Annotated in this window: 87 protein-coding genes and 2 tRNA genes (1 of these 89 cut by a window edge); 67 read left to right on the top strand and 22 right to left on the bottom strand. The window is 72.0% G+C overall.

The window, feature by feature from the left end:
- The 9 genes from ACGFT2_RS19775 to ACGFT2_RS19735 all read left to right on the top strand — a co-directional run.
- A protein-coding gene (locus ACGFT2_RS19775) for a TIGR03960 family B12-binding radical SAM protein (RefSeq protein WP_393279695.1) crosses the window boundary here: on the top strand, positions 1-990 show its 3' portion. It extends 972 nt beyond the left edge of the window; only the last 990 of its 1,962 coding nucleotides appear in the window; the start codon falls outside the window, past its left edge; the stop codon is at positions 988-990.
- Positions 991-1,350: 360 nt separating this feature from the next.
- The gene (locus ACGFT2_RS19770) at positions 1,351-3,903 is read left to right on the top strand and encodes an amino acid permease (RefSeq protein ID WP_393279693.1); all 2,553 of its coding nucleotides are present in this window, start codon (positions 1,351-1,353) and stop codon (positions 3,901-3,903) included.
- 202 nt (positions 3,904-4,105) lie between these two features.
- The gene (locus ACGFT2_RS19765; protein WP_393279690.1) at positions 4,106-5,248 is read left to right on the top strand and encodes a hypothetical protein; all 1,143 of its coding nucleotides are present in this window, start codon (positions 4,106-4,108) and stop codon (positions 5,246-5,248) included.
- Between the two features lie 46 nt (positions 5,249-5,294).
- Positions 5,295-6,071, top strand: coding sequence for a TIGR03936 family radical SAM-associated protein (locus tag ACGFT2_RS19760; protein WP_393279688.1), 777 nt, complete (start codon positions 5,295-5,297; stop codon positions 6,069-6,071).
- A 262-nt stretch (positions 6,072-6,333) separates the two neighbouring features.
- Complete coding sequence (locus ACGFT2_RS19755; RefSeq protein WP_393279685.1) at positions 6,334-11,037, top strand: Rne/Rng family ribonuclease; 4,704 nt, start codon at positions 6,334-6,336, stop codon at positions 11,035-11,037.
- A gap of 341 nt (positions 11,038-11,378) precedes the next feature.
- Positions 11,379-11,699: a 50S ribosomal protein L21 gene (rplU, locus tag ACGFT2_RS19750; RefSeq protein ID WP_353600036.1), complete on the top strand. Its 321-nt coding sequence runs from the start codon at positions 11,379-11,381 to the stop codon at positions 11,697-11,699.
- 14 nt (positions 11,700-11,713) lie between these two features.
- Complete coding sequence (gene rpmA / locus ACGFT2_RS19745; protein WP_061922958.1) at positions 11,714-11,968, top strand: 50S ribosomal protein L27; 255 nt, start codon at positions 11,714-11,716, stop codon at positions 11,966-11,968.
- A 138-nt stretch (positions 11,969-12,106) separates the two neighbouring features.
- Positions 12,107-13,552 (top strand): GTPase ObgE, encoded by a 1,446-nt coding sequence (obgE, locus tag ACGFT2_RS19740; RefSeq protein ID WP_393279681.1) that lies wholly within the window; start codon positions 12,107-12,109, stop codon positions 13,550-13,552.
- 233 nt (positions 13,553-13,785) lie between these two features.
- The gene (locus tag ACGFT2_RS19735; protein ID WP_393279679.1) at positions 13,786-14,895 is read left to right on the top strand and encodes a glycosyltransferase family 2 protein; all 1,110 of its coding nucleotides are present in this window, start codon (positions 13,786-13,788) and stop codon (positions 14,893-14,895) included.
- A 155-nt stretch (positions 14,896-15,050) separates the two neighbouring features.
- Here ACGFT2_RS19735 and ACGFT2_RS19730 read toward each other — a convergent pair whose 3' ends face one another.
- Entirely contained in the window at positions 15,051-18,620 is a 3,570-nt protein-coding gene (locus ACGFT2_RS19730; RefSeq protein ID WP_393279676.1) for a CDP-glycerol glycerophosphotransferase family protein, read from the bottom strand.
- Between the two features lie 24 nt (positions 18,621-18,644).
- Entirely contained in the window at positions 18,645-20,879 is a 2,235-nt protein-coding gene (locus tag ACGFT2_RS19725) for a CDP-glycerol glycerophosphotransferase family protein (RefSeq protein ID WP_393279674.1), read from the bottom strand.
- A 336-nt stretch (positions 20,880-21,215) separates the two neighbouring features.
- Here ACGFT2_RS19725 and galE point away from each other — a divergent pair, with 336 nt between their 5' ends.
- On the top strand, positions 21,216-22,187 hold the full coding sequence (galE, locus tag ACGFT2_RS19720; protein WP_393279671.1) for a UDP-glucose 4-epimerase GalE: 972 nt from the start codon (positions 21,216-21,218) through the stop codon (positions 22,185-22,187).
- 209 nt (positions 22,188-22,396) lie between these two features.
- On the opposite strand, the gene ACGFT2_RS19715 is transcribed toward galE, so the two are convergent.
- Together ACGFT2_RS19715 and ACGFT2_RS19710 are read right to left on the bottom strand one after the other, a co-directional pair.
- Positions 22,397-23,122, bottom strand: a complete 726-nt coding sequence (locus ACGFT2_RS19715; RefSeq protein ID WP_393279668.1) for a hypothetical protein — start codon at positions 23,120-23,122, stop codon at positions 22,397-22,399.
- A gap of 55 nt (positions 23,123-23,177) precedes the next feature.
- Positions 23,178-24,137 (bottom strand): Tat pathway signal sequence domain protein, encoded by a 960-nt coding sequence (locus tag ACGFT2_RS19710; RefSeq protein ID WP_393279665.1) that lies wholly within the window; start codon positions 24,135-24,137, stop codon positions 23,178-23,180.
- 511 nt (positions 24,138-24,648) lie between these two features.
- Here ACGFT2_RS19710 and ACGFT2_RS19705 point away from each other — a divergent pair.
- The 7 genes from ACGFT2_RS19705 (at position 24,649) to ACGFT2_RS19675 (ending at position 37,017) form a co-directional block, all read left to right on the top strand.
- Positions 24,649-31,167, top strand: coding sequence for an RHS repeat-associated core domain-containing protein (locus ACGFT2_RS19705; protein ID WP_393279663.1), 6,519 nt, complete (start codon positions 24,649-24,651; stop codon positions 31,165-31,167).
- Between the two features lie 105 nt (positions 31,168-31,272).
- Positions 31,273-31,767 carry a hypothetical protein gene (locus ACGFT2_RS19700; RefSeq protein ID WP_393279661.1) on the top strand — a complete coding sequence of 165 codons (495 nt, stop codon included), beginning with the start codon at positions 31,273-31,275 and terminating at the stop codon, positions 31,765-31,767.
- A 138-nt stretch (positions 31,768-31,905) separates the two neighbouring features.
- Positions 31,906-33,012, top strand: a complete 1,107-nt coding sequence (gene proB / locus ACGFT2_RS19695) for a glutamate 5-kinase (RefSeq protein ID WP_393279659.1) — start codon at positions 31,906-31,908, stop codon at positions 33,010-33,012.
- Between the two features lie 170 nt (positions 33,013-33,182).
- Positions 33,183-33,617 (top strand): hypothetical protein, encoded by a 435-nt coding sequence (locus tag ACGFT2_RS19690; RefSeq protein ID WP_393279656.1) that lies wholly within the window; start codon positions 33,183-33,185, stop codon positions 33,615-33,617.
- Between the two features lie 264 nt (positions 33,618-33,881).
- On the top strand, positions 33,882-35,168 hold the full coding sequence (locus ACGFT2_RS19685; protein WP_393279654.1) for a glutamate-5-semialdehyde dehydrogenase: 1,287 nt from the start codon (positions 33,882-33,884) through the stop codon (positions 35,166-35,168).
- Positions 35,169-35,261: 93 nt separating this feature from the next.
- Entirely contained in the window at positions 35,262-35,861 is a 600-nt protein-coding gene (locus ACGFT2_RS19680) for a hypothetical protein (protein WP_393279652.1), read from the top strand.
- 88 nt (positions 35,862-35,949) lie between these two features.
- Positions 35,950-37,017, top strand: a complete 1,068-nt coding sequence (locus ACGFT2_RS19675; RefSeq protein WP_393279649.1) for a hypothetical protein — start codon at positions 35,950-35,952, stop codon at positions 37,015-37,017.
- A gap of 186 nt (positions 37,018-37,203) precedes the next feature.
- On the opposite strand, the gene ACGFT2_RS19670 is transcribed toward ACGFT2_RS19675, so the two are convergent.
- Positions 37,204-38,298 carry a M48 family metallopeptidase gene (locus tag ACGFT2_RS19670; RefSeq protein WP_393279647.1) on the bottom strand — a complete coding sequence of 365 codons (1,095 nt, stop codon included), beginning with the start codon at positions 38,296-38,298 and terminating at the stop codon, positions 37,204-37,206.
- A 101-nt stretch (positions 38,299-38,399) separates the two neighbouring features.
- On the opposite strand from ACGFT2_RS19670, the gene ACGFT2_RS19665 reads away from it, so the two are divergent.
- The 9 genes from ACGFT2_RS19665 to ACGFT2_RS19625 all read left to right on the top strand — a co-directional run bounded on the left by ACGFT2_RS19665 (position 38,400) and on the right by ACGFT2_RS19625 (position 43,670).
- The gene (locus ACGFT2_RS19665) at positions 38,400-38,564 is read left to right on the top strand and encodes a hypothetical protein (protein ID WP_393279645.1); all 165 of its coding nucleotides are present in this window, start codon (positions 38,400-38,402) and stop codon (positions 38,562-38,564) included.
- A gap of 170 nt (positions 38,565-38,734) precedes the next feature.
- Positions 38,735-38,896 carry a hypothetical protein gene (locus ACGFT2_RS19660; RefSeq protein WP_393279642.1) on the top strand — a complete coding sequence of 54 codons (162 nt, stop codon included), beginning with the start codon at positions 38,735-38,737 and terminating at the stop codon, positions 38,894-38,896.
- Between the two features lie 55 nt (positions 38,897-38,951).
- Positions 38,952-39,647, top strand: a complete 696-nt coding sequence (gene nadD / locus ACGFT2_RS19655; protein ID WP_393279639.1) for a nicotinate-nucleotide adenylyltransferase — start codon at positions 38,952-38,954, stop codon at positions 39,645-39,647.
- A 16-nt stretch (positions 39,648-39,663) separates the two neighbouring features.
- Positions 39,664-41,490, top strand: coding sequence for an LCP family protein (locus ACGFT2_RS19650; protein WP_393279636.1), 1,827 nt, complete (start codon positions 39,664-39,666; stop codon positions 41,488-41,490).
- A 101-nt stretch (positions 41,491-41,591) separates the two neighbouring features.
- Positions 41,592-42,038 carry a ribosome silencing factor gene (rsfS, locus tag ACGFT2_RS19645; protein WP_393279634.1) on the top strand — a complete coding sequence of 149 codons (447 nt, stop codon included), beginning with the start codon at positions 41,592-41,594 and terminating at the stop codon, positions 42,036-42,038.
- Complete coding sequence (locus ACGFT2_RS19640; RefSeq protein ID WP_393279632.1) at positions 42,035-42,703, top strand: histidine phosphatase family protein; 669 nt, start codon at positions 42,035-42,037, stop codon at positions 42,701-42,703. The genes rsfS and ACGFT2_RS19640 overlap by 4 nt, the downstream gene beginning before the upstream one ends.
- A 92-nt stretch (positions 42,704-42,795) precedes the next feature.
- Positions 42,796-42,868: transfer RNA gene (locus ACGFT2_RS19635), tRNA-Ala, on the top strand.
- A gap of 391 nt (positions 42,869-43,259) precedes the next feature.
- Positions 43,260-43,433 (top strand): hypothetical protein, encoded by a 174-nt coding sequence (locus ACGFT2_RS19630; protein WP_393279629.1) that lies wholly within the window; start codon positions 43,260-43,262, stop codon positions 43,431-43,433.
- Between the two features lie 3 nt (positions 43,434-43,436).
- Entirely contained in the window at positions 43,437-43,670 is a 234-nt protein-coding gene (locus tag ACGFT2_RS19625) for a hypothetical protein (RefSeq protein ID WP_006136074.1), read from the top strand.
- On the opposite strand, the gene ACGFT2_RS19620 is transcribed toward ACGFT2_RS19625, so the two are convergent.
- Positions 43,660-44,880 (bottom strand): glycosyltransferase 87 family protein, encoded by a 1,221-nt coding sequence (locus tag ACGFT2_RS19620; protein WP_393279626.1) that lies wholly within the window; start codon positions 44,878-44,880, stop codon positions 43,660-43,662. The two genes, ACGFT2_RS19625 and ACGFT2_RS19620, sit on opposite strands and share 11 nt — an antisense overlap.
- Before the next feature lie 102 nt (positions 44,881-44,982).
- Between ACGFT2_RS19620 and ACGFT2_RS19615 the strand changes: the two genes are divergently transcribed.
- Positions 44,983-45,055, top strand: a tRNA-Ala gene (locus tag ACGFT2_RS19615).
- 185 nt (positions 45,056-45,240) lie between these two features.
- Here ACGFT2_RS19615 and ACGFT2_RS19610 read toward each other — a convergent pair.
- Positions 45,241-46,851 carry an NADH-ubiquinone oxidoreductase-F iron-sulfur binding region domain-containing protein gene (locus tag ACGFT2_RS19610; protein ID WP_393279623.1) on the bottom strand — a complete coding sequence of 537 codons (1,611 nt, stop codon included), beginning with the start codon at positions 46,849-46,851 and terminating at the stop codon, positions 45,241-45,243.
- Positions 46,848-48,194 carry a cytochrome b/b6 domain-containing protein gene (locus ACGFT2_RS19605; RefSeq protein WP_393279621.1) on the bottom strand — a complete coding sequence of 449 codons (1,347 nt, stop codon included), beginning with the start codon at positions 48,192-48,194 and terminating at the stop codon, positions 46,848-46,850. Before ACGFT2_RS19605 ends, ACGFT2_RS19610 begins: the two co-directional genes overlap by 4 nt.
- Positions 48,195-48,598: 404 nt before the next feature.
- Here ACGFT2_RS19605 and leuS point away from each other — a divergent pair, with 404 nt between their 5' ends.
- The 8 genes from leuS to holA all read left to right on the top strand — a co-directional run bounded on the left by leuS (position 48,599) and on the right by holA (position 60,604).
- Positions 48,599-51,481, top strand: a complete 2,883-nt coding sequence (leuS, locus tag ACGFT2_RS19600) for a leucine--tRNA ligase (protein ID WP_393279619.1) — start codon at positions 48,599-48,601, stop codon at positions 51,479-51,481.
- A gap of 262 nt (positions 51,482-51,743) precedes the next feature.
- Entirely contained in the window at positions 51,744-52,463 is a 720-nt protein-coding gene (locus tag ACGFT2_RS19595) for a hypothetical protein (protein ID WP_393279616.1), read from the top strand.
- A 74-nt stretch (positions 52,464-52,537) separates the two neighbouring features.
- The gene (locus tag ACGFT2_RS19590; RefSeq protein WP_393279614.1) at positions 52,538-53,383 is read left to right on the top strand and encodes a DegV family protein; all 846 of its coding nucleotides are present in this window, start codon (positions 52,538-52,540) and stop codon (positions 53,381-53,383) included.
- Positions 53,384-53,973: 590 nt separating this feature from the next.
- Positions 53,974-54,717 carry a helix-hairpin-helix domain-containing protein gene (locus tag ACGFT2_RS19585; RefSeq protein WP_393279611.1) on the top strand — a complete coding sequence of 248 codons (744 nt, stop codon included), beginning with the start codon at positions 53,974-53,976 and terminating at the stop codon, positions 54,715-54,717.
- A 437-nt stretch (positions 54,718-55,154) separates the two neighbouring features.
- The gene (locus tag ACGFT2_RS19580) at positions 55,155-57,563 is read left to right on the top strand and encodes a ComEC/Rec2 family competence protein (RefSeq protein WP_393280042.1); all 2,409 of its coding nucleotides are present in this window, start codon (positions 55,155-55,157) and stop codon (positions 57,561-57,563) included.
- Positions 57,564-57,928: 365 nt separating this feature from the next.
- On the top strand, positions 57,929-58,795 hold the full coding sequence (locus ACGFT2_RS19575) for an arylamine N-acetyltransferase (RefSeq protein WP_393279609.1): 867 nt from the start codon (positions 57,929-57,931) through the stop codon (positions 58,793-58,795).
- A 290-nt stretch (positions 58,796-59,085) separates the two neighbouring features.
- Complete coding sequence (locus ACGFT2_RS19570; protein ID WP_393279606.1) at positions 59,086-59,331, top strand: hypothetical protein; 246 nt, start codon at positions 59,086-59,088, stop codon at positions 59,329-59,331.
- Positions 59,332-59,614: 283 nt separating this feature from the next.
- Entirely contained in the window at positions 59,615-60,604 is a 990-nt protein-coding gene (gene holA, locus ACGFT2_RS19565; RefSeq protein WP_393279604.1) for a DNA polymerase III subunit delta, read from the top strand.
- 294 nt (positions 60,605-60,898) lie between these two features.
- On the opposite strand, the gene rpsT is transcribed toward holA, so the two are convergent.
- A complete protein-coding gene (rpsT, locus tag ACGFT2_RS19560) occupies positions 60,899-61,165 on the bottom strand; it encodes a 30S ribosomal protein S20 (protein WP_393279601.1) in 267 nt (88 codons plus the stop codon).
- Between the two features lie 226 nt (positions 61,166-61,391).
- Between rpsT and lepA the strand changes: the two genes are divergently transcribed.
- The 4 genes from lepA (at position 61,392) to hemW (ending at position 69,149) form a co-directional block, all read left to right on the top strand.
- Entirely contained in the window at positions 61,392-63,266 is a 1,875-nt protein-coding gene (gene lepA / locus ACGFT2_RS19555; protein WP_393279598.1) for a translation elongation factor 4, read from the top strand.
- A 271-nt stretch (positions 63,267-63,537) separates the two neighbouring features.
- Entirely contained in the window at positions 63,538-65,412 is a 1,875-nt protein-coding gene (locus ACGFT2_RS19550; RefSeq protein ID WP_393279596.1) for an AMP-dependent synthetase/ligase, read from the top strand.
- Positions 65,413-65,804: 392 nt separating this feature from the next.
- Positions 65,805-67,625: a SpoIIE family protein phosphatase gene (locus tag ACGFT2_RS19545; RefSeq protein ID WP_393280039.1), complete on the top strand. Its 1,821-nt coding sequence runs from the start codon at positions 65,805-65,807 to the stop codon at positions 67,623-67,625.
- 291 nt (positions 67,626-67,916) lie between these two features.
- On the top strand, positions 67,917-69,149 hold the full coding sequence (gene hemW / locus ACGFT2_RS19540; protein WP_393279594.1) for a radical SAM family heme chaperone HemW: 1,233 nt from the start codon (positions 67,917-67,919) through the stop codon (positions 69,147-69,149).
- Between the two features lie 256 nt (positions 69,150-69,405).
- On the opposite strand, the gene ACGFT2_RS19535 is transcribed toward hemW, so the two are convergent.
- Positions 69,406-70,215, bottom strand: a complete 810-nt coding sequence (locus ACGFT2_RS19535) for a DUF3097 domain-containing protein (RefSeq protein ID WP_393279592.1) — start codon at positions 70,213-70,215, stop codon at positions 69,406-69,408.
- Positions 70,216-70,316: 101 nt separating this feature from the next.
- Positions 70,317-71,051, bottom strand: coding sequence for an MBL fold metallo-hydrolase (locus ACGFT2_RS19530; protein ID WP_393279589.1), 735 nt, complete (start codon positions 71,049-71,051; stop codon positions 70,317-70,319).
- A gap of 174 nt (positions 71,052-71,225) precedes the next feature.
- Here ACGFT2_RS19530 and hrcA point away from each other — a divergent pair, with 174 nt between their 5' ends.
- The 10 genes from hrcA (at position 71,226) to ACGFT2_RS19480 (ending at position 82,026) form a co-directional block, all read left to right on the top strand.
- A complete protein-coding gene (gene hrcA, locus ACGFT2_RS19525) occupies positions 71,226-72,242 on the top strand; it encodes a heat-inducible transcriptional repressor HrcA (RefSeq protein ID WP_393279587.1) in 1,017 nt (338 codons plus the stop codon).
- On the top strand, positions 72,243-73,379 hold the full coding sequence (gene dnaJ / locus ACGFT2_RS19520) for a molecular chaperone DnaJ (protein ID WP_393279585.1): 1,137 nt from the start codon (positions 72,243-72,245) through the stop codon (positions 73,377-73,379).
- Between the two features lie 100 nt (positions 73,380-73,479).
- Positions 73,480-74,568: a nitronate monooxygenase gene (locus ACGFT2_RS19515; protein ID WP_393279582.1), complete on the top strand. Its 1,089-nt coding sequence runs from the start codon at positions 73,480-73,482 to the stop codon at positions 74,566-74,568.
- Positions 74,565-75,305, top strand: coding sequence for a 16S rRNA (uracil(1498)-N(3))-methyltransferase (locus ACGFT2_RS19510; RefSeq protein WP_393279580.1), 741 nt, complete (start codon positions 74,565-74,567; stop codon positions 75,303-75,305). The genes ACGFT2_RS19515 and ACGFT2_RS19510 overlap by 4 nt, the downstream gene beginning before the upstream one ends.
- Positions 75,306-75,324: 19 nt before the next feature.
- Entirely contained in the window at positions 75,325-75,717 is a 393-nt protein-coding gene (locus tag ACGFT2_RS19505; RefSeq protein ID WP_393279577.1) for a VOC family protein, read from the top strand.
- Positions 75,718-75,802: 85 nt separating this feature from the next.
- Positions 75,803-76,366: a hypothetical protein gene (locus tag ACGFT2_RS19500; protein ID WP_393279574.1), complete on the top strand. Its 564-nt coding sequence runs from the start codon at positions 75,803-75,805 to the stop codon at positions 76,364-76,366.
- A gap of 46 nt (positions 76,367-76,412) precedes the next feature.
- On the top strand, positions 76,413-79,679 hold the full coding sequence (locus ACGFT2_RS19495) for a S41 family peptidase (protein WP_393279571.1): 3,267 nt from the start codon (positions 76,413-76,415) through the stop codon (positions 79,677-79,679).
- Positions 79,680-79,720: 41 nt separating this feature from the next.
- Positions 79,721-80,074 (top strand): histidine triad nucleotide-binding protein, encoded by a 354-nt coding sequence (locus ACGFT2_RS19490; protein WP_393279569.1) that lies wholly within the window; start codon positions 79,721-79,723, stop codon positions 80,072-80,074.
- Between the two features lie 6 nt (positions 80,075-80,080).
- Positions 80,081-80,986, top strand: a complete 906-nt coding sequence (locus ACGFT2_RS19485) for a ribonuclease Z (RefSeq protein WP_393279566.1) — start codon at positions 80,081-80,083, stop codon at positions 80,984-80,986.
- 35 nt (positions 80,987-81,021) lie between these two features.
- Positions 81,022-82,026 (top strand): adenosine deaminase, encoded by a 1,005-nt coding sequence (locus ACGFT2_RS19480; RefSeq protein ID WP_393279564.1) that lies wholly within the window; start codon positions 81,022-81,024, stop codon positions 82,024-82,026.
- Here ACGFT2_RS19480 and ACGFT2_RS19475 read toward each other — a convergent pair.
- Positions 81,978-83,282, bottom strand: a complete 1,305-nt coding sequence (locus tag ACGFT2_RS19475; protein ID WP_393279561.1) for an MFS transporter — start codon at positions 83,280-83,282, stop codon at positions 81,978-81,980. The genes ACGFT2_RS19480 and ACGFT2_RS19475 overlap by 49 nt on opposite strands.
- A gap of 506 nt (positions 83,283-83,788) precedes the next feature.
- Between ACGFT2_RS19475 and ACGFT2_RS19470 the strand changes: the two genes are divergently transcribed.
- The 12 genes from ACGFT2_RS19470 to ACGFT2_RS19415 all read left to right on the top strand — a co-directional run bounded on the left by ACGFT2_RS19470 (position 83,789) and on the right by ACGFT2_RS19415 (position 95,492).
- Positions 83,789-84,745 (top strand): 5-dehydro-4-deoxyglucarate dehydratase, encoded by a 957-nt coding sequence (locus tag ACGFT2_RS19470; RefSeq protein WP_393279559.1) that lies wholly within the window; start codon positions 83,789-83,791, stop codon positions 84,743-84,745.
- On the top strand, positions 84,742-86,031 hold the full coding sequence (locus ACGFT2_RS19465) for a glucarate dehydratase family protein (protein WP_393279556.1): 1,290 nt from the start codon (positions 84,742-84,744) through the stop codon (positions 86,029-86,031). Before ACGFT2_RS19470 ends, ACGFT2_RS19465 begins: the two co-directional genes overlap by 4 nt.
- Positions 86,032-86,104: 73 nt before the next feature.
- Positions 86,105-87,253, top strand: coding sequence for a carbohydrate kinase family protein (locus ACGFT2_RS19460; RefSeq protein ID WP_393279553.1), 1,149 nt, complete (start codon positions 86,105-86,107; stop codon positions 87,251-87,253).
- A 171-nt stretch (positions 87,254-87,424) separates the two neighbouring features.
- Positions 87,425-88,495 (top strand): PhoH family protein, encoded by a 1,071-nt coding sequence (locus ACGFT2_RS19455; RefSeq protein ID WP_393279550.1) that lies wholly within the window; start codon positions 87,425-87,427, stop codon positions 88,493-88,495.
- Positions 88,496-88,510: 15 nt separating this feature from the next.
- Positions 88,511-89,008: an rRNA maturation RNase YbeY gene (gene ybeY, locus ACGFT2_RS19450; RefSeq protein WP_353599991.1), complete on the top strand. Its 498-nt coding sequence runs from the start codon at positions 88,511-88,513 to the stop codon at positions 89,006-89,008.
- 9 nt (positions 89,009-89,017) lie between these two features.
- Positions 89,018-90,319 carry a hemolysin family protein gene (locus ACGFT2_RS19445; RefSeq protein WP_393279547.1) on the top strand — a complete coding sequence of 434 codons (1,302 nt, stop codon included), beginning with the start codon at positions 89,018-89,020 and terminating at the stop codon, positions 90,317-90,319.
- Positions 90,316-90,675, top strand: coding sequence for an MmcQ/YjbR family DNA-binding protein (locus ACGFT2_RS19440; protein WP_393279545.1), 360 nt, complete (start codon positions 90,316-90,318; stop codon positions 90,673-90,675). Before ACGFT2_RS19445 ends, ACGFT2_RS19440 begins: the two co-directional genes overlap by 4 nt.
- Before the next feature lie 75 nt (positions 90,676-90,750).
- Positions 90,751-91,770: a S66 peptidase family protein gene (locus ACGFT2_RS19435; RefSeq protein ID WP_393279542.1), complete on the top strand. Its 1,020-nt coding sequence runs from the start codon at positions 90,751-90,753 to the stop codon at positions 91,768-91,770.
- A 63-nt stretch (positions 91,771-91,833) separates the two neighbouring features.
- Positions 91,834-92,187 (top strand): cytidine deaminase, encoded by a 354-nt coding sequence (locus tag ACGFT2_RS19430; RefSeq protein ID WP_393279538.1) that lies wholly within the window; start codon positions 91,834-91,836, stop codon positions 92,185-92,187.
- A 209-nt stretch (positions 92,188-92,396) separates the two neighbouring features.
- The gene (locus ACGFT2_RS19425) at positions 92,397-92,873 is read left to right on the top strand and encodes a hypothetical protein (protein ID WP_393279536.1); all 477 of its coding nucleotides are present in this window, start codon (positions 92,397-92,399) and stop codon (positions 92,871-92,873) included.
- A 143-nt stretch (positions 92,874-93,016) separates the two neighbouring features.
- Entirely contained in the window at positions 93,017-94,345 is a 1,329-nt protein-coding gene (locus tag ACGFT2_RS19420) for a beta-xylosidase (protein ID WP_393279532.1), read from the top strand.
- 121 nt (positions 94,346-94,466) lie between these two features.
- On the top strand, positions 94,467-95,492 hold the full coding sequence (locus ACGFT2_RS19415; RefSeq protein ID WP_393279530.1) for a WxL protein peptidoglycan domain-containing protein: 1,026 nt from the start codon (positions 94,467-94,469) through the stop codon (positions 95,490-95,492).
- Here ACGFT2_RS19415 and ACGFT2_RS19410 read toward each other — a convergent pair.
- Together ACGFT2_RS19410 and ACGFT2_RS19405 are read right to left on the bottom strand one after the other, a co-directional pair.
- Positions 95,386-95,724 (bottom strand): P-II family nitrogen regulator, encoded by a 339-nt coding sequence (locus tag ACGFT2_RS19410; RefSeq protein ID WP_393279527.1) that lies wholly within the window; start codon positions 95,722-95,724, stop codon positions 95,386-95,388. The two genes, ACGFT2_RS19415 and ACGFT2_RS19410, sit on opposite strands and share 107 nt — an antisense overlap.
- On the bottom strand, positions 95,721-97,031 hold the full coding sequence (locus ACGFT2_RS19405) for an ammonium transporter (RefSeq protein ID WP_393279524.1): 1,311 nt from the start codon (positions 97,029-97,031) through the stop codon (positions 95,721-95,723). The genes ACGFT2_RS19410 and ACGFT2_RS19405 overlap by 4 nt, the downstream gene beginning before the upstream one ends.
- 176 nt (positions 97,032-97,207) lie before the next feature.
- Between ACGFT2_RS19405 and era the strand changes: the two genes are divergently transcribed.
- Entirely contained in the window at positions 97,208-98,161 is a 954-nt protein-coding gene (era, locus tag ACGFT2_RS19400; protein ID WP_393279521.1) for a GTPase Era, read from the top strand.
- A 105-nt stretch (positions 98,162-98,266) separates the two neighbouring features.
- On the opposite strand, the gene ACGFT2_RS19395 is transcribed toward era, so the two are convergent.
- Positions 98,267-99,580 carry a GH1 family beta-glucosidase gene (locus ACGFT2_RS19395; RefSeq protein WP_393279518.1) on the bottom strand — a complete coding sequence of 438 codons (1,314 nt, stop codon included), beginning with the start codon at positions 99,578-99,580 and terminating at the stop codon, positions 98,267-98,269.
- 217 nt (positions 99,581-99,797) lie between these two features.
- On the opposite strand from ACGFT2_RS19395, the gene ACGFT2_RS19390 reads away from it, so the two are divergent.
- Complete coding sequence (locus ACGFT2_RS19390; RefSeq protein ID WP_393279516.1) at positions 99,798-100,001, top strand: hypothetical protein; 204 nt, start codon at positions 99,798-99,800, stop codon at positions 99,999-100,001.
- Between the two features lie 101 nt (positions 100,002-100,102).
- Here ACGFT2_RS19390 and ACGFT2_RS19385 read toward each other — a convergent pair whose 3' ends face one another.
- Both ACGFT2_RS19385 and ACGFT2_RS19380 read right to left on the bottom strand, forming a co-directional pair.
- The gene (locus ACGFT2_RS19385) at positions 100,103-100,369 is read right to left on the bottom strand and encodes a protealysin inhibitor emfourin (RefSeq protein WP_393279513.1); all 267 of its coding nucleotides are present in this window, start codon (positions 100,367-100,369) and stop codon (positions 100,103-100,105) included.
- Between the two features lie 21 nt (positions 100,370-100,390).
- On the bottom strand, positions 100,391-101,461 hold the full coding sequence (locus tag ACGFT2_RS19380) for a M4 family metallopeptidase (protein ID WP_393279510.1): 1,071 nt from the start codon (positions 101,459-101,461) through the stop codon (positions 100,391-100,393).
- A gap of 321 nt (positions 101,462-101,782) precedes the next feature.
- On the opposite strand from ACGFT2_RS19380, the gene leuA reads away from it, so the two are divergent.
- From leuA to ACGFT2_RS19365, 3 genes are all read left to right on the top strand, one after another.
- Positions 101,783-103,504, top strand: a complete 1,722-nt coding sequence (gene leuA, locus ACGFT2_RS19375) for a 2-isopropylmalate synthase (RefSeq protein ID WP_393279507.1) — start codon at positions 101,783-101,785, stop codon at positions 103,502-103,504.
- Between the two features lie 184 nt (positions 103,505-103,688).
- Positions 103,689-104,384: a TerB family tellurite resistance protein gene (locus ACGFT2_RS19370; protein ID WP_393279504.1), complete on the top strand. Its 696-nt coding sequence runs from the start codon at positions 103,689-103,691 to the stop codon at positions 104,382-104,384.
- A 207-nt stretch (positions 104,385-104,591) separates the two neighbouring features.
- Positions 104,592-105,812 carry an exo-alpha-sialidase gene (locus ACGFT2_RS19365; protein ID WP_393279501.1) on the top strand — a complete coding sequence of 407 codons (1,221 nt, stop codon included), beginning with the start codon at positions 104,592-104,594 and terminating at the stop codon, positions 105,810-105,812.
- 22 nt (positions 105,813-105,834) lie between these two features.
- On the opposite strand, the gene ACGFT2_RS19360 is transcribed toward ACGFT2_RS19365, so the two are convergent.
- Genes ACGFT2_RS19360 through ACGFT2_RS19340 form a run of 5 tightly spaced genes read right to left on the bottom strand, consistent with a single transcriptional unit; the run spans position 105,835 to position 112,319 of the window.
- Positions 105,835-106,761: a dihydrodipicolinate synthase family protein gene (locus ACGFT2_RS19360; protein ID WP_393279498.1), complete on the bottom strand. Its 927-nt coding sequence runs from the start codon at positions 106,759-106,761 to the stop codon at positions 105,835-105,837.
- The gene (locus ACGFT2_RS19355; protein WP_393279495.1) at positions 106,762-107,760 is read right to left on the bottom strand and encodes an oligopeptide/dipeptide ABC transporter ATP-binding protein; all 999 of its coding nucleotides are present in this window, start codon (positions 107,758-107,760) and stop codon (positions 106,762-106,764) included.
- Positions 107,757-109,733 (bottom strand): dipeptide/oligopeptide/nickel ABC transporter permease/ATP-binding protein, encoded by a 1,977-nt coding sequence (locus ACGFT2_RS19350; protein WP_393279492.1) that lies wholly within the window; start codon positions 109,731-109,733, stop codon positions 107,757-107,759. The genes ACGFT2_RS19355 and ACGFT2_RS19350 overlap by 4 nt, the downstream gene beginning before the upstream one ends.
- Positions 109,733-110,689: an ABC transporter permease gene (locus ACGFT2_RS19345; protein WP_393279489.1), complete on the bottom strand. Its 957-nt coding sequence runs from the start codon at positions 110,687-110,689 to the stop codon at positions 109,733-109,735. The genes ACGFT2_RS19350 and ACGFT2_RS19345 overlap by 1 nt, the downstream gene beginning before the upstream one ends.
- Positions 110,690-110,693: 4 nt before the next feature.
- A complete protein-coding gene (locus tag ACGFT2_RS19340) occupies positions 110,694-112,319 on the bottom strand; it encodes an ABC transporter substrate-binding protein (RefSeq protein ID WP_393279487.1) in 1,626 nt (541 codons plus the stop codon).
- 279 nt (positions 112,320-112,598) lie between these two features.
- Here ACGFT2_RS19340 and ACGFT2_RS19335 point away from each other — a divergent pair, with 279 nt between their 5' ends.
- A complete protein-coding gene (locus tag ACGFT2_RS19335) occupies positions 112,599-115,220 on the top strand; it encodes a hypothetical protein (protein ID WP_393279484.1) in 2,622 nt (873 codons plus the stop codon).
- Positions 115,221-115,343: the final 123 nt, after the last annotated feature.

Here is a 115,343-nt window from a genome sequence, read left to right as displayed (position 1 = left end):
TCGGAGATCGGCGACATCGCCAAGGGCCTGGCCGACCGCTACACCGAGGACAAGATCGGCCTCTCGCTGCCCTCCACCCGCGTCGACGCCTTCAACGTCGACCTGGCGAACGAGCTGACCCGCAACGGCCGCCGCTCGGGTCTGACCTTCGCTCCCGAGGGTGGCTCGGAGCGCATGCGCAAGGTCATCAACAAGATGGTCTCCGAAGAGGATCTGATCAGGACCGTCGCCACCGCCTACGGCAACGGCTGGCGCCAGGTGAAGCTGTACTTCATGTGCGGCCTGCCGACCGAGACGGACGACGACGTCCTGCAGATCGCCGACATGGCGACCCACGTCATCCAGAAGGGCCGCGAGGTCTCCGGCTCGGGCGACATCCGCTGCACGGTCTCGATCGGCGGCTTCGTCCCCAAGCCCCACACCCCCTTCCAGTGGGCCCCGCAGCTCTCCGCCGAGGAGACGGACGCGCGCCTGGAGAAGCTCCGCGACAAGATCCGCGGCGACAAGAAGTACGGCCGCTCCATCGGCTTCCGGTACCACGACGGCAAGCCGGGCATCGTGGAAGGCCTCCTCTCGCGGGGCGACCGCCGCATCGGCGCCGTCATCCGCGCGGTCTACGAGGACGGGGGCCGCTTCGACGGCTGGCGCGAGCACTTCTCGTACGACCGCTGGATGGCGTGCGCGGACAAGGCCCTGCCGGCCTTCGGCGTGGACGTCGACTGGTACACCACCCGCGAGCGCACCTACGAGGAGGTCCTCCCCTGGGACCACCTCGACTCCGGCCTGGACAAGGACTGGCTCTGGGAGGACTGGCAGGACGCCCTCGACGAGACCGAGGTCGACGACTGCCGCTGGACCCCGTGCTTCGACTGCGGCGTCTGCCCCCAGATGGACACGTCCATCCAGATCGGCCCGACGGGCAAGAAGCTGCTGCCCCTCACGGTCAAGAACGCCGGTCCAACGCCGGCTTCGAGCGGCCACACGCACTGAGGCGAGCGGGGCACGCTGCGCGGAGGCGGCGGCAAGAGGTCCAGCCCCCGTGGACGAGGCCGGCCGGCTGATCGGTAACGGGGGGCTTGCCGGTGTTCCGGGGGTGTGTGCCGGGCGCGGGGTGCGCCCGGCCTGCGGGCCCCTGTTCCGGTTCGCCCCCGCGGATCTGCGTGCTCGGTGTGCCGTCACCCGGGCAGCCGCCCGCCGCCGAGTGGCCTCCCGCTCGCCCGCGCTGTTGCGGAGGGGAGCGGCCCCGCGTTGCAATCAAGTGTGAGGCACTTTGGCGGCGCCGTTCCCGCCGGCCGCCCCGCTTCGGGGACCGGGTCCCGCCGGAAGGGGCTCAAGAGCGACGCCCTGGGAATGTTCTCCTCGGTCGCCATGAGCCTGGCCTCGACCGGGCCGGCCTTCAGCCTCGCCGCCACCCTGGGCGTCATCGCGGCGGGCGTGGGACTACAGGCCCCCATCGTCATCATGCTGGCCTTCATCCCGATGCTGCTGGTCGCGTACGCCTTCCGGGAACTCAACGCGAGCAACGCCGACTGCGGAACGACGTTCACCTGGGCCACCCGCGCCTTCGGGCCGCGCACCGGCTGGATGGGCGGCTGGAGCCTGATCGTCGCCAACATCATCGTCATGGTGAACCTCGCCGAGATCGCCGGCACCTACGGCTTCCGGCTGGTGGGTCTGGACGCACTGGGCGAGAGCCGGCTGTGGGTCACCGTGGCGGGCATCGTCTGGATCGCCCTGCTGACCGCCGTCTGCTACGTCGGCATCGAGTTCTCGGCGGCCGTTCAGCGCTGGCTGCTGTGCCTGGAAATGCTGATGCTGATCGTGTTCGCCGTCGCCGCCCTGGTCCGCGTCTACTCCGGTGCTTTCCCCCCGACGGCGATCCACGTCTCCGCCTCCTGGTTCAACCCCTTCGAGGTGCCCTCGGCCCAGGCCCTGACCTCGGGGCTCCTCGCGGGGGTCTTCATCTACTGGGGCTGGGACACCGCCTTCTCGGTCAACGAGGAGACGGTCGACAGCGCGCGCGTCCCCGGGCGGGCCGCGGTCCTGTCGACCGTGCTGCTGCTGATCACGTACGGACTGGTGTCCACGTCGGCGCAGTCCTTCGCGGGGGTCGGCACCTCGGGCATCGGGCTCGGCAACCCGGAGAACTCCGACGATGTGTTCTCCGGGCTGGGCGAGGCCGTGTTCGGGAGCCGGGACGCGGGGCTGGTCCTGTCGACCCTGCTGATCCTGATGGTGCTGACCTCGGCGCTCGCCTCCGCCCAGACCACCATCCTGCCCCTGGCCAGGACCGTCTTCTCCATGGCGGTCCACAAGGCCGTACCGGCCCGGTTCGCCCGGGTCCATCGCAGATTCCTCACCCCGACCTGGGGGACCGTCGGCATGGGGGCGGCCTCGATCGCCCTGCTGGTGCTGCTGACCTCGTTCAGCCGGAACGTGCTGGCCGACTCGGTCGACTCCATCGGCCTCGCGATCGCGTTCCACTACGGACTGACCGGCTTCGCCTGCGTCCGGTACCACCGCAAGGTCCTCACCCGCAGCGTCAGGGACCTGGTCTTCAAGGGGGTGCTGCCGGGGCTGGGCGGGCTGATCATGCTCGTGCTCTTCCTCTACGCCACCTTCGTCGTCTACGCGAACCCCGGCTACGGCGCGACCAGCGTCGACCTGCCGCTGATCGGCCCGACGGGCGGCGTCACCGTCGTCGGCGTGGGCGCCCTGCTGCTCGGTGCCGTGCTGATGCCGCTGGTCACCCGGGGCCACACGGTGGCCCTGAGACTCCAGCGGAGTCTGCTTCCGCGCCATCTGCCGGTGCACACCGCCCTCGACTCGGCGAGCCGTTACCTGCCCGCCGACAGCGGCTCGGGGGTGGGCGGCGACTGGTACGACGTCATTCCGCTGTCCGGCACCCGGGTCGGCCTGGTCGTCGGGGACGTGCTCGGTCACGGCCTGCGTGCCGCGGCCACCATGGGCCGACTGCGCACGGGGGTGCGCGTGCTGGCCCGGCTGGACCTGAGCCCGGACGAGCTGCTGTCCCGCCTGGACGACCTGGTCGAGCAGACCGCCTACGAGAGCGGAGCCGGCCACGGCCCGGGCCAGCGCGGACAGCAGGCCGACGAGGCCCTGGGCGTGTCCTGCCTCTACGCGGTGTACGACCCCGCCTCCGGGAGGTGCAGCATGGCGCGGGCCGGGAAGTCGGTGCTGGCGGTCGTCGGACCGCACGCGGGCATCGTCCACCCGCCCGAACTGCCCCCGGGGCCACCGCTCGGCATCGGTGGCCCGCCCTACCGGAGCACGGAGTTCCAGCTCCCCCCGGGCAGTCTCGTCGCCCTCTGCACGGGTGGCCTCCTGCAGGCGGCCGAGGGACGGGACGCCGGGCTCGCAGAGCTGTCCCGGGCCCTCACCGACGACCGGGCGTCGCTGGAGGAGGTGTGCGACCGCGCGGTGAACGGCCTGCTGCCCGGGGCGGTGGACGAGGACGCGACGCTGCTCGTCGCGCGCACCCGGCTGCTCGACCGGAACAGGTTCACCCAGTGGGAACTGCCCCCGGACCCCGCGGAGGTGGCCACCGTCCGCAGCGCCCTCGGCAAGCAGCTGCGCGACTGGGGGCTGGACGACCTGGCGTTCACCACCGAACTCATCGTCAGCGAACTCGTCACCAACGCCATCCGCTACGTCGGCGGCCCCATCCAGGTGCGCCTCATCCGGGACCGGACCCTGATCTGCGAGGTCTCCGACACCGGCCACACCACGCCCAATCTGCGGCACGCGGCCAACGACGACGAGGGAGGCCGTGGCCTCTTCATCATCGCCCAGATGACCCACCAGTGGGGTACGCGCTACACCTCCACCGGCAAGACGATCTGGACCGAGCAGGACCTGCCGGCCGCGGAGGACGTCGGGTAGCGGACGCACAGCCGTACAGATCAGCGGCCGTACAGGTCGGCAGCCGTACGAATCAGCAGCCGTACAGGTCAGCGGCCGTACAGGTCAGCGGCCGTACAGGTCAGCGGCCGTACAGATCAGCTGTGTTGCAGCCGGGCGAGACGTGATGGCATCGCAACCCGGAGGCGGCATCCGCACCGGCGGGCACGGCGTCCGAGCAGATATGGAAGCGCTGAACCCGCCGCCCCGACGGCCGCCCGACGGGTGCCTCGCCGTCGCGATCCGCATCCCGGTGCGGATCGTCGTCCTCGTCCTCGTCGTACCGGTGCGCATGGCGTGGGACGCGCTCGTCGTCATCGGCCGCCTCACCCGGGACACCGTCCTCCGGCCGCTAGGCCGGGCACTGCTGTGGATCGGCAGAGCCCTGTTCGTGTGGCCGCTGGTGGGCCTGTGGCGTTACCTCCTGGTGCCCGTCGGCAAGGCGCTGGCCTGGCTCGCGACCGTCCTGCTGGTCGTGCCGGCGGTGTGGCTCCACCGGCATGTGCTGACCCCCGTCGGGCAGGCCCTCGCCCGGCTGGCCCGTGGGGTGGGCGCCGGGCTCGTTCGGGTGACCCGTGGGGTGGGCGCCGGGCTCGCCTGGGTGCACGCACGTGTGCTGCGCCCCGTCGGCCACGCGCTCACCCGGCTGCTGAGGGGGATCGGCGCCGCGCTCGCCGCCCTCGGCACGGGGGTGTACACCGCCCTCGCCTGGCTGGGGCGGTACCTGATCGCCGTACCCGCCCGTTGGCTGTACACCTGGGTCCTCACCCCGGTGGGGCACGTCGTGGCCGGATGCGCGCGGGGGCTCGGGTGGCTGCTCGGCCTGCTCGCCGCCGGCATCGGACTGGTCTTCCACTGGACCGCCCGGATCCTCCTCGTCCTGCCCGCGCTCGCGCTGTGGCGCTGGATCCTCGCGCCCGCCGGCCGGGTGCTCGCCGTCGTGGCGCGGGAGCTGGGGGACGCCCTGGGACACGCCTGGCGGGTCGCCGGGCGGATCTCGCGGGCCGTCGGCCGGGCGCTCGGGACCCTCTTGCGGTGGGTCTTCGTGGAGCCGGTGCGCTGGCTGTACCGGACCGTGCTCACCCCGGCCGGACACGTGGTCCGGGACGTCGTCCTGCGGCCCGCCGCAACGGCCGCGCGAGCGGTGGGCCGGGCCGCCCGCGAGGCGCTGACGTCGGCCCGCGACACCGTACGGCAGGCCCGTGCCGAGTTCCGCCGGTTGCTCCTCGGGGAACCCGCCCCACCGGCCGCGGTGGACCGGCGGGAACCCGTGGCCCGCGACACACGTACTCTTGGTAGGAGTAAGACCGCTCTCACGAAGGACTAGGACACTGGGGAAGCGACAGCCCGAAGGCCCGCCGCCCGCACCCGCGGTGCAGCGCATCCGACTGCGCTACACCAAGCGCGGCCGCCTGAGGTTCACCAGCCACCGAGACTTCCAGCGCGCCTTCGAGCGTGCGCTGCGCCGCGCCGAGGTGCCCATGGCGTATTCGGCGGGGTTCACGCCACATCCGAAGGTGTCGTACGCCAATGCCGCACCCACCGGCACGGGCAGTGAGGCGGAGTACCTGGAGATCGCGTTGACCGCGCCGCGCGATCCGGAGATCCTGCGCGCCCTCCTCGACGAGTCGATGCCCACCGGCCTCGACGTCATCGAGGCGGTCGAGGCACGGACCTCCGGCCTCGCCGACCGGCTGACGGCCTCCGTCTGGGAGCTGCGGCTGGACGGTGTCGATCCGGTCGACGCCGAGCGCGCGGTCGAGGCCTTCACCGGGGCCGACGCCGTCGAGGTGCAGCGGACGACCAAGAACGGCGTCCGCACCTTCGACGCCCGCCCGGCCGTGGTGAGCCTGGAAACGCACGGTTCGCCGGCTGATAGGCCGAGCGACCGGCCCTGTGCGATACTGCGGCTGGTTGTTCGGCACGTGACGCCTGCCGTACGACCCGACGACGTCCTGTCCGGTCTCCGCGCCGTGGCCGACCTGGCGCCGCCGGTCCCCGCAGCGGTGACCAGGCTGGCGCAGGGGCTGCTCGATGAAGAGACCGGCACGGTGACCGACCCGCTCGCGCCCGACCGCGAGGCAGCCGAGGTCCTTATGGCCCAACCGGTTGCCGCCGCGACGGCGCCGACGCCGGAAGGTCCCGCGTAGGGACGGACGTCGTAGCGCAGCCCTCGTACTCGGGAGCCACCTGGGTCGGGCAGCGCACCGACCAGAAGACTTTCGCCAGGCCGTACCGACAAGGCGTACGGAACCGGCGAGACAGGACACAGAGTGCTCCCGTGCGGCGCCCGCGCCCCGGACGGCGGCCATCGCGCATCGCGCAAGCCGCGGACGTCAACGGCGGACGGTCTTTTCGGACCGACGCCGGACCAGGCACGGCGCCCGGGAGCCTGACGGGAGAAACGCCCGCATGCTCGAGCCGACCGAACCCATCGAGGGTTCCGAACCGAACACGCCCAGCGACACCCTGCCCCCGCGCAGGCGTCGCCGTGCCGCCTCTCGCCCCGCGGGTCCGCCCGTCGCGGCAGAGGCGCCCACCGAGGTCACCGTGCCGGCCATACCGGCCGCGGACGCCGACGAGGTCATCGAGGTCCTCGGGGCCGACGATGCCGAAGCGGCCGCACAGGCCGAGGAGCAGGAAGCGGCCGCCGCGCCCGCAGAGACGGCGGGAGCAGCGGAGACCGCGGCGCAGGCCGCCGCCTCCGCACCGGCGTCCGCCGCCGAGGAGACCGCTGCCGCCCGGCCGCGCCGCCGCGCCCGCCGGGCGTCCGCGCCCACGGGTTCGCCCGCCGCCGAGGCCCCCGCGACCGCCGAGACCGTCGTGCCCGCTTCCGCCGTGAGTGAGCCGGAGCAGGCCGCCGCCGTAGCCGAGGGCGGCGCGGTCGTCGTCGGCGAGGAGGCCGCGCCGCGTCGTACCCGGCGCCGCGCCACTCGCAGCGTCACCGCACCGGCCGGCGCCACCGGGACCACGGCCCCCGAGGCGTCGGGTGCCGAACAGGCCGCCACCGCCACCGCCTCCGTCACCGGCGCCGGCAGCGCCCCCGACGCGGGCGCCGAGAGCGCCACGTCCGCCGGCAGCGCCGAGACCGCGCCCGCCGCGCGGCCGCGTCGGCGGGCCACGCGCCGTACGTCGGCTCCCGCCGGGCCCGCCGAGTCGGCCGAGTCGGCCGAGACCGTGGTCCCCGCCGCCGAGAAGGCCGTGACCGAGAAGGCCGTGACCGAGAAGGCCGAGGACGGGACGACCGCCGTCGAGACACCCGCAGCCGCCGAGGAGAGCGCGTCCGCCGCGCGTCCCCGCCGCCGCGCGACCCGCCGTGCCTCCGCGCCCTCCGGCGCGCCGAAGGCCGCCGGGACCGCGCCGGCCGACGAGACGGCGGCCGCCACTCCCGTCGACGGGACGGCGGCCGCCGTGCCGGCCGAGGAGACGACGGCCACCGAGGCCAGTTCCGTCGCGGCAGCCCCTGCTGCGGCGCCCGAAGGCGCCGAGGAGGCCGTTGCGGCCGCCGAGGAGGCCGCTCCGCGCCGTACCCGCCGCCGTGCCACCCGCCGGGTGTCCACGCCCGCCGGCGCCCCCGTACAGGAGGAGGCCGCCGTGACCCGTGCCGACGAGTCCGCCACCGAGCCCGAGGCCGCTGAGGCCGGCCGGACGCGGGGAGGCAAGGCCGCCAAGGCCACAGAGGCCGCCGAGGCCGCCGTCACGCAGGGCGAGGAGGCACGGGCCGGCGAGACCGCCGAGGCGTCCGACCGGTCCGCGCCCGCTGACACGCCGCAGGCCGCCGCCGAGACCGGTGCTCCGCGCCGCACCCGGCGCCGGGCCGTGCGTGCCGCCTCCGGCTTCTCCGAGCAGGCCCAGTCCACCGCGCCGCAGTCCGCCGAGGCCCAGCCCGCCGAGGCCCCCGCGGCCGAGGCCCAGCCTGCCGAGGCCCCCGCGGCCGAGGTCCCGGAAACCAAGGCCACGCGCCGGCCCAGGCGCCCCGCGGTCGCCGTCTTCCAGGCGCCGGTGTTCACCGAGCCCAGGTTCCAGACGCCGGAGCGCGCCGCCGCCGAAGCGGCCGCCGAGGCCGCCGAGGAGCCGGTGGAGAACGTGGAGCCCGTGGAGGCCGAGGAGTTCACGGAGGAGCGCGCCGAGGCCGGCTCGCGCCGCCGCCGTCGCCGCCGGGGTGCGCCCCAGGCCGAGGAGGCGCCGGCCGCCCGGGCCGCCGTCGAGGACAAGAAGCCGGCCGAGGCCGACGAGGCCGAGGACGCCGCCGACGACCTCGCGGACGGTGACGACGCCGACGACGCCGAGGGTGCCGACGGCTTCGAGGAGTCCGGTTCGCGCCGTCGCCGTCGCCGTGGCGGCCGTCGCCGTCGCCGTGGTGAGGCCGCCGACGGCGAGGGCGTGGACGCCGACGAACTGGCCGACGAGCAGGCCGCCCAGGACGCCGAGGACACCGCCGAGCAGGAGGACGAGGACGCCGAGGAGGCCCGTGGCGACGAGTCCGGCGGGTCCAGCTCCAGCAGCCGGCGCCGTCGTCGCAGGCGCCGTCGCGCCGGTGACTCCGGTCCGGACGCCGAGCCGTCCGATGACGACCCGGAGCGCACGGTCGTCAAGGTCCGCGAGCCCCGCAAGCCCGCCGAGCCGTCCGACGAGGTGCAGTCCATCAAGGGCTCGACCCGTCTGGAGGCCAAGAAGCAGCGCCGCAGGGAAGGCCGTGAGCAGGGCCGGCGCCGCGTCCCGATCATCACCGAGGCCGAGTTCCTGGCCCGCCGCGAGGCCGTCGAGCGCGTGATGGTCGTCCGTCAGCACGGCGACCGTACGCAGATCGGCGTCCTGGAGGACGGCGTGCTCGTCGAGCACTACGTCAACAAGGAGCAGTCGACCTCGTACGTCGGCAACGTCTACCTGGGCAAGGTCCAGAACGTGCTGCCGTCGATGGAGGCCGCCTTCATCGACATCGGCAAGGGCCGCAACGCCGTGCTCTACGCCGGTGAGGTCAACTTCGAGGCGCTGGGCATGGCCAACGGCCCGCGCCGCATCGAGTCCGCCCTGAAGTCCGGGCAGTCCGTGCTCGTGCAGGTCACGAAGGACCCGATCGGGCACAAGGGCGCGCGTCTGACCAGCCAGGTCTCCCTGCCGGGCCGCTACCTCGTGTACGTCCCCGAGGGCTCGATGACCGGCATCAGCCGCAAGCTGCCCGACACCGAGCGGGCCCGGCTGAAGACCATCCTCAAGAAGATCGTCCCCGAGGACGCGGGCGTCATCGTGCGCACCGCCGCCGAGGGCGCGAGCGAGGACGAGCTGCGCCGGGACGTCGAGCGGCTGCAGGCGCAGTGGGAGGACATCAAGAAGAAGGCCAAGAGCGGCAACGCCCCGACGCTGCTCTACGGCGAGCCGGACATGACCGTCCGGGTCGTGCGCGACATCTTCAACGAGGACTTCTCCAAGGTCGTCGTCAGCGGTGACGAGGCCTGGTCGACCATCCACGGGTACGTCTCGCACGTCGCCCCGGACCTGGCCGACCGGCTGTCGCGGTGGACCAGCGAGGTCGACGTCTTCGCCACCTACCGGATCGACGAGCAGCTCGCCAAGGCCCTGGACCGCAAGGTCTGGCTGCCCAGCGGCGGTTCGCTGGTGATCGACCGGACCGAGGCGATGGTCGTGGTCGACGTCAACACCGGCAAGTTCACCGGCCAGGGCGGCAACCTGGAGGAGACGGTCACCAGGAACAACCTGGAGGCGGCCGAGGAGATCGTGCGCCAGCTGCGGCTGCGCGACCTCGGCGGCATCATCGTGATCGACTTCATCGACATGGTCCTGGAGTCCAACCGCGACCTGGTGCTGCGCCGTCTGCTGGAGTGCCTGGGCCGCGACCGCACGAAGCACCAGGTGGCCGAGGTGACCTCGCTGGGTCTGGTGCAGATGACCCGCAAGCGGGTCGGCCAGGGCCTGCTGGAGTCCTTCTCCGAGACCTGCGTCCACTGCAACGGCCGTGGCGTCATCGTGCACATGGAGCAGCCCACCTCCGGCGGTGGCGGCGGTGGCGGCAAGCGCAAGAAGCGCGGGCGCGGCGGTGACACGCAGGAGCACGTGCACGAGACGGCCGCGGTGGCCGTCGAGAGCGGCGAGGACGTCGAGCCGGAGGTCGAGACCGCCGTGGAGGTGGCCGCCGAGATCGCCGAGCCGGTGGCCCTGCCCGCGCCCGACTTCTCGCCGGACGAGGAGCTGTTCAGCAGCGTCGCCGAGGCGGAGGCGGCGGCCGGCCGCGGCCGTACACGGCGCCGGGCGAGCCGCCGGGCGTCGGCTCCGGCCGGCGCGCCCAAGGCGGACAGGGCCGAGAAGGCCGCAGAGCGTGCCGAGCGCGCCGAGCAGGCCGAGAAGGCCGACAGGGCGAAGGCGGGGCGGGCCAAGGCCGAGGCTCCGCTGGAGGAGCCGGCGCAGCCCGAGGCCGCTGTGGCCGCCGCGGCGCCGACCGCGCAGGACGTGACGGCCGAAGAGGCCGCCGCGCGTCCGGTGCGGCCGGAGCCGGCCGCCGAGGCGCTGGCCGAGCCCGCGGCCGCCGAGGACCAGGTGGTCCCGGCGCCGCAGGCCGAGGACGCCGAGGAAGCCGCGCCCAAGGGCCGTACGCGCCGTCGGGCGACCCGGAAGGTGTCGGCCCCGGCCGGTTCCCCGGCGGGCGCCGAGACGTCCGTGGTGACGGTGGCGGAGACCGCGTCCGCGGCCGAGGCCCCGGCGGAACGGCCGGAGGAGGCTCCTGCCGCGGCCGAGGAGGCGCCCGCGGAGAGCGCCGCCCCGGCCCGTCCGCGCCGCCGCGCCGTGCGCAGGGCCACCGCGCCGACCGCGTCGGAGGACACGGCCGTCGTGGTCGTCCCGGCGTCCGCGGCGGACGAGGCCCCGGTGGCCGGCGAGCCGGCCGAGGAGCTGGCCGAGGCGGTCGCCGCGGCCAAGAAGACCGTCCGCAAGGCGGCCAAGAAGGCGACGGCCAAGAAGGCCGCCACCAAGAAGACCGCGGCCAAGAAGACGGCCGCCAAGAAGACGACGGCCAAGAAGGCGGCCAAGACCGCCAAGACGGCCGCGGCGAAGTCGACGGCGAAGAAGACCACCTCGGTCTCCACCACCGCCGACGAGAGCTGAGTCTCGTCCCATCCGGTGCGGCCCCGTCCCGAGGACGGGGCCGCACCGCTGTGTCGGCGCCTTGCGCGCAGCCCGTGCGCACAGCCGTGCGAACAGCCGAGCGCATGGCGGTGTGCGGTGCCGTGTGCGGTGCTGTCCGTGGCCCTGAGGGCCGGGCGGGGCCCGGTTTGACCCCTAGGGGCCAGGCCCGTAACCTGGACCGTCGGCGTGTCCACTGAACACGCCACATCCCCGTAAACCTCTTCCTCCCGGACATTCGGTTGGCCGGGAGAGGTTGTCCGTTGTGTTTCGGGCGGCTGGCCTGCGGGGGTGCCGTTTCTTCGAGCGAAAGTGAGACCCGCGTGTACGCCATCGTGCGCAGCGGTGGTCGCCAGCACAAGGTTGCTGTCGGCGACATCGTTGAGGTTGACAAGATTTCCACTGGCAAGGTTGGCGACACGGTCGAGCTCTCGACCCTGCTCGTTGTCGACGGCGACTCCGTGACCAGCGACCCGTGGGTGCTGGCCGGCATCAAGGTCCAGGCCGAGATCGTGGACCACCACAAGGGCCAGAAGATCGACATTCTGCGCTACAAGAACAAGACCGGCTACCGCCGTCGTCAGGGCCACCGCCAGCAGTACACGGCGATCAAGGTCACGTCGATTCCCGCGGCTGCGAAGTAAGGGACTGAGGAGAAATGGCACACAAGAAGGGCGCATCGTCCACCCGGAACGGTCGCGACTCCAATGCCCAGCGGCTCGGCGTGAAGCGCTTCGGCGGTCAGGTCGTCAACGCGGGTGAGATCCTGGTCCGCCAGCGCGGCACCCACTTCCACCCCGGCGCGGGCGTCGGCCGTGGCGGCGACGACACGCTGTTCGCCCTGCAGGCCGGTGCGGTGGAGTTCGGCAGCCACCGTGGCCGCAAGGTCGTGAACATCGTTCCGGTCGCCTGAGTCGCCTGAACCAGGGCTCAGACCGAACGTTTCGTTTCGCGAGGCGGACCTCACTTCCCGGTCGGGAAGGCGGGTCCGCCTTTCGCGTGTTACGCAGTAGACATACCTGTACGTACTGAAGTGCTGGAGGCACCCACCATGACCACCTTCGTGGACCGCGTCGAACTGCATGTCGCCGCGGGTAACGGAGGCCACGGCTGTGCCTCCGTCCACCGTGAGAAGTTCAAACCGCTCGGCGGCCCCGACGGCGGCAACGGCGGCCGGGGCGGCGACGTCATCCTGACCGTCGACCAGTCCGTGACCACGCTTCTCGACTACCACCACTCCCCGCACCGCAAGGCCACCAACGGCAAGCCCGGCGAGGGCGGCAACCGTTCCGGCAAGGACGGCGAGGACCTGGTCCTGCCGGTGCCGGACGGCACGGTCGTCCTGGACAGGGCGGGCAACGTGCTGGCCGACCTGGTCGGGCACGGCACCTCGTACGTCGCCGCACAGGGCGGCCGGGGCGGACTGGGCAACGCGGCACTGGCCAGCGCCCGCCGCAAGGCGCCGGGCTTCGCGCTGCTGGGCGTGCCCGGGGACCTCCAGGAGATCGTGCTGGAGCTGAAGACCGTCGCCGACGTGGCCCTCGTCGGCTACCCGAGCGCGGGCAAGTCCTCGCTGATCTCCGTGCTCAGCGCGGCCAAGCCGAAGATCGCCGACTACCCCTTCACCACGCTGGTGCCGAACCTGGGCGTCGTCACCGCCGGCTCGACGGTCTACACCATCGCCGACGTGCCGGGTCTGATCCCGGGCGCCAGCCAGGGCAAGGGGCTCGGCCTGGAGTTCCTGCGGCACGTGGAGCGGTGCAGCGTGCTGGTGCACGTGCTGGACACCGCCACCCTGGAGTCCGACCGCGACCCGCTCTCCGACCTCGACATCATCGAGGAGGAGCTGCGGCAGTACGGCGGCCTCGACAACCGGCCCCGGATGGTCGTCCTGAACAAGGTCGACGTGCCCGACGGCAAGGACCTCGCCGAGATGGTCCGCCCCGACCTGGAGGCGCGCGGCTACCGCGTCTTCGAGGTGTCGGCGGTGGCCCACATCGGGCTCCGGGAGCTGACCTTCGCACTCGGCGAGCTGGTCGCCCAGGCGCGCGCCGCCAGGCCGAAGGAGGAGGCGACGCGGATCGTCATCCGGCCCAAGGCCGTGGACGACGCGGGCTTCACCGTCACCCGCGAGGACTCCGGCGGCGAGCCGCTGTTCCGGGTGCGCGGCGAGAAGCCCGAACGCTGGATCCGGCAGACCGACTTCAACAACGACGAGGCCGTCGGCTACCTCGCCGACCGGCTCAACCGCCTCGGTGTGGAAGAGAAGCTGATGAAGGCGGGCGCCCGCTCCGGCGACGGCGTCGCCATCGGCCCGGAGGAGAACGCGGTCGTCTTCGACTGGGAGCCGACGGTCATGGCCGGCGCGGAGATGCTCGGCCGCCGGGGTGAGGACCACCGGTTCGAGGCACCTCGGCCCGCGGCCCAGCGCCGCAGGGACCGGCAGGCCGAACGTGACGACTCGGACCGGGAGTTCGACGACTTCGATCCCTTCTAGGCCCCACGGGCGCGGTTCGCCGAGGCGCAACGCTTCGGCTGTTACACCACCTTTACAGCACTTCGTGTCAACCGCCGGGTGAGTTACACCGAGTCGACGGGTGGGCGGCGATAAGGTGACATGACTGATTGCGGTGTGGAGCGTCCCGACCGGCGCTCCTCACCGCGTGCACGTCGTGTTCCATGGGGGAAATACATATGGGCTCCGGGCCCGACAACCGTCCTGCCGTTTCCGTGATCATTCCGGTCTACAACGCGGTCGACCACCTGCCCGAGTGCCTGCACTCGATCGCCGGCCAGTCCATCGGATTCGAGCGGCTCGAGATCGTCGCCGTGGACGACGGCTCCACCGACGGCAGCGGTGAGCTGCTCGACGAATGGGCCGAGCGCCACCCCGGCCGGGTCCGGGTGGTGCACCAGGAGAACTCGGGCGCCCCGGGCGGGCCGCGCAACCGGGCCATCGACATGGCCGAGGGCGAGTTCCTGTTCTTCGCCGACCCCGACGACTATCTGGGCACCGAGGCGCTGGAACGCCTGGTAGCCGCCGCCGAGCGCAACGACTCCGACGTGGTGCTGGGCAAGATCAAGGGCGTGGGACGCAAGGCCCCGGTGACCCCGTTCCGGGCGAACGTGGACGGCGGTGACATCTTCACGTCCAAGGGCGTCTGGTCCCTCACCGCGCACAAGCTGTTCCGCCGGTCGCTGGTCGAGGAGCACGGCCTGCGGTTCGCGGAGGGCCTGCGGCTGGCCGAGGAGCAGGTGTTCGTCGTGCCGGCCTATCTGCTGGCCCGGTCGATCTCCGTCGTGTCCGACTACGACTGCTACTACCTGGTCCGCCGCGACGACTTCCCGCACCTCACCCGCGAGGTCCCGGACCCCGCCCCGTTCTACGCGAACGTGCGCGAGGTGCTGGACATCGTGGTGGCGCACGTCCCGGCCGGCGGCCGGCGAGACAAGCTGCTCCACCGCTGGCTCACCCTGGAGATCCTCGGCCGCTTCGACCGGCGTTTCGCCGATCTGCCCGAGGACACCCGTGCCCTGCACGTGAAGCTGGCCGGCGAGCTGTTGCGCGACTTCATGCCGCAGGCGCTCGTGGCTGCGCTGCCGCCGCTGTCCCGGCTGCGCTGCCTGCTGATCTCCGGGGAACTCGTCGAGGAACTCACCGCACTCACCACGCTGGTCCCGAGGCCCGAGCCGAAGCCCAAGCCGAAGCCCGAGCCGGAGGCGCCGCAGCGGGCCGCCTCCGCCGCCGAGCCGGCGCCCCGGCCACGCGGAGGGCTCGGCCGGTACACCCCCGCCACCGTGCTCAGGGGCGTCAGACGCCGTCTGAAGCGCGGGCGTTGATCGGCCGAAGCGCGTTCTCGGACCGCCTGAAGCGCGAGGCGCGGACCGCCTGAGGCAGTGGCCCCGGCCGCCCGAAGCGCGGGCGCCGGCGGAGCCGGGAAAAGGGGCGGGGCCCGGAGGATCTCCTCCGGGCCCCGCCCCTTTTCCGCGCTCGCTCAGAGCTCCTTGGCCTGCTCCATCATCCGGTCCAGGACCCGCGCCGACGCGTGGCCGTCGTCCAAGTCGCAGAACAGGTGGTGGAAGCGGTCGAAGCGGTCCTGGTACTCGGCGGACACCGTGTCGATGTCCCGGATCGCGTCGACCAGCTCCTTGGAGGTGAAGACCAGCGGACCGGGCGAGTCCTGCTCGAAGTCGAAGTAGAAGCCGCGCAGGGTGTCCCGGTAGTGCTCCAGGTCGTAGGTGAAGAAGAGCATCGGACGCTTCAGGTGGGCGTAGTCGAACATGACCGACGAGTAGTCCGTGATCATGATGTCGGCCGCCAGGTACAGCTCGGCGATGTCCGGGTACTCCGACACGTCCCACACGAAGCCGTTGCCGGCGCCGGGCACCGCGTCCACCACGTTGGAGTGGCGGCGGATGAGCAGGACGTGGTCGTCGCCGAGCCGCCGCCGCGCGTCCTCGATGTCGATCCGCAGGTCGAACAGGTACTGGCCCTGGCTGTGCGCCTGGTCGTCCCGCCAGGTCGGCGCGTAGAGCACGACCTTCTTGCCCGCCGGCAGGCCGAGCTGCTTCTTCACCCGGTCGGCGATGGCGTCCTTGTCCGGCGAGTACAGGTAGTCGTTGCGGGGGTAGCCCGCCTCCAGGATCTCCCCGTCATAGGAGAAGGCGCGCTTCAGGATCGGCGTGCTGAACCGGTTGGAGGAGACCACCATGCTCCACTGCTTCGCCTCCAGCGCCAGCTTCTCCTGGTAGCGGCGGTCGAAGTGCAGGGTGTCGATGTCGTGGCCGATCTTCTTCAGCATCGTGCCGTGCCAGGTCTGGACGATGACCTGGCCGGGGCGCCGCTCGATCCAGTCCGGCAGGTGGCCGTTGGTGACGATGTAGCGGCTGGAGGCCAGGGCCTCGTACCACTCGGTGCCCCACATGCGGACCCGCTCCACGCCCTCGGGCAGCACGACCTGGCCGTCGCGCACGGCCCACAGGTGCTTGAGCTCCGAGCCACGGGCCACCAGCTCCTCGTACATCGCCCGCGGGCTGTCCGAGAACTGCTTGCCGTTGTAGCTGAGGTAGAAGACCTGGTCCTTCAGCGGCTGCTGGCGCAGCGGCGCGTAGACCTCCTCGCGCAGCTGCTTCTGCCGGTACGGGCCGCGCTCGAGGTCGTCGAGTTCGGACCGGCAGTTCAGCTGTGGGAAGTCGGCCCAGCGGTTCTCCAGCCAGTAGCGGCGGCCGCCCAGTTCGGCGCGGAGCGGGAACTGCCCGGACGCGAGCCGGTCGGTGACGAAGGGCACGTCGGGGCTCTCGCCGTCGGCCGGGCGCAGGAAGAGGTTCCAGCGGCCCGCGCGCAGCGGTACGTCGCCGTTGCCGTTGCCGCCGAGGGTGGAGGGGTCGAAGTCCACCTCGAAGCGGCCGTCCTCGAACCAGCGCGGCTCCACGAAGCGCTCCTCGAAGCGGCTGCGGGGCTTGAGCAGCAGACGGGCGCCGGTGAGCCGGGCGTCGGTGCGCCCGGCGATGGTGATCCGGCCGTCCGCCAGGCCGACCCGGTCGATGACGGCACGGCGGGTGCGGCCGGCCAGCTTCAGGTAGCCGTTGTGGCCGCCGATGACGGCCAGTTCGCACAGCTCGGCCTGCTCGCCCAGCGAGGCGGGCAGGTCGAACCGGCCGTCGGCCAGACCCTCCTGCATCACCGTGCTGAACTGGCGCTCGGTGCCCTGCGGGTCCGTGGCGATCAGCGCGGTCGACCAGACACGCTTCTCCGGCTGGGCCAGGGCGTCGACACCCTCGTGGAACACCAGCGCCACGTCGGCCACCGGGACCTCGACGGAGAACCGGCGGGTGCCGTCGGCCTCGGTCACCTCGGCCGGGTACTCGTGGACCTCGGCGCCCTTCTGGTTCTTCAGCCGCAGCGTCACGCGCTCGCCGGCCGCCAGGGGCACCCGGATGTCACCGGTCACCCGCAGCCGGTCACCCTCCAGCGTCCAGCCGGTGACCAGCGCGCGGACCTTCTCGATGCGCAGCTTGAGCGCACCGCGCTCGACCGACGGCAGCATCCGGAAGTCGGAGCTGAGCCAGCGGTACGGCGGGAAGTTGCAGGCGGCACCGCCGCTGGACTGCACGGCGGCACGGCGCACCAGGCCGGAGGCGTACAGGCCGAGGCCCACGTGCCACAGGCCCTCCTGCCACTCACCGCCCTTGCGCAGCTTCGCCGGGTCGAGGGTGACCTCCCAGCCGGCCCAGTCGTAGTTGTACCGGTCCTGGCCGGAGTCGGTGGTGCGCTCGGGGCGCTCCACGTTCCGGGTGGGCAGCACGATGCGGCGGCGGGACTTGTCCTTGCGCAGCTGCAGGACCTTGACGGACGAGCGCTTCGAGGGCAGGTCGATCTTGTCGATCCAGGCGTGCCCGCCCAGCACCAGCTTGCCGTCGGACCAGGCGACGTCCTGCAGCGGGGCCCGCATGCTCAGGTCCTGGTCGATGCGCAGCGCCTTGCGCGGGAAGTCCAGGTCGGCGTCGGCCAGCGCGGGGAAGGAGGCGTACTTGCGGACCAGGCCGCTGACCTCGATGGCCTCCTTGCGGCGCTGCGAGGCCAGCAGGGTGATCAGCTCGTCGAGCTGGTGCTTGCGGACCAGCAGCCACTGCACCCGCAGGTGGGTCGGCAGGGCCATGACGACCTTGGGGTCGATGTGGTCCATGAAGCGGTTGGCCGACCGCAGGAACTCGGCGCGGTACTCCTCGTCGCCGTCGGGCACCACGTTGAGGAACAGCCGCAGGTCGTCCACGAGGACGCGGGTGTCGTACTCCTGCTTGAGGCGGGCGAAGGTGTCGCCGGACTGCTTGCCCAGGAAGTCGCTGATCTCCAGGACGGAGGTGACGCGGTCGCGGACACCGGCCGGGTCGGTACGGCGCTGGGTGATGGAGGGGGCGGACTCGCCCTCGCGCAGCCGCCAGTAGTAGCAGGCCTCGGAGATCACGTCGACGGCGTCGGCGAGGTAGTGCGCCCGCATGGTGACGGGCGTGTCCTCGTACAGGCGGCCCTCGGGGAAGGCGAAGCCGTGCTTCTCCCAGAACGTCCGGCGGAAGACCTTGTTGCAGGCTATTCGGTCGGCGACCAGCTTGGCGTACTCGGCGATGTGGGTGCGCTGGCGGGCCTCGCCCGCGAGCATCCGCATCAGCGGGACCTGCCAGGTCTTCTCGCCCTTGAGGTGGAAGACGTTGCCGGTCGCGAAGTCGGAGCCGGTCTCGTCGAGGCTGCCCACCATCAGCCGGTAGGCGTCCGGCGGGATGAGGTCGTCGCTGTCGACGAAGGTCAGCAACTCCGCCTCGGGCGCCATGTGGGCGATGCCGGTGTTACGGGCGGCCCCCAGGCCTCCGTTCTCCTTGCGGATGAGCCGGAACCGCGGGTCGCGGGCCACGTAGGACTCGGCTATCGCGGCGGAGCCGTCGGGGGAGCCGTCGTCCACCATCAGGACCTCGAAGTCCTGGTACGTCTGCGCCGCCAGCGAGTCCAGACAGGCCGGCAGATAGTGCTCGACGTCGTACATGGGGACGATGACACTGAGCCGAGGGGCCATGCTTGTCGATCTCCTTCTCGAAGGTCAGGCCCGCTCGACGGCTGCGAGCGCCTGGGCGGGGGCCGGGGCGTGGGAACGCTCGGCGAAGGGCACGAAGGGCAGGGGCTGCGTCTCGCCGAGGAAGACCCGCCGCACCACGCGTTCGGCGGCGTGCCCGTCGTCGAACTCGCAGAACCGACGGCGGAAGGCGTCGCGGCGCGCGGCCGCTTCCTGCCCGTCGTACTCGTCCGATCCGAGCAGGCGGATCAGTTCGGCCTGTGAGGTGGCCACCGCGCCCGGCGACTCCTGGAGCAGGTTGAAGTAGGTGCCGCGCACGGCGGAGTAGATGTCCCAGTCGGGCGCGAAGATGACGATCGGCCGGTCCAGCACGGCGTAGTCGAACATCGCGGAGGAGTAGTCCGTGATGAGCGCGTCCGCGGCGAGGTACAGCTCCTCCACCCGGGCGTGCCCCGACACGTCGACGATCCGCCCGGTGCGGCGCAGCTCGGCCACGTGGGAGGAGCTGCCGCCGTAGAAGTAGTGGCCGCGCACCAGCAGGGTGACGTCGGGCCCCAGCTCGTCGGCGAGGCGGGCGAGGTCGAGGCTCGGCACGAAGCCGGGCTGGTACTCGCGGTGCGTGGGCATGTACAGGTACGCCTTGGTGCCGTCGGCGAGACCCAGCGCCGCGCGGGCCCGGCGCACGTCCTCCGCCGTGCCGTTGACCAGGACGTCGTTGCGGGGGTAGCCGGACTCCAGCGACTCGTAGGAACACGGGTAGACCCGCTCCCAGACCGCCGTGGAGAAGCGGTTGGAGCTGAGGCTGAAGTCCCAGCGGTCGCAGCGCTCCAGGAGCTTGTCGAAGTCCATGTCCGTCGAGGCGGGGTACTTGCGCTGGTCGAGACCCATGGTCTTGAGCGGCGTGCCGTGGTGGGTCTGCAGATGGATCTGGCCCTCGCGCTTGACCACGCTGTCGGCGAAGTTCACGTTGTTGACCAGGTACTTGGCGCGGGCCAGCGCGGCCCAGTACTCCTTGGAGCCGACCCGGACGACGTCCACGCCCTCGGGTACCCGGTCCACGGCGTCGGGCCGGACGGCCCAGACGCGGCGTACGTGCGGGGCGAGCCGGGCGAGTTCGGCGTCGACGGCCGCCGGGTTGCAGGAGACGCTGCGGCTCCAGTAGGCGGAGAAGAGCGCCAGGTTCTCGTCCAGCGGCAGCCTCAGCTGCGACTGGTAGAAGACGCCCATCGCGCTGCGCTTGGACCGGTTGATGGCCGTGCGGGTACGGGTCCGGACCGCCTTGCGGAGCTTCACGGCGGCGGTGGCGCCGGCCATGGCGGTGTACGCGTCCTTCTCCAGCATCGCGTACTTGTGGCCGCGGCCGCCGCCCGGCCGCTGGAAGCCCTGTGGGAGCCGGGCTCGGTAGTCGGCGGCGGCGCGGTGGAAGAACTCCGCCCGCGCGTCCGCCGGCAGGCGGTCGGGCCGCTCCAGGATGGTCAGGAAGTGGTCCGCCATCTTGCGGAACAACGGCGTGCGCCACCGGGCGAGTTCGGGGCGGACGTCGAGGTAGTCGAAGACGCGGCGGTACTGGTCGAAGACGTCGAAGTGCTTACGGCTGACCGTCTTCAGGATGTTGCCGCCCTCGCGGCGCTGCCGGTACATCACGCAGACCCGGTTCAGCACGGCGATGCGCTCGGCGCTGATCATGGAGCAGAACGTCCAGGGGGCGTCCTCGTAGTAACCGGGCGGGAAGGTCAGCCCGTTCTCGGTGACGAAGTCCCGGCGGTAGGCCTTGTTCCAGACGATCTGCAGCAGGTTCAGCAGCTGCGGCCGCTCGGCGAGCGGGAAGGACTCCGGGCCGTCGGGCTGGAGTAGTTCGGCGCGCTGGTTGGGCCGGATCCGGCCGTCCCAGTAGCTGCGGGAGTAGTCGTAGACGAGTATCTCGGGGTCGCCGGCGGCTTCCAGCCGCTCGGCTATCGCACGCAGCGCGCCGTCGGTCAGGGTGTCGTCACTGTCCAGGAACAGGACGTAGTCGCCCTGGACCTTCTCCATGCCCGCGTTGCGCGCACGGCCGAGCCCCACGTTCTCCGTGAGGTGAATCACGTGAATTCGAGCGTCACGTTGCGCGTACTCGTCGAGGATGGCACCCGAGCCGTCCGGTGAGCGGTCGTCGACCGCGATGATCTCGAAGTCCGTGTAGTCCTGCCCGAGCACCGAGTCCAGGCACTCGGTGAGGTAGCCCTGCACCTTGTAGACAGGGATGACGAGAGAGAGTCTGGGCATCCTTACAACCTGTTCCGAGACTGATCACGAGAGCGTGGGCCGAGGCCAGAGCACGCTCCGCCCGCCGACGGGCATGAGCACGCCGTCGCATCAGCGTAAAGGATTCACTTGAAGTTTCCGTGAGCAAGGTAGCCGGGCGGTCGGGTCACGGAACAGTCGCAGAGACCATACCGCTACCCGAGTGGGACATTGTTCCATCCGGACCGGCTGAACGGCTCCTCCCCTTACCGCTATTACTGCCCGGCTTTGCCGCACTTGTCCGTAATTGTCCGACTCGATTTTCCGCAGCCCATGGACGAGTCTGCTCTCCACTGACGGAGACCGAGGAGGCACGGGATGAGCTGGCTGGTCACGGGCGGCGCCGGGTACATCGGTGCGCATGTGGTGCGCGCCATGACGGAGAGCGGCGAGCACGTGGTGGTCTACGACGACTTGTCGACCGGCAGCGCGGACCGGCTTCCCGGCGATGTCCCGCTGGTGGTGGGCAGCGTGCTGGACCGGGAGCTCCTGGAACGGACGATTCGTGACCATGCCGTGACGGGTGTGGTGCACATCGCAGCCAAGAAGCAGGTGGGCGAGTCGGTGGAGCGGCCTCTCCACTACTACCGCGAGAACGTCACCGGTCTGCAGACCCTGCTGGAGGCGATGACCGCCACCGGGGTCGAGCGGATCGTCTTCTCCTCGTCCGCGGCCGTCTACGGCATGCCGGACGTCGACCTCGTGACCGAGGACACCCCGTGCCTCCCCATGAGCCCCTACGGCGAGACGAAACTGGTCGGTGAGTGGCTGATCGCCGCCGCCGCCAAGGCCCACGGCCTGCGAGCCGTGTCCCTGCGCTACTTCAACGTGGCCGGTGCCGCCGCCCCGGAGCTGTCCGACGCGGGTGTCTTCAATCTCATCCCGATGGTGTTCGAGCGGCTCGAGGCCGGCGAGGCGCCCCGGATCTTCGGTGACGACTACGCCACACCGGACGGCACCTGCGTACGTGACTACATTCACGTCCAGGACATCGCCTCCGCCCACCAGGCGGCCGCGGTACGACTGCGCGAGGCACCGGAGGGGACCTCGCTCGTCCTCAACATCGGCCGGGGCGAGGGCAGCTCGGTCCGGGAGATGGTGGACCGCATCCTGAAGGTGACCGGCAACGAAGGCCTGGCGCCCGAGGTGGCCGACCGCCGCGCCGGTGACCCAGCGAGGGTGGTCGCGTCGGCGGACCGCATCCAGGCGGAACTGGGCTGGACCGCCCGCCTCGGCCTGGACGACATGATCGACTCCGCCTGGCAGGGCTGGCGCCACCACCACGCCTGACCCTCCCCACCACGCCTGCCCCCCCCGAGCGCGGAGCCGGCCGTCCGGCTCCGCGCGCTCTCGGCCGAGGCTAGGCGCCCCGCGCGCTCTCGGCTGGGGTTGCGGGTTCCATGCGGTCCGCGCGCTCTCGGCTGGGGTTGCGGCTTCCGTGCGGTCTTCCGCCGTGGGCTTCGGCTCCGCGCGGTCCTCCGGCTCCGCGTGTGCTTCCGTCAGGCCTTCAGGTCCGCCCTGTCTCCCATCACCACGACGGGGTGCAGCTTGGGGTCGAGGGTGCGCAGCAGGTACTCCATGGCCGACTTCGACTGGCTCACGCACGCCGAGGTGCCGCTGCCGTGGTCCATGTGCAGCCAGATGCTGCCGCCCTTCGACTGCCCCTGCGGCCGGGTCGGGTCGTTGGGCGGAGTGCCCTTGACGCGGTTGTAGTCGATGGCGACGACATAGTCGAAGTCGTGCCAGTACGGCTTCTTCCAGTAGTGGGGCGCCTGGAAGGCCGCGGACCGGGTGTACGGCAGCCCCTTCCCGGGTGCGGAAAGCACACCGCCCGCGTCGCTCAGCGTGAAGACGCCCACCGGACTGCGCAGATCGCCCTCGTGATGATCCGTCGTCCAGCCCTTGCGCCCGTTGTGCGCCGGCCAGGTGCGCTCCTGCTTCCAGGTGGAGCCGTGCCTGGTGAAGAGCGCGACGGTGGAGTCGGGGGAGTCCTTGCCCGCGCCGTACACGGCGACCACCTGGCGGGAGCCGGCCGGCACGCGCTCCCACAGCCGGTCCCCGATGCCGGGCACGCGCTTCAGGGCCGTCTTCCGCGGTGCGTCGTCCGCACCCCCGTGCGCGGCGGCGGTGCCGTGGTCCGAACCCCCGCACGCCGCAAGGGACATCACCGACAAAGCGCCGCAGACCACGCCGGCGGCGACCCGTATCGAACCTCGTTTCCGCATGCGATCCATGGTCGCAGACCGAACGTGACGAACTCGTCCCTGGTCTGTCGCAGGCTCAGACCAGCACGTTCTTGTAATAGATGCTGGTCTTCTTGCGCTGGTCCGTGGCGGACGTGTACGAGGAGAAACCGCTGCACAGCCGCAGGGCCTGCGGGTTGGCCGGGTCGGGGATCTGGATGGCCATGCCCTCGGGCTCGCGGTAGGAAAGGGTGTACCCGGCCTTGGTGAGCTTCTGCTCCTTCACGGTGCCCGTGTTCCAGTCCACGGAGGTGATGAAGGTGTTGCCGTCCGGTGACACGGAGCCGTCCTTGCCGTACTGCGAGCCGGCCAGGAGGTAGAGGTAGCTGCCGTAGCTCGTGAAGCCCTGGAAGGTGTCGCTGTAACCGGGCTGGAGGTCGGCGGGCTGCGCGACGTCGGCGAGGGTGGTCCGGCCGCCGGCCTTGAAGGACGCGAGGTCGTACAGGCGGAAGCGGAAGGCGCCGCTCACCCGGCAGCGGACGGCGAGCCGGTTGTTCACCGGGTCGATGGCACAGGTGGTGCGGTCGACGCCGTTTTCCAGGGTGTACTGGGTGAGTGCGGGGGAGTCCGCGGTGAGCACGGTTCCGTTGGCGAATTTGAACCGGCCGAGCCGATCGCCCCAGCCGGTGTAGGTGCCGTCGGAATTCGCGGTGCGGACGTTATGGGTTTCCGCCCAGAGATAAGCTCCGGAAGTGGTGGATTCGACCCCGATCTGTACACCGTGCCCGAATCCGCGGAGATACATGGTGCCGAGAATCCGCCCGGATGTGTCGAGGCGGGTCAGGCACAGGTCGCCGTTGGCCTCGCGGTCGGGCCCCGAGTAGGTCTGTGTCTCGCCCGGGAGCTGGAGCCCGCTGTCGACGAGCTGCACGGTGAACAGGTGCCCACTGGTGTTGTCGAAGGCGAAGGACTGCAGGACGCGGGTGCTGCCCAACTGCACCTCCCGCAACAGCGCGGTGGAGGGAGCGGTCAGGTCGAAGCGCTTGCTGACGGTCACCGCACCGGGCGTGGTGCTTGTCTGCGATGTGCGGCGGGAGCGCGCGACGCCCTGTGCCACACCGACGGCGACAGTGGGAACGGCTACCGCGCCCGCGATGGCGCCCCCCGTACGCAGAAAGCGTCTGCGATCGAGCATGGTGATGAAGCCCCCCTGGAGCAAAAAGAGAAAACGCCGTTGTCCACGCCTTAGGCATGCAAATGGGGCAAGCCCTACCTAGGGGGAGCTGGCTGGATTGCTGGCGGGTCATTGAATCACCTGGAAATCGATCGCGGTAGTGACGGCGGAATTAGATATTCCGTTGGTCATGATCATCTAAAGCTTCCCTCAAGGAGGCGGGGATGTTTGGGGGACGGCGGCCCGTTTTGTCGGAAATGCTGTGATTAAGATTCTGGTTAATCTCCGGCCTGCGTGTGTTCGCCACGTGTTGGCTTTGTGCTGCCTTCGCAACGCGATCCCGCTCTTTTGACTGTTTATGGCCGACTTTCGGCCAGAGGGGTGGGGGTTCGTGATGCGTGCGTCGTACAGACGCGGCTTCGTCGTAGCGGTCTCCAGTGCGTTGCTGTCGGGTCTCGTGTCAGCTCCGGCGTTCGCCGCGGCCGTCGCCGTGGCCAAGCCGAAGGACACGACCGTCAGCGTGCCGGCGGGCAAGGGCATGGGCGTGCCCCGGCAGCAGGCGGAGCCGACCATGACCAAGGCGCCGAAGGTCACCTGGCCGAAGGGGGTGACGGCCCGGGTGGACCTCTCGCAGGCAACGCCGGGCAGGCCCAAGGCCGTGACGCCTGCCGGCGCCGTACTCGACGCCAGGGCCGGCAGCGCGGCGGCGAAGTCCGCCGTGGTGTCGGTGCAGACGCCGACGGCCGCCCAGATCGGGGCCGCGGGACAGCCCCCGCAGTCCGCGTTCGCGCGCGGGCAGAAGGCCGCCAAGGACGCCCTCGCTGAAGGCAAGGGCCTCGCCGTCTCCCCTTCCGCCGCCACCCCCGCCGACGTCGACGTGCAGGTCCTCGACCGCACGAAGATCAAGGCGATCGGCGGCGTCGGCATGGCGCTGCGCCTGACCCGCAAGGACCACAAGCCCGCCCCCGGACCGGTCGGTGTCACCCTCGACTACTCCGCCTTCAAGCACGCCTACGGCGGCGACTTCGCCTCCCGGCTGCGCCTGGTCCAGATGCCCGCGTGCGCGCTCACCACGCCGAAGAAGCGCGGCTGCTCGCCGGACACCCGCCGCTACCTGCCGGTCCACAACGACGTGAAGTCGGGCACCCTGACGGCGACGGTGTACGCCGACGCGGACCCCGCGACGACGACCGCGTCCGCCACCCCGAAGTTCGGCACCGCCATGATGGCGGCGGCCACCACGTCGACCGTGACGGCGGTGACGACCAGCTCCTCATCGGAGACCGGTGACTACCGGGCCTCCACGCTCAGCCCGAGCGGCAAATGGGACGTCTCGACCGGTTCCGGGGCTTTCACCTACGACCTGCCGATCACCGTGCCGAAGGCGCCGTTCGGCGCGACCCCGAACCTCTCGCTGTCCTACAACTCCCAGTCGGTCGACGGCCGCACCTCCGCGACCAACAACCAGGCCTCCTGGGCGGGCATCGGCTGGGACCTGAACGTCGGCTACATCGAGCGCAAGTACAAGAACTGCTCGCAGGACGTGAACAACACCGTCGGCGACATGTGCTGGCAGTCGCCCAACCACGGCACCGAGCCGGACGGCGCCGAGTACACCATCAGCCTCAACGGCGTGGACTCGGCCCTCGTCCAGGACGGCAACGGCACCGGCTCCTACCACGTGCAGGACGACCCGGGCTGGCGCGTGCAGCACCTGACCGGCGGCCACGGCGCCGACGACGAGTACTGGGTGATCTCCAGCCAGGACGGCATGCGCTACTACTTCGGCTGGGGCCGCAGCGAGCGCGACAACTCCATCACCCACTCCGTGCTGACCGTCCCGGTGGCCGGCGACGACACGGGCGAACCCTGCCACGCCCAGTTCCCCGAGCCCTGCACCCAGGCCTGGCGCTGGAACCTGGACCGCGTGGTCGACCCCAACGAGGTCGAGAACGCCTACTTCTACGACAAGCAGACCAACTACTACCGCTCGGTCATCAACACCGACAAGGCGCGTCAGTACGACGCGGCGAGCTACCTGACGCGGATCGAGTACGGCTGGGCCGCCCAGATCCCGGGTGCGAAGCTGCCCGCCAAGGTCGAGCTGCGTCATGTCGGCCGGTGTGTGGAGCGGATGAGCGACGCGGATCCGCTGGGCAAGGAGCCCTCGGCCTGCCCGGGCATCTCCTCCACGCCCGGTTCCTACCCGGACGTGCCGACCGACCTCATGTGCGACGGCACCTCGGCGGACAACTACTGCGAGGGCAAGACGTACTACCCCACGTTCTTCACCACCGACATGCTGTGGGACATCAAGACCTACGTCAGCGACGACGGCGGTGTGACGTGGGATCCGGCCATGCAGTACCAGATGAAGTACGGTCTGCCCGATCCCGCCGGTTCCGTGGGCAAGACGCTCTGGCTCGACTACGTCCAGCGCCAGGGCTACGGCGACGGTGTCGACCTGCGTCTGCCCACCATCAACTTCAACGGCGAGTGGCTCGACAACCAGGTCGGCAAGTCCACCCTCAACTTTCGCCGTGTCACCAAGGTCTACGGCGACCTCGGCTCGGTGACCAGCGTCACCTACGGCCAGCCGGACGCCTGCGACATCAACAGCCTGCCCAGCGAGTCGTCCAACACCCAGGACTGCTTCTGGCAGAAGTGGACGCCCGAGGGCGCCAGCAGCTCGACAACCGGCTGGTTCAAGAAATACCTCGTCACCGAGGTCTCCGAGGACCCCGGTGTCGGAAAGGGCGCCAACAGCGACGGTGACCCGGTCATGACGACCCGGTACGAGTACCACGGTGGCGCCGGCTGGCGGTTCACCAACGACCCGCTGTCCCCGGACGCCGACGAGACCTGGTCCGACTGGCGCGGTTACCCGCAGGTCGAGGTCTTCACCGGAACCAAGAGCAACGCGGCCTCCACCTACTACTGGCTCTACCGGGGTCTGGACGGCGACCGCACCTCCAAGACGGACAGCTCCGCCACCCGCAGCGTCGAGGTCACCGACGGATACGGCGACTCCTGGACGGACTCGGCCTGGCTGGCCGGGCGGACCCTGGAGAGCTCCGAACGCGACGGCGACGGCAACTCGCACCAGCGCGTCCGCAAGGAGTACTGGGTCCACGACACCGCCCAGTACGAGGGTCTTCCCGACGCCCGCTTCGTCCGGGAGAGCAAGACCACGACCGACGACCTGGTCTCCACCGGCTGGCGCGAGCACGTGGTCAAGGACGAGTACGACGACACCGAGGCCGCCAGCACCGTCTATGGCCTGCCCATGCGCACCAACGACTGGGGCCAGGTCAGCGTCGACGACAACCGGTGCACCACCTACGGCCGCGCGTACAACACCTCGGCCTTCCCCGACTCCGACGTCAAGCGCTGGATGGTCTTCCAGGACGAGGAGCGCCACTACGCCGCCGACTGCGCCGACCGCACCTCGGCCAATCAGGACTCCTACAAGGTGACGCTGTACGACGGGGCGACCACCCTCGCGGACAACGACACCAAGCTGGCCGACGGCAACGCGACCGAGCAGGACGTCTACACCGACGCGGACCCGGCCGACGCCCGGAAGACGTGGACGGACTACGACGGTGCGGGCCGCGCCGTCGCCACCTACGACGGCAAGCGCCGGAAGACCACCACGGCCTACGCGCCGAACACGACCTGGCCGATCGACGGCGTCACGGTGACCACACCCGACCCGGACGACAACTCTCCGGCCGGCAACGGTCCGGCCACGCCGCAGTCCACCACCACGTGGTATTCGCGCCTGTGGGGAACGCCGTACCGCATCCTCGACGCCAACGGCCACACCACGCGGATCGTCCTCGACTCCGTGGGCCGTATCAGCCAGGTCTTCAAGGCGACGGAGATCGGCAACTACCCCAGCGGCAAGCCGTCGATCCAGTTCGGCTACGACGTACCCGCCGGACCCAACAGCGACGGCGTGCCCGACACGGTGACCGGCCCTGCCGAGGTGACCACAGGCGTGTTGCAGTCCGGCAGCACGTACGTCAATTCCTACGCGTACCTCGACGGCCTGGGCCGCACCCGCGAGACCCAGACGACGGCGCCGGACGGCACCGGCCGTGACGTGGTCTCCACCCGTTACGACACGTCGGGCAACGTCACGGGTACCTCCGCGGCGTTCTACAACTCCGGCAAGGCCGGGGTCGACGGCATGGTCCTGCCGACCGTGGCCGACCTGCCGTCCTACACCGACCCGGTCATCGACTGGGCCGGCCGGACCACGGAGACCCAGACCCTGGCCAACGGAGTCGCGCAGGCGTCCGGCCACACCCACACGTACTACTTCGGCGACTACACCACCACGGTCCCCGCCACCGGTGAGCGCACCGACACCTACACGGACGTCTTCGGGCAGACCACCAAGACCGTCCAGCACGGCCCGATAGGGGCGATCACCACCTCGTACCTGTACACGCGCAGCGGCCAGCTGAAGACGATCACGGACACCAAGGGGAACGTCACCACCTACGGCTACAACTGGGCCGGTGACCGGACCTCGGTCACCGACCCCGACGCCGGGTCGTCGTCCACCGCGTACGACGAGAACGGCAAGGTGAGCACCAGCGTCAGCAACGGCACGACGCTGACGTACACATACGACCACCTCCAGCGGCAGAAGACCCTCTCGAAGACGACCACGCAGGGCAGCACCCTCCTGTCACGGTGGGACTACGACTCCGCCACCGGCGGTGTGGGCCTGCCGGCCGGGTCGACGACGTATGTGAACGGCAAGGCCTACACCCAAGCCGTCGGCAGCTACGACGCGCGCGGTCGTGCGGAGAGCAAGACGTACACCGTCCCCGACGACGGGTCCGGTCTCGCCGGTACCTACAAGTTCGACTACGGCTACGACCTCGCCGACCACCTGACGTCGGTCACCTACCCCAAGGTGGGCGACCTGGCGGTCGGACAACTGCCCGCGGAGACGGTCACCACCACCTACACCGACCGGGGACTGCCGTCCAAGGTCTCCTCGGCACTCGCCACCTACCAGTCGAACATCGGCTTCGACCGCCAGGGCCGCATCAACGGCCGCACCTACGGCACGAGCGGCGGCACGGACGCCACGGCGAACCGCGCCTACACCTACGACGACACCAACGGCAGCGGCGCGCTGTTCAACGTCAAGACCACCGTGACGACCGGCAGCACCACCAAGCCCGCGCAGGACGACACCTTCACGCGCGATCTCGCCGGCCAGATCACCGGTGTCACGGACGCCGTGGCCAAGCAGAGCGAGTGCTACACGTACGACGAGCTGAACCGGCTCACGCACGCGTGGACCACCGAGGCCACCGGCGGTTGCTCGGGCGCGGCCACGCCGGACCTGAGCAGCAGCCTCGACCCGTACGACCAGGCGTACACCTACGACGACCTCGGCAACCTGATGTCCGTCAAGGACACGACGGCCACCGGGGCGACCACGAGGAAGTACGCCTACCCCGGTTACAGCGCCGACGGCTCCACCTACACCGCCGGCAAGGCCCATCCGCACGCGGTGACCCAGGCCGGGTCCGACAGCTTCACCTACAACGCGACGGGTCAGATGGACACCCGCACGGTGAACGGCGTCCAGTCGTCGATCGCCTGGAACGCCCAGAACCGGGTCGACAGCATCACCCAGCACAAGAAGGACGGCGACGAGGTCTCGACGTACGTCTACGACACCGACGGCAACGTCCTGCTGCGTACCTCGGCCGCGGAGAACGTCCTGTACCTCGACGGCCAGGAACTGCACAAGACCAACGGCACCGGTGAGGGGGTCAAGGCGACGCGTCTGTACAGCGCCGCAGGCACCACTGTCGCCATGCGCCAGGGCGACGGCTCGACAAACGGCAAGCTGACCTGGCTCATGAACGACTCGCAGGCGTCCACGGCCCTGCTGATCGGCATCGGCGGTGCGATCACCCGGCGCCGCTACACACCGTTCGGCAAGGAGCGCAACCTGGGCAGCGGCGACCTGCCGGCCGGTCTCGACCGGGGATTCCTCGGCAAGCCGGAGGACGACAGCACGTCGCTGACCATCCTCGGCGCCCGGATGTACGACCCCTCACTGGGTCGGTTCATCAGCCCGGACGAACTGAACGACCAGACCGATCCGCAGAACCTGTCGGCCTACAGCTATGCCGACAACAACCCCGTCCTGTACAGCGACCCATCGGGCCTGGGCCTCGCCTGCGGCGGCAACGACCCGGCCTGCCCGACGCACAAGAACGACAAGAAGAAGCCCAAGAGCCACGCCCCGAAGGGCAGCAAGAAGGTCAAGGGCCTCGGAACGGTCACCAAGAAGCAGTACCAATGGCTGACGGACCCCGACGACGGGCTGGGCTACAAGCCCTCTTACGGCAGCTGGGACCACTTCGTGGCCCAGAAGCTGGACTCGGCCAAGGTCGACCTCGCCCGGTCGTTCCAGTCCTGCCTGCACAAGGGCGACTCGTCGAAGAACTGCGTGCCGGGCGACGACCACAACGCCGTGCTCAGGTACATCCATGAGAACCGGGACTGGATCGAGACCGCCGGTGATATCGGTCAAACGGTGAACTATTCTGCGACGGGAATCGCGGCTCTCTGCGTCGCCGTCACCGAAGGCGCGTGTGCCGCAGGACCCGCCGAGGTGCTGGCAGTGGCCGGCAAGATCGGCGCGGGTGTGAGCGCGGTATCGTCCGTAGCGCAGGCCGTTGACTCGTGCTCCTATGAGGGCTGGTCCCATGCCTGCGCGCACGACACGTTCGGTGCTGTCACCTCGACCATGGAGATCGCCCTGCCCTTCGTCCCGGTCGGCGGCCAGAAGATCATTTCCGGCATCCAGGACCGCTACTTGGGGGACGGCACGGACTTGCTCTCCCGCGCTACCAGGTGGATGTTCTAGCAGGTGTCCCGCCCCGCCCCGAGGATCGGGGCGGGGCGGCACTGGCCGCATGAGCACGACGGAGGAAAACCGGTCAAAGTGGTGAGAATCAGAAGAACCCGCAGGGTGGTGCTGGCCGTCGCAGCACAGGCGGCCATGGTGGCCTTGCAGGTGGTGGTCCAGGCGGACGAGGCCGGTACCAGCTCGTGGATGTCGCGCCTGGCCCTACTGATTCCCGTGCCGCTCGTCCTTTACATGATCTGGCGGCTGTACCTCAACCCTTACGTCGCGTTCGAGCAGGACCGGCTCCGCGTGAACAACATATTCACGCGGTACCTCGTCCCCTATCACCTGATCACGGTGCTGGAGGGGCGGACCGCCCTCACCCTCGACGTGTCGGGGCACGGCCGCCTGCCGGTGTACGCGTTCGGCGCGGCCATCATCGGCCGGGCCCAGCGGGACGCCGTCGCGGAGGAACTGCTGCGCCGCCGTGACGCCGCCGTTCGGGCGGCCGGGGGCGGCTTCGAGAAGCGCAGCACGATTGGGCTTCCGGAGTGGCTCGGGCCCGGCCTCACCGGCGCGCTCTTCCTCGTGGCCATCGTCGCCTCGGAAGTCGGCTGACGCCGGTCCGCGTGCTGGACGAATGGGCGAGATCCGTTCCTCTTCGCGTAGATTGCGGTCGAGAGAGCCGACCGGCGCAATGGGCGAGTTGCGCGAGCGAAGGGGACGAGTGCGCAGGTGGCAAGCGCAAGGCAGGCCGTGAACGAAGCCCGCAGGGTCGTGGTCAAGGTGGGCTCCTCCTCCCTGACCACCGCCGCCGGCGGCCTGGACGCCGACCGCGTCGACGCGCTCGTCGACGTGCTCGCCAAGAGCCGCAGCGGAGGTGAGCGGGAGATCGTCCTGGTCTCCTCCGGTGCCATCGCGGCCGGGCTCGCCCCCCTGGGTCTGCTCCGCCGCCCCAAGGACCTCGCCCGGCAGCAGGCGGCCGCCAGCGTCGGCCAGGGACTGCTCGTCGCCCGGTACACCGCTTCCTTCGCCCGCTACGGCGCCCGCGTCGGACAGGTCCTGCTGACCAGCGACGACATGAGCCGCCGCGCCCACCACCGCAACGCCTCCCGCACGCTGGACAAGCTGTTGGCGATGGGCGCCCTCCCGATCGTCAACGAGAACGACACCGTCGCCACGGACGAGATCCGCTTCGGCGACAACGACCGCCTCGCCGCCCTCGTCGCCCACCTCGTCCACGCCGATCTGCTGGTCCTGCTCTCCGACGTCGACGGTGTCTACGACGGCGACCCCGGCAAGCCGGGCACCTCGCGGATAGCGGAGGTCCGGGGGCCGCAGGACCTCGCCGGGGTCGAGATCGGCAGCGCCGGCAAAGCCGGGGTCGGCACCGGCGGCATGGTCACCAAGGTCGAGGCCGCCCGCATCGCGGCCGCCGCCGGTGTCCCGGTGGTCCTGACCAGCGCCGTCCATGCCGCCGAGGCACTCGCCGGCGGTGACACCGGCACCTACTTCCACCCCACCGGCAAGCGCTCCGCCGACCGGCTGCTCTGGCTCCAGCACGCGTCCACCCCGCAGGGTGCGCTGATCCTGGACGACGGCGCCGTGGACGCGGTCGTGCAGCGGCGCACATCGCTGCTGCCGGCCGGAATCGCCGCGGTGGAAGGGGAGTTCAGCGCCGGTGACCCGGTCGAGCTGCGGGACAGCGCGGGCCGCGCGGTGGCCCGGGGGCTCGTCAACTTCGACGCCAAGGAGATCCCCCGGCTGCTCGGGCGTTCGACCCGGGAGCTGGCGCGCGAGCTGGGCCCGGCGTACGAACGCGAGGTCGTACACAGGGACGACCTGGTGCTCCTGCACACCTGACTCTCGCAAGACCGCTCGTAAAGCGGGGCGCAAGGACCGACCCCGGTGGGGGACGTTCCGTAAAACCACCACGCGGAGCCCTGCGGCCTGCTCAACTTTGTCTTCGGGGCCATGTTGAAGGGACACGTTCCGTCAAGGGGCCGTGCGAGCCATGCGTGAAGGAGGCCGTCGTGAGACGAGTGCGCCCTGGGGCGGCGTCCCGCGGTGCTCTGACGAGCGTCGCGGCCGGGGACACCTACGAGGATCACGAGGAACCCCAGGACCTGCCCCGCCTGTGGCACGTCACCCTCAGCGTCTCCGGTGAGCAGGTGCCCGTGCCGGATCTGCGGCGAGCCCTGGAACAGCTCGCCCACGACCACCCCTTCCTGCTCACCAGCAGGTACGCGACCGACCACGCGGAGATCCGCTACTGGGAGGAGGCCCGCGACCTGCACGACGCCGCCGCCGTGGCTTTGCGCCTGTGGGGCGAGCACCGGCAGAGCGCGGGGCTGCCGGCCTGGGAGATCGTCGGACTGGAGGTCATCGACCGGGAGACCTACCACCAGCGCATCGCCGAGGGCTACGGCCCGGCCCCGGCCACCCCCGTCGGCGTCCACCCCTTCTGACCTCCGCTCCGGCCTCCGGGCCGCCGTCCCGGCGCCGTCCGGACCCGCCGTCCGGGCCGCCGTCCCGGCCCGCCGTCCGGCCCGTGGTCCGGGCCCTGCGTTCCCGGTCCGTGGTCCGGGCCCTGCGTTCCCGGTCCGTGGTCCGGGCCCTGCGTTCCCGGTCCGTCGTCCGGGCCCTGCGTCCCCGGCCCGTCGTCCGGGCCCGGCGTCTCGGCCTCCGGAACGGTTGCCGCGTGGCGCTCGCAGGAGCACTACCCTGCGGGTATGACCACGCTCTCGCCCTACGACTCGATGTCCCCGGTCACCCAGGCCGCCTACCGTGCCAAGGCCGCCGCCGCCGACCTCGCGCCGCTTCCGCGCGCCGTGAAGGACGACGCGCTGCTCGCCATCGCGGACGCCCTCGAGGTCCGGACCAGCGAGATCATCGAGGCCAACGCCAAGGACGTGGCCAAGGCCCGGGAGAGCGGCACCAGCGAGGCCATCGTCGACCGGCTCACCCTCACCCCCGAGCGGGTCCGCGCCATCGCCTCCGACGTCCGCGACGTCGCCAAGCTGCCCGACCCGGTGGGCGAGGTCGTCCGCGGCTCCACCCTCCCCAACGGCATCGACCTGCGCCAGGTCCGCGTCCCGCTCGGCGTCGTCGGCATCATCTACGAGGCCCGTCCCAACGTCACCGTCGACGCCGCCGCCCTGTGCCTCAAGTCCGGCAACGCCGTCCTGCTGCGCGGCTCCGCCTCCGCCTACGAGTCCAACACCGCCCTCGTCCGGGTGGTCCGGGACGCGGTCGGCGGTGCCGGCCTGCCCGCCGACGCCGTCCAGCTGGTGCCCGGCGAGAGCCGCGATTCCGTACGCGAGCTGATGCGCGCCCGCGGCCTCGTCGACGTGCTCATCCCGCGCGGCGGCGCCTCCCTGATCCAGACCGTGGTGACCGAGTCCATCGTCCCCGTCATCGAGACCGGCACCGGCAACTGCCACGTCTACGTCGACGCCCGGGCCGACATCGACACGGCGATCGAGATCCTGATCAACTCCAAGGCCCACCGGGTCAGCGTCTGCAACGCCGCCGAGACCCTCCTGGTCCACCAGGACATCGCCGCCGAGTTCCTGCCACGCGCCCTGGACGCCCTCGCCCAGGCCGGCGTCACCGTCCACGCCGACGAGCGCGTCATGGCCTACGCCAAGGACTCCCGGGCCACCGTGGTCGAGGCGACCCCTGAGGACTGGGAGACCGAGTACCTCTCCCACGACATCGCCGCCGCGGTCGTCGACTCGCTGGACAAGGCCGTCGAGCACATCCGCCTGTGGACCTCCGGCCACACCGAGGCGATCGTCACCACGTCCCAGCAGGCCGCCCGCCGCTTCACCCAGCTGGTCGACTCCACCACCGTCGCCGTCAACGCCTCCACCCGTTTCACCGACGGCGGCCAGTTCGGCTTCGGCGCAGAGATCGGCATCTCCACCCAGAAGCTGCACGCCCGTGGCCCGATGGGCCTGCCGGAGCTGACCAGCACGAAGTACATCGTCACCGGCGACGGTCACGTTCGGCACTGAGGTTCACCCGTTCGGCCGTACCCGCCGGGCGCCCCTCCGGCGCGGCCGAAACCGTCTCATCAAGTGGATGAATTTCCATACCGTCTGCACAGATTGACCCCCCAGGTCTACTCTGGACGTGTGCCGGAGGACGTGGGGGGCACGCCGTTCCCTGACGGCTGGGAGCCCGACGACGACCACGACCACGGGGTGCCGGACGAAGAGTTCGCCTCCGTGGTCTTCGACGAGGACTTCGTACGGGCGGCCACGGTTCATGAACCGACCGCCGTCGAACGCCTCCTGGCCGCAGCGCAGGCCAGAGCCGAGGCCTCCGAGGCGGAGGGGCGCCGCGCCCGCTCCGGAGGCGACCGCTACGACGACACCTACGGCCCCGAGGGCGTCGACCTCGGTCAGGATCCAGGCGACGGCGAAGTGGACGACACCTACGTCCTCCGCGACCACCACGGCCTCTTCGGTGCCTACGGCAAGCAGGTCCGCTGGCATCGCCCCGTGGCCTGGGTGCTCGCCGTCGTGATGGGTATCGGCATGGTCGCCCTGGCCTTCGCCGCGGTCTACCGGGGAGCCTCCTCGAACACCCGCGACCAGGTGCCCGCCCCCGCATCGACCGGCCTGGAGCAAGGCAGCGCGGCCGCTCCGTCCGTCTCCGCCGGCCACCCCCGCCCGGCCGTCTCGGCCGCCCCGCGCTCCCCCTGAGCGCGGGCGCCGCGCCGGTTGAGAACCTGTCAGAAGTTGTCCTGCGGCAGGGCGTTTACCGGGGGCCCGCGAGACCTACCCTGAAGGTATGGGCGGGCCTGGAGACCCACCGGAGGGGACACCCGAGGGCGGCCCCGGCGGTGCAGAGGAAGAGTACCGATCCGTGGTGTTCGACGAGTCCTTCGTTCGCGCTGCCCGCCTCCAGGAATCCTCGGCCGAGGAGCGGATGGCCGACCACGCCCCCGCCGTACGCCGCCGGCCGCCCCTGCACCGCGGCCTCACCCGGCAGCTGATGATCCTCGCCGTGCTGATCGCCGTCGCCTTCGGCACCGCGGTCTACATGAGCGTCCGCCACCCCTACGGATCCCCGTCGGCCCGGCGACCGGCCGAACCCCTGCGCATGACCGTCATCCCGCTCGCCCCGCAGGGCAGGGTGCCCGGCGCCGCCGACGCCGAGAGCCTGTACGCGCACAGCCCCGCCGCCCATTTCGACACCGGCGCCGAGGGCGTACCGCTGCCGGCCTCCCACAGCACCGCCCACTTCTCCGACAGCCAGGTCGTGTCCGCGCTCACCATCGTCAAGGACTACATCGTCCGCTCCTCGCTCTACCCCGAGGTGCTCACCGGCCGGCAGACCGCACCCGCCCGGGCCCTGCTCGATCCCGATCAGCTCGACCAGTTCGACCGGAGCCTCGACCACCCGGCGGCGGACGGCAGGCACGCTCCCACCGGCTGGCTGGTCCGACTCGACCCGGCCCGGGTCCGGCTGGCCGACGACCGGATCCGTGTCCGGGGCAGCCTGCAGGCCGGCGAGAGCGACTCGGCCACCCTGGAGATCACCGCCGACCACATCTTCGTGTACGCCCTGCGCCCCGCCGGCACCGCCGGCGCCCCCGTCTCGCTGTTCACCGTCCGCCGCGAGGTGACCTTCCGCTTCGACCGCGACGACCTGCGCACCCACCAGGTCCAGCTCGTCACGGCCTACGTGCAGGCGGGCCCGCTGTCCTGCGCCGAGGACTCCAGCGCCTACCTCCACCCCCTCCTGGCCGGCCAGACGGCCAGGGCGGGCGGCCCCGCGGGAACCGACCCCTACGAGACGGACGACCCGCCGACCCTGTGCGGCACGCTGGCCGACGGAGGCGGGTCGGAGGGGTGAGCCGTGCGCCGGCCGTCGGAGCCGGGTCGGAGGGGTGAGCCGTGCGCCGGCCGTCGGAGGCGGGTCGGAGGGGTGAGCCGTGCGCCGGCCGTCGGAGGCGGGTCGGAGGGGTGAGCCGTGCGCCGACCGTCGGAGCCGGGTCGGACGGGTGGGCCGTGAGCCGCTGCGCCGGGGACCCGGGCCCCGCTACTCCCGCTCCCCCTGCGGAGCGTCCGCGGCGCCACCCTCCGCCGGCGGCGGGCTGCGGAAGCCGTCGAAACCGCGCCGGACCCGGCCGCCCAGGTCGCCGGCGCCGCCCGCCAGGTCGCTGACCAGCTTCATCAGCGGGTCCTTGGAGCCCTTCACATCGCTGGCGTAGCTGGACGCGGACTCGCGGAAGGAGTCGCCGACGGAGGCGTCCTTGTCCTCCCCGCGTCGCGGGTAGTGGCCGTCCATGATCCGCTGATAGTCCCGGGACTCGGCCCACTTCTTCAGCTCCGCGGCCCGCACGGTGGTGAAGGGGTGCGAGCGGGGCAGCACGTTCAGGATCTTCAGCACCGAGTCGCGCAGATCGCCGCCGGCGTCGTACTCCTCGGCCTGCTCCAGGAAGGCGTCCACGTTCATCTCGTGCAGATGGTTGCCGCCCGCGATCTTCATCAGGCCCCGCATCGAGGCCCGGACGTCCTGGCCCACCAGCAGCCCCGCCCGGTCGGCGGACAGCTCCGACTTGCGGAACCACTCCCTGAGCGCCGTCACGAGCGCCATGACCGCCAGATTGCCGAGCGGGATCCAGGCGACCCGCAGCGCGAGGGTCGTCAGGAACAGCAGGATCGTGCGGTACACCGAGTGCCCCGACAGCGCGTGGCCCACCTCGTGCCCGACGACCGCCCGCATCTCCTCCTCGTCGAGCAGCTCGACCAGCCCGGTCGTGACCACGATGACCGGCTCGTCCAGGCCGATGCACATCGCGTTCGGCTGCGGGTCCTGCGTGACGTACATCGGCGGGACCTTCTCCAGGTCCAGGATGTAGCAGGCGTCCAGCAGCATGTCGTGCAGGTGCGTGAACTGACGCTCGGAGACCCGCACCGAGTCGGACAGGAACAGCAGCCGCAGGCTGCGCTCCGGCAGCAGCCCGCTGAGCGCCTTGAAGACGGTGTCGAACCCGCTCAGCTTGCGCAGCGCGACCAGCGCCGACCGGTCGGCCGGGTGCTCGTAGGCACGCGAGGAGATCTCCGGGAAACGCCTGCGCTGCCTGCCGGGCACCCGCTCGTGTCCCGTCTGCTGGTGGCCGTCGTCGGACATGTCTTCCCCCAAGTGCGTGTGAGTGCCTTGTGCCCCCGAGGCGGGGCCCAGCCTAGGCGGAGATACCGTGGACGGGCAGTACAGCCGAAGGAGTCCGAGTCATGGAGCACCACCCCTCAGCCACCTGGCTGACCGAGGCCGCCGCGAGCGCCGTCCAGCAGCACGGGACGGGGAACCTGCTCCGCGTCGTCCTCCTTGTGATGATCGTCGGTTGTGCACTGACCGCCTGGTTGCTGCTGCGCGGCTACAAGCGGAAGGACGACTGACGGACGGGGAAGGTTCCCCGCCGCCGGGCGGTGGACCCCCTCCCGGCGGGCGCCCGGCAGCCAGCCGCCCCCGGCCACCGACGGCGGAGTCGGCGTGATCGCCGCAGGACCGCCCGCTTACGATGAGCCGACGTCTTTATTCCGCCCACACGCGATAGGTCACGCCGAAGATGAGCTACCACAGCGCCGCAGCCCAGTTGGTCACCCTTGCCGCCGAGGGCGAGCACGGCGGAAACCACAACAGCCTGAACCCGGCCGTCACCGGTGGCGGTGCCCTGATCATCCTGCTCCTGCTGCTGTGGATCACCACGCGCTTCAACCGCGACCGCTGAGCGGGAACCCGTCCCCGCCGAAAGGCCCGAGGCCGGGCCGGTAGGGTCTGCACGCATGGGAGAGCAGGACATGCCTACCGGTCCGGCGCACGAGAGCACCGATGACACCGAGGGCTCGGCGCAGCACCCGGAGTACGGGCCGGGCAACGGTCCCGCCCACACGGGCAAGCGGCGCCTGGGCGTCATGGGCGGAACCTTCGACCCGATCCACCACGGGCACCTCGTGGCGGCGAGCGAGGTCGCCGCGCGGTTCCAGCTGGACGAGGTGGTGTTCGTACCCACCGGCCAGCCGTGGCAGAAGTCCCACCGCAACGTCTCCCCTGCCGAGGACCGCTACCTGATGACGGTCATCGCGACGGCCGAGAACCCCCAGTTCTCCGTCAGCCGCATCGACATCGACCGCGGCGGCCCCACCTACACCGTGGACACGCTGCGCGACCTGCGCGCCCTCAACCCCGACACCGACCTGTTCTTCATCACCGGTGCCGACGCCCTCGCCCAGCTGCTGACCTGGCGCGACTCGGTGGAACTGTTCTCCCTCGCGCACTTCATCGGCGTCACCCGTCCCGGCCACAACCTGACCGACCCGGGCCTGCCCGAGGGCGGTGTCTCGCTCGTCGAGGTGCCGGCGCTCGCCATCTCCTCCACAGGGTGCCGTGCGAGAGTCGCCACGGGGGACCCCATCTGGTACATGGTGCCGGACGGAGTCGTGCGCTACATCGACAAGCGCGAGCTGTACCGCGGCGAGTGAGCCGAGAGGGGCACCGGTGAACGACCGATACGACGCGGGGGACGCCAGCTACGGCGCCGGCCCGTACGAACTCGTCGGCTACGACGAGTACGGCCGGCCCATGTACCGGCAGGCTCAGGCCCAGCAGGCCCAGCAGGCCCAGCAGGCGACCCACGACCCGTACCTCCAGCAGCAGGGTGGCTACGGCTACGACCCGTACGGCACCGGCCAGCAGCCGCCGGTGGACCCCTACGGCTCCACCCCGCAGGCCCCGGCCTACGACCCGTACGGCTCGCAGACCCCTTACGGCAGCCAGCCCCCGTACGGCTCCGGGTCCCCGCATGCCTCCGAGCCCGCGTATGACCCCTACGGCACCACCGCTCACGACGCCGCCTCCTACGACCCGTACGGGCAGACCGCGAGCAGCGGGCAGCAACCCCGGGTCGCCGAGCAGACCGCCTACATCCCGCAGCAGGCCGGCCCGGCGGAACAGGACGCGCACCCCCGGCACAGTCCGCGGCAGGGCGATCCGGCCAACCCGGCCAACCCGGCCAACCCGGGCGAGCCGGGAGATCCGGACGACCCGGACCAGCACACGGAGCAGTTCGCGTTCGTCGAGGAGCCGGACGGCGACTCCGAGGACGTCATCGACTGGCTGAAGTTCACCGAGAACCGCACCGAGCGCCGCGAGGAGGCCCGCCGCCGGGCCCGCGGCCGGATCGTCGCTCTCCTCGTCGTCCTCGCCCTCGTCGTCGTCGGTGGCGCCGGCTACCTGTGGTCCGCCGGAAAGCTGCCCGGTCTGTCCTCATCGGGCGCGAAGGACGGCACGGCCACGCCCGCCGCCGCCCAGAAGCGCGACGTGATCGTCGTCCACCTGCACAACACCGGCAAGGGCGGCACCTCCACGGCGCTGCTGGTCGACAACACCACCACCGAGCAGGGCACCACCGTCCTGCTGCCCAACTCCCTCGCGGTGAGCGGCGACGACGGCTCCACCACCACCCTCGCCAAGTCGGTCGACGGCGACGGCTCCTCCGGCACCCGCGACCAGCTCGACACCGTCCTCGGCACCGACATCCAGGGCACCTGGCGCCTGGACACCCCCTATCTGCAGAACCTCGTCGAGCTGGTCGGCGGCATCGAGGTCGACACCGACACCGACGTGCCCGACCCGGCCGTCAGGAAGAAGGGCGCGGCCCCCCTCGTCCACCGGGGCACCGGCCAGAGCCTCAGCGGCAAGATGGCCGTCGCCTATGCCACCTACCGCGCCGCCGGCGAGTCCGAGAACGCCCAGCTGAAGCGCTTCGGCCAGATCATGCAAGGCGTCCTGCGGAAGATGTCCTCCGACCCCTCCTCGGCCACCACCACCGTCCAGACGCTCGCGCAGATCCTGGACCCCTCGCTCACCGACAAGGACCTCGGCTCCTTCCTCGCCAAGCTCGCCGACCTCGCCAAGAGCGGTCACTACAAGACCGCCCTGCTGCCCGTGCAGACCGACGGCACGCTGAGCGCCGAGACCAGTGACAGCGTGGTCAAGGACATCCTCGGCGGCACCGCCAAGAGCCCCGTCGCCGGCTCCGCGCTCCGGGTCTCCGTCCAGAACGCCACCGGAGTGAAGGAGGACCTGGACAAGGCCCGCGTGGCGCTCCTCAACGGAGGCTTCACCTTCCGGGAGGGCGGCAGCGCCTCCGGGACCCGGACCGGCTCGCTGGTGACCTACTCGGACGCCTCCCACAAGGCGGACGCCGCGGAGGTGGCCAAGACCCTCGGCCTGCCCGCCGGCTCCGTGACGAAGGGAACCGTCTCCTCCGGTGCCGACGTCTCGGTCGTCCTCGGCGCCGACTACCGGCCCACCGCCTCCTGACGAGGGCCGGACCACCCCACGTGTCGCCGTAATCGCGTGGGGTGGTCCGGGCGGTCCGTGAGACCCTTGAAGACCAGTGACCGCCGACGGAAAGCCATGTAGTGACCGCCACCGACCGTTCCATTGAGCTCATCCACACCGCCGCCCAGGCAGCGGCCGACAAGCTCGCCCACGACGTCATCGCCTACGACGTCAGCGACGTGCTGTCGATCACGGACGCCTTCCTGCTGGCATCCGCGCCGAACGACCGCCAGGTCAAGGCCATCGTCGACGAGATCGAGGAGCGCCTGCAGAAGACCCTCGGCGCCAAGCCGGTGCGCCGCGAGGGCGACCGCGAGTCCCGCTGGATCCTGCTCGACTACGTCGACATCGTCGTCCACGTCCAGCACAGCGAGGAGCGTGTCTTCTACGCCCTGGAGCGGCTGTGGAAGGACTGCCCCGAGCTGGACCTGCCCGCCGACGCCAAGGCCACCCGTGGCAAGGCCGAGGAGCACGCCAAGCTGCAGGCCGCCGAGGCCGACCAGGAACCGGGCGGGGAGTGGCGATGAGCGCCACCGGCGAGGTGAGCGACCGCAGACCCCAGGGCCGCCGCGTCATTCTGTGGCGGCACGGCCAGACGTCGTGGAACGTCGAACGCCGATTCCAGGGCAGCACGGACGTCGAGCTGACCGAGACGGGCGTCGGGCAGGCCCGCCGCGCGGCCCGGCTGCTCGCCTCCCTGCGCCCCCACGCGATCGTCTCCTCGGACCTGCAGCGGGCCGCGGACACGGCCGCCGAGCTGGCCGCCCTCACCGGGCTCGACGTCACCCACGAGGAGGCCCTGCGCGAGACGTACGCGGGCGTCTGGCAGGGGCTGACGCACGAGGAGATCATCGCCCGCCACGGCGATGAGTACGCCGCCTGGAAGCGCGGCGAGCCGATCCGTCGCGGTGGCGGTGAGCTGGAGACCGAGGTCGCCGACCGCGCCGCCCCGGTCGTGCTGGCCCACACCGAGAAGCTGCCCGAGGACGGCACCCTCGTCGTCGTCAGCCACGGCGGCACCATCCGCACCACCATCGGCCGGCTCCTCGGCCTGGAGCCCCGGCACTGGGAGAGTCTCGGCGGTCTCTCCAACTGCTGCTGGTCCGTGCTGGGCGGGGGCGCCCGCGGCTGGCGCCTGCTCGAGCACAATGCGGGCACCCTCCCGGAGCCCGTCCTCGGCGACGACGACTGAGCGTCCCGAGGCCCCGGACCCCGGATTTCACTTTCCGGCTGGTCACAGGCTAAAGTTCTTCTTGTTCGCCCCGCCGAGCGGGAAGAACACCAGGGGCTATAGCTCAGTTGGTAGAGCGCCTGCATGGCATGCAGGAGGTCAGGAGTTCAATTCTCCTTAGCTCCACAGATCGACACTCTGTTGAGTTGTCAAAGATCGGTGACGAGAATCCCGTCCCTCGCAGGGGCGGGATTTTCCGTACCTCAACCCGTCACGGACAGTGAAGCACCCGCCACTGACACTCGCCCCGGTGGTCTGCCGGCGACGGTCGTCCGGCCGGGTCGGCTGAACGGCGTGGCGTCTTTCGGCACACTGTTCCTGACCGGCTTGAGTCACTCGGGGCCCGCGGTCGTATACCTCTGCGGAGGCGTTCTCGACGGGTGCCCGGGCGCAGGCCGGTGCGGCCGCGACAGGGGCCGTGTCCGGACTGGTACTGAGGCGTCGCTGACCGTATTGCTCCGGCCGTGGCAGAATCAAACGGCCGGAAGGGAGCGCGGCCCGACGGGAGGGAGTGGCGATGCCTGCGAGCATCCTCGAGGAGGGCGGCCTCCTCCTCGGTGCGGCGTTGATACGGGACACGGCCACCCGGCTCAGCTGCCCTTCCTGCGGTTCCGTGCACGTGGCCCAAGTACTCGGCGACAACGGCGGAATCTCCTACGTGTGCACGGCCTGCGGCCACAGCTGGAGCTGATCGATGGGTGCACACAGGCGAAAGTGCGACTGGTGCGGCAGTGGTACGCCCATCGTCCGGGACATGGAGCCGATCAACCCCGACTACCAGTACTGGTGCGAGGAATGCGCGCGGGCGCTGATCATAAAGGGCGACCCGATCGAGACGTACCGGGAACTGGAGGGCGAGCCGATCTACGGCCGCCTCCTCGAGGAGCACTGCACGCTCAAGAGGTTCTATTCCTTCGTCACGGCTTGACGCGGGCCGCTCCGGCACCGGGTCTCGGCAACGATGTCCATGCCAGCACGAGGAACAGCGCACCGACGCCCCCGTAAAGGGACAGCAACGTCAACTCCACGGCGTTCTGGTGCATTTCGGGGCGCCCGGGACCGTGGGGGACCCACCAGGGCACGTAGGAGCAGAACACCAGCAGCGAGCCAACGGCCGCCGCCCGGTGCCCGTGCGTCCACAACAGCAGGACCAGTGGCACGCACCACACCCAGTGGTGCGTCCAGGACACGGGGCTGATCAACAGCGCGGTGACCGCGCAGACGCACACCGCCCAGGCCCGCCGCCCCCGCAACTCCGCCGCCACGGCCACCGCGAGGCCCAGCGCGGCCGCCACGGCCGCACAGACGGCCCAGGGCGCTCCCGGGTCCGGCATGTGCAGAAGCCGGGCCAGGACGCCGCGCAGGGCCTGATTGGCGGTGTCCTCGGCGTGCCCGACCCGGCCCGTGCGGAAGACCATGTCCGTCCAGAACCGCCATGAGTCGTGCGGCAGGACGGCCGCCGCCAGCAGGGCCGCCCCGGCGAACGTGAGGGCCGCCCCGCGCGCGTGCCGCAGCCAGGGCCCCGGATCCCTGCCGCCCAGCCGGGCCGCGGCGGCCGTGAGGAGCAGGAACACCGGGAACAGCGCGGGCGTCAGCTTCACCGCGGCGGCCAGCCCGAGACCCACCCCGGCCCACCGGTCGCTGCGGCCGGCCGGGCGGCGGGACAGGTCCCACAGCACCAGGACCGCCAGCAGCAGGTTGACCTGGCCGTAGCGCAGGGTCGTCCAGACCGGCTCGCACCACACGGCCGGCGCGGCCACCCACCAGACGCTCTCCACGCGCGCGTGGCCGACGAGTTTCAGCGACAGCCGCACGAACGCCACCAGCAGCGCGAGGTTCCCGGCGGTGGCCAGCGCGCGCAGGGGAGCGGTGTCGAGCAGGGACAGCGGAGTGAACAGCAGGGCCGCGAACGGCGGGTAGGTGGTGGGCAGGTGCGCGGCCGTCGCCCGCAGCGCGTAGAGATCACCGCCGGCGCGCACGGTGGCACCCTCGGCCCGGTAGACCAGCAGGTCGATCATCGACACATGGGCGGCCCGTTGTGCGGCCCAGAAGGCAGCGAACGACACCAGGCACACCCCGAGGGCGACCGGTGCCCGGCGGGCTGCGGAGACGGCGATCACGGTCACGAAAGGTGACATTAGCGCCCGTACACGAGCAGAGCGGAAACCGATTTGGTACTGCGCCCCCGGGACCGTGTAATGTTGGCGTCGCCGCCGGGGAAACCGGGCGGACCAAAGCAAGGGGCTATAGCTCAGTTGGTAGAGCGCCTGCATGGCATGCAGGAGGTCAGGAGTTCAATTCTCCTTAGCTCCACAGAAATCGAAGGCGGATCATCCTGACGGATGGTCCGCCTTCGGCGTGTTCCGCACTCGGCACGGCGTACCGGACGGCGGCGTACCTGAGGGCCAGGCATGGCGAACGGCGACGTACCGGACGGCGACGCGTGGCGAACGGCGCGGGTGGGGCCCCGGATCGGGGACCCCACCCGCGTGGCGTGCTCAGCGGCCGAGCGCGCGCCGGCCGCGGCCCTGGGAGAGGACCGGCAGGTTGCGCGAGGGCGCCTGCCCACGCGTGTCCTCCTCCAGACGCAGGGCGAGCGCCGGGCAGCGGCGCACCGCGCGCAGCGCCTTCGCCTCCGCGTAGCGCGGCACCTGGGCCTGCGCCACGGTCGGGAAACCGTCCGCGCCCAGTTCGAAGACCTCCGGGAGGATGTCGGCGCACAGGCCGTGCCCCCGGCACAGCGTCCAGTCGACGTGGATCTTCTGGCGGCTGGCGCCGCTGTCCTCGGGCTCCGAGCCGCCCGGGATGCCCGTCGGGGCCCTGCCCCCCTCGAAGAGCGGCAGAACGCCCTCCACGGGCCGTCCGCAGCCGTTTCCGAGGACGTGGGCGGCCAGGTCGTCGGTGAACGCCTTGATGGTCGACTCCAGGAACATCGCCGAGCCGTCGGGGTGCGAACACGCCCCGCGCCGCTTGACGTTCTTCGCGACCTGCTTCAGTGCCTCCAGGGCGGCCGGTCCGCCGCCGTTGAGGATGTCCTCCAAGCCGCGCGCGGCGGCGGGCAGTCCGAGGTAGCAGGGGCCGCACTGGCCGGCGCTCTCCTCCGCCAGCCACTGGGCGACCCGCAGCGACTCGCCCAGCGGGCAGGTGTCCTGGCTGATCGGCAGGATCGCGCCCGCGCCCAGCGCACCGCCCACCGCGTCGAGGGAGTTGCGCGAGACGATCGCCTCGTCGACGGTCGCCGCGTCGATCCACTTGCCGTGGTAGCCCCCGGTCAGCACACCCTGCGGTACCGGCGGGGCACCCGCCAGCTGCAGGACGTAGCGCAGCGGTACGCCCGTCGGGACCTCGAGCACCATCGGGCGCGCGACCGCGCCGGAGACCGTCAGCATGACGGTGCCCGGCTCGTCGTACAGGCCGGTGTTGCCGTAGCGCTCCGGGCCGATGCGGGCGGCGATGGCCAGCTGCGCGAACGTCTCCGCGTTCGACAGCAGGGTCGGCGCGCCGCCGACGCCGGTCTGCGAGGCGCTGACCTTGCGGCCGGGCGGGATCGCCGGGCCGCCGTCGATCGAGCGGACCAGCGAGGCGGCGGCGCCGGTGACCATGCGTACCGGATTGCGCTGCACCCACGCGCGTAGCGCCGATCTACGGCTGTTGCTCAGGCCACGTTCGGAGAGCGCGGCCTCCATGGAGCGCTGCGTGGACTCGCGGGTGACACCGATCACGAGCGTGCGCGCGCCGAGCGCCTCGGCGCACAGGAGCGCGCCGTCCAGGATGAGGTGCGGGGCGCGGTTGATCAGCACCGTGTCCTTGCGGCAGGCGGGTTCGTCCTCGCTGCCGTTGACCACGACGACCGGCCGCACGCCGCGCTTGATCGCGGACTCGGCGACCGAGCGCAGCTTCTTGTGGAAGGGGAAGCCGGCGCCGCCCCTGCCCTTGAGGTTGATGCGCTCGGCGAGCTGGGCCAGCTGTTCGCCGCCCAGCGGGTCGAGCGGCCCGTGCACCTTCAGGTGCATGGGCAGGTCGAGCCGTTCCACAAGGTCGAAGCCCGACGTGAGCTGGGGAAGCCCGACCACGCGGACTTCGGGGACGTCGGGCAGGGCCTCGTTCACCTATAGCCTCCGGAAGGCATGTTCCAAGGTTCGCCCGAACCGGGCGCGTCGTACGAGGTGCCGGGGGTTGGTTCGGTGGCGGGACCGCTGTTGAACGTGTCACTCGGGTTGTACGTGCCGTAGAAGCCGTTTGTCTCACCGGTGTCGTACACGTCACTTCCGCCCCGGCCGGGCGTGCCCGGATCGCCGTACACCGGGATGGTGTATCCGGTGTCCTGGAGCGGGTCGTACGCGGACGGCGGGGCCTCGCCGACCGGCGGCGGGGACGGGATCGGCCAGCTGCCCGAGGTGCTCGAGGGGCCGTCCACGCGCGGGACGGCCTCCGTCGGCCGGAGATCCGACGGCAGGTCCATGCGCGCGGTCCGGCCGGCGGCGAACGGCTGCTGGGGCCGGCCCGGTGTGGAGACCGCGCGGTAGGCGGCCGCGAAGCCCGACGCGGGCTCCGCGGAGGGGGCCGCGGGGGACTGGTAGAGGGGAGCGGAGGGGAAGGCCGGCGAGTCCGCGGGCGGCTTCCTCCGTGCCCGGCGCCCTTCGTAGCCCGGCTGCTCACGGCGGCCTTCGTAGCCCGGCTGCTCACGGCGGCCTTCGTAACCCTGCTGGCCCGGGTCCCCGGCCCGGGAGCGGCTCGCGTCCAGTCCCTCGAGTCCCGGCCGTTCCGAGCTGCCGAACAGCGCCACCAGCCGGTCGGCGACCTTGCGCTTGACCGGGCGCGGGGCGGCGCGCAGCGCGAGGGCGCCCATCACGCCGAGCAGGGACAGGCTGTACAGGATCACGAAGACCGGCTTGGCCGCGCGACCCGCGTAGAGGCCGTGGAGGAGCGCGGCGCACCAGGCCGGATAGGCCAGCATGTGCATGGCACGCCAGCGGGCGGCGACCGGGGCCGGGGCGGCGAAGTTGCTGCGCAGGGCGCCCGTGATGCCGACGAAGACCATCAGCAGGCCCGCCAGGGAGCCCAGGCCGATCAGCCCGCCGATGCCGGTGACGCCGAGCGAGAACGGGATGATCGCCGCGATCAGCTGGGTGTGGCCGAGGGCGATCTTCGTGGTGATGTGGAGCAGCAGGAACGCGATGGAGGCGACGGCGGTCGTCCGGTGCACCGCCTGGCCGACGATCCGCTGCCGGGTGTTCAGGAAGATCCGGTCCTGGGCGAACAGGCCCCAGATCACCGAGCAGCTGAGCGAGACGAGAGACAGCACGCCCGCGCCGAAGTTCAGGAATTCGCGGAACTGGCTGCCTCCGACCAGCACGGCCACGGGTATCAGCAGCAGGACGACAGCGGATGCCACCCCATAGGCCGAGCGGCCCGGTTTGGGGAGCGAGCTGGTACTACGACGAGGGTTCATGGGGGCAACTCCGAGCAGTTTCGGGAAAGCGGTCCCGCTGCCGAACTCTAAGTGGCGCCATACCGATCAGTACGGGGGTTTGAGTTATTGCGTTGTTATCAACGGACAATGTGACTGTGGCGATGCCCCTTAGGGGGCGGTACGCGAAGTAAGTTTTGACCTTGGTTCAGTTTCTGTGTGGTTCGTGACATGTCCACTAGGCATACGGAAGCGCGTCGCGGCTTGCTCAAGGCCTGCGGTACCCTAACGCCATGCGTGCCGTACGCCTTCTGCTTAGCGGGCCGCGCTGATCAGCACCGACCCCCCGGTCCAGCCGTGAGGTCGGCATCGGCGCGGCGTCCCCTCCTGTGCGAGGGGATTTTTCGTTTCCGCAGGCAGAGACGATCGATGGAGCTTTGAGGATCATGAGCGAGACGAACCCCGCTGCCGCCGCCGCTACGTCGGCGGAGGCCGCGCCGCACCGCTACACGGCCGGCATGGCGGCCGACATCGAGGCACGCTGGCAGGACTTCTGGGACGCCGACGGCACCTACGCGGCGCCGAACCCCAAGGGTGACCTGGCGGGCGACCCCGAGCTGGTCGCCAGGCCCAAGAAGTTCATCATGGACATGTTCCCCTACCCTTCCGGTGCGGGCCTGCACGTCGGTCACCCGCTGGGCTACATCGCCACCGACGTCTACGCCCGGTTCCAGCGCATGACCGGCCACAACGTCCTGCACACCCTGGGCTTCGACGCCTTCGGCCTGCCCGCCGAGCAGTACGCGGTGCAGACCGGCACGCACCCGCGCGTGTCCACCGAGGCCAACATCGAGAACATGAAGGCCCAGCTGCGCCGGCTGGGCCTGGGCCACGACAAGCGCCGGTCCTTCGCGACGATCGACCCGGACTACTACAAGTGGACCCAGTGGATCTTCCTGCAGATCTTCAACTCCTGGTATGACGAGGACGCGAAGAAGGCCCGCCCGATCGCCGAGCTGATCGCCCGGTTCGAGTCCGGTGAGCGGCCGGTCCCGGGCACCACGCGCGCGTGGAGCGAGCTGAGCGGCCCCGAGCGCGCCGAGATCCTGGGCGAGTACCGCCTGGCCTACGCCTCCGACGCGCCGGTCAACTGGTGCCCCGGCCTGGGCACCGTGCTGGCCAACGAGGAGGTCACCGCCGACGGCCGCTCCGAGCGCGGCAACTTCCCCGTCTTCAAGGCCAAGCTGCGCCAGTGGAACATGCGCATCACCGCCTACGCCGACCGGCTGCTGGAGGACCTGGAGGAGCTGGACTGGCCCGAGGCCATCAAGCTGCAGCAGCGCAACTGGATCGGCCGCAGCGAGGGCGCCCGCGTCGACTTCCCGATCGACGGCGAGCACATCACGGTCTTCACCACCCGCCCGGACACCCTGTTCGGCGCCACCTACATGGTGCTGGCGCCCGAGCACCCGCTGGTCGAGAAGTTCACGCCCGGCGCCTGGCCCGAGGGCACGCACGAGGTGTGGACCGGCGGACACGCCACCCCGGCCGAGGCCGTCGCCGCCTACCGCGCGCAGGCCGCCTCGAAGTCCGACGTCGAGCGCCAGGCCGAGGCCAAGGACAAGACCGGCGTCTTCACCGGCGCCTTCGCGACCAACCCGGTCAACGGCGAGCAGGTCCCGGTCTTCATCGCCGACTATGTGCTGATGGGCTACGGAACCGGCGCGATCATGGCCGTTCCCGCGCACGACACCCGCGACTTCGCCTTCGCCCGCGCCTTCGAACTGCCGATCCGCTGCGTCGTCGAGCCGACCGACGGCCGCGGCACCGACACCACCGCCTGGGACGACGCGTTCGCCTCCTACGACGCGAAGATCGTGAACTCGCGCGGCGAGGGCGTCTCCCTGGACGGTCTGGGCGTGGCCGAGGCCAAGGCCCGCATCACCGAGTGGCTGCAGGACGCGGGCATCGGCGAGGGCACCGTCAACTTCCGGCTGCGCGACTGGCTGTTCAGCCGCCAGCGCTACTGGGGCGAGCCCTTCCCGATCGTCTACGACGAGGACGGCGTCGCCCACGCGCTGCCCGAGTCGATGCTGCCGCTGGAGCTGCCGGAGGTCGAGGACTACAGCCCGCGCACCTTCGACCCGGACGACGCCGACACCCAGCCCGAGACGCCGCTGTCGCGCAACGAGGACTGGGTCAACGTCACCCTGGACCTGGGCGACGGGCCGAAGAAGTACCGCCGCGAGACCAACACCATGCCCAACTGGGCCGGTTCCTGCTGGTACGAGTTCCGCTACCTGGACCCGCACAACGACGGCAAGCTGGTCGACCCGGAGATCGAGCAGTACTGGATGGGCCCGCGCGAGGGCCAGCCGCACGGCGGTGTCGACCTGTACGTCGGCGGTGCCGAGCACGCCGTGCTCCACCTGCTGTACGCGCGCTTCTGGTCCAAGGTCCTGTTCGACCTGGGCCACGTCTCCTCCGTGGAGCCGTTCCACAAGCTGTTCAACCAGGGCATGATCCAGGCCTACGTCTACCGCGACAGCCGCGGTATCGCGGTGCCGGCCGCCGAGGTCGAGGAGCGCGACGGCGCCTACTACCAACAGGGCGAGAAGGTCAGCCGCCTGCTGGGCAAGATGGGCAAGTCCCTGAAGAACGCGGTGACCCCGGACGAGATCGCCGCCGAGTACGGCGCCGACACCCTGCGCCTGTACGAGATGGCCATGGGCCCGCTGGACGTCTCCCGCCCGTGGGACACGCGCGCGGTGGTCGGCCAGTTCCGGCTGCTGCAGCGGCTGTGGCGCAACATCGTCGACGAGGACACCGGCGAGGTCACCGTCACCGACGCCGAGCCCGGCGAGGAGGCCCTGCGCGCGCTGCACAAGGCGATCGACGGCGTCCGCCAGGACCTGGAGGGCCTGCGCTTCAACACCGCCATCGCCAAGGTCACCGAGCTGAACAACCACCTGACCAAGGCCGGCGGCGCCCTGCCGCGGTCCGTGGCCGAGCCCCTGGTGCTGATGATCGCGCCGCTGGCTCCGCACATCGCCGAGGAGCTGTGGCGCAAGCTGGGCCGCACCGAGTCGGTCGTCCACCAGGACTTCCCGGTCGCCGACCCCCGTTACGTGGTGGACGAGACCGTCACCTGCGTCGTGCAGATCAAGGGCAAGGTCAAGGCCCGCCTGGAGGTGCCGCCGGCCATCTCCGAGGAGGAGCTGGAGAAGGTGGCGCTGTCCGACGAGAAGGTCGTCGCGGCGCTGGACGGCGCCGGCATCCGCAAGGTGATCGTGCGGGCACCGAAGCTGGTGAACATCGTCACGGCGTGACGTCCGGGCGCGTTCGGGACGCCGGTGCGACGCCGGTGCGACGCCGGTGCGACGCCGGTGCGACGCCGGTGCGACGCCGTCGGGACGCTGGTGGGGCGCCGTCGGGTTGCCGGTGGGGTGCTGCCGGGATCCCGGTGGGAACCGGCGTCGGGGTGGTCCCCTACGGGCAGGTTCGGGGTTCTTCCGGAACTCCGGGCCTGCCCGCTGCGTTTACCGTGGAGAGCACAGCGGCTTGTGCCGTGCCGGCCCGAGGAGGAGCGTCATGGAAGTGGTGCTGACCGTGTTCGCCCTGCTCTTCTTGCTCTTCATCGGCCTGGGCGCCTACGCCACGGTCAAGGCGGTCGGCGCAGCCAAGCGCGGCGTGGACCGGACGATCGCGCAGGCCCGCCGCACGGTCGAGGACCACACCCTGCGCGCCAAGTCCTTCGCCCAGCCCGGCCCGGCCGGCGAGATCGCCCAGCTCCGGCTCGCGTTGCGCACGTCCATGCGCGCCACCCAGGACGCGCTGCACGCGGGCGCGGCCGAGGACGAGTCGCTGAAGGAGTCCCTCGGCCTGTTCGAGCGGCTCAGCACGCACGGCCACGAGCTGGACGCGGACCTCAGGCGCCTGGAGTCCGAGCCGGACCGGGCCACCCTCGCCGCACACCTGCCCGCGCTGCGTGGCCGCACCGAGCGCATCACCAAGTCCGCCGATGCGCTGCGCTGGGCCGTCCGGGACCGGGCGCGCCGCTTCGCCGACGACGATCTGGGATCGCTCAGCTCCCAGATAGACATCGAAGCCGACGCCCTGCGGCACTGGACCCGGGCCGGGAGCTTCCCGGCGCCCCCTCAGCGGGACGCCCGCACCGACGGACCGGCAGAGCGGCAGCACGGGACCGACTCCCACGCCGCCGAGGAGCCGGCTCCCCAGGCGATCACCTCCCCGCCGCCGCGCCCCGCTCACCCCTGGCAGAAGAAGCCCCGCCCCGAGAGCACCACCTGACCGGGAATCGGGCCGGGCCGGCACTTCAGGGGCCGGGCTGCAGCACGAGCGGTACGGCAGGTAACCTCCAGCTCATGTCCCGCCATGTCGCGATCGTCACCGATTCAACGGCCTACCTGCCGCCGCGGACGATGGAGCGTCACGGCATCACAGCGGTGCCCCTGACCGTGGTGCTCGGCGACCGGGCGCTCGAAGAGGGCACCGAGATCTCGACCCGCTCGTTGGCCCAGGCGTTGCAGAAGCGGCGTTCCGTCACCACCTCCCGGCCCAGCCCGCAGGTCTTCGCCGAGACCTATCGCAAGGTCGCCGAGGCCGGTGCGACCGGCATCGTCTCCCTGCACCTGTCCGCGGAGCTGTCCGGTACCTATGACGCGGCGGTCCTCGCGGCGCGTGAGGTACCGGTGCCCGTACGGGTCGTGGACACCGGGATGGTCGCGATGGCCCTCGGATTCTGCGCGCTCTCGGCCGCCGAGGTGGCGGAGGCCGGCGGCACGGTGGACGAGGCCGTCACGGCCGCCGAGAAACGGGCGGGGGGCACGTCCGCCTACTTCTACGTCGACACGCTCGACTATCTGCGCCGTGGCGGCCGGATCGGTGCCGCGCAGGCTCTGCTCGGCTCCGCACTCGCCGTCAAACCGCTGCTCCAGCTGGACGGCGGCCGCATCGAGCTGCTCGAGAAGGTCCGTACGGCGTCCAAGGCCATCGCCCGGCTGGAGGAGATCGCCGCCGAGCGGGCGGGCAGCGCGGAGGTCGACATCGCCGTCCACCATCTCGCCGCCCCGGAGCGCGCCGCCGCACTCGCCGACCGGCTGCGGGTACGGGTGCCGGGCCTGGCCGATCTGCATGTGAGCGAGGTCGGAGCGGTGATCGGGGCGCACACGGGGCCGGGGCTGCTGGGAGCTGTGGTCTCGCCCCGCTGAGGGTGGCCGCATCCCCCTTTCCGGCTCCAGGTTTCACTCGTCCGGGTGGCGGATTTTTCCACAACCGGGCGGTTCTCCCCGGGAATTGACCAAGATCATCGCGATTCGGCGAGATGTTCCATCCTCGTCGCATGGCACTTCGATCACGTTCCCGCACAGCCACTCCGACCAGCGGCCCCGGCCGCGGGCCCACCTCCGACGGCCGCGTCCGCAATCGCCGCGGCACCGGGCATCCCCGCGGCATCGGGCACCCTCGCGGCGCCGGGCATCGTCGCGGCGCCGAGGACCGTCGGGGCACCGTCCGTCGCCGCGCCGGTCACCGCCCGACCGCATCCGCGGAGGAACTGCGCCGCCGGGCGGAACTCCTCTTCGGGGAACACGCCGTGCACCGACGGGAGTCGGGAAACGGGCCACCGGCAACCACCGCGGCACCAGGACCGATGGTGACGGCAGAGCCCGAATCGAGGGCAACCGGGACTCCGCCGGAGCCGGACGTACCGGCCGCGACGGTGACTTCGTCCGAGCCGGACGTACCGACAACGACAGCGACTTCGTCGGAGCCGGACGTACCGGCCGTAAAGGCGACTCCGGTGGAGCCGGATGCACTGGCCGGACCGGACTGGCGGGAGCGGGCCGGTCTGGCGGTGCGCGAGCGGATGCCGGTGTGGTTGCAGGCACGGTGCGGGGTGGAGCGGCGGGGAGTCGTGGCGCTGGCCGTGGTGCTCGTGTTGGCGTCCGCGTTCGCCGTGCAGCACTTCTGGACCGGCCGCCCGCAGTCCGTGAGCGCCCCTCGAGTGGTGCGTGCCGAGTCCTCCTTCACCCAGCGGCACGAAGACGCGAAGGAGAACGCCTCGGCGGGTGCCGCGATGGGCACTTCGGCGACACCGGGTGGGGAGATCGTCGTGGACGTCGGCGGCAAGGTCCGTAAACCGGGCATCCTGCGGTTGCCGGCCGGTTCCCGGGTGGCCGACGCGCTGCGGGCGGCGGGCGGCATCCGTCCGGGAGCGAGTTCCCAGGGCCTCAACCGGGCCCGGTTCCTCGTCGACGGCGAACAGGTCCTCGTCGGCGTATCCGCCACCGCGCCCGTCTCACCCGGCCAGCTGGGCGGGGCGGCCGCCGGGCCGGCGGGCGCCGGCGCCACGGCCCCGGTCTCCCTCAACACGGCGACCGCGGACCAGCTCGACACCTTGCCCGGAGTCGGTCCCGTCCTGGCTCAGCACATCATCGACTACCGCGGCCGGCACGGCGGTTTCCGCTCGGTGGACGAACTCCGCGAGGTGAACGGCATCGGCGACCGCCGCTTCACCGATCTCCGGGATCTGGTACGGCCATGAGCCGCGTGCCCGACGAAGTCGCGGCCCCCGGCCCCGAGCCGGACGAGCGCGGAAGAGCGCGCGATCGGGCGGCTCCCCTGGACCTGCGCCTGGTGCCGGCCGCCCTGGCTGTCTGGGCCACGGCGGCGCTCACGCTGGACGCACCGTGCGGCTGCACCGTGGGGATCGCGGCCTGCTGCCTGATCGGCGGGATCCTCCTGCTGTCGGTGCGGCGGACCGGACGGCGCGGGCTGATCGCCGGGAGGAGTGCGCCGACCACCGAGCCCACCGTCGAGCCGGACTCCCAGCCGGAGCCCGGGCCGGAGCCGGAGCCCGAACCCGGGCCGGAGCCGGGGCCGGAGCCCGAGTCCGACTCCGCACGCGGCCGGTTCACCTGGGCGCGCCCGTCGGTCGCCGCCGTGCTGCTCTGCATCGCCGCGTCCGCAGCCTCCGCCGGGATGCACGGCTCGGACGTGCGGCGCGGACCGGTGCCCGAGCTGGCCCGGCGGTTCACGACCGTGACCGCCGAGGTCGAACTGAGCGGCGACCCCTGGCTGAGCCGTCCGAGGGTGCGCGGTGATCACGCGGCGCCTGTGGCCGTGCTCGTCCGCGCGGAGGTGCGGAGGGTCGAGACAGCCGGCGGAAGGAACGTGCGGACACGGACTCCGGTCCTGCTGGTGGTCGACGCGGACGTGCCGGCTCCGCGGGACAGTGCCGTGCGCGACGGGGACCCGAAGCAGCCACCGGCCCCGGCTGCCGGGGGCGCGCCGAGCGGGCTGGTCGCGGGAAGCGCGGAGGCGCGGGGTGTGCCGGTCCCGGCTGTGCCGGGGGGTGGGGATGGACGAGGAGCGCCGGCGTCGGCCGTTCGCGGGGCGGGGGGTGGGCGTGCCGCCTGGCTGGGGCTGTTGCCGTCCACACGGCTGCGGGTGGGCGGCCGGCTGGCGCCTGCCGTGGCGGGCGGTGACCGGACCGCGGCCGTGCTGCGGGTGCGCGGCCGGCCGGGTCCGCGGATCGTGGCGGGGCCGGACGGGCCGCAGCGGCTCGCGGGGCGGCTCAGGGCGGGGCTGCGCGAAGCGACCGACGGTCTGCGGGCGGATGCGCGGGCACTGCTTCCCGGGCTGGTCGTCGGGGACACCTCACGGATCACCCCCGAGCTGGACGAGGCTTTCAAGGAGACGGACCTGGCGCACACGCTCGCCGTCTCCGGCAGCAACCTCACCGTCCTGCTCGCCCTGCTCCTCGGACCACCCGGCCTGGCCCAGCGGGCCGAACGGCGGGGCCTCGCCCGGCGCCTGGGGCTCTCCCTGCGGGCGACCGCCGTGTCGGCGGGAGCGCTGACGCTGGGATTCGTCATCGTGTGCCGGCCCGACCCCAGTGTGCTGCGGGCCGCCGCCTGCGGGGCGGTCGCCCTGCTCGCCCTGGCCACCGGGCGGCGCAGATCCCTCGTCCCGGCGCTGGCCACGGCCGTACTCCTGCTGGTGCTGTACGACCCCTGGCTGGCCCGCAGTTACGGCTTCCTGCTCTCCGTGCTGGCCACCGGCGCGCTGCTGGTCCTGGCGCCGGGCTGGAGCGAGGCGTTGCGGCGGCGCCGGGTGCCACCGCGGCTCGCCGAGGCACTCGGGGCGGCCGCCGCCGCGCAGGCCGTGTGCGCACCGGTGGTGGCGGTGCTGTCGGCCCGGGTGAGCCTCGTGGCGGTGCCCTGCAATCTGCTGGCCGAGGTGGCGGTGGCGCCGGCCACGGTACTGGGGTTCGCGGCGCTCACCACGGCACCGCTGGTGATGCCGGTCGCCAAGGTGCTGGCGTGGTGCGCGAGTTGGCCGGCCGGGTGGATCGCCCAGGTGGCCCGGACCGGGGCGGCGCTGCCCGGCGCGGGGGTGGACTGGCCGGGGAGCTGGGCGGGAGCGCTGTCGCTCGCGGTGGTCACGGTGGCCGTCGTTGCGGTCGGGAGGAGGCTGCTGCGGCACCCGTGGTGGTGCGGTCTGCTCGGGGTGGTGCTCCTGCTGGCGGTCGTACGGCCGGCGCCCCTGACCCGGGTGCTCACGGGGTGGCCGCCACCGGGGTGGCGGTTCGCGATGTGCGATGTCGGGCAGGGCGACGCGACCGTGCTCGCGGCGGGGGAGGGGACCGCGGTGGTCGTGGACGCCGGGCCGGACCCGGCGCCGGTCGACCACTGTCTGCGGCAGTTGGGCATCACGCGCATCCCTCTGCTCGTCCTCACCCACTTCCATGCCGACCATGTGGCGGGCCTGCCCGGGGTGCTGCGGGGCCGCTCGGTGGCCGAGATCGAGACGACGGGTTTCGAGGAACCGGCGGAGCAGGCCGAGTCCGTCAGAAGGCAGGCGGCCGAACGGCACATCCCGGTCACGCGGGCCGCCGCGGGGGAGGAACGGCGCTCCGGCCCGCTGTCCTGGCGCGTCCTGTGGCCCCCGCCGAACGGAAGAGCGTCAGCGGGTGCACAGGCGCCGCCGGGCGGCACCCTGCCGGAATCGGACGGACCGAACGACGCGAGCGTCGCGCTGCTCGTCCGCGCGGGAGGACTGCGGTTGCTGCTGCTCGGTGACCTCGAACCCCCCGCTCAGCAGGCGCTGTCGAGAACCCCGGCGGCTGCCGGGCTGGCCGGCGTGGACGTCCTGAAAGTGGCCCATCACGGCTCGGCCTACCAGGACCCGGAGCTGATACGGCTCGTGGCACCCAGAGTGGCCCTGATCTCCGCCGGCGCCGGCAACCCCTACGGGCACCCGGCACCGTCGACCGTCGCCGCGCTGCGTGCCGGAGGCGCGACGGTGCTGCGCACCGACCGGGACGGAGCGCTCGCCGTCGGGGGGACCGGAGGGGCGGGAGGGGAGGTGCGGGTGGCCAGAGAGTGAGGAGGAGTGAGCCACGGCCCTGCTTCGGGTACCTGGCGGGTCTCCGGAGTGGCCGGCCGCCAGCTGGCGGCGCCTCGAGAGGGGCCGTCTGTGAGAGCGGCGGGGCTCGGGAGCGGTCGTCTGTGAGAGCGGCGGGGTTCGGGAGCGGTCGTTTTCGGGCTCGGCGGGGCTTTCGGGAGGGGCCGTCTGTGAGAGCGGCGGGGCTCGGGAGCGGTCGTCTGTGAGGCCGGCGGGGCTCGAGAGCGGTCGTTTTCGGGCTCGGCGGGGCTTTCGGGAGGGGCCGTCTGTGAGAGCGGCGGGGTTCGGGAGCGGTCGTCTGTGAGGCCGGCGGGGTTCCGGGGTGGTCGTTCGCCGAGACTGGGGGCATGAACTCTGCACAGGCCGATGCCTATCTCCTGCGTCTCGGGGCGGCGCGCCCGCAGCGGCCCACCAGCGAGGCCCTGCGAGAACTGCACCTGCGCCACCTGCGGACCGTGCCCTTCGAGAACCTCTCGATCCACCTCGGGGAGGAGATCGTGCTGGAGGAGAAGCGGCTGCTGGACAAGGTGACGGGAAGCCGGCGCGGCGGCTTCTGCTACGAACTCAACGGGGCCTTCGCAGCGTTGCTCACCGCCCTCGGCTATGAGGTGGAGCTGTTCGCGGGACGGGTGTACGACGAGGAGGGGCGGACCGGGATCCCCTACGACCACCTCGCGCTCGGGGTGCGTACGGCGGACGGGGAGACCTGGCTCGCCGACGTGGGGTTCGGGGCCCACAGCCACTACCCGCTCGCCTTCGCGGAGCGCGGGGAGCAGGACGATCCGGGCGGGAGGTTCCGCCTGGTGGAGGCGGGGCCCGACGCGGCGGGGGCGCGAGGCGGAGATGACGGGGCGGGTTCGCGGGGCGGCCGGGGCGCGGTGGATGCCGGAGACCTGGACGTCCTACGGAACGGCAAGCCGCAGTACCGGCTGGAGACGCGGCCCCGGGTGCTCGGTGACTTCGTGGCCGGTGCCTGGTGGCACAGCACCTCACCGCTGTCGCACTTCACCCGCTCGCTGGTCTGCTCACGGATCACCGGAGACGGAGGGAGGATCACGCTCGGTGGGCGCACGCTGACGACGACGGCAGCCGACGGAGAGCGCGAGAAACGGGAGTTGGAGACGGACGAGGAGGTGCTGGCGGTGTACCGGGAGCGGTTCGGCATCGAGTTGGACCGGGTACCGGCTGTGCGGGATCAGAACGGTACTTCTTGAGTCGGCGCCGCTCGGCTCCGGACGTCGGCTCGGCTCGGCTCCGCTCGGCTGGCTCGGCTTCGGACGTCGGCTCCGCTCGGCTCGGCCCGGCCCCGGCGCCGAGCCGGCTCAGCCCTGGACGCCGAGCCGGCTCAGCCCTGGACGCCGAGTCGGCTCACCCCTGGATGCCGGCTCAGCTCCGGACGCCGACGCGGCTCAGTCCAGGCCCCCCCCGCCTCCCGCCCCCGCCCCCCGGCCGCAGGCGCCCGCCCTCTCCGCTCGGCCTGCCCCCGGTGCCGGAGAATGGCCCCGTGAGCGATGTGAGACACGTGCTGGTGCTGCCCGATCGCGATGCCGCCGAGGAGGCGGCCGCGGCGCTCGGGGAGCGGTTCGGCATCGACGAGGAGCCCCGGCTCGTCCGGGACGCGCTGGCCGGTGAGGACGACGCCGAGGACGCCCAGTGGCTGGTGGTCCTGCGGGACGAGGAGCAGCGGCTGGATCCGGCGGGGCTGGACGAGTTCGCGGGCGAGTGGGACGGCTGGCGCGAGGAGCCCTGATCTGGGACGGGCTCGGTGGGATCCGTGGACGGGCTCGGTGGTCCTGATCCGGGACGGACTTCGCTGCCCTGATCCGGGACGGGCTCGGTGGGATCCGGGACGGACTTCGCTGCCCTGATCCGGGACGGACTTCCGCTGCACTGGTCCGGGATGGACTCCGGGTGCCCTGATCCTGAGAAGAACCCCGGATGCGCTGACCCTGATACGGGCTCCGGGTGCGGTCCGGGGCCGGTCGGGGCCCGCGGCCCGTTCGTTGTCGGTGGTGCGTGGGATGCTGAAGGCGATGGCCAGGAAAACTGCGAATGACGACCCTCTCGCCCCGGTGACGCTCGCCGTGGGCCAGGAGGACCTCCTGCTCGACCGTGCCGTGCAGGAGGTGGTGGCCGCCGCCAAGGCCGCCGACGCCGACACGGACGTACGCGACCTCACCTCGGACCAGGTGCAGCCCGGCACGCTCGCCGAGCTGACCAGTCCGTCGCTCTTCGCCGAGCGGAAAGTCGTGGTCGTACGCAACGCGCAGGACCTGTCCGCCGACACGGTCAAGGACGTGAAGGCGTACCTCGGATCGCCCGCGGAGGAGATCACGCTCGTGCTGCTGCATGCCGGCGGCGCCAAGGGCAAGGGACTGCTGGACGCCGCGCGCAAGGCGGGGGCGCGGGAGGTGGCCTGCCCGAAGATGACCAAGCCGGCGGACCGGCTGGCCTTCGTTCGGGGGGAGTTCCGTTCGTCCGGGCGGTCGGCGACGCCCGAGGCGTGCCAGGTGCTCTGCGACGCGATCGGCAGTGACCTGCGGGAGCTGGCCTCGGCGGTTTCCCAGCTGGTCGCCGACGTGGAGGGGACGATCGACGAGGCCGTCGTCGGGCGGTACTACACGGGCCGCGCCGAGGCCTCCAGCTTCACGGTCGCCGACCGGGCCGTGGAGGGGCGGACGGCGGAGGCGCTGGAGGCGCTCAGATGGTCGCTGTCGACGGGCGTGGCGCCGGTACTGATCACCAGCGCGCTGGCGCAAGGGGTGCGGGCGATCGGGAAGCTCTCCTCCGCGCGTGGCGGACGCCCGGCCGACCTGGCTCGCGAGCTGGGTATGCCGCCGTGGAAGATCGACCGGGTCCGGCAGCAGATGCGGGGCTGGACTCCCGACGGCGTCGCGGTGGCGATGCGCGCGGTCGCCGAGGCCGACGCGGGCGTGAAGGGCGGCGGTGACGACCCCGGGTACGCGCTGGAGAAGGCGGTCGTGACGATCGCCCGGGCCGCGCGGTCCAGGGGCCGCGGCTGATCCGGTTACCCGACGGCGCTGGACGTATGCCGAAGGCGCCGCATGTCGAAGGCGCCGCATGTCGAAGGCGCCCTAGGTCGAAAGGCGCCCTAGGTCGAAAGGCGCCGCATGCCGAAGGCCCTGCCGTCCCCCTTGGGGAAGGGGAGCGGCAGGGCCTCGGTTCAAGCTGTTCAAGCTGTCGGATCCGCGCCCGCGTGGCGAACGCAGGCCGCGCGCGGTTCCTGGGGTGCCGGTCGGGAGCGGATGAGAGAGGGCCCGCCCTGGGTCCTTCCGGCGATCAGATCAAAAAGGGTTTCAGCCCTTGAGAGCGATGACCTTGGAAGCAAGCGCCGACTTCTTGTTGGCGGCCTGGTTCTTGTGGATGACACCCTTGGAGACGGCCTTGTCGAGCGCACGCGCGGCAGCGCGCTGCAGCTCGGTCGCCTTCTCCACGTCACCCGCGGCAGCGGCCTCACGGGCCTTGCGGATCGCGGTCTTCAGGGAGGACTTGACGGCCTTGTTGCGCAGCCGGGCCTTCTCGTTGGTCTTGATCCGCTTGATCTGGGACTTGATGTTCGCCACGAAGGAGCCTTTTCAGGTTCAGGCGCGGAACCGCTCGGGTCCCGTGCCGGTGATCCAAAATTTCTCGGACGTGCCTCGCGCTGAGAGGGCATGAGGCACAGCCATCTACAGTACCAGTGGCCCTGCGAGCGGCCCAAAACGGTCCCCGGTCCGTCCCCGTGGGACGATGGAGACTACGTATCGATCCGACCCGAGGCATAAGGCGCCTCAAGAGACAGGACCCTGCGTGCCCGCGACCCCTAACAATGTGCCCGAGCCGAGCCGTACCGCCCCGGCTCTGATCCGCAACTTCTGCATCATCGCGCACATCGACCACGGCAAGTCCACGCTCGCCGACCGGATGCTCCAGCTGACCGGCGTGGTCGAGCAGCGGCAGATGCGTGCTCAGTACCTCGACCGGATGGACATCGAGCGCGAGCGCGGCATCACGATCAAGTCCCAGGCGGTGCGTCTGCCCTGGGCCCCGACCGAGGGCCCCGACCAGGGCGCGACCCACATCCTCAACATGATCGACACCCCGGGGCACGTCGACTTCACCTACGAGGTCTCGCGGTCGCTGGCCGCCTGTGAGGGGACCATCCTCCTCGTCGACGCCGCCCAGGGCATCGAGGCGCAGACCCTCGCCAACCTGTACCTGGCGATGGAGAACGACCTCGCGATCATCCCGGTGCTGAACAAGATCGACCTGCCGGCCGCGCAGCCGGAGAAGTTCGCCGAGGAGCTGGCGAACCTGGTCGGCTGTGACCCCGACGACGTGCTGCGGGTCTCCGCCAAGACGGGTGTCGGCGTCGACGCGCTGCTGAACAGGGTCGTCCGGGACGTGCCCGCGCCGGTCGGTGTCGCCGACGCGCCCGCCCGAGCGATGATCTTCGACTCGGTCTACGACTCGTACCGGGGCGTGGTGACCTACGTCCGTGTCATCGACGGCCAGCTCAACAAGCGTGAGCGCATCCGCATGATGTCGACGAACGCCACCCACGAACTGCTGGAGATCGGCACCAACTCGCCGGAGATGCTGCCCGCCGACGGACTGGGCGTGGGCGAGGTGGGCTATCTCATCACCGGCGTGAAGGACGTCCGCCAGTCCAAGGTCGGTGACACCATCACCAGCCTGCACAAGGGGGCCACGGAGGCGCTCGGCGGGTACAAGGACCCCAAGCCGATGGTCTTCTCGGGTCTGTATCCGCTGGACGGCTCCGACTACCCCGAGCTGCGCGACGCCCTGGACAAGCTGCAGCTCAACGACGCCGCGCTGGTCTACGAGCCGGAGACCTCCGCCGCCCTCGGCTTCGGCTTCCGGGTCGGCTTCCTGGGCCTGCTGCACCTGGACGTGATCCGGGAGCGGCTGGAGCGCGAGTTCGGGCTCGACCTGATCGCCACCGCCCCGAACGTGGTGTACCGCGTGCTCATGGAGGACGGCACCGAGCACACGGTCACCAACCCGAGCGAGTTCCCCGAGGGGAAGATCGACGAGGTGTACGAGCCGGTCGTGCGCGCCACCATCCTGGCGCCGAGCGAGTTCATCGGCTCGATCATGGAGCTGTGCCAGACCCGGCGCGGCACCCTGCTCGGCATGGACTACCTCTCCGAGGACCGGGTCGAGATCCGCTACACGCTCCCCCTCGCGGAGATCGTCTTCGACTTCTTCGACCAGCTGAAGTCCAAAACGCGCGGCTACGCCTCACTCGACTACGAGCCCACCGGTGAGCAGACCTCCAGCCTCGTCAAGGTCGACATCCTGCTGCACGGCGACAAGGTGGACGCCTTCTCGGCGATCACCCACAAGGACGCGGCGTACGCGTACGGCGTGCGGCTGGTGGCCAAGCTGCGCGAGCTGATCCCGCGGCAGGCCTTCGAGGTGCCCATCCAGGCGGCCGTGGGCTCGCGGGTCATCGCCCGCGAGACCATCCGCGCCATCCGCAAGGACGTCCTCGCCAAGTGCTACGGCGGTGACATCTCGCGTAAGCGCAAGCTGCTGGAGAAGCAGAAGGAAGGCAAGAAGCGGATGAAGATGGTGGGTTCCGTGGAGGTTCCGCAGGAGGCCTTCATCGCCGTCCTGTCCAGCGATGACAGCGCGGGGTCGGGCAAGGGCAAGAAGTAACCACCGGTAACAAACGGTGACGGCCGGGTTACCGCCGTAACCGGGCACAAGGGGGCTCGTCGTGCGAAAGTGCGACGGGCCCCTACGCGTGCGTAACGTCGCTCTGAGTGGAAAGTGACAGGCCGAAGCCCCTTACGCAGCGGCCGGTCGCGGCTTACTCTGAACCCTGCTCGATAGTTACTCGCGAGTTAAACAACAGATCCTGAAGCACACCGTGAGTTAACCCAGCCGCACCGAGTCAGCCGCACCGCAGCGGGCCCCGGAGGATGTCGTGACCGACGCACAGACCCTGATCGAGAACCGTCCGCCGTCCGTGGCGGCCCTCTTCCTGGAGCGCGTGGCGGCGACACCGGACGCCGAGGCCTACCGCTATCCCGTCCCGTCCGCCTCCGGTGACGGCCCGGACGACTGGAAGTCGCTCAGCTGGGCCCAGGCCGCGGACCGGGTGTACGCCATCGCGGCCGGCCTCATCGAGCTGGGTGTACAGCCGGAGCAGCGGGTGGCGCTCGCCTCCTCGACCCGCGTCGAGTGGATCCTCGCCGACCTCGGCATCATGTGCGGCGGCGGCGCGACCACGACCATCTACCCGCAGACCAACGCCGACGAGTCGGCGTTCATCCTCGCCGACTCCGAGAGCCGGGTGCTGATCGCCGAGGACGCGGCCCAGGTCGCCAAGGCGATCGAGAAGCGCGCCGAGCTGCCCGACCTGGCCAAGATCGTCGTCATCGACCCGGCGGGCGCGGAGACCGGCGACTGGGTGATCACCCTCGCGGAACTGGAGCGGCGCGGCGCCGCCTACCTGGAGCAGCACCCCCAGCTGATCAAGGAGCGGGTCGGCGCGATCGCCAAGGACCAGCTCGCCACCCTCATCTACACCTCCGGCACCACCGGCCGCCCCAAGGGCGTGCGCCTGCCGCACGACAACTGGTCGTACATGGCGAAGGCGATCGCGTCCACCGGGCTGCTCGGCGCCGACGACGTGCAGTACCTGTGGCTGCCGCTCGCCCACGTCTTCGGCAAGGTCCTCACCTCCGGCCAGATCGAGGTCGGGCACGTCACCGCCGTCGACGGCCGCGTGGACAAGATCATCGAGAACCTTCCGGTGGTGCAGCCGACGTACATGGCGGCCGTCCCGCGGATCTTCGAGAAGGTCTACAACGGCGTCGCGGCCAAGGCCCGCGAGGGTGGTGCGGCCAAGTACAAGATCTTCCAGTGGGCCGCCGAGGTGTCCCGCGAGTACGCCAAGGTCACGCAGGACAACTTCCGCCGCACCGGCACCGCCTCGGCGCCCTTCGGCCTGGCCGCCCGGCACAAGGTCGCCGACACCCTGGTCTACGGCAAGCTCCGCGAGGCCTTCGGCGGCCGGCTGCGCGCCTGTGTCTCCGGCGCCTCCGCGTTGGCTCCGGAGATCGGCTACTTCTTCGCCGGCGCCGGCATCCACATCCTGGAGGGCTACGGCCTCACCGAGTCCTCCGCGGCCTCCTTCGTCAACCCCGGCGAGGCCTACCGCACCGGCACGGTCGGCAAGCCGCTGCCCGGCACCGAGGTGCGGATCGCCGAGGACGGCGAGATCCTGCTGCGCGGTCCCGGCATCATGGACGGCTACCACAGGCTGCCCGAGAAGACCGCCGAGGTGCTGGAGTCCGACGGCTGGTTCCACACCGGCGACATCGGCGAGCTGTCGCCCGACGGCTATCTGCGCATCACCGACCGGAAGAAGGACCTGATCAAGACCTCCGGCGGCAAGTACGTCGCCCCTGCCGAGGTCGAGGGGCAGTTCAAGGCGGTGTGCCCGTACGTCTCCAACATCCTCGTGCACGGCGCCGACCGGAACTACTGCACCGCCCTGATCGCCCTGGACGAACTCGCGATCCAGGACTGGGCGAAGGAGAACGGCCTGGCGGGCAAGCCGTACGCCGAGATCGTCGCGGCGCCGCAGACGGTCGAGCTGGTCGACGGTTACGTCCAGCGGCTCAACGCCGGTCTCCAGCGCTGGCAGACGATCAAGAAGTTCCGCCTGCTGCCGCGGGACCTCGACGTCGAGCACGGCGAGATCACGCCGAGCCTGAAGCTGAAGCGGCCCGTCGTGGAGCGGGAGTACAAGGGCCTCATCGACGAGATGTACGCGGGGTCGCGGGAGGCCTAGCACGTTCGGAGGGGCGCCGGCACGCTCCCGGCTCTTGGGAGGGGGCCACGCTCTGGGAGGGGTGCCGGCACGGTGTCGCACTGGCGCCGGCACCTGCTCGACGAGGTGCCGGCGTGCTCGCGAGGGGTCGGCACCCGGGCGAAGGAACGCCGGCACCCTCGCGGAAGGGGTGGCGGCAGGGTCTCCGAGGGTGGCGGGGGATCGGCGGTGGCCGCGGGTCGTCCGTAGTGAATCGCGTGGTCACCTGCACCCCTTTGGTCGGTTTCCGCCCGACCGCGCTCGATAGTGTCCGTCTGGGAGCACTCCCGCAGCACGGTTCTCGGTCACGACTGGCCACTTCGGTGACTGCGCGCTTGTCCGTGCCTGCTGTCTGTCACCCTTGCCGCATGGACATGGCGGCCATACCGGCGCAGCGGGAGAGCGAGGCCCCGGACCGTGAGGTGCGGGGGCGGGCCACGCTGGCCGGAAGTCCCCTCGCGCCGGGCTCGGCCCGCGCGCTGGTGCGGGCCGCGCTGGCCGAGGCGCGCGGGGTGTCCGCCCGGCTCGCCGACGACGCCATGGCCGTCGTCAGTGAACTGGTCACCAACGCCGTCGTGCACGCCGGTACCGACGTCGAGCTGGACTGGCGTCTGGAGCAGACCGGCGCGTTCGTCGTGGAGGTGGGCGACCGGCACCCCTCCCGCCCCCCGCGCGATCCGGACGGCGGCGAGACGCCGTACGACGTTGCCGAGTACGGACGCGGGCTGCGGCTGGTCGCCACCCTCGCGGAGTCCTGGGGCGTCACCTACCGCACCGGCGCCAAGACGGTGTGGGCGCGGCTGCCCCCGGGCGGCAGCGACACCGCGGCCGGGCCCGCCCCGGGCCCCGCCCTGGAGGTCGCCGAGGACCTGGCCCCGCAGCCGCACCGCGCCGACGCCGACCGGGACTGGCTCGGCCGGAGCGCGCTGTCCTTCCTCGCCGAGGCCTCCGACCTGCTGGCCGGACAGCTCGACGAGAACCTCGTCGCCGCCCTCACCGGCCAGCTGATCGTGCCCCGGCTCGCCGACTGGTGCGCGGTGTGGCTGGAGGACGAGGCGACCGTACGCGGCGGCACGGGTGGCGGACCGGCCCGGGTCTGGCACACCAGCGAGTCCCGGATCGAGGAACTGCGCTGCGCCCTGGAGAAGGAGCCGCCGTGCCCGCAGGAGGGGCTGCGCTCGAGCCCCGAGCCGTACGCCTGGCCCGGCGACGCGCTCGGCCCGCAGGGTGCCGACGGCACGGCGCTGGCCTACCGGCTGATCGCGGGCGGCCGGCCGCTCGGCACGCTGGTCATCGGCCGCTGCGGGCTGACCGGGTTCCCCGACGAGGTCACCGGGCTCGTCGAGGATCTCAGCAGACGGGTCGCCCTCGCCGTCGGCGCGGCCCGCCAGTACGCCCGCCAGGCCGCCATCAGCGCCGTCCTGCAGCGCGGCCTGCTGCCCGGCGCGGTCGCCGAGATCCCGGGCATGCGCAGCGCGCTCGTCTACGAGCCCTGTGACAAGGGCGGCCCCAGCGGCGACTTCTACGACCTCTTCCCGGCCGGCGACGGCCGCTGGTGCTTCGCCGTCGGCGACGTCCAGGGCAAGGGCCCCGAGGCGGCCGTCGTCATCGGTCTCGCCCGGCCCTGGCTGCGGCTCCTCGCCCGCGAGGGCTACCGCGTCGCCGACGTGCTCGACCGCCTGAACCAGCTCCTCCTCGACGACGCCACCGAGGCCGCCGACGCGGCCGCCCGCGCGCTGGTCGCCGCGGGCGGCCGGCCCGTGCCGCCCGGAGACGGCCCGCAGACCCGCTTCCTGTCCCTGCTCTACGGCGAGCTGACGCCCCACGCCGCGGGTGTCCGCTGCACCCTCGCCTCCGCCGGGCACCCGCTGCCCCTGGTCCTGCGGCCGAACGGCGAGGTGCGCACCGCCGCCCGCCCCCAGACCCTGCTCGGTGTGGTCGAGGACGAGACGTACACCAGCGAGACCCTCGAACTGCGGCCCGGTGACAGCCTGCTGTGCGTCACCGACGGGGTGACCGAGCGCCGCTCGGGCTCCCGCCAGTTCGACGACGGCGACGGGCTCGCGCGGGCCCTGTCCGGCTGCGCGGGCCTGAGCGCCGAGCTGATCGCGGAAAGGATCCGCCGCCTGGTGCACGACTTCGGCGGCGGCCTCCCGGAGGACGACCTGGCCCTGCTGGTCCTCCAGGCGGAGTGACGGGGCGTGGTGGTTCCGGGAGTGGGTGATGGGTGGTGTTCCGGGGCGAGTGACGGACGTGGTGGCTCTGGGCCGGGTGACGGCTGTGGGCGTTCCGGGGCGAGTGATACGCACATGGTGGCCCTGGGCCATGTGACGGTCGTGGGGGTTACGGGGCGAAAGTGACGCACGTAGTGGGCCTGGGCCATGCGACGGCCGTGGGTGTGCCGGGGCGGGAGTGACGGACGTGGTGCTTCGGGCCGGAGCGACCGCCGTCGTACCGGGCGGTGGTCGTACGGGACAATGGGGGACATGCCTTCCGCACTTCCCGACGGCGAGCCCGTCCCCGCCGACGGCGCGCTGCCCGCCGCCGCGCTCGCCGGGGCAGCCGACCGCCCCCTCGGGTTCTATCTGCACGTCCCGTACTGCGCCACCCGCTGCGGCTACTGCGACTTCAACACGTACACCGCGACTGAGCTGCGCGGCACCGGCGGGGTGCTCGCGTCCCGGGACAACTACGCGGACACCCTGACCGACGAGATCCGCCTGGCCCGCAAGGTGCTCGGCGACGACCCGCGCGAGGTCCGCACGGTCTTCGTCGGCGGCGGCACGCCCACGCTGCTGGCCGCGGAGGACCTCGTACGGATGCTGGGCGCGATCCGCGACGAGTTCGGTCTCGCACCGGACGCGGAGATCACCACGGAGGCGAACCCGGAGTCGGTCGACCCGGCCTACCTCGCCACCCTGCGCGAGGGCGGCTTCAACCGGATCTCCTTCGGCATGCAGAGCGCGCGGCGGCACGTGCTGAGGGTGCTGGACCGCACGCACACCCCGGGCCGCCCCGAGGCGTGCGTGGCGGAGGCGCGGTCGGCCGGCTTCCGGCACGTCAACCTCGACCTGATCTACGGCACACCAGGGGAGAGCGACGACGACTGGCGGGCCTCCCTGGACGCGGCGATCGGTGCCGGCCCCGACCACGTCAGCGCCTATGCGCTGATCGTCGAGGAGGGCACCCAGCTCGCCCGCCGCATCCGCCGCGGTGAGGTCCCGATGACGGACGACGACGTTCACGCCGACCGCTACCTGATCGCCGAGGAGACCCTGTCGGCGGCGGGCTTCGACTGGTACGAGGTCTCCAACTGGGCCACCTCCGAGGCGGGCCGCTGCCTGCACAACGAGCTGTACTGGCGGGGTGCCGACTGGTGGGGCGCGGGCCCCGGCGCGCACTCGCACGTCGGCGGGGTGCGCTGGTGGAACGTGAAGCACCCCGGTGCGTACGCGGCGGCGCTGGCGTCTGGGCGGTCGCCCGGGGCCGGCCGTGAGCTGCTGCCGGAGGAGGACCGGCGGGTGGAGCGCGTCCTGCTGGAGCTTCGGCTGCGGGAGGGTGTTCCGCTGTCGCTGCTGAAGGCGGCCGGACGCGCGGCGTCCCGGCGGGCGCTGGCGGACGGCCTGCTCCAGGAGGAACCGTACGCGCGCGGCCGTGCCGTGCTGACCCTGCGCGGCCGGCTGCTGGCGGACGCGGTGGTGCGAGACCTGGTCGACTGACCGGGCCTCGCCGCACGCCCCGTCCGTGGCGGTCGGATGTCGCCGCGCGCCCCGGCCGTTGCGGTCGGACGTCGTAGAGTGCCTCGTCCGTGGCGCTCGGAGGTCGCCGCACGCCCCGTCCGTGGCGGTCGGATGTCGCCGCGCGCCCCGGCCGTTGCGGTCGGACGTCGTAGAGTGCCCCGTCCGTGGCGCTCGGAGGTCGCCGCACGCCCCGTCCGTGGCGGTCTGGCCTCGCCGCGTGTCCTCGCCCCGTGGGTCAGCCCTCGTCGCCGGACGTGACGAAGTCGATCAGCTCCTCCACCCGTCCCAGCAACTCCGGCTCCAGATCCCGGTACGACCCCACGCGCGCCAGAATCGCCTGCCAGGCGGCCCCCGTGTGCTGCGGCCAGCCCAGCGCCCGGCACACCCCCGTCTTCCAGTCCTGGCCGCGGGGCACCCGGGGCCAGCCGGGGATCCCCAGGGACGACGGCTTCACCGCCTCCCAGATGTCGATGTACGGGTGGCCGACGACGAGGGCGTGTTCGCTCGTCACGGCTTCCGCGATGCGCCACTCCTTGGAGCCCGGCACCAGATGGTCCACGAGGACGCCCAGCCGGGCGTCCGGCCCAGGCCCGAACTCGGAGACGATCGCCGGCAGGTCGTCCACGCCCTCCAGGTACTCCACGACCACGCCCTCGACGCGCAGGTCGTCGCCCCACACCTTCTCGACCAGCTCGGCGTCGTGCCGGCCCTCCACGTAGATGCGGCCGGCCCGGGCCACCCGCGCGCGTGCGCCGGGGACGGCGACCGAGCCGGAGGCCGTGCGGGTGGGCCGTACCGGGCCACCCGCGGGTCTCACCAGGGTGACCACCCTGCCCTCCAGCAGGAAGCCGCGCGGCTCCATCGGGAACACCCGGTGCTTGCCGAAACGGTCCTCCAGGGTCACCGTGCCCGCCTCGCAGCGGATCACCGCCCCGCAGAACCCGCTGCCGGGCTCCTCCACCACCAGGCCCGGTTCGGCCGGCACCTCGGGCACGGGTTTCGGCTTCTTCCACGGCGGGGTCAGGTCGGCGGAGTACTGGCGCATTCGGATGACGATAGGAGAACCCGGGGTGCGGGTCCCACGACACGCCGGTATTCACCACCCGGAGCGGCGCGGCTCACGCGGCTCGGGCGGCCCGGTGTGGTTCAGGTCACGTCGAAGCGGGCCGCCAGTTCGTCGCGTTGGCGGCGCACGAAGGCCGCGTCGACCACCGCTCCGTGGCCCGGGACGTAGAGCGCGTCCTCGCCACCCAGGGACAGGAGGCGGTCGAGCGCGTCCGGCCAGCGGGACGGCACCGCGTCCGGGCCCGCCTGGGGCTCGCCGGACTCCTCGACCAGGTCGCCGCAGAAGACGACCTCCCGCCCGCCGGACGCCGAGCCGGGGACCAGGACCGCCAGGTCGTGCGCCGTGTGCCCGGGGCCCACGTTGGCCAGCAGGGCCTGGCGGCCGCCGCCGAGGTCGAGGGTCCACTCGCCGGAGACCAGGTGGCGGGGCGGGGTGAGCGCGTCCACCGCCTCCTCCGCGTCGGCCGCCGGCAGGCCGTTCCCGATCGCGTCCGCGCGCAGCTCCTCGCGGCCGTACGCGAAGACCGCGTCGACGCCCACCGCCCCGTACCCCTGCACCCCGGCGAACGCGGCCGCCCCGAAGACGTGGTCGAAGTGGGGGTGGGTCAGCGCGAGATGGGTCACACGGCCGCCGGTGAGCCGCTGGGCCTGCGCCCGCAGCCGGGCCCCCTCGGCGACGCTCGAGCCGGCGTCGACCATGAGCGCCGTACCCTCGCCGAGGACCAGCCCCACCGTGCAGTCCCAGCCGGGCAGCCGGCACCGCCCGGCCCCGGCGGCCAGCCGCTCCCACCCCAGCTCTTCCCAAGTCACCGTCATACCGCGACGCTAGCGGTAGCACCCGGTGCGGACGCGAGACCGCGGGGGACGACCTTGCCCAGTGTGTACCCGACAGCCGTACACTGGGCCGGGGAATGCTGGCACTCACGTGGGAAGAGTGCCAGGAGGACGACCCGAGGCGATGAGGGGACGACGTGCTGGAGGTGCGCGCGGATGCTGAGTGAACGCAGGCTTCAGGTCCTGCGCGCCATCGTCCAGGACTATGTGGGCACGGAGGAGCCGGTGGGTTCCAAGGCGCTCACCGAGCGGCACAGTCTCGGCGTCTCCCCGGCGACGGTCCGCAACGACATGGCCGCCCTGGAGGACGAGGGGTACATCGCGCAGCCGCACACCAGTGCCGGGCGCATCCCCACCGACAAGGGCTACCGGCTGTTCGTGGACAAGCTCGCGGGCGTCAAGCCGATGACCGCGCCCGAGCGGCGGGCGATCCAGAACTTCCTGGAGGGTGCCGTCGATCTCGACGACGTCGTGGCGCGCACGGTGCGGCTGCTCGCGCAGCTGACCCGGCAGGTCGCCGTCGTGCAGTACCCGTCGCTGACCCGGTCCACCGTCCGGCACGTGGAGCTGCTCTCGCTGGCTCCGGCGCGCCTGATGCTCGTGCTGATCACGGACACCGGCCGGGTCGAGCAGCGGATGGTCGACTGCCCGGCGCCGTTCGGCGAGTCCTCGCTGGCGGATCTGCGGGCGCGGCTGAACAGCCGGGTCGCCGGCCGCCGGTTCGCGGACGTGCCGAAGCTGGTCGAGGACCTCCCGGAAGCCTTCGACGCCGAGGACCGGGGTACGGTCTCCACCGTGCTCTCCACCCTGCTGGAGACACTGGTCGAGGAGAACGAGGAGCGACTGATGATCGGCGGCACCGCCAATCTCACCCGCTTCGGGCATGACTTTCCCCTCACGATCCGGCCCGTCCTGGAGGCCCTCGAGGAGCAGGTCGTGCTCCTCAAGCTCCTGGGCGAGGCGAAGGATCCGGGCGTGACCGTGCGAATCGGCCACGAGAACGCCCATGAAGGACTCAACTCCACGTCCGTCGTGTCGGTCGGTTACGGTTCGGGCGGCGAGGCGGTTGCCAAGCTCGGCGTGGTCGGACCGACCCGCATGGACTACCCGGGAACGATGGGAGCGGTACGCGCAGTGGCACGGTACGTCGGACAGATCCTGGCGGAGTCGTAAGTGGCCACGGACTACTACGCCGTTCTCGGCGTGCGCCGCGACGCGTCGCAGGATGAGATCAAGAAGGCGTTCCGTCGGCTCGCACGCGAGCTGCACCCGGACGTCAACCCCGATCCGAAGACCCAGGAGCGGTTCAAGGAGATCAACGCCGCTTACGAGGTGCTCTCGGACCCGCAGAAGAAGCAGGTCTACGACCTCGGCGGCGACCCGCTCTCCCAGTCGGGCGGCGCGGGCGCGGGCGGCTTCGGTGCCGGCGGCTTCGGCAACTTCTCGGACATCATGGACGCGTTCTTCGGTACGGCGTCGCAGCGCGGGCCGCGCTCGCGCACCCGGCGCGGCCAGGACGCGATGATCCGGATCGAGATCGAGCTGGACGAGGCGGCCTTCGGGACGACCAAGGACATCCAGGTCGACACCGCGGTCGTCTGCAACACCTGCGCCGGCGAGGGCGCGGCGCCGGGCACCTCGGCCCAGACGTGCGACATGTGCCGCGGCCGCGGTGAGGTCTCGCAGGTCACCCGGTCCTTCCTGGGCCAGGTCATGACCTCGCGGCCCTGTCCCCAGTGCCAGGGCTTCGGCACGGTGGTCCCGACCCCGTGCCCGGAGTGCGCCGGCGACGGCCGCGTCCGCTCGCGGCGCACGCTCACCGTGAAGATCCCGGCCGGTGTCGACAACGGCACCCGCATCCAGCTGGCCGGCGAGGGCGAGGTCGGTCCCGGCGGCGGTCCGGCCGGTGACCTGTACGTCGAGATCCACGAGCTGCCGCACTCGATGTTCCAGCGGCGCGGCGACGACCTGCACTGCACGGTCACCATCCCGATGACCGCGGCGGCCCTCGGCACCAAGGTCCCGCTGGAGACGCTGGACGGCATGGAGGAGGTCGACATCCGGCCCGGTACCCAGTCCGGCCAGTCGATCCCGCTGCACGACCGCGGCGTCACGCATCTGCGCGGCGGCGGCCGGGGCGATCTGATCGTCCACGTCGAGGTGCAGACCCCGGGCAAGCTCGACCCGGAGCAGGAGCGACTGCTGCGCGAGCTGGCCAAGCTGAGGGGCGAGGAGCGGCCGCAGGGACAGTTCCAGCCGGGCCAGCAGGGGCTGTTCTCACGGCTGAAGGACGCGTTCAACGGCCGGTGATTCGCGGCGCACGGGGTGCCCCGGCACCCCGTATGCCCCTGGCCTATGCCGCGGGACGCCCGGATTCGGACTTGTACGGAGGACGTGACAACATGCGCTCATGTCCTCCGCGCTGACCGGTCTCTCCCCCCACCCGATCGTGCAGGCCCCCATGGCGGGCGGTGTCTCCGTCCCGCAGCTCGCCGCCGCCGTCTGCGAGGCCGGTGGCCTCGGGTTCCTCGCCGCCGGATACAAGACGGCCGACGGCATGTACCAGGAGATCAAGCAACTGCGGGGGCTCACCGGCCGCCCGTTCGGCGTGAACGTGTTCATGCCCCAGCCCGAGTACGCCGAGTCGGGCGCCGTCGAGGTCTACGCCCACCAGCTGGCCGGCGAGGCCGCCTGGTACGAGACCGAGCTGGGCGATCCGGACAGCGGCCGGGACGACGGCTACGACGCCAAGCTCGCCGTCCTCCTCGACAACCCGGTGCCGGTGGTCTCCTTCCACTTCGGCGTGCCGAGCCCGGAGGCGCTGGAGGCGCTGCGCCGGGCAGGCACCTTCACGCTGGTCACCGCCACCACCGCCGAGGAGGCGCGCGCGGTCGAGCGGGCCGGGGCCGACGCGGTGATCGCGCAGGGCGTGGAGGCCGGCGGTCACCAGGGAACGCACCGGGACGTCGCGGAGAACGACGGCTCCGGCATCGGGCTGCTGTCGCTGATCGCGCAGATCCGCGAGGCCGTGAGCATCCCGATCGTCGCCGCCGGCGGCATCATGCGCGGCGGCCAGATCGCCGCCGTCCTCGCGGCGGGCGCGAGCGCGGCCCAGCTGGGCACCGCCTTCCTCACCACCCCCGAGTCCGGCGCTCACGACCAGCACAAACAGGCACTGACCAACCCCTTGTTCGTGCGTACCGAGCTGACCCGCGCCTTCACCGGACGCCCGGCGCGCGGCCTGGTGAACCGGTTCCTGCGCGAGCACGGCCCGTACGCCCCCGCCGCCTACCCGGAGGTCAACCACCTCACCGCCCCGCTGCGCAAGGCCGCCGCCAAGGCCGGGGACGCGCAGGGCATGGCGCTGTGGGCCGGGCAGGGGCACCGGCTGGCCCGGGAGCTGCCCGCCGGCCGGCTGGTGGAGGTGCTGGCGGCCGAACTCGCCGACGCCAGGACAGCGTTGTCGAGTCTGCCCGGGCCTGGCGGTGACCGGCGATGACCGCGCCCGTCTTCGTCGTCGACCGACTCGACCGCGTGGGGCCGGAGTTCGTGCTCGACGGACCCGAGGGCCGGCACGCGGTATCGGTGAAGCGGCTGCGGCCGGGCGAGGACGTGGTCCTCACCGACGGGCACGGCCGATGGGCCGAGGGTGTCGTCAAGGCGGCCGAGGGCAAGGACCGTCTGGTGGTCGGCGACCTGGATCCCGTCCACGAGGAGCCCCCGGCGGCCCCGCGGATCACCGTCGTCCAGGCCCTGCCCAAGGGCGACCGCGGCGAACTGGCCGTCGAGACCATGACCGAGGTCGGCGTCGACGCCGTCGTGCCCTGGCAGGCGTCCCGCTGCATCACCCAGTGGAAGGGCGAGCGGGGGCTGAAGGCCCTCGGCAAGTGGCGGGCCACCGCCCGCGAGGCCGGCAAGCAGTCCCGCCGGGTCCGCTTCCCCGAGGTCGCGGACACGGCGACGACCAGGCAGGTCGCCGCGCTGCTGGCCGGGGCGGACTTCGCCGCCGTCCTCCACGAGAGCGGCGACGAGCGGCTCGCCACCGCCGAACTGCCCGCCCAGGGCGAGATCGTGCTGGTCGTCGGCCCCGAGGGCGGTGTCTCCCCCGAGGAACTGGCCGTTTTCACGGAGGCGGGTGCGAAGCCGTACGTCCTCGGTCCTACCGTGTTGCGTACATCTACCGCCGGCACCGCCGCCGCGGCCCTCCTGCTGGGCCGCACCGGCCGCTGGTCCTGACCCACCTGGGGGACTCACCGTGGAACTCGCTCAAGTCCGGCTTCTGGTCACCGACTTCGCCTCCTGCTACCGCTTCTACGCCGACGTCCTCGGCCTCAAGCCGCAGTCCGGCGCGGCCGAGGGACCGTACGAGAAGTTCAGCCCGCACGCCGGTTCCGCCGGGATCGCGCTACAGGACCGGGTGATGATGGCCCAGTTCCTGCAGGAACTGGGCGAGAGCGCCACCGGCCACCGCTCCCTCGTCGTGCTGCGCGTGGACGACCTCGACACCTACTGCGCGGAGATCACCTCCCGGGGCGCGACCCTGCTGCACGGACCGGCCCCGATGACCGACCGCATGCGCGTCGCTCATCTCAAGGACCCGGAGGGCAACCTGGTCGAGCTCCAGGAATGGCTGTTGCTGCGCGGCTGACGGCACCGGCGGGCCCGGGCCACGAACGGGTGACTGGCCGTATGCGGTCTTTCGTACCGTCCGTGGCGGTGGCACGCTGCCCTGCATGGGGGCATGGACGTCATGGACGGCAGGGGCACGGAAGCGGCGCGGGGCGCGGGCGGCGGCCGTCGTGGGCCTGGTCGTGGTGGCCGGGGGCGCCACGGCGGCGTGCCGGCCGGGCGATCTCAGCTCCGCGACCGTCGCCTACACCACGGACACCACCGCGACCGCGCAGCTGAAACACGAGCACGTGGACGTCAGCTGGCTCAGCTGCACGGGGAGTTACGGCAAGGGCGGCGGCCCCGCGCGGAGGACGCCGTCGCCGAGCGAGACCACCGTCGTCTCCGTCGACTGCCGCGGGGAGACCCGGGACAGGCGGAAGATCACCGTCACCGGCGAGGTCACCAAGGCCGTCGACGGCGCCTGCGTGCGCGGGGACCTCACGGCCGAGGTCGGCGGCAGACGGGTGTTCCACGTGCGCGGGCTGGGCGACTGCGACGCCACGCCCCCCGGGCCGACGTACCGGCCGCCCGGCGGAGGGCAGCCGCGGCCGACCGTGACGGTCACCGTCACCCGCACCGTCTGGTGCGAGAGCGACCCCGGCTGCCGGCCCGTCGAGGGCAAGTGATCGGAACGGGAAGCGGAGCACGGCGGCCACTGCGTACAGTGACGGGGTGACTCAGGGTGCTTCGACGGGGACCACGGACATCTCCGGCTATCTCCGATTCCCCCATCTGCACGGCGACTTGGTGGCGTTCGTCGCCGAGGACGACGTCTGGCTCGCGCCCCTCGACGGTGGCCGCGCCTGGCGGGTGAGCGCCGACAACATGCCGGTGACCCGCCCCCGGATCTCGCCGGACGGACGGCACCTCGCCTGGACCTCCACCCGGGACGGCGCGCCCGAGGTGCACGTCGCCCCCGTCGACGGCGGCCCCGCCGAGCGCCTGACGTACTGGGGCAACCGCCGTACCGAGGTGCGCGGATGGACGGCGGACGGGCGGGTGCTCGCGCTCGGCGCGCAGGGCCGGCCCAGCTTCCGGCACACCTGGGCGCACGCCGTCCCGCTGGACGGCGGACCGGCCGAGACCCTGCCGTACGGGCCGGTCGGCGACGTGGCGTTCGGACCGGCCACCGTGCTGCTGTCCGCGCCGATGGGCCTGGAGTCCGCCTACTGGAAGCGCTACCGGGGCGGCACGGCGGGCAAGCTGTGGATCGACCCCGACGGCAGCGGCGAGTTCGTACGGCTCCACCCGGACATCGACGGGAACATCGAGTGCCCGGTGTGGGCGGGGGAGCGGATCGCGTTCCTCAGCGACCACGAGGGCACCGGCGCGCTGTACTCCTCCCTGCCCGACGGCTCCGGCCTGCGCCGGCACACCCCCCTCGACGGCTTCTACGCCCGGCACGCGGCCGGGGACGGAAACCGCGTCGTCTACGCAGCGGCGGGTGACCTGTGGCTGCTGGACGACCTGGAGGGCGCCGAGCCGCGCCGGCTCGGGGTACGGCCCGGCGGACCCCGCCCGGACCTGCGGCCGTATCCGGTGAACGCCTCCCACTGGTTCACGGAGGCCTCCCCCGACCACACCGCCCGGGGCAGCGCCGTCTGCGTGCGCGGCGGCGTCCACTGGGTCACCCACCGCTCCGGCCCCGCCCGCGCCCTCGCCGCCACCCCCGGCGTCCGCGCCCGGCTGCCCCGCGCCTTCCGCAGCGAGGGCGAGGAGTGGGCGGTGTGGGTGACGGACGCCGAGGGCGAGGACGCCCTGGAGTTCGCCCCCGCGACCGGGACCGTCCCCGGCGCCCCGCCCCGCCGGCTCGCCGCCGGGCAGCTCGGCCGGGTCCTGGAACTGGCCGTGTCGCCCGACGGCGGCCGGGTCGCCGTCGCCGCGCACGACGGGCGGCTGCTGCTCGTCGAGCGGGAGACCGGCGAGGTCCGCGAGGTCGACCGCAGCGACGACGGCGAGGTCAGCGGGCTCGCCTTCGCACCCGACTCCGCCTGGCTGGCCTGGGCCCACCCCGGCCCCCGCCCGCTGTCCCAGCTGCGCATCGCCCACACCACCGACCTGTCCGTCACCGAGGCGACGCCGCTGCGCTTCCAGGACTACGCGCCCGCCTTCACCCTCGACGGCAGACACCTCGCCTTCCTCTCCAACCGCGCCTTCGACCCGGTCTACGACGAGCACGCCTTCGACCTCGCGTTCGTGGTCGGTGCCCGGCCGCACCTGATCACGCTGGCCGCCGTCACCCCGTCCCCGTTCGGTCCGCAGCGGCACGGCCGCTCCTTCGAGACCGCCGACAAGGACGAGACCCCCGACAGCGAGGGCGCCCCCGCCACCCGAATCGACCTCGACGGCCTCGCCGACCGGATCGTGCCCTTCCCGGTCGAGGCCGGGCGCTACTCCGCGCTGCGCGCCGCCAAGGACGGCGTCCTGTGGCTGCGCCACCCCGTGCACGGCGTCCTCGGCGCGGCCCGCGCCCACCCCGAGGACCCGGATCCGCACACCGAGCTGGAGCGCTACGACCTGGTCCAGCGGCGTTTGGAGCCCCTGGTCTCCGACGCCGACCACTTCGAGGTCAGCGGCGACGGCCGGCGCGTCCTGGTGTGGGGCGGCGGCCGGCTCCGGGTGGTACCCGGCGACCGCCGCACCGGTGCCGACGACGACGGCGACGGCAGTGTCACGGTCGACCTCGCCCGCGTCCGGCAGAGCGTCGACCCGGCCGCCGAGTGGCGGCAGATGTACGACGAGACCGGCCGCCTGATGCGCGACCACTTCTGGCGGCCCGACCTCGGCGGCGTCGACTGGGACGGGGTCCTCGGCCGCTACCGGCCGCTGCTGTCCCGGCTCGCCACCCACAGCGATCTGGTCGACCTGCTCTGGGAGGTGCACGGCGAACTCGGCACCTCGCACGCCTACGTCACCCCGCGGTCCGGCCACGGTGGCCGGCACGGCCTGCTCGGCGCCGACCTCTCCCGTCACGAGGACGGAAGCTGGCGCATCGACCGGATCCTGCCCGCCGAGACCTCCGACCCGGACGCCCGCTCCCCGCTGGCCGCGCCCGGTGTCGCCGTACGCCCCGGCGACGCGATCGTCGCCGTCGCCGGGCACCCCGTCGACCCGGTGACCGGACCCGGCCCGCTGCTCGCCGGCACCGCGGGCCACGCCGTGGAGCTGACCGTCTCCCCGGCGGGCGGCGGCGAACCGCGCCACACGGTCGTCGTGCCCATCGCCGACGAGGAACCGCTGCGCTACCACGCCTGGGTGGCCGGCCGCCGCGCCCACGTCCACGCGGCCTCCGACGGCCGGCTCGGCTACCTCCACGTCCCCGACATGCAGGCCCCCGGCTGGGCGCAGATCCACCGCGACCTGCGCGTCGAGGTCGCCCGGGAGGGGCTCGTGGTCGACGTCCGGGAGAACCGCGGCGGCCACACCTCCCAGCTCGTGGTCGAGAAGCTGGCCCGCCGGATCGTCGGCTGGGACCTGGCCCGCGGCATGCGCCCCACCAGCTACCCGCTCGACGCACCCCGCGGACCCGTCGTCGCCGTCGCCAACGAGTTCTCCGGCTCCGACGGCGACATCGTCAACGCGGCCGTCAAGGCCCTCGGCATCGGCCCGGTCGTCGGCACCCGCACCTGGGGCGGCGTCATCGGCATCGACAGCCGCTACCACCTGGTCGACGGCACACTGGTCACCCAGCCCAAGTACGCGATCTGGCTGGACGGCCCCGGCTGGGACGTGGAGAACCACGGCGTCGACCCGGACGTGGAGGTCGTCCAGCGCCCCCAGGACTGGGCGGCGGGCAGGGACGCCCAGCTGGACGCGGCGATCCGGCTCGCGCTGGAGTCACTGGAGACGAGTCCCGCGAGGACACCGCCCGACCTGCCGGCCCCAGGGGCGCGGGGAACCGCGCGAAGGCCCCCCACGGGCCCGCACCCGAACGACTAACATGCCCCCGTATCGATCATCGGCGAAAGCGAGCGCAGCGTATGGCCGGCGAACCGCAGGACGACTGCCTGTTCTGCAAGATCGTCGCGGGTGAGATCCCGGCGACGATCGTCCGCGAGACCGACACCACCGTCGCCTTCCGGGACATAAACCCCCAGGCGCCCACGCACATCCTGGTGATCCCGAAGGCGCACTACGAGAACGCGGCCGCCCTGGCCGCCGGCGCCCCCCAGCTCTGCGCCGACGTGCTGCGCGAGACCGCCGAGGTCGCCGCGGGCGAGAAGCTCGACAGCTACCGCACCGTCTTCAACACCGGCAGCGGCGCCGGCCAGACCGTCTGGCACGCCCACGCGCACCTCCTCGGCGGCCGTGGCCTGGAATGGCCTCCCGGATAAGTCGCCATGTCCGTCCGTGAACTGGTGGTCCTCGGCACCGCCAGCCAGGTCCCGACCCGGCACCGCAACCACAACGGCTACCTGCTGAGGTGGGACGGCGAGGGAATCCTGTTCGACCCCGGCGAGGGCACACAGCGCCAGATGCTGCGCGCCGGGGTCGCCGCGCACGACCTGAACCGGCTGTGCGTCACGCACTTCCACGGTGACCACTGTCTCGGCCTCGCCGGCGTCATCCAGCGGATCAACCTCGACCAGGTCCCGCACCCCGTCACCGCGCACTACCCGGGCTCCGGGCAGCACTTCTTCGACCGGCTGCGGTACGCGACGGCCTACCGGGAGACGGTCCGCCTCACCGAGGCCCCGGTCACCGCCGACGGCACCCTCGCGGTGACCCCCTCCTACACCCTCGAGGCCCGCAGGCTCTCCCACCCCGTCGAGTCCTACGGCTACCGGCTGACCGAACCCGACGGGCGCCGCATGCTGTCCGAGCGCCTCGCCGCGCACGGGATCAAGGGGCCGGACGTGGGCAGGCTGCAGCGCGAGGGCCGGCTCGGGGACGTGACGCTGGAGGACGTCAGCGAGGTACGGCGCGGGCAGCGGTTCGCGTTCGTCATGGACACCAGGCTCTGCGCCGGGGTGCACGCCCTGGCCGAGGGCTGCGACCTGCTCGTCATCGAGTCCACCTTCCTCGACGAGGACGCCGGACTCGCCGCCGACCACGGCCACTTGACCGCCGGGCAGGCGGCCGCCGTGGCCCGGGACGCAGGGGTGCGGCATCTCGTCCTCACCCACTTCAGCCAGCGCTACCCCGACCCCGCCGAGTTCGAGCGGCAGGCGCGCGCGGCCGGGTTCGGCGGGGAGCTGACGGTGGCGCACGACCTGCAGCGGGTGCCGGTCCCCAAGCGCCGGTGAAACAGCAGGCCAGGGGTGGGTCGTACGATGCTTCGATGCCCCTCCCGAAAGCAGAACTGCACCTCCACATCGAAGGCACCCTGGAGCCCGAGCTGGCCTTCGAGCTGGCCGCCCGCAACGGCGTCGAACTGCCCTACGCCGACACCGGGGAACTGCGCGAGGCGTACCGGTTCGAGGACCTCCAGTCCTTCCTGAACCTGTACTACGAGCTGATGGCCGTCCTGCGTACCGAGCAGGACTTCGCGGACCTGGCGAACGCCTATCTGGCCCGGGCCGCCGCGCAGGGCGTCCGGCACGCGGAGATCTTCTTCGACCCGCAGGCCCACCTCGCCCGGGGCGTGTCCATGGGCACGGTCGTGGAGGGGCTGTGGCGGGCGCTCGGCCGCAGCGAGGAGAACCACGGGGTCTCCACCCGCCTCATCCTCTGCTTCCTGCGGGACGAGTCGGCCGAGTCGGCACGGGAGACCCTCGCGGCCGCCGAGCCGTACCTCGACCGGATCACCGGGGTCGGCCTGGACTCGGCCGAGGTCGGGCATCCGCCGGTGAAGTTCCGCGAGGTGTACGAGGCCGCCGCCGCGCTCGGGCTGCGCCGCGTGGCGCACGCCGGCGAGGAGGGGCCGCCGGAGTACATCACCGAGGCGCTGGACGTGCTCGGTGTGGAGCGCGTCGACCACGGCCTGCGCTGCGTGGAGGACCCGGCGCTGGTGGAGCGGCTGGTCCGGGACCGGATCCCGCTCACCCTGTGCCCGCTGTCCAACGTCCGCCTGCGCACCGTGGACACCCTGGCCGACCACCCGCTGCCGGCCATGCTCGACGCCGGCCTGCTGTGCACGGTCAACTCCGACGACCCGGCGTACTTCGGCGGATACGCCGGTGACAACTTCGCGGCGGTACGGCAGGCCCTGGGGCTCACCGAGGAGCGGCTGCGGGAGCTGGCGCGCAACTCCTTCCTCGCCTCCTTCCTGGAGGACGACGAGGAGCGCCGGGCCCGCTACCTCGCCGAGGTGGCGGCGTACGAGTTCGGCGAAGCGGTGTCGTAGGCGGTCCGGGCGGCGATGACGGGCGTCTCCACCGGGACTTCGACGACCGGCAGGGGACGCCTGGCTTCCCGTGGCGCGGTGACGACGGCGGCCGTACGCCTGCCCGGGCGCAGGGCCACCGCAGTCATCGGCACGGCGATCAGCAGCAGCCCGGCGGCGAGCAGGAGACCCATCGCCGGGAACCCCGCCCGTCCCGCCAGCACGCTCCCGGCCAGCGGGCCCGCCGCCGTGCCGAGCGAGGACGCCGAGCCGACCAGGACCGCCCAGCGGCCCCGCGGGTCCAGCGAGGCGGCGAGCCCGAGGACGTACGACAGCACGACCGGGTAGAGCAGGTTCCAGGAGATCTCGCCGGCGGCGAAGGCCGGCAGGTCCGTCGCCGACGCGCTGAGCGCGATGCAGCCGGCGATGAGCACGGTTCCGGCGCCGATCGGCACGGCCCGGCCCAGCCGCGGGCCCAGCGCGCCCGCGCCCAGCACCCCGAGCAGTCCGGCGCCGAGCGCGACCGCGAAGACCGCGCCGACGGTGACCTCGGTGAGATGGGCCTGGGCTTGGCCGATGCGGCCGCTGACGCCCCAGAGGGAGTTCTGGGCGAGGGACCAGCAGGGCATGGCGGCGGCCAGCAGCAGGCCGGCGCGGAGCCGGGGCAGCCGGCCGTGCCCGAGGGGTGCGCGGGCCGGGGCCGTACCGGCGCACAGACGGCCGGTGAACGGCCAGACGGCGAGCGCGGTCAGCGCGAGGGCGGCCATCGGGAGGCCGTGGCCCGGGCCGAGGTGCGGGATCGTCAGGTACAGGGCGCCGGCGAGGGCGGAGACGCAGAGCAGGCCCAGCGTGGTGACGCGGTGCGGGTCGTTCCCCCAGGCTCTCGGCCTTGCCCGGACGGGGGACACCCCGAGGGCGGCGATGCCGCTCGCGGCCACCGCGGTGACCGTGCCCGAGCCGAAGCCGCCGGCGAGGGCGCCCGCGACGACGGCCGGTACGGCGCCGGTGAGCGCGGCACCGCCGTAGCCGACGACGGCGAGGGCGAGGCCGGTGCGGGCGAGTGTGCGGGGACCGGTCCGGTCCACCCGGGAGGCCAGCAGGAACCCCGCCATGGCCGAACTCAGCAGCAGGGCACTGCCGATGGCGCCGGCCTCGGTGGCGGTGAGCGGCAGACCGCTGTCGAGTCTGCCGACGGTGGTCGGCAGCAGATAGGGAGCGAGATACCCGGCCGTGAAAAGGGCGACGAGAGGCCAGGGCGGGGTGCGGGGGGCGGACACGGGCGTTCCCAGGCAGGCTGAAGGAGCCGAGCGGCTCGGAAGGGGGGAGGGGGCGACGACCGTCGACGGACAGGAACGCGCGAGCAAGTTGTATCAAGCACGCGGTGCCGGAAGAAGGTTGGGGTGAGTGATCCCGATCACTGCCGCGTTTGGAGGTGACTCGACGGGGTAGACGCGCGCGCCCGCATCGCCGGACGCTTCCGTCGCTGTCCATGGCCCCGTCGGGTGTGCGCTATAGTTGATCACGTCGCGGTCGCCGGAACACCCGGTGCCAGGCCGTGCGTTGGTGGTCCAAGGAAAGACGCCCCGCTTCCTGCGGGGAGATGCAGGTGCAAGGCCTGCCCAGCGCTCCAGACGAGAGCCCCACCCCGCTGTGTGCGGGATGGGGCTCTTTTTCGTGCCCGTCCCTCACGCCCCCACTGCCCGGATGACGGGCTCCCATTGACGCTCCGGTGTTCGTGTATCTAGCCTCTGTTCTTATACATAGACGGCATTCACAAGGGGAGATGGTCAAGGTGGGCGGCGACCCGGCTCCGCAGGACTCGGCGCGGCGGCTGCGGGAGGGGATGGCCCGCGGCGTGCTGTCCTTCCCGCTCACCGCCTTCCACGACGACGGCACGCTCGATCCCGACGGCTTCCGCGCCCATGCGGCCGACCGGCTCGCCGCCGGCCCCGGCGCGCTCTTCCCGGCCTGCGGCACCGGCGAGTTCTTCTCGCTGGACGAGGACGAGTACCGCACGGTCGTCGCCGTCGCCGTCGAGGAGGCCGCCGGCCGGGTGCCCGTGGTGGCCGGTACGGGATACGGCTGGGCGCAGGCCGCCCGGTTCGCGCGGATCGCCGAGGAGGCCGGGGCCGACGCCCTGCTGGTGCTGCCGCACTACCTCGTCGACGCCCCGCAGGACGGCCTCGCCGCCCAGCTGGAGCAGCTCGCCGCCCGCACCCGGCTGCCGCTGATCGCCTACCAGCGCGGTCCGGTCGCCTATACGGTGGACTCGCTGCGGCGCATCGCGCGCATCCCGAACGTCATCGGCCTCAAGGACGGCCACAGTGACCTCGACCGGCTCCAGCGCCTCACCCTGGCCGCCCCCGACGGCTTCCTCTTCTTCAACGGCGCCGCCACCGCCGAGATCCAGGCCCGCGCCTACGCCACCGTCGGCGTCCCCGCCTACTCCTCCGCCGTGCACGCCTTCGCCCCCGAGATCGCCGGCGCCTTCTTCGCCGCGCTCCGCGACGGCGACCACGGGACGGCCGACAAGCTGCTGCGCGCGTTCTACGTCCCCTTCGTCGAAATCCGCGACCGCGCACCCGGTTACGCGGTGTCCCTGGTGAAGGCGGCGGCCCGGCTGCGCGGACAGCGGGTCGGCCCCGTGCGCGCCCCGCTCACCGAGCCCTCGCCCGCCGACCTCGCCGGCCTCGAGGCCCTGCTCACCGCCGGCCTCGACCTCGTAGGAGCCGCCCTGTGACCCGCGACCTGACCGTCACCGAGGTGCGGCTGACCCCGATCCTGGTCGCCGACCCGCCGCTGCTCAACACCCAGGGCGTGCACCAGCCGTACACCCCCCGGCTGATCGTCGAGATCGTCACGGCCGACGGGACCACCGGGCTCGGCGAGACCTACGGCGACGCCAGGTACCTGGACGTCGCCCGCCCGCTGGCCGAACGCCTACCCGGCCGCTCGGTCATGGATGTGAACAGCCTGTTCGCCATCGACCTCGCAGTGGACGAGTCACGGGTCGCGGGCGCCGTGGACGCCGGAGGGCTGCGCGGCGTGCAGAGCGCCGACAAACTGCGGCTGTCCGTGCTGTCCGCCTTCGAGGTCGCCTGCCTGGACGCCCAGGGCAAGGCGCTCGGGCTGCCGGTGCACGCACTGCTCGGCGGCAAGGTCCGCGACGCCGTGGAGTACAGCGCCTACCTGTTCTACAAGTGGGCCCGGCACCCCGCGGGCGTTCCGGCCGAACCGGACGAGTGGGGTGCCGCCCTGGACCCGGCCGGTGTGGTGGAACAGGCGCACAGGCTCCGGGAGCGGCACGGGTTCGGCTCGTTCAAGCTCAAGGGCGGCGTGTTCCCGCCCGAGGAGGAGATCGCGGCCGTACGCGCCCTCGCCGAGGCCTTCCCCGGGCACCCGCTGCGCCTCGACCCCAACGGCGCCTGGTCGGTCGCCACCTCGCTGAAGGTGGCCGCGGAACTCGGGGACGTCCTGGAGTACTTGGAGGACCCGGCGCTCGGCACCCCCGCGATGGCCGAGGTGTCCGCCGGCACCGACGTGCCCCTCGCGACCAACATGTGCGTGACCACCTTCGGGGAGATCAAGGAGGCGTTCACGCGGGACGCCGTCCAGGTCGTGCTCTCCGACCACCACTACTGGGGCGGACTGCGCAACACCCAGCGGCTCGCCGCGATCTGCGCCGCCTTCGGCGTCGGGGTGTCCATGCACTCCAACACCCACCTCGGCATCAGCCTCGCCGCGATGACCCACGTGGCGTCGACCGTGCCGGGCCTGCACCACGCCTGCGACTCGCACTACCCCTGGCAGTCGGAGGACGTCCTCACCGAGCGGATCGCCTTCACCGGCGGCTCGGTCGTGGTGTCCGACGAGCCGGGCCTCGGTGTCGCGCTCGACCGGGACGAACTGGCCCGGCTGCACCGCAGGTGGGCCGAGGACGACGGTGCGCTGCGCGACCGGGACGACGCGGCGGCGATGCGGGCGGCCGAACCGGGGTGGCGGACACCGGTGATGCCCCGCTGGTGACGAGCGGCACGGGCGGTCCCGGGCATGTCCTGGTGCACACTGGCCAGATCCGCACCACGCCAGGGAGCGCACCGTGACCCCGTCGCACCTCACCGCCGGAGAGGAACCGGAACACCTCACACAGACCGGGCGCCGGCAGGCCCAGGTCGACCCGCTCGGCGCGCTGCGCACACCCGGCGACCCGCCCTGGGACGTCTACCTCACGGGCACGGTCTTCCTCGACATCATCTTCACCGGCCTGGACTCGGCGCCCGTGCGCGGCACCGAGTCCTGGGCCCGGGGCATGGGTTCCAGCCCCGGCGGCGTCGCCAACATGGCCGCCGCCCTGGCCCGCCTCGGCCTGAAGACCTCCCTCGCCGCGGCCTTCGGCGACGATCACTACGGCGAGTACTGCTGGGACGCGCTCGCCCGGGGCGAGGGCATCGACCTGTCGGCCTCGCGGACCGTGCCCGGCTGGCACTCGCCGGTGACCGTCTCCATGGCGTACGAGGGCGAGCGCACCATGGTGTCCCACGGGCACGAGCCGCCCCCGGAGGAGACGGCGCCCGACTGCCCGCCCCGCGCCCGCGCGGCCGTGGCCTCGCTCACGCCCGGCACGACGGCGTCCTGGATCGCCCAGGCCGCCGGCGAGGGCACCCGGATCTTCGCCGACGTCGGCTGGGACGACACCGGCGCCTGGGATCTCGCGGGGCTCACCGACCTGCGGCACTGCGAGGCGTTCCTGCCCAACGCGGAGGAGGCGAAGCGGTACACCGGCGCCGACTGCCCGCGCCTCGCCGCGCACGCGCTGACCGAGTACGTACCGGTGGCCGTGGTCACCCTCGGGGAGGAGGGGGCCTACGCGGTGGACCGGCGCACGGGCGAGGCCGCCGAGGTGCCCGCGATCGCCGTGGAGGCGCTGGATCCGACGGGCGCGGGGGACGTGTTCGTCGCCGGGTTCGTGACGGGTTCCCTCGCGGGGTGGCCGCTGGCCGACCGGCTGGCGTTCGCCGGGCTGACGGCGGCGCTGTCGGTGCAGGAGTTCGGGGGATCGCTGTCGGCGCCGGGGTGGTCGGAGATCGGCGCGTGGTGGCGGCGGGTGCAGTCGGTGGAGGGGCAGGACCCGGCGGCGTTGCGGCGGTACGCGTTCCTCGACGGGCTGGTGCCGGAGGAACGGGAACTGGACCGGCCCTGGCCACTGCGGCGAGCGGTGCCGACCATCGGCTTCCGCAGATCCGGCTGACCGGCCGGCCGGGGCCGCCGGGCGCGCAGGGGCTTGCGAGCGGCCCCGTGACCGCAGCGCTTCGAAAAGCCTTACGGGCTTGTCAGCCGCCCGGCGTACTCTGGAACCGGGAGGCCGCCCTCAGCCGTGCGGCCGTGACGAGGAGGAAGCGCAGGCCTTAAGCGCCGGCCCATGACACAGACACCCACAGCTCACAGCCCCGCGCAGGAGCAGGCGAGAGCAGAGCTCACCGTCCCCGCCCAGCACCCCATGGTGACCGTGCTGGGTTCCGGCGACTCCCTCCTGCGCGTCATCGAGAGGGCCTTCCCGGCGGCCGACATCCACGTCCGGGGAAATGAGATCAGCGCGGTCGGTGACCCCACCGACGTCGCCCTGATCTCGCGTGTGTTCGACGAGATGATGCTGGTGCTCCGCACCGGACAGCCGATGACGGAGGACGCCGTGGAACGCTCGATCGCCATGCTCAAGGCGAGCGAGAACGGCACGAACGACGGCCCGGAGACCCCGGCGCAGGTGCTGACGCAGAACATCCTCTCCTCGCGCGGCCGCACGATCCGCCCGAAGACCCTCAACCAGAAGCGGTACGTCGACGCGATCGACAAGCACACGATCGTCTTCGGCATCGGCCCCGCCGGTACCGGCAAGACCTACCTGGCCATGGCCAAGGCCGTACAGGCACTGCAGTCCAAGCAGGTCAACCGGATCATCCTGACCCGTCCGGCGGTCGAGGCCGGCGAGCGGCTCGGCTTCCTGCCCGGCACGCTCTACGAGAAGATCGACCCCTATCTGCGCCCGCTGTACGACGCACTGCACGACATGCTCGACCCCGACTCGATCCCGCGGCTGATGGCGGCGGGCACGATCGAGGTCGCGCCGCTGGCCTACATGCGCGGCCGTACGCTCAACGACGCCTTCATCATCCTGGACGAGGCACAGAACACCAGCCCCGAGCAGATGAAGATGTTCCTCACCCGGCTCGGCTTCGACTCGAAGATCGTGATCACGGGTGACGTGACCCAGGTCGACCTGCCGAACGGCACCAAGAGCGGTCTCAGGCAGGTGCAGGAGATCCTGGAGGGCGTCGAGGACGTGCACTTCTCCCGGCTGTCGTCGCAGGATGTCGTACGGCACAAGCTGGTGGGCCGTATCGTCGACGCGTACGAGCAGTACGACAGCGAGCACGGCACCGAGAACGGCACCCACAAGGGCGGCCGGGGCCGGTCCGGGCACAAGGGGAAGTAGAGACACGGCAACACCATGTCGATCGACGTCAACAACGAGTCCGGCACCGAGGTGGACGAGCAGGCGATCCTCGACATCGCCCGCTACGCCCTCGCTCGGATGCGCATCCACCCGCTCTCCGAGCTGTCGGTGATCGTCGTGGACGCCGACGCCATGGAGCAGCTGCACATCCAGTGGATGGACCTGCCGGGTCCGACGGATGTCATGTCCTTCCCGATGGACGAGCTGCGACCGCCCGGCAAGGACGAGGAGGAGCCGCCGCAGGGGCTCCTCGGCGACATCGTGCTGTGCCCGGAGGTCGCCGCCAAACAGGGGGCCGAGGCGGACACGCAGCACTCCATGGACGAGGAGCTGCAGCTGCTCACCGTCCACGGAGTGCTGCACCTGCTCGGGTACGACCACGAGGAGCCCGACGAGAAGGCCGAGATGTTCGGGCTCCAGGCCGCCATCGTGGACGGGTGGCGGGGCGAGCGCGGCCTGACCGGGCCGTCCCCGGCGCCGACCGTCTCGTAAGCGGCCGGCATGTCCGTGCAGATCGTGATCGGCGCGATCGCGCTGGTCGTCGTCGCCTGGCTCGCCGCCTGCGCGGAGGCGGGCCTCGCGCGCGTCTCCAGCTTCCGCGCCGAGGAGGCCGCGAAGTCCGGCCGGCGGGGCAGCGCCAAGCTGGCCCAGATCGCCGCCGACCCCACCCGCTATCTGAACGTGGCCCTGCTGGTCCGCGTCACCTGCGAGATGGCGGCCGCGGCCCTGGTCACCTACGCCTGCCTGCAGGAGTTCGAGGAGACCTGGCAGGCCCTGCTCGTCGCCATCGGCGTGATGGTCCTGGTGTCGTACGTCGCGGTCGGCGTCTCCCCGCGCACCATCGGCCGCCAGCACCCGCTGAACACCGCCACGGTGGCGGCGTACGTGCTGCTGCCGCTGGCCCGGATCATGGGCCCCATCCCCTCCCTGCTGATCCTCATCGGCAACGCCCTCACACCCGGCAAGGGTTTCCGGCGCGGTCCGTTCGCCTCCGAGGCGGAGCTGCGCGCGCTGGTCGACCTCGCCGAGAAGGAGTCCCTGATCGAGGACGAGGAGCGCCGGATGGTGCACTCCGTCTTCGAGCTGGGCGACACGCTGGTGCGCGAGGTGATGGTCCCGCGGACCGACCTGGTCGTCATCGAGCGGTACAAGACCATCCGGCAGGCCCTCACCCTCGCCCTGCGCTCCGGGTTCTCCCGCATCCCGGTCACCGGGGAGAGCGAGGACGACATCGTCGGGATCGTGTACCTGAAGGACCTGGTCCGCAAGACGCACATCAGCCGGGAGGCCGAGGGCGACCTGGTGTCCACGGCCATGCGCCCGGCCGTCTTCGTGCCCGACACCAAGAACGCCGGCGATCTGCTGCGCGAGATGCAGAAGGACCGCAATCACGTCGCCGTCGTGATCGACGAGTACGGCGGCACCGCCGGCATCGTCACCATCGAGGACATCCTGGAGGAGATCGTCGGCGAGATCACCGACGAGTACGACCGGGAACTCCCGCCCGTCGAGGACCTCGGCGACGAGCGGTACCGGGTCACCGCCCGCCTCGACATCACCGACCTCGGTGAGCTGTACGGCCTCGAGGAGTACGACGACGAGGACGTGGAGACGGTCGGCGGACTGCTCGCCAAGGCCCTCGGCCGGGTGCCCATCGCCGGTGCCTCCGCCGTGGTCGAACTGCCCGACGAGCGCCGGCTGAGGCTGACGGCGGAGGCCGCGGCCGGACGCCGGAACAAGATCGTCACGGTGCTGGTGGAGCCGGTCGCCGGACCGGCCACCGAGGAGGAGAAGCCCGAGTGACCCCGAAGGAGCTGCGCGCCCTCTGCCTGTCGTTCAACGCGGCCGTGGAGGACTTTCCGTTCAACCCGGAGACCTCGGTCTTCAAGGTGCTGGGCAAGATGTTCGCCCTGACGAACCTGGACGCGCGGCCCCTGACGGTCAACCTCAAGTGCGATCCGGACGACGCGGTCCGGCTGCGCGGCGACCACGAGGGGCTGATCGTCCCCGGCTGGCACATGAACAAGCGGCACTGGAACACCGTCACGGCCGGCGGCGGCCTCCCGGACCGGCTGGTCCGCGAGCTGGTCGAGGACTCCTACGACCTCGTCGTCGCGGGTCTGCCACGGACCGAGCGGCTGCGGCTGGACCGGCCGTGACCGTCGAGCGGCCGTGGCCGGACCGGCCGTAAACGCGTTGCCGGGACCCACCGCCCCCCTGCGACAATCCGCCGCATGACTGTCCGATACCCGCGCCCCCTGCGCCCCGGTGACCGTGTCGGTGTGACCTCCCCGTCCAGCGGCGTGGCCGAGCCCCTCCGGGGGCGGCTCGACGTCGCGATCCGGGAGCTCGAGTCGCGCGGGTACGAGGTCGTCGTCGGCCGGTGCATGGACGGCTCGACCCACATCAGCGCCCCGGCCGCCGAGCGCGCCGCCGAGCTGACCGCGATGCTGACCGACCCGGCGATCCGGGCCGTGGTGCCTCCGTGGGGCGGGGAGACCGCGATCGACCTGCTGCCGCTGCTGGACTTCGAGCGGATCGGGCGGGCCGAGCCGACCTGGCTCGTCGGCTACTCCGACATGTCCACCCTGAACACCCCGCTGACCCTGCTCGCCGGTGTCGCGACCGTGCACGGCAACAACCTCATGGACACCCCCTACCGGACGCCCGAGGGGCTGGTGTCCTGGCTGGACGTCGTCACCGCGGCCCGGGGTGAAACGTTCACCCAGACGCCGCCCGGCCGGCACCGCTCCGGCGGCTACGACGACTGGGTCCGGCACCCGGGCGTCCGGGATCTCACCCTGGACGCCGAGGGCACCTGGACCCGCCTCGACGGCACCGGTGACGTGGACGTCGAGGGCCGGCTGATCGGCGGATGCGTCGAGACCCTCGCCAACCTCGCCGGCACCCCGTACCTGAGCACCTCGTCCTTCGCCGGTGACGAGGGCCTGCTGGTGTACGTCGAGGCCTGCGAGGACAACGCGTTCACCATCTGCCGCAATCTGCACGGCATGCGCCTCGCCGGATTCTTCGACCGCGCGGCCGCCGTCCTGGTGGGCCGCACCCACGCCCCCGACAGCCGCACGCTCAGCCAGCACGCGGCCGTGCTCGACGCCCTCGGCCCCCTCGGCGTACCGATCGTGGCCGACGTGGAGTGCGGGCATGTCGCGCCCTGCATGCCGCTGGTGAACGGCGCGCGCGGGCGGCTGCGCCACACGGCCGCGCGCAGCGATATCACTCAGACCCTGGACTGACCGCGGCGGGCCCGGTGGACCCCGTCGCGGGATGAGCGGGCGCCGGCTTCGTATGCTCTGGACATGACCGACAGCAGCGCGCTTGACCCCGAGGACCGCAAGATCGTCACCCTGGCCCGTTCCGCACGGGCCCGCAACGCCGTGCCCGAGGGTGCGGCCGTACGGGACGAGACGGGGCGTACGTACGTCGCCGGGACGGTGGGACTTCCTTCGCTGCGGCTGAGCGCCCTGCGGACCGCGGTGGCGATGGCCGTGGCCTCCGGCGCGCGGTCCCTGGAGGCGGCGGCGGTCGTCAGTGACGCGGAGGCGGTACCGGCCGAGGACCTGGCCGCCGTGGCCGACCTCGGGGGCGCGGGGACGCCCGTGCTGCTCGCCGGTGCCGACGGAACGGTCCGGCTCACCGTCTCCGCCGGCTGAGCCTGCTCCGGCCGACCGAAAGGTCGGCCGGAATTCAACCTTGCCGGGGTCCTGGTCCCGCGCGTCAATGAAGCCGTAACTCCCGACGACCCGTCAGATCCGCACCGCCGTACCGGGTGCCCGCATCCACCCGCCCGGCCTGCCGTTCGTCGGCGCACCTTCCGACCATCCCCACATGGCATCCCCACAGGGAAGGGAAGCGGATCCCCATGAGAGGCAAGCGCACGGCAACGGGTGCGGCACTGGCCGCCGGGGCCCTCGCGGTCACCGGTCTCGCCTTCGCGCCCACAGCGGCCGCCGTCACCCCCCAGACGGCGACCATCACCGCGAGCTGCGGCGTCTTCGGCGGCGGTGCGGCCACGCTCACCGCCACGCAGAGCGGCACCTCGGCCACCCTCACCCTCACCTCCTCCGCGATCACCGCGCCGATCGCGGTGGCCCAGGACTCGATCACCTCCACCCTCGCCATGGCCAGGGCGGGCGGCGGCACGGTCGTGTTCAGCGGGACGAAGAACCCGGCCATGAACAGCGGCACACCGGTCAGCGTCGGTCCGCTCAGCGGCACCGTCGCGACCGGGGACAGCCTGGACGCGTACGGCGGTTCGCTGAAGATGGTGATCTTCGGGATCACCGTGACCTGCAAGGCGAACGGTCCGCAGTCGCCCGGCCCCTTCGTCTTCAGCTGAGCGATCTGTTCCGGATGCCGCAGAAACTGATGATCCGTCAGCTTTCTGCGGCATCTCCATTGACTTCTCACCCCCGCTCCACATCAATGCCCCCTGTCGGCGCAGATGAGCCGCTGCGCCCGCAACCCTCAGGAGGGGGCCCCATGGGTTCGACACCCCGAAGATCCCGACGGTGGCGCTGGGCGTCGCTGCTCGGGGCGACCGCGCTCGCGGTCACCGCGGGCGGCGCGCTGGCCTGTCCGGCCGGCGCCGCCGGCGCGAACGTGGACTTCGCCACGCACTGCATTCCGCCCGCCGTCTCCGGTCTGCCGCCGATCGACGGCACCACCACCGCGAGCGTGTCGGTGGACAACGCCAGCCCGAAGGTCGGCGACACGGTCACCGTGACCTACACCGTGGTCACGGCCGCCGCCGGCAACCCCACCGACCTGGCCCTGCCGGCCGACATCATGACCCCGACCGGCAAGGTCACCCTCGGCGGCGCCCAGACCGGCGGCGTCACCGTGGCCGGACCGAAGAAGAACCCGCCGGTGCCGGGCAAGGCCGCCTTCCCGACCTTCTCCATGACCGGCACGTTCACCGTCACCAAGGCCGGGCAGATCACCCTCTCGCCCGGCGACTACAACATCCACACCAGCTACATCCTGGAGCTGGACACCCCCTGCACGGTCACCCACCCACCCGCCCCGGTCTCCCAGACCATCACGGCGACCGACGGCACCCCGGCCAACACCCGTGCCATCTCGCTGGGTTCCGCCTCCGGTGACGTGGGCGCCGCCGTCACCGTCAGCGGCAGCAACTTCACACCCGGCGCGACCGTCACCCTGGCCGGCCGGGCCGGCGACACCCAGACCGCGGACACCGCCACCGTGACCGCGAACGCCCAGGGAGCCTTCAGCGGTTCACTGGTCGTCGACGACAAGACCACCACCGGCATCGTGGCCTACGAGGGCGGCTCCTGGAACGCGGACAAGGGCGCCGGCCCCGCGGCCTACGTGGTCAACGACGACACGCCCGTCCCGGACGGCAGTCAGAAGCTGACCACCACCGTCAAGGCGGGCACCCTGTCCATGTCCCAGGCCGGGGACTCCGTCGCGCTGTCGGCGGTCGACTTCGGCAAGGGCGGGGCCTCGACCGGCGCCCTGCAGACGGTGACCGTCAAGGACTTCCGCGGCGGCCCCGCGGGCTGGTCCCTGACCGGCAAGGTCACCGACCTCACCGGTCCCGGCGCCAAGATCGACGCGGGCAGGCTGAGCTGGACCCCGGCCTGCGCGACCGCGCCGGGCAGCCCCAGCACCTGCAAGGCGGGTTCGGCGGGCGCCGTGGGCGGCTCGGGGGCGACCCTGGCGTCGACCCCGGACGGCACGGTGACCGGCGGTGAGTTCACCGTCGACGCCGGACTCTCCCTCGACGTACCGGCGTTCACGCCTCCGGGCTCCTACTCCGGCGTCCTGACCCTCACCCTCACCTGACCCGCACCCGCACCCTCACCTGACCCGCACCCCGACACCGGTGGCCGGGCGCCCCGCCCCACGACCGGGGCCGCACCCGCCCGACCGCCACCACCGACGAGCCCATGGGGGGTCCGCACCCATGCGCAAGCCGTACGTCCTCCTCCTGAGCCTGCTCCCGCTCCTCCTCGGCACCCTCGGTGTCCTCGCCACCCCCGCGCGGGCCGCCGACAACGGCAGCTGGTCCGTGTACCCGGTCGCCTCGCAGGTCGCCGCGCGCCCCTACTTCTACCTCTCGGCCGACCCCGGTCAGACCCTCACCGACAAGGTCGCCGTCCAGAACAAGACCGGCCGTCCGCTCACCTTCCGGCTCTACGCGGCCGACGCCTACAACACCGCCCGGGACGGCGGCTTCGCCGTGCGCACGCTCAAGGAACGCATGAGCGGGGTGGGTGCCTGGGCGAAGCCCGCGAAGTCCCGGATCACCGTGCCCGGCCACCGGACCGTCACCGTGCCCTTCACCCTGCGCGTCCCCGAGGGGGCCGGACCCGGCGACCACCCCGGCGCCGTCGTCGCGCTGGACGAGCGCGTCCGCCCCGGCAGCGGGAAGCTCGCGCTCGGGGTGCGGCGGGCCGTCGGCGCCCGGGTCTACCTCCGGGTCGGCGGCCCCACGCTCCCCGCGCTCTCCGTCGAGCAGGTGCGGATCGGCCATCACCAGCCCCTGATGCCGGGTCTCGGCGACAGTGTGGCGACCATCTCCTACACCCTGCGCAACACCGGCAACGTCACCGTGCACCCCGAGGTCGAGCTGAAGGCGCGCGGGCTGTTCGGGCGTACGCTGCTGAGCCGCGAGCTGACCCGGGTGCCCTCCGAGCTGCTGCCCGGACAGCGGGTGCGGCTCACCGAGGCCTGGCCCGGGGCGCCCCAGCTCGACCGGGCCGAGGTGACGCTGACCGCGCGCGCACCGGGCACCCGCCAGTCGGCGGGCGCCTCCTTCCTGGCACTGCCCTGGCTGCTCGCGACCCTCGTCCTCGCCGCCGCGGTGGCCGGGGGCCTGCTGGTCAGAGCGCGTCGGGGCCGCGCTCGCCGGTCCGCACCCGAACGACCGTCTCCACCGGAACGGCCCACACCTTCCCGTCCCCGATCTTCCCCGTCCGCGCGGCCCTGACGACCGCGTCGATCACGCCGTCCGCCACCGCGTCCTCCACCACGACCTCGATACGCGCCTTCGGCACCAGGTCGACCCGGTACTCGGCGCCGCGGTACACCTCGGTGTGCCCGCGCTGCCGGCCGTAGCCACTCGCCTCGGTCACGGTCAGACCGTGCACACCCAGTTCCTGCAGAGCGGTCTTGACCTCGTCGAGACGGTACGGCTTGATGATCGCGGTGATGAGCTTCATGACTGCGTCTCGACCTTCTGGGCGGCGTGGAGGACGGAGTGGGAGACCGGGGCGCCATGGCCCAGGACTCCGTGATCGTAGGCCGTCTCGGCGTGCACCGTGAGATCCAGCCCGGTGTGCTCCTGCTCCTCGCTCGCGCGCAGGCCCATCGCCTTGTCGATCAGCTTGCCGAGGCCGTACGTCACCGCGAACGCGTACCCCCCGACGACGGCCACGGCGAGCAGCTGCCGGCCGAGCGGGGCGAGCCCGCCGCCGTGGAACAGGCCCTCCGCGCCACCTGTCATCGACCGGACGGCGAACAGGCCGATCAGCAGGGTGCCGATCACACCGCCGACCAGGTGGACGCCGACGACGTCCAGGGAGTCGTCGTAGTTCAGCCTGAACTTCCAGCTCACGGCGTAGGAGCAGACGACGCCGGCGGCGAGGCCGACGACCAGCGCCCCGAGCAGCGAGACCGTGCCGCACGCCGGGGTGATCGCGACCAGGCCGGCCACCGCGCCGGAGACCGCACCCAGGGTGGTCGGGTGGCCGTCGCGCCGCTGCTCGACGAAGAGCCAGCCGAGCAGCCCGGTGCAGCCGGCGGCCAGGGTGTTGAGGAAGGCGGCCGCCGCGAGGCCGTTCGCGCCGAGCGCGGAGCCCGCGTTGAAGCCGAACCAGCCGAACCAGAGCAGACCGGCGCCGAGGACCACCATGGGCAGGTTGTGCGGGCGCATGGAGTCCTTCTTGAAGCCCAGCCGGGGGCCCAGGACCAGGCACAGGGCGAGCCCGGAGGCGCCGGAGGTGATCTCGACCGGCAGCCCGCCCGCGAAGTCGAGCGCGCCGAGCCCGTCCAGGATCCAGCCACCCGGACCCCACACCCAGTGCGCCACGGGAACGTATACGAGGAGCGTCCACAGGGGCACGAGGACCAGCCAGGCCGAGAACCTCGTCCGGTCGGCGACGGCACCGCTGACCAGGGCGGCCGTGATGATCGCGAAGGTCAGCTGGAAGGTGGCGAAGAGGAGGGTGGGCACCGTGCCGTGCACGCTGTCCGGGCCGATGCCGCGCAGGCCGGCGTGGTCCAGATCGCCGACGAGTCCCGCGAAGGCGTCGTCGCCGAAGGCCAGCGAGTAGCCGGCCACCAGCCACACCACCGTGACCAGGGCGATCGACACGAAGCTCATCATCAGCATGTTGAGGACGCTCTTCGTGCGGACCATGCCGCCGTAGAACAGGGCGAGGCCGGGGGTCATCAGCAGGACGAGGGCGGTGGCGGCGAGCAGCCAGGCGGTGTCGCCGGTGTCGACGTGGGCTGCGGCGAGGGTCACGGGCGTCTCCAGCGGTGTGGGGGCTCGTCAGAGGCTCACGGGCGTGCGTTTCCGGTCGCGTACAGGTGTGTTTCCGTGACGTTTCGTTGCGTGGGGGTTTCGCGGAGGGCCACCGCCCGGGAGCCGGTCGGGCGGCTGGTGCGGCGTGGTCCCGTGGATCAGGGACAATGAACGCCATGAGCGTTCGTACCCCGTCATCCCAAGAGCCGGCCGAGTCCGTCCACCGCGCCGGCTTCGCCTGCTTCGTGGGCCGCCCCAACGCGGGCAAGTCCACCCTCACGAACGCTCTGGTCGGGCAGAAGGTGGCGATCACAGCGAACCAGCCGCAGACCACGCGGCACACGGTGCGCGGGATCGTGCACCGCCCCGACGCGCAGCTGATCCTGGTGGACACCCCGGGGCTGCACAAGCCGCGCACGCTGCTCGGCGAGCGGCTCAACGACGTCGTCCGCACGACCTGGGCCGAGGTCGACGTGATCGGCTTCTGCCTCCCGGCGAACGAGAAGCTCGGCCCCGGTGACCGGTTCATCGCCAAGGAGCTGGCCGGGATCAAGAAGTCCCCGAAGGTCGCCATCATCACGAAGACCGACCTCGTGGACTCCAGGGCCCTCGCCGAGCAGCTGATCGCCGTCGACCAGCTGGGCAAGGACCTGGGCATCGAGTGGGCGCAGATCGTGCCGGTGTCGGCGGTGGGCGCCAAGCAGGTCGACCTGCTGGCGGACCTGCTGATCCCGCTGCTGCCCGAGGGTCCGGCCCTCTACCCCGAGGGCGACCTCACGGACGAGCCCGAGCAGGTCATGATCGCGGAACTGATCCGCGAGGCCGCGCTGGAAGGTGTCCGGGACGAGCTGCCGCACTCCATCGCCGTGGTCGTGGAGGAGATGCTCCCGCGCGAGGACCGTCCGGCGGACAAGCCGCTGCTGGACATCCACGCCAACGTCTACATCGAGCGGCCCAGCCAGAAGGGCATCATCATCGGCCCCAAGGGCAAGCGGCTGAAGGATGTCGGCATCAAGTCCCGCAAGCAGATCGAGGCGCTGCTGGGTACGCCGGTCTTCCTGGACCTGCACGTGAAGGTGGCCAAGGACTGGCAGCGCGACCCGAAGCAGCTGCGCAAGCTGGGCTTCTGAGCGTCGCCGCCCTCCCACCCGACTCGGCCGGCCGAACGGCAACCGCCACGGTGCCCCGCCCCGGACCCCCGCCCTGACTGCCCCGCCCCCCGGCCTGTGCCGCGGTCATCTCTGTGCCCGCAGCACCTCCCGGAACCAGTGGTAGGAGGCCTTCGGGGTGCGCTGGAGGGTGTCGTAGTCCACGTGCACCAGACCGAACCGGCGCGCGTACCCCTCCGCCCACTCGAAGTTGTCCAGCAGGGACCACACGAAGTAGCCGCGCACGTCCACCCCGGCTGCCAGCGCCGCGTGCAGGGCACGGAGATGGGCGTCCAGGTAGGCGATGCGGTCCTGGTCGTCGACGCCCTCGTAGGAGCAGCCGTTCTCGGTGATGACGATCGGCGGGAGCCGGTCGCCGTAGCGCTCGCGGAACCCGCACAGCAGCTCGGTGAGGCCCTCGGGGACCACCGGCCAGCCGAAGTCGGTCACCGGACTCCCCTCGATCTCCCGCATGGAGAACGGCAGTTCCGCCGGCAGCGTGAGCCCGCCGTACTCGGCGTCGCCGCTTCCCGGAGCCCCGACCCTGGACGGCGCGTAGTAGTTGACGCCGTACCAGTCGACCGGCTCGGCGATGACCGACAGGTCCTCCCGTACGTCCCCGGGCATCAGCTCGGCCACGCCGTCCGGGTACGCGCCGAGGATCACCGGCTCGGCGAACAGCCGGTTGAGCAGCAGGTCGTAGAAGCCCGCCGCCTCCACGTCGGCCTGTTCCGCCGAGGCGGCCCGGACCGGGCCGTGGGAGTTGGCGATGCCGATGTCCCTCGCCCCTGCCGCGCGCAGGGCGCGTACCGCGAGCCCGTGCGCGAGGAGCTGGTGGTGGGCGACCGGGAGGGCGTCGAAGAGGAGCCGCTTGCCGGGGGCGTGCACGCCGAGCGCGTGCCCGAGGAGGGTGTGCTCCGCCGGCTCGTTGAGGGTGATCCACTTCGTCACCCGGTCGCCGAGGCGGCCGGCGACGACGGACACGTGGTCGGCGAACCGGTCCGCGGTGTCCCGTTCCAGCCAGTCCAGCGAGGCCGGCAGGTCCCAGTGGAAGAGGGTCGGGACCGGCTGTACCCCCGCCGCGCACAGCTCGTCCACGAGGCGGTCGTAGAAGTCCAGGCCGCCGGGGGAGTTCACCCTGGGCCAGGAGACCGAGAAGCGGTAGGCCTCCACGCCGAGGCCGGCGAGGAGGGCCACGTCCTCGGGGTAGCGGTGGTAGTGGTCGCAGGACACCGCGGCCGTCGAACCGTCCTTGACCCGCCCCGGCTCGGCCGTGAACACGTCCCACACGGACGGCTCGCGCTTTTCGGCCGCCCCCTCGATCTGGTGGGCCGAGGTCGAGACCCCCCACAGGAAGCCGTCCGGGAAGCGGGGCATCGGATCGCTCGCGTCGGTCGCCATGGCCGGGATCATCCTCACCCCCGGTGAGCGAAGTCAACGCCCTTACGGCAAGAGCCCGTTGGAGGTGAGTGCCGGGACCGTCGGAGGCTCGACGGGTGCCCGCGGCCGGGATGTCACCGGAGGTTCGCTCCGGTCCGAAACGGCCTGCCGGGCCGGCGACGGCTCCTATAGTGAGGGCCACCGATCCGGCTGTGCGGGGAATCTCTCAGGGGGTCTCATGGCGAAGGTCACCATCAGCCTGGACAGCGATCTGGCCATCGAGGTCATGCTTCTGGCCGGCACCGGGAGTCCGCAGGACGCCGTCGAGCTGATCGTCCGGGACTACCTCGCGCGAGGTCGTCGCACCGAGGCTCGTACCGGTGACGCCGCCGACCACGACCGCCTCGCCGACCGGCGGTCGGCGCCGGAGGAGGGCCGTTGAGCACCGCGGCAGGAGACCGGCGCGCCGGCCCGTGGCCGGCGTCCGCCGGGCGGACGGTGACACGCGTGGAGAGGCTCTGACCGCGGCCTTCCGCAACACCTTCAGGCCCCCTCCTTCAGCACTCGTGTGATCAACGCCCGTTCGTCCTCGGTCAGCCGGGGGTCGGCCGTGTGCACCGTGCGGCCGTCCACCGTGATCTCGTAGTGGAAGCCGTCGGGCACCCCGGCCGTGGGCGTGCGGCCGGCGGAGGCCAGCGCGCGTTCGGCCAGGGTCTGCCACTCGTGGGCGTCGGGCCGGCCCGAGGTGTCCACCTCGGCCCGGCGCTCGATGCCCGCGAAGCCGCCCGTGCGCCGTACTCGAATACGCATGGGTCCCTGTGTAGTACGGAATTACAGCGTGCGCACCCCCACCTGTTCCCAGGCCTTCTGCACGCCCTGCAGTTCGTCCCCGGCGCCGAACCGCTCCCGCGCCGCCTTCACCGTCAGTCCGGCGAAGTCGGTGAACTGGGCGTCGGCCGCCAGCTCGCCACCCGTCAGCACGTCGTACCAGACCTGGCCGGCCTTCTCCCAGGCGTAGCCGCCGAGGGCGGTGGCGGCCAGGTAGAAGGCGTGGTTCGGGATACCGGAGTTGATGTGCACGCCGCCGTTGTCGCGGCCGGTGCGGACATAGTGCTCCATCGTCGCCGGCTGCGGGTCCTTGCCGAGCACGTCGTCGTCGTAGGCCGTGCCCGGGGCCTTCATCGAGCGCAGCGCGGTGCCGGTGACGCGCGGGGCGAGGAGCCCCGCGCCGATCAGCCAGTCGGCGTCGGCTGCGGTCTGACCGAGCGTGTACTGCTTGATCAGTGAGCCGAAGACGTCGGAGACCGACTCGTTGAGCGCGCCGGACTGACCGAAGTAGGCCAGGTTGGCGGTGTGCTGGGTGACGCCGTGGGTCAGCTCGTGGCCGATGACGTCCACCGGGATGGTGAAGTCGAGGAACACCTCGTTGTCGCCGTCGCCGAACACCATCTGCTCGCCGTTCCAGAAGGCGTTGTCGTAGCCCTCGCCGAAGTGCACGGTGGCGTCCAGCGGCAGCCCGTCGTCGTCGATGGAATGCCGGCCGTACGCCTTCAGGTACAGCTCGAAGGTGGCGCCGAGGCCCGCGTAGGCGCGGTTGACGCTGGCGTCGGGCCCGGCGTCGGAGCCTTCCGCGCGGACCTCGGTGCCGGGCAGGTCCTGGGTGTGCGCGGCGTCGTAGACGGTGCGGTGCGGCCGGTCGGCGGCGGCCCCGGCGGGCGCGGCGACGGAGGGCGCACCGATCACCGTGGTCAGGCGGCGCTTCGTGCGCTGGTAGGCGTCGTGCTCCAGGGACCGGCGGGCCGGACCGGCGAGCGCCGGGTCCTCGGCCTGGGCGAGCTTGTCGAGGACGTGCGGCGGCACGATCGTGCAGAAGACGGGCTGGGAGCCCCCGTTGGTCGTCATGCCGGGCACCATTGCACTGAGTGACACGGATGTCACTAGCTGCCACCATGATTGGTGAAATACCGGGACAGGGGACGCCACGCTCCGTGACGATGTGGTACGGCGCACTTTTTGCACCTTTTGCTCCACCGGTCCCGCATACTGGAACGCGTCCCCGCGTCCGGGGGCGGCTCGGCTAGGCTGCGAGGCATCATGCGTTTCGGGCTGCTCCTTCTTAGCTGCCGCGGCGAGGGCCTGTAGTCGAGGCCGACCCCCTCCCCGCGGAGCTTGGCGTTGCGTCGTCGGCCGTCCTTCCGGACCCCCTGAGGAGCCTTACGCATCATGGCCAACCGCCAGCAGCCCAGTTCCCTGCCGATCCACAAGTACGGCCGCTACGACCAGGTCGACATCCCGGACCGCACCTGGCCCGAGAAGCGGATCACCACCGCTCCCCGCTGGCTCTCCACCGACCTGCGTGACGGCAACCAGTCCCTGATCGACCCGATGTCGCCCGAGCGCAAGCGCCGGATGTTCGACCAGCTGGTCAAGATGGGCTACAAGGAGATCGAGGTCGGCTTCCCCGCCTCCGGTCAGACCGACTTCGACTTCGTGCGCTCGATCATCGAGGAAGAGGGCGCGATCCCGGAGGACGTGACCATCTCCGTGCTGACCCAGGCCCGCGAGGACCTGATCGAGCGGACCGTGGAGTCCCTGAAGGGCGCCCGCCGGGCCACCGTCCACCTGTACAACGCCACCGCCCCCGTCTTCCGCCGGGTCGTCTTCCGCGGCTCCAAGGACGACATCAAGCAGATCGCCGTCGACGGCACCCGCCTGGTGATGGAGTACGCCGAGAAACTGCTGGGCCCGGAGACGGAGTTCGGCTACCAGTACAGCCCCGAGATCTTCACCGACACCGAGCTGGACTTCGCGCTGGAGGTCTGCGAGGCGGTGATGGACGTCTACCAGCCGGGCCCGGGCCGCGAGATCATCCTCAACCTGCCCGCCACCGTGGAGCGTTCGACCCCGTCCACGCACGCGGACCGCTTCGAGTGGATGCACCGCAACCTCTCCCGCCGCGAGTACGTCTGCCTGTCCGTCCACCCGCACAACGACCGCGGTACGGCCGTGGCGGCGGCCGAGCTGGCGCTGATGGCCGGCGCCGACCGCATCGAGGGCTGCCTGTTCGGGCAGGGCGAGCGCACCGGCAACGTCGACCTGGTCACCCTGGGCATGAACCTCTTCTCCCAGGGCGTCGACCCGCAGATCGACTTCTCCGACATCGACGAGATCCGTCGCACGTGGGAGTACTGCAACCAGATGGAGGTCCACCCGCGCCACCCGTACGTGGGCGACCTGGTCTACACGTCCTTCTCCGGCTCCCACCAGGACGCCATCAAGAAGGGCTTCGACGCGATGGAGGCCGACGCGAAGGCCAAGGGCGTCACGGTCGACGACATCGAGTGGGCGGTGCCGTACCTGCCGATCGACCCCAAGGACGTCGGCCGCTCCTACGAGGCCGTCATCCGGGTCAACTCCCAGTCCGGTAAGGGCGGTGTCTCCTACGTCCTGAAGAACGACCACAAGCTGGAGCTGCCCCGCCGGATGCAGATCGAGTTCTCGAAGATCATCCAGGCGAAGACGGACGCCGACGGCGGCGAGATCACGCCGAAGGACATCTGGGCGGTCTTCCAGGACGAGTACCTGCCGAACCCGCGGAACCCCTGGGGCCGCATCCAGGTCCGCACCGGCCAGTCGACGACGGACACGGACGGGGTCGACACCCTCACCGTCGAGGCGACCGTCGACGGCGAGGACACCGTCCTGACCGGCTCCGGCAACGGTCCGATCTCGGCCTTCTTCGACGCCCTGCAGTCCCTCGGCATCGACGTACGCCTGCTGGACTACCAGGAGCACACGATGAGCGAGGGCGCCTCCGCGCAGGCCGCCTCCTACATCGAATGCGCGATCGACGACAAGATCCTGTGGGGTATCGGCATCGATGCGAACACGACGCGTGCGTCGCTGAAGGCGGTCGTCTCCGCCGTCAACCGCGCGACCCGCTGACCCCTCTGACCGGTGGTTTCGACGCCCCGGCCGCCGGAACACGGCGGCCGGGGCCCGTCGTTTCTCGGCCATCGCGCCCCCGAGGTCACGGAAAGGTCTCTTACGGGGTACTGACTCAGCCTCCGTGATGTGGCTAACATCACGCCAGTGCGGCGATGTTGCCGTGCGGTTACGGAGGTGCGACGTGCTGCCAGTACGGGGACGAGACGGCCGTGCCGCCAGGGCTGCGTGCATCCTGGGCACCCGCACCGCGTGGACACCCGTGGGAGACGGCGAGTTCTTCTGCCCCGGCTGCGGTGGCGACCGCAACTACCAGCGGCTCACCGGGCGCCGCCGCCTCACCGTGCTCGGCGTGCCCGTGCTGTCGCGCGGGGCGACCGGACCGGTCGTGGAGTGCGCCGCCTGCCGCCGGCACTTCGGCACCGACGTCCTCGACCATCCCACCACCCGCCGGTTCTCGGCGATGCTCCGCGACGCCGTGCACACCGTCGCGCTCGCCGTGCTCGCCGCGGGCGGCACCTGCTCCCGCACGGCCCTGGAGACGGCCGCCTGCGTGGTCCGCGGGGCCGGCTTCGACGGCTGCACCGAGGACCAGCTGGCCGAGCTGGTCGAGGCCCTCGCCGCCGACACCGGCCGGGTCTTCGAGCAGCCCTGCGGGGCCGGCCTGACGATAGAGCTGCACGAGGCCCTGGACCCGCTCGCCCCGCACCTGGCCACGCCCGGCCGCGAGTCCCTGCTGCTGCAGGCCGCCCGCATCGCCCTGGCCGACGGCCCCTACACCCCCGCCGAACGCGACGCGCTCAGCACGATCGGCGCGGCCCTCACGATCTGCGCCGACGACGTGACCCGCCTCCTGGCCGCGGCCCGCACCCCGTCCTGACCCGCCTGCCGGTCGCGGCCCGCACGCCGTCCTGACCCGCCTGCCGGTCGCGGTCCGCACGCCGTCCTGACCCGCCTGCCGGTCGCGGTCCGCACGCCGTCCTGACCCGCGCCGTGGTGCCGCGGGCGGTCCCGGCGCCGTGACCTGACCCGGTTCGTCCTCGTTCGTCATGAGTCGGGACCGGTGATCGCGGGGAGACATGAACGGGTGACACCGCTGAACCGCTCCCTCCTCGCCGCCCTCGCCCTGCTCACCTCGCTCACCGCCCGCGCACCCGCACCCGCGCACGCCGTGTCCGGCTGCGTCTCCTCCGTGCCGTACGCGTCCGGACAGGGCGGCTACGCCGCCTACCGCATCCCCGCCACCGTGCGGACCCGGCACGGCACGGTGCTGGCCTTCGCCGAGGGCCGGCACGACGGCGCGGGCGACACCGGCGACATCGACGTCGTGGTGCGCCGCTCCACCGACGGCGGCTGCACCTGGGGCCGGCTGACGGTGGTGGCCGCGGGCCGGGGGCACACCCGGGGCAACCCGGCGCCGGTCGTCGACCCGCTCACCGGCGCGGTGGTGCTGGTGACCTGCGCCAACGCCGGGACCGTGACGGAAGCGCAGATCATGCGCGGCGAGGTCGCGCCCGAGCTGGGCCGCCGGGTCTTCGTGCAGCGCAGCTGGGACGACGGCCGCCACTTCACCCCACCGGCGGACATCACGGACCAGGTGAAGCCGCCGGACTGGCGCTGGTACGCGACCGGCCCCGGACACGCCGTCGCCCTCACCCGGGGCCCGCACGCCGGCCGGCTCCTCGTCCCCGCCAACCACTCCGCCGCCCCGCCCGCGGGCTCCCCGGACACCGGGCGGGAACCCAGGTACTACGGCGGCCACGCCCTGTACAGCGACGACGGCGGCCGCACCTGGCACCTCGGCTTCGTGGACGCGGACTACGACGGCGCGGCCAACGCCAACGAGTCCAGCGCGGCCCAACTCCCCGACGGCCGCCTGTACGTCAGTTCCCGCGACCAGAACGGCCGGGCGCCCGGCAACCGCCTCGACACCTACTCCGGCGACGGCGGCCGCTCCCTGGACCGCCCCTACGCCGTCCAGCCCACCCTGAACGAGGTCCCGGTGGTCGAGGGGAGCGTCCTGCAACCCTCCGCGCCCGGCGCCCCCCTGCTCTTCTCCGGCCCGTCCGTGCCGGACGCCCGCCGGGCGATGGCGCTCTGGTCCAGCACGGACGCCGGCCGCACCTTCAGCAGACTGCTCACCCTCTCGGACCGGCCGGCCGCCTACTCCGACCTGGTCCAGCTGGCCGACGGCACGGTCGGCATCCTCTACGAGACCGGCGCCACCGGCCCCTACGACACCATCGAGTTCCGCAGACTGCGCCTGCCCCGGCTGGACCCGGTCACTACCTCGGTGACGTTCGGCTGACCGCCGGCCGGCCGCCGAGCACCTAGAGCAGCCCGGCCGCCGCCAGCAACTTGCCGACCCGTTCGACCTCCTCGCCGGACAGCGGTACCTGCGGCTCGGCCGTCACCGGGCAGTCGATGATCCCGCGCAGGTGCAGCGCCGCCTTGAACGCGCCGAGCGCCGAGGAACCGCCGCCCATCCGGGCCGGGTCGGCGACGCCGGTGATGCCGAACAGCGCGCACAGCCGCTCCTGCTCGGCCCGCGCGCTCTCCCGGTCGCCCGCCCGGCACTGCCGGTAGAGGCGGACGTAGCCGTGCGGGTCGACGTTGGCCAGGCCCGGCACCGCCCCGTCGGCGCCCAGCTCCAGGGCGGCGTCGGTGATCAGCTCGGAGCCGGTCAGGACGCTGAACCCGGCGTGCGCACGGGCGCCCACGACGAGCTCCCGGAACGCCGCCAGATCCCCGCTGGAGTCCTTGATCCCGGCCAGGACGCCGTCTCCGGCGAGCCCCAGCACCAGGTCGGCGGGGAGCTTGGTGTGCACCGCGACGGGGATGTCGTAGGCGATCACCGGGACCGGGCTGGCGGCCGCGATCCGGCGGTAGTGGTGGACGATCTCCGCGCGGTGGGTGCGGGCGTAGAAGGGGGCGGTGACGACGACGGCGCCCGCGCCGGCCGCGCCGACCGCCGAGACGTGCTCCAGTACGCGCGGAGTGGTCATGTCGATCGCACCGGCGAGCACGGGCAGCTGCCCGCCCACGTGCCCGGTGACGGCCTGCACGACCTGAGTGCGCTGCCGGTCCGTCAGGAAGGCGGCCTCCGAGGTCGAGCCGAGCAGGAACAGCCCGTGCACCCCCGCCTCCACCAGATGGTCGACCAGCCGGAGCAGCGAGCGCACGTCCACCTCGCGCTCCGGCGTCAGGGGTGTGCAGACGGGCGGGACGACACCGGTGAGAGGGGTGGGGAAGGTCATTCAGGGCTCCTGGCGCGCTAGGTCTCGGGTCGGCTGGTCCTCCTCCACAGGATGGTGACAGCGGTAGCGGTGTCCGGGCCGTGACGCGGCCGTGAAGTCCGGCATCGACCCGGCGCACACCTCGTCCGCCTTCCAGCAGCGGGTGCGGAACGGGCAGCCGCTCGGCGGGCGGGTCGCCGAGGGCACCGGCCCGGTCAGCGGGATCGGCTCGACGGGGTCCAGCAGGCCGGGCGTCGCCGAGAACAGGGCACGGGTGTACGGGTGCCGGGCGCTGTCGGTGACCCGGCCGGCCGGGGTCTCCTCCACGATCCGGCCCAGGTACATGGTGATCACCCGGTCGCTCATCCGCCGGACCGTCTGGATGTCGTGCGAGACGAAGACCAGGGCCAGCCCGAGGCGCTCCTTCAGATCGAGCAGCAGATTGAGGATCTGCGCGCGGACCGAGACGTCCAGGGCGCTGGTCGGCTCGTCGGCGACGACCAGCGCGGGGTCCAGGGCGAGGGCGCGGGCGATGGCGACGCGCTGCCGCTGCCCGCCCGACAGCTGCCCGGGCAGCGCGTCGGCGAGGGCCCGGGGCAGCCCCACGAGGGCCATCAGCTCATCGACCCGGTCCTCCCGTTCGGGCTTCGTGCCGCGCCGGTGCACGTCGAGCGGGTCGCGCAGGATGCGCCGCACCGGCAGCCGGCGGTTCAGGGCTGTCGACGGGTCCTGGAAGATCAGGCCGGTGCCCGCGCCGACCGTGGCCCGGCGCTCGGCGGGCGGCATCGCCCACAGGTCCCGGCCCTTGAACGACACCGTCCCCGCGGTCGGCCGCTGGATTCCGACCAGCACCTTCGCCAGGGTCGACTTGCCGCACCCGGACTCGCCGACCACGCCGACCGTCTCGCCGGGGGCCACGCGGAGACCGGCTCCGGTGAGCGCGTACACCCGGTCGCGGGTGAACAGACCGCCGCCGCGGGCCTTGTGGACGACGTGGGCGTCCCGCACCTCCACGATCATTGCAGGGCCTCCTCGCTCGCCGCGGACGTCGGCTCCACCGCCGGGTGATGACAGGCGGCCGTGTGCGCCGGGGTGCCCGCGAGGACCGGGGCGGTCGCGTGGCAGACCTCGGTGGCGAGCGGGCAGCGGTCGGCGAACCGGCAGCCCGCCGGGAAGTCGGCCGGGGCCGGTACGACCCCCTTGATCTGCGTCATCCGTTCCTCGGCCGACTCCAGCGAGAGCACGCTGCCGAGCAGCCCGCGCGTGTAGTGGTGGGCCGGGGCCGCCACCAGGTCGGCCGTCACCCCGCTCTCCACGATCTGCCCGCCGTACATCACCACCACCCGGTCGGTGACGTCGGCGACCAGCGCCAGATCGTGCGAGACGAGGACCAGCGCGAATCCCAGCTCCGCGCGCAGCCCCAGCAGCAGCTCCATGACCTGGGCCTGCACGGTGACGTCCAGGGCGGTCGTCGGCTCGTCGGCGATGATCAGCCGCGGGTCGCGGGAGAGCGCCATGGCGATGAGCACCCGCTGCCGCTGGCCGCCGGAGAGTTCGTGCGGGTAGCTGCGCAGGGTGCGCTCCGGGTCGAGGCCGACCAGCGCCAGCAGTTCCCGCGGGCCGCGCCGGCCGCCCCGCCGTACGAGCTGCTTCAGCTGGGCGCGGACGGTCATGGCCGGGTTCAGCGAGGACAGGGCGTCCTGGTAGACCATCGCCATCTCGTGCCCGAGCAGCCGGCGCCGCACCCGCATCGGCTCGGCGAGCAGGTCGCGCTGCCCGAAGCGCACCTGGCCGCGGATCCGGGCACCCTGGGGCTGCAGTCCCATGACGGTCAGCGCGGTCAGCGACTTGCCGCAGCCCGACTCGCCCACCAGGCCCAGCACCTCACCGGGGTGCACGTCGAAGCTGACGCCGTCGACGATGTCCACGCCCCGGTGCCGGCCGGGGAAGCCGATGGCGAGGTTCTCCACGGCGAGCACCGGCTGTCCGTCCCGGTCGGGCAGTGGCCGGGCCCGGGCGCGCAGCCGCCGGGCGGCCTCGGCCAGCCCGGGGAGCCGCAGCACCTCGCCGCCGCCCGCCCGCGGGGTCTGCAGCCGGTCCGCCGGCGCCTCGACCTCCCGGGGGGCGGGCGCGGCCCAGGCGTCCGAGACGCCCTCGGAGAGGATGTTCAGCGACAGCACGGTGAACAGGATCAGCAGGCCGGGGAAGACGGTCGCCCACCAGCCGCCGGTCAGCACCATGTTCTTGCCGTCGGCGATGACACTGCCCCAGGACGGGTCCGGGGGCCGCACGCCCGCGCCGATGAAGGACAGCGACGCCTCGAAGACGATGGCCTCGGCGACCTGGACCGTGCAGAACACGAGCACCGGGGCGGCACAGTTGACGGCCACGTGCCGCAGCACGATGTGCGGGGTGCGGGCGCCGATGACCCGCTCGGCGGTGACGTAGTCCTCGCCGTACTGGTCCAGCACGTTGGCCCGCACGACCCGGGCGACGGGCGGGGTGAACAGGAAGGCGATGGCGCAGATCAGCACGCCGATCCCGCCGCCGAACACGGCCACCAGCACGGCCGCTAGCGCGATGCCAGGGAACGCCATCACCACGTCCAGGCAGCGCATCAGCGTCTCGTCCACCGCCTTGCGGGAGGTGGCCGCCAGCGCCCCGACCAGCGCACCGGCGACCAGGGCGAGCGCGGTCGCCCCGAGCCCGATGGCCAGCGACCAGCGGGCGCCGTGCATCAGCCGGCTGAGGACGTCCCGGCCGAGGCTGTCCTGCCCCATCCAGTGGGCGGCGGACGGGTGCCCGCTGCCGCCGACCGGGTCCTGCTGGTCGAGCGGGTCGTCCGGGGCGAGCACCGGGGCGAGTACGGCGACCAGGACGACCAGGGCCAGGAAGCAGACGGCGGCCTTCGACGGCAGCGGCAGCCGGCGCCATCCCCGGAGCCGGACGCCGGGGCGGGAGAGCCGCTCGGTGAGGCTCGCGCGCGTGACCATCAGGCCGCCCTCAGACGTGGGTTGACGAGCAGGTAGAGGATGTCGATGACGAGGTTGACGACCACGAACCCGGTCGCCGTGGTGAGGACGACGCCCTGGACGACGGCCGGGTCGCCGTTCTGCACGGCGTCGATCATCAGCTTGCCCATGCCGGGCAGGGAGAAGATCGTCTCGATGACGACCGCACCGCCCAGCAGATAGCCGACCCGCAGGCCGAGCACGGTCAGGGGGTTGACCAGGGCGTTCCTGAGGACGTTGCGGCCGACCACCACCCGGGGCGGCAGCCCGCCGCCGATCGCCGTACGGACGTAGTCCTTGTCCAGCTCCTCCACCACCGACGTCCGCACGATCCGGGTCAGCTGCGCGGCCACCGGCAGGGAGAGGGCGAGGGCGGGCAGGGCCATGGTCTGCAGCCACCCGGTGACGGAGTCGGCCGGGTTGATGTAACCCCCGGTCGGGAACCAGCCCCGGTCCACCGCGAGGTACTGGATCATCAGCAGCGCCAGCCAGAACCCGGGCGCGGCGACCCCGACCAGCGAGACGACCCGGATGGCCTGGTCCGGCAGCCGGTCCCGGTACACGGCCGCCGTGACCCCGCCGGCCAGCGCCAGCACCACCGCGATGCCGAGCCCCAGGAAGGTCAGCTGCAGGGTGAGCGGCAGCGCGGTGGTGACCTGGTCGACCACGGGGGCGCGGGTCAGGGCGCTGGTGCCGAGGTCGCCGTGGAGCACGTGGCCGACGAAGTGGACGTAGCGCACCGGCAGCGGATCCAGCAGTCCGTTGCGCTCCCTGAAGTCGTGCAGCTGCCGGGGGGTCGGATTGGCGCCCTGGAAGAACGCGGACGCCGGGTCCACGTCGGAGAAGCGCATCACCAGGAACACGAACAGCACGATCCCGAGCAGCAGCGGCACGAGCAGCGCGACCCGGCGCAGCAGGATCCGTACGACGGCCGTCATGCCGTCAGGCCCACTGCGCCCGGAGGAGATTGACGCCGGGATAGGGCTGCGCCCTTATGCCGGTGAGCTTGCGCGGGTCCCAGGCGGTCATCAGCTCGTTGTGGACGACGGGATACAGCACGGCCTGCTCGGCGACGACGTCGATGTAGTCCTGGACCATCGCCCTCTTCCTGGCGGGGTCCGGTTCCCGGGTGGCCCGGTCCATGTCCTTGAAGAGCCGCCGGGCGACGGGGTCGCCGGCCCACCGCGTGTACCCCATCCACAGGTTTCCGGGGCCGTAGTTGTAGTGCATGATCAGGTCGGCGTCGAGCCCGAACTGGTTCGGGTTGGAGGCCGCCGCCACCACCTGGTAGTCCTGCTTCTGGTCCATCTTGGTGAACACCGCCGTGGTCTCCTGCGGCGCCAGGGTGGTCCGCACCCCGATCGCGTCCCAGGACGCCTTGAGGGTCGGCAGGCAGTCCACGATCCAGCTGACGTTGACCGCGAGGATCTCGACCTCGAGGTGCTTCACCCCGGCCGCCTTCAGCAGCGCCTTCGCCTTGGCCGGGTCGTGGTCGTAGACGGTCTTCGCCCGCCGGTGGCTGGGGTTGCCCTCGTCGAGGAACGAGGACGCCGGCCTCCCGTGCCCCTTCAGCGCGACCCGCACCATCTTCTCGCTGTCGATGGCGTAGTGCAGCGCCTGCCGTACCCGGACGTCGTCGAAGGGCTTGCGCCGGGTGTTGAACATCAGGAAGAGGTTGTTCATCCCGGCGCCGCCCGCGACCCGCAGGCCGCCCTGCTCCAGACGGGGGATGTTGGCGTAGGGGATGTTGTCGGCGATCTGGGCGCCGGCCCCGGTCCCGGAGATCTTGGCGACGCGCGGTGCCGCGTCCACCATCGTCAGCCAGTTCATCTTCCGGAAGGCGGGCTTGCGCGGGCCGTTGTAGGCGGTGAACGCCTCGAAGGTGGTGTTCGACTTCGGGTGGTGCGCGGTCTGCCGGTACGGCCCCGAACCCACGGCCAGCCCCTTGATCGCGTCGTCCCAGGCGCCGGGCCGGGAGAAGACGTGCTCGGGCATGATCTTGGCGAGGGTGAGCCGGGAGAGCCCGTCGGGGAAGGGGAACCTGAGCTTCAGCTCGACGGTCCGCGCGTCCACCTTCCGCACGCCCTCCAGCCAGCCGGCGAAGAAGCCCTTGGCCAGGGTCTGGGTCCCGGGGTCCAGGATCCGGTCGAAGACGAACACGACGTCGTCGGCGGTGACGGGCTTGCCGTCGTGGAAGGCGGCACCCCGGCGGATGCCGAACCGCCAGGTCGTGGCGTTCGGATCCGCCGGCACCTCGGTGCCGAGTGCCGGATACGGCACCCGGGTGATGGGGTCGGTGTCCAGCAGCCCCTCGTAGACGTGGTTGTTGGCGGCCATCGCGAACGCCGACGCGGTCTGGGTCGGGTCCCAGCTGCCGTCGTTGCCGTACCCGATCACGGCGGTCAGCGTCCGGTTCCTGCCGCTGCCGCCGCGTCCGGTGTCGTTCGTGGACTCCGGTCCGGCGGAGCAGCCGGCCAGCACGGCGCCCGCCCCCAGCGCTCCGGCGCCCCTCAGGAACGACCGGCGGCGCGGTGCCGGTACGGCGGGGCTCACGTCGTCGTCGCGCACGGGTCCTCCAGCGGTCGGGTGCGGAGAGGGGGAGCGAGGTGGGAGATACGACGTCCTACGTCCTACGTCCGGTCGGTAGCGCGACCATAAGAGGGCCCCCGGAGGCGGTCAAGACGGCGCACACGAATGGCGTAGCCGCCACAGGTCGGCCCAATGACGGTTCGCGGGTGTCGGCAACTACCGTGATTTTTAGGTGAATTGCGGTTTGACGGGGGGCGTGTGGCTGTAGGTTCCCGGGCACGTCGTGGGAAGTGCGTGCAGCGGGGGAAGCGGGCGGTCATGAGGCGGGTCTGGTCGGGTGCGGCGGGGGTTCTCGCCGAGGCGGTGACGGAGCTGGCCGGGGCCGGGCGGTGGTGGGGGCGCCGCCGTGTGCGGGGCCGGGCGCCGGAGCCGGTGGTGGTGGAACTGCGCGGCGGCGCCGCCGGGGACGCCCTGGCGCTGATGCTCGCCCTGGCCGAGAACGGGGGCCGGCTGCCCGTCAACCACCCCGGGGAGTTCCGGGGCGAGGGCTTCCGCGCCCTCTCCGTGGCCGAGCTGCTGGGCAAAGTGGCCGACTGGTACGGCATCCGGGGCATGTGCCGGCGCCGGCGCCCGATCCGTTTCCGCCGCTTCCGGATGATGGAGCGGGCGTACCGGGCCTGGTGCGACCCCGAGGGCGGCTGCGGTGCCGTGCGGGTCCAGGAGCTGCAGCACGGGTGCGAGCGCGCGGCCTACGACGAGCGGGGCGGCCTGCTCAACGAACTCAACCGGCTGCGGGGTCACGCGCTGCAGGAGGACCTGAAGGGCGCGGCGGCCCTGTACACCACCGGGGCGGTGCTCGCCGGCCTGACGCTGGTGCCCCTGGTCGAGTGGCTCGTGCGGCATCTGTGGGTGCACCGGCCCGCGCGCACCTGGTTGCAGAGGAAGCTGGCCGCTCCCGGACCGCAGATGATGTACCTGGCCCTGTGCCGGGTGCGGGACGAGCCGCGGGAGACCTGGGACCAGTGGCTGACGGACGCGTTCCTGGCGGACATCGACGCCTACTACCACCTGGGGCGCCGGCTGAACCGGTCCCGGCTGCCGCTGCTGCTGATGCCGCACGCCGAGCCGGGTACCGCGAGCGGTGCGCTGCTGCGGCATCTGCGGCACGGCCAGGTGGGCGAGCCCGTGCCCCGCAGGAGCTGCCCCGTGGTGGTGGCCCACACCGGCGCCGGACCGGGCGAGGAGGTCGCCGTCGTCGAGGCGGTGGTGAGCGGCGCGCGGTCGGGCCGGACCGTGTTCGAGCTGCCCGGCTCCGAGGAGGCCGAGGCGGCCGGCCGGCAGCTGGACCTGTCCGGCGGCGGGCCGGTGGCCACCGCCCTGTCCGGCGCGGCCGTTCTCGGCCTGCTGGCCGCCGGGCTGGTGATGGGCCCCACCGTCGCCGGCGGCCTCGACTGCGGACAGGGCGTGTCCCTGCGGCCGAAGCTGGCCGCCGAGGACGGCCAGTGCATCGGCGTCAGCGACGGCGCCTCGGCGGACGCCTTCCTGCCCGGCCTGGCCAAGGTCTCCCGCGGGATCGAGAAGGAGAACGACAGGGCCGAGCGGACGGGTCTGTACGCGACGGTGGCGCTCATGCTGCCGATGACTCCCGCCACCGAGCCCGAGAAGAGGCAGGTGGCCAACGAGGTGAAGGGCGCCTACCTCGCCCAGTACGAGGCCAACCACAGTCGCAAGTGGGGTGCCCTCCGGCCCGCGATCCGGCTCGTCCTCGCCAATCCCGGCCGGGACTACGCCCACTGGAGGCCGGTCACCGACACGCTCGTCGCCATGTCCCGCGACCCGGGGGAGCACCTGCGCGCGGTCACCGGGTTCAACCTCAGCGTCGACAGCACCGGACTCGCCCTGCACAGCCTGACCGCGGGGCAGGGCATCCCCGTCGTCGGCGGTCCCCTCACCGCCGACGACCTGAGCAACGAGCCGGGCGAGAAGGAGCGGGAGCGCTATCCGGGGATGGTCCGCATCGTCCCCACCAACACGGAGCAGGCCACCGCCCTGGTCCGGTACGGCCGCGCCACCTCGGCGGGCGACTCCGTCCTGGTCGTGGACGGCCGTCCCGGCGACACCTACAACGCCTCGCTCGCCGCCGCCTTCCGCAAGGCGGTGACGATCCCCACCAAGAACCGGGTGTTCACCTCGCCGGGCCCCGAGGAGCCCGGCGACACCGCCGACCAGTTCGCGCAGATGCTGCCCGCCGTGTGCGACACGGGCGCGCGGAACATCTACTTCGCCGGCCGCCCGCTCCACCTGCGGATCTTCCTCAGTGCCATGGCCCAGTCGCCCTGTGCCCGGCAGAACTACAAGGTCATCACCGGCTCGGGGGCCTCCACGGTCGCCCTCCAACTGGACGGCAAGGACTGGCAGGACCTCGACGCACGGGACAGCCGGAACCGGCTGAAGGTCGTCGTCCAGTACGCGGCCCCGGGGCATCCCGACGCCTGGCGCGACCGTGGGCTGACGGGCGCCGCGCGTGCCTTCTACGCCCCTGCCGGGCAGGAGATGACGCGGCTCGAGCGACTGAACTCCGAGCTGGGCGAGGACATGGGCGGCGCCGTCCGGTGGACCGACTCGCGGGCGATGACCTCCCACGACTCGGTGTACACGGCGGTGCAGGAGATCAAGAAGGCGTACCGCACCGGGAGCGACGCGGTGCCGTCACTCGCGGCCGTGGCCCGGCAGGGGGCGAACCTCTACTCCGTGAACGGGGTCGCCGGCTCGACGGGCATGATCTGCCTCGACAACAACGGCAGCCCCTACAACAAGGCGGTCGCCGTCGTCAGCCTCGACCCCGCGTCCAGGGACGTCCGCTTCGACGCGCTGGCCTGGCCGATGAGGAAACCGTCCACGAACTGCGAGGTCCTCACCGGGACTTCCCCACCGCTCTAGCAGCTCCCGGGGGATGCCGCTCCCGGGAATCGCCGCGCTGCTCTCGCCGTTCCCGGCAGGCGCCGGACGTCACAGGTCTCGGCCAACACCCTTGAGGCTACGGGCACTTATCGGGCACAGACC

The sequence above is a fragment of the Streptomyces sp. NPDC048514 genome, from assembly GCF_043199955.1.
GTDB lineage: Bacteria > Actinomycetota > Actinomycetes > Streptomycetales > Streptomycetaceae > Streptomyces.
Note: the sequence above shows the minus strand (reverse complement) of the source record. Positions and strands in the feature narration are given on the sequence as shown.

Excerpts from the sequence above, each read along its gene's own strand:
- ACGFT2_RS19770 (WP_393279693.1), top strand. The coding sequence starts at position 1,351 with ATGTTCTCCTCGGTCGCCATGAGCCTGGCCTCGACCGGGCCGGCCTTC.
- ACGFT2_RS19765 (WP_393279690.1), top strand. The coding sequence starts at position 4,106 with ATGGAAGCGCTGAACCCGCCGCCCCGACGGCCGCCCGACGGGTGCCTC.
- ACGFT2_RS19755 (WP_393279685.1), top strand. The coding sequence starts at position 6,334 with ATGCTCGAGCCGACCGAACCCATCGAGGGTTCCGAACCGAACACGCCC.
- rpmA (WP_061922958.1), top strand. The coding sequence starts at position 11,714 with ATGGCACACAAGAAGGGCGCATCGTCCACCCGGAACGGTCGCGACTCC.
- obgE (WP_393279681.1), top strand. The coding sequence starts at position 12,107 with ATGACCACCTTCGTGGACCGCGTCGAACTGCATGTCGCCGCGGGTAAC.
- ACGFT2_RS19730 (WP_393279676.1), bottom strand. The coding sequence starts at position 18,620 with ATGGCCCCTCGGCTCAGTGTCATCGTCCCCATGTACGACGTCGAGCAC.
- ACGFT2_RS19725 (WP_393279674.1), bottom strand. The coding sequence starts at position 20,879 with ATGCCCAGACTCTCTCTCGTCATCCCTGTCTACAAGGTGCAGGGCTAC.
- galE (WP_393279671.1), top strand. The coding sequence starts at position 21,216 with ATGAGCTGGCTGGTCACGGGCGGCGCCGGGTACATCGGTGCGCATGTG.
- ACGFT2_RS19715 (WP_393279668.1), bottom strand. The coding sequence starts at position 23,122 with ATGCGGAAACGAGGTTCGATACGGGTCGCCGCCGGCGTGGTCTGCGGC.
- ACGFT2_RS19705 (WP_393279663.1), top strand. The coding sequence starts at position 24,649 with ATGCGTGCGTCGTACAGACGCGGCTTCGTCGTAGCGGTCTCCAGTGCG.
- ACGFT2_RS19685 (WP_393279654.1), top strand. The coding sequence starts at position 33,882 with ATGACCACGCTCTCGCCCTACGACTCGATGTCCCCGGTCACCCAGGCC.
- ACGFT2_RS19675 (WP_393279649.1), top strand. The coding sequence starts at position 35,950 with ATGGGCGGGCCTGGAGACCCACCGGAGGGGACACCCGAGGGCGGCCCC.
- ACGFT2_RS19670 (WP_393279647.1), bottom strand. The coding sequence starts at position 38,298 with ATGTCCGACGACGGCCACCAGCAGACGGGACACGAGCGGGTGCCCGGC.
- ACGFT2_RS19665 (WP_393279645.1), top strand. The coding sequence starts at position 38,400 with ATGGAGCACCACCCCTCAGCCACCTGGCTGACCGAGGCCGCCGCGAGC.
- ACGFT2_RS19660 (WP_393279642.1), top strand. The coding sequence starts at position 38,735 with ATGAGCTACCACAGCGCCGCAGCCCAGTTGGTCACCCTTGCCGCCGAG.
- nadD (WP_393279639.1), top strand. The coding sequence starts at position 38,952 with ATGGGAGAGCAGGACATGCCTACCGGTCCGGCGCACGAGAGCACCGAT.
- ACGFT2_RS19640 (WP_393279632.1), top strand. The coding sequence starts at position 42,035 with ATGAGCGCCACCGGCGAGGTGAGCGACCGCAGACCCCAGGGCCGCCGC.
- ACGFT2_RS19630 (WP_393279629.1), top strand. The coding sequence starts at position 43,260 with ATGCCTGCGAGCATCCTCGAGGAGGGCGGCCTCCTCCTCGGTGCGGCG.
- ACGFT2_RS19625 (WP_006136074.1), top strand. The coding sequence starts at position 43,437 with ATGGGTGCACACAGGCGAAAGTGCGACTGGTGCGGCAGTGGTACGCCC.
- ACGFT2_RS19620 (WP_393279626.1), bottom strand. The coding sequence starts at position 44,880 with ATGTCACCTTTCGTGACCGTGATCGCCGTCTCCGCAGCCCGCCGGGCA.
- ACGFT2_RS19605 (WP_393279621.1), bottom strand. The coding sequence starts at position 48,194 with ATGAACCCTCGTCGTAGTACCAGCTCGCTCCCCAAACCGGGCCGCTCG.
- leuS (WP_393279619.1), top strand. The coding sequence starts at position 48,599 with ATGAGCGAGACGAACCCCGCTGCCGCCGCCGCTACGTCGGCGGAGGCC.
- ACGFT2_RS19595 (WP_393279616.1), top strand. The coding sequence starts at position 51,744 with ATGGAAGTGGTGCTGACCGTGTTCGCCCTGCTCTTCTTGCTCTTCATC.
- ACGFT2_RS19590 (WP_393279614.1), top strand. The coding sequence starts at position 52,538 with ATGTCCCGCCATGTCGCGATCGTCACCGATTCAACGGCCTACCTGCCG.
- ACGFT2_RS19580 (WP_393280042.1), top strand. The coding sequence starts at position 55,155 with ATGCACGGCTCGGACGTGCGGCGCGGACCGGTGCCCGAGCTGGCCCGG.
- ACGFT2_RS19575 (WP_393279609.1), top strand. The coding sequence starts at position 57,929 with ATGAACTCTGCACAGGCCGATGCCTATCTCCTGCGTCTCGGGGCGGCG.
- holA (WP_393279604.1), top strand. The coding sequence starts at position 59,615 with ATGGCCAGGAAAACTGCGAATGACGACCCTCTCGCCCCGGTGACGCTC.
- ACGFT2_RS19545 (WP_393280039.1), top strand. The coding sequence starts at position 65,805 with ATGGCGGCCATACCGGCGCAGCGGGAGAGCGAGGCCCCGGACCGTGAG.
- hemW (WP_393279594.1), top strand. The coding sequence starts at position 67,917 with ATGCCTTCCGCACTTCCCGACGGCGAGCCCGTCCCCGCCGACGGCGCG.
- ACGFT2_RS19535 (WP_393279592.1), bottom strand. The coding sequence starts at position 70,215 with ATGCGCCAGTACTCCGCCGACCTGACCCCGCCGTGGAAGAAGCCGAAA.
- ACGFT2_RS19530 (WP_393279589.1), bottom strand. The coding sequence starts at position 71,051 with ATGACGGTGACTTGGGAAGAGCTGGGGTGGGAGCGGCTGGCCGCCGGG.
- hrcA (WP_393279587.1), top strand. The coding sequence starts at position 71,226 with ATGCTGAGTGAACGCAGGCTTCAGGTCCTGCGCGCCATCGTCCAGGAC.
- ACGFT2_RS19515 (WP_393279582.1), top strand. The coding sequence starts at position 73,480 with ATGTCCTCCGCGCTGACCGGTCTCTCCCCCCACCCGATCGTGCAGGCC.
- ACGFT2_RS19510 (WP_393279580.1), top strand. The coding sequence starts at position 74,565 with ATGACCGCGCCCGTCTTCGTCGTCGACCGACTCGACCGCGTGGGGCCG.
- ACGFT2_RS19500 (WP_393279574.1), top strand. The coding sequence starts at position 75,803 with ATGGGGGCATGGACGTCATGGACGGCAGGGGCACGGAAGCGGCGCGGG.
- ACGFT2_RS19490 (WP_393279569.1), top strand. The coding sequence starts at position 79,721 with ATGGCCGGCGAACCGCAGGACGACTGCCTGTTCTGCAAGATCGTCGCG.
- ACGFT2_RS19485 (WP_393279566.1), top strand. The coding sequence starts at position 80,081 with ATGTCCGTCCGTGAACTGGTGGTCCTCGGCACCGCCAGCCAGGTCCCG.
- ACGFT2_RS19480 (WP_393279564.1), top strand. The coding sequence starts at position 81,022 with ATGCCCCTCCCGAAAGCAGAACTGCACCTCCACATCGAAGGCACCCTG.
- ACGFT2_RS19470 (WP_393279559.1), top strand. The coding sequence starts at position 83,789 with ATGGTCAAGGTGGGCGGCGACCCGGCTCCGCAGGACTCGGCGCGGCGG.
- ACGFT2_RS19455 (WP_393279550.1), top strand. The coding sequence starts at position 87,425 with ATGACACAGACACCCACAGCTCACAGCCCCGCGCAGGAGCAGGCGAGA.
- ybeY (WP_353599991.1), top strand. The coding sequence starts at position 88,511 with ATGTCGATCGACGTCAACAACGAGTCCGGCACCGAGGTGGACGAGCAG.
- ACGFT2_RS19445 (WP_393279547.1), top strand. The coding sequence starts at position 89,018 with ATGTCCGTGCAGATCGTGATCGGCGCGATCGCGCTGGTCGTCGTCGCC.
- ACGFT2_RS19435 (WP_393279542.1), top strand. The coding sequence starts at position 90,751 with ATGACTGTCCGATACCCGCGCCCCCTGCGCCCCGGTGACCGTGTCGGT.
- ACGFT2_RS19430 (WP_393279538.1), top strand. The coding sequence starts at position 91,834 with ATGACCGACAGCAGCGCGCTTGACCCCGAGGACCGCAAGATCGTCACC.
- ACGFT2_RS19425 (WP_393279536.1), top strand. The coding sequence starts at position 92,397 with ATGAGAGGCAAGCGCACGGCAACGGGTGCGGCACTGGCCGCCGGGGCC.
- ACGFT2_RS19420 (WP_393279532.1), top strand. The coding sequence starts at position 93,017 with ATGGGTTCGACACCCCGAAGATCCCGACGGTGGCGCTGGGCGTCGCTG.
- ACGFT2_RS19415 (WP_393279530.1), top strand. The coding sequence starts at position 94,467 with ATGCGCAAGCCGTACGTCCTCCTCCTGAGCCTGCTCCCGCTCCTCCTC.
- ACGFT2_RS19410 (WP_393279527.1), bottom strand. The coding sequence starts at position 95,724 with ATGAAGCTCATCACCGCGATCATCAAGCCGTACCGTCTCGACGAGGTC.
- era (WP_393279521.1), top strand. The coding sequence starts at position 97,208 with ATGAGCGTTCGTACCCCGTCATCCCAAGAGCCGGCCGAGTCCGTCCAC.
- ACGFT2_RS19395 (WP_393279518.1), bottom strand. The coding sequence starts at position 99,580 with ATGGCGACCGACGCGAGCGATCCGATGCCCCGCTTCCCGGACGGCTTC.
- ACGFT2_RS19390 (WP_393279516.1), top strand. The coding sequence starts at position 99,798 with ATGGCGAAGGTCACCATCAGCCTGGACAGCGATCTGGCCATCGAGGTC.
- ACGFT2_RS19385 (WP_393279513.1), bottom strand. The coding sequence starts at position 100,369 with ATGCGTATTCGAGTACGGCGCACGGGCGGCTTCGCGGGCATCGAGCGC.
- ACGFT2_RS19380 (WP_393279510.1), bottom strand. The coding sequence starts at position 101,461 with ATGACGACCAACGGGGGCTCCCAGCCCGTCTTCTGCACGATCGTGCCG.
- leuA (WP_393279507.1), top strand. The coding sequence starts at position 101,783 with ATGGCCAACCGCCAGCAGCCCAGTTCCCTGCCGATCCACAAGTACGGC.
- ACGFT2_RS19360 (WP_393279498.1), bottom strand. The coding sequence starts at position 106,761 with ATGACCTTCCCCACCCCTCTCACCGGTGTCGTCCCGCCCGTCTGCACA.
- ACGFT2_RS19355 (WP_393279495.1), bottom strand. The coding sequence starts at position 107,760 with ATGATCGTGGAGGTGCGGGACGCCCACGTCGTCCACAAGGCCCGCGGC.
- ACGFT2_RS19350 (WP_393279492.1), bottom strand. The coding sequence starts at position 109,733 with ATGGTCACGCGCGCGAGCCTCACCGAGCGGCTCTCCCGCCCCGGCGTC.
- ACGFT2_RS19345 (WP_393279489.1), bottom strand. The coding sequence starts at position 110,689 with ATGACGGCCGTCGTACGGATCCTGCTGCGCCGGGTCGCGCTGCTCGTG.
- ACGFT2_RS19335 (WP_393279484.1), top strand. The coding sequence starts at position 112,599 with ATGAGGCGGGTCTGGTCGGGTGCGGCGGGGGTTCTCGCCGAGGCGGTG.